Origin of the sequence: Oceanobacillus caeni, assembly GCF_042678465.1 — a bacterium.
Lineage (GTDB): Bacteria > Bacillota > Bacilli > Bacillales > Amphibacillaceae > Oceanobacillus > Oceanobacillus caeni.
Window position 1 is genome coordinate 57,672 of the sequence record NZ_JBHTKV010000005.1, and the last position, 81,080, is coordinate 138,751.

The window sequence follows — 81,080 nt, forward strand, 5'->3', positions numbered from 1 at the left end:
CAAGGATAGAAACCTTGTTTGAGCTAACTTCCATGATGCCTCCATTCACAGCGAGTTTATCCTCACTACCCGCTTTCTTCAAACGAACGGCAGCGATGGATAATGGGGCAACAATCGGAATGTGGTGTGGCATGATGCCAATTTCTCCACTTTCCGCACGACATACAACCATTTCATATTCATCTTCCAAAACGGGACCATTAGGAGTAACAACACTCACAGTTAGTGTTTTCAATGTAATCCCTCCTAGGATTTGCATAGAGGAAGAGATAACGATACACGTTACCCCATTGTTCCCTCTTTTATAGACCTAAGCTTGAATCCAGCCGAACTGGTTTTTCGCTTAACAACCCATTGTTTAGCTCGATCGTCCAGAGACTAGCGAGGCTTCTTTTGTCTCCTGCGGCTCAGTCCAGCCCGTACGTCTCTATACGAACGATTCCGCTTTTCTTATTGTCTAGCTCCGGCGACCAGGGACTAGTAAACTTCCCTAAACGGTCGCCTTCGCTTTTCGTTTAACCTTGTAATTGTTGTGCTTTTTCTACTACTTCTTCGATACGGCCTACTAGACGGAATGCATCTTCTGGTAGATCATCATATTTACCGTCAAGGATTTCTCTAAATCCTTTCACTGTTTCAGCTACTGGAACATAAGAACCTGGTTGACCAGTAAATTGTTCCGCAACGTGGAAGTTTTGAGATAGGAAGAATTGGATACGACGTGCACGAGCAACGACTAGTTTGTCCTCGTCTCCTAATTCATCCATACCTAAGATTGCGATAATATCTTGTAATTCTTTGTAGCGTTGAAGTGTTTGTTGTACTTCAGTTGCTACTTTATAGTGTTCTTCCCCTACCACTTCAGGGTCAAGTGCACGTGAAGTAGATTCTAATGGATCCACTGCTGGGTAGATACCTTGTTCAGACAATTTACGGTCTAAGTTTGTTGTAGCATCTAAGTGTGCGAACGTCGTAGCTGGCGCAGGGTCAGTATAGTCATCTGCAGGTACATAAATAGCCTGGATAGATGTAACGGATCCTTTATTAGTGGACGTAATACGCTCTTGAAGTGCACCCATTTCCGTAGCTAGTGTTGGTTGGTAACCAACGGCAGATGGCATACGTCCAAGTAGAGCGGATACCTCTGAACCGGCTTGTGTAAAACGGAAAATGTTGTCAATGAATAGCAACACGTCTTGTCCTTGTTCATCACGGAAGTATTCAGCCATCGTAAGTCCAGTTAGAGCTACACGCATACGTGCTCCAGGTGGCTCATTCATTTGTCCGAATACCATGGCAGTTTTAGAAATAACGCCAGAGTCTTTCATTTCATAGTAAAGGTCGTTACCTTCACGAGTACGTTCTCCAACACCAGCGAATACGGAAATACCTCCGTGTTCTTGTGCGATGTTGTTGATTAATTCCTGAATAAGTACGGTTTTACCTACACCCGCACCACCGAATAGACCGATCTTACCACCTTTAATATATGGTGCAAGTAAGTCTACAACCTTAATTCCAGTTTCTAAAATTTCAGTTTCAGTGGAAAGGTTTTCGAATTTAGGTGCTTCACGGTGAATTGGGTCTTTACGAATTCCTTCTGGCAATGCCTCATCTAGGTCAATTTTATCACCTAAAACGTTGAACACACGCCCTAAAGTTACATCCCCAACTGGTACAGAAATAGGGCGTCCTAGGCCTGTAACTTCCGCTCCACGTTTTAATCCGTCTGTAGATGACATCGCAATCGTACGGACAGCGTTATCGCCTAATTGTAACGCTACTTCTAATGTAAGTTGTTCACTTGTATTTTCTTCTGTTTCAATGTTAACAGTAAGAGCATCATAAATTTCCGGGAGGTCAGCGTCATCAAATTTCACGTCAACAACTGGTCCCATAACTTGTGTTACATGTCCTTTGCTCAAAAAAATTCCCTCCTAGCGTTTAGATGGAAAAAAGTTACTCTATAGCAGCTGCTCCACCAACAATTTCAGAAATTTGTTGAGTGATTTGCGCCTGACGAGCACGGTTATAGGACAATGTTAAATCTCCAATCAGATCATTAGCATTATCTGTTGCACTACGCATTGCCGTCATACTTGCTGCGTGTTCACTTGCTTTACCATCTAGTAATGCACCGAAAATTAAACTCTCGGCATAAAGTGGTAATAATACCTTCAATATTTGTTCTTCATTTGGTTCATATTCATACTGACTAGTAGTACCGTTTTGTCCTTGTATATCTTCAATTGGCAACAATTTATTCATTGTTGGTACTTGAGATATTGCACTTACATAGTGGTTATAAATGATGTTTAATTCATCAATTTCCTTATCAGTAAACATTTGAACAGTTGCTTTTGCAATATCTTTAATATCTGCAAATTGTGGATGGTCAGCAACACCGATAATACTATTAGAAACCGGAATATTCCGTTTCCTGCAATAGTCAAACCCTTTACGTCCGATGACGATAACAGTATATTCATCAGGTGAGTTATGGCGCTCATTAATCGTAGTTTGTAATAGTTTTAAAACATGACTATTATATCCACCTACTAGACCACGGTCAGAAGTAATAACTAAATAGCCAGTTTTCTTTACTTCACGTGTTTCAAGCATTGGGTGAGATGCATCCGTTCCTTTTGCAATATGTGCAACTACTTCTTGCATTTTCTCACTGTATGGTACATAACCTTTTGCATGTTGCTCTGCTTTGTTCATTTTAGATGCAGAAACAAGTTCCATCGCACTTGTAATTTGTTTTGTTTTCTTTGTTGAATCAATTCTTGCTTTTATATCTCTTAGTGATGCCAATTTATTTCACCACACTTTCAAAACATGAGGTAGATGTCAGAAATCGGGTCATTTGCACCGATTTCTGCATCTTATTTCTCTATAAACGGTCGATTAATTTGAAGTTAAAAATGTTTTCTTAAATGATTCGATTGCTTCGTTCATGTCTTTAGCATCTGGAAGGTTTCCAGTTTCGCGAATAGAAGCAAGCAGTTCCGCACGGTTAGAATCCAACCAGTTGTTCATTTCTTCTTCAAAGCGAAGAACGTCTTCTACCGGAATATCATCTAGGAATCCTTTTGTTAATGCATAAATGATCATAACTTGTTTTTCAACAGCTAGTGGTTTATGCAATCCTTGTTTTAGAACTTCTACTGTACGTTGACCACGGTTCAGTTTCGCTTGAGTTGCTTTATCTAAGTCAGAACCGAATTGACTGAATGCTTCTAACTCACGGAAAGAAGCTAAGTCTAGACGTAGTGTACCTGCAACTTTCTTCATCGCTTTAATTTGTGCGGAACCACCAACACGTGATACAGATAAACCTGCGTTAATTGCCGGACGAACCCCTGAGAAGAATAAGTCAGATTGCAAGAAAATCTGTCCGTCTGTAATGGAGATTACGTTTGTTGGGATATATGCTGAAATATCCCCAGCTTGTGTTTCAACAAATGGTAATGCAGTTAAAGAACCGCCACCTTTTGCATCACTTAATTTAGCTGCACGTTCTAGTAAACGTGAGTGTAAGTAGAATACATCTCCTGGGAATGCTTCACGACCCGGTGGACGACGTAATAGTAGAGAAAGTTCACGATAAGCAACCGCTTGTTTAGAAAGGTCATCGTAAACTACTAATACGTGTTTACCGTTGTACATGAATTCTTCACCCATGGATACACCAGCATATGGTGCTAGGTATTGTAATGGAGCTGGGTCAGATGCACCAGCGGAAACAACAATTGTGTAATCTAACGCTCCATAACGACGAAGTGTTTCAACCGTTCCGCGTACTGTAGATTGTTTTTGTCCAATTGCAACATAAATACAAATCATATCCTGATCTTTTTGGTTAATGATTGTATCTACTGCTAGAGTGGTTTTACCAGTTTGGCGGTCACCGATGATCAACTCACGTTGTCCACGTCCAATTGGTACAAGGGCATCAATTGCTTTAATACCAGTTTGTAGTGGTTCATCAACCGATTTACGATCCATAACCCCTGGCGCTGGAGATTCGATTGGACGAGTTTTTGTTGTTTCGATTGGGCCAAGTCCATCAATTGCTTGCCCAAGCGGGTTCACTACACGTCCTAATAAACTTTCTCCTACTGGTACTTGCATGATTCTACCTGTGCGACGAACCTCATCGCCTTCTTTAATTTCTGTATATGGTCCTAAAATAACGATACCAACGTTAGCTTCTTCAAGGTTTTGCGCTAAGCCCATGACACCGTTTTGGAACTCTAAAAGTTCACCAGCCATTGCATTGTCAAGACCGTGCGCACGCGCGATACCGTCCCCAACTTCAATAACTGTTCCAACATCACTAACTTCGATTTCCGCATCATAATTTGCGATTTGCTGTTTAATCAGTGTGCTGATTTCTTCAGCTTTAATGCTCATACCATCTTCACCCCTATCATCATATGTTTGCAGTTACGATATTCCGTTCAAAACGTTTTAATTTATTGCTAATGGAACCATCATAAATGGTATTTCCAACGCGGATTTTAATGCCCCCCATGATAGATGGGTCCACAATATTGGTAATATGAATTTTTTCCTTTTTTAAACGTTTTGTAAATGACTGTTTTACTTTGAGTAATTCGTCACTTGATAATTCACGAACAGAATATACCGTAGCTTCTGCAATACCTTTTGAATCGTTCACTAATTGGATAAAGTGATCAATAATGATTGGAACATTTACAGTATGATGACGTTCAACCAACAGTTTCACTGTGTTTATAACATCTTTTTGACATCCTTTAAATGCAGCTTCAATTAGCTCTTTCTTCTTGTCATTATTAATCCCTGGATATGTAAGAAATTTAACAAATTGCTCTTCTGTTTGAAACACTTCACGAACAACAGTGAATTCCTCTACAAACTTATCCAATATATGTTTTTCTTGTCCGAGTTCGAAAAGAGCCTCTGCATAACGATTGGCAACTACCGTTTCACTCATCGCTCTTCTCCTACCTCTTTAAGATAATCATGAATCAGTCTTTCTTGGTCTTTTTCATTCAATTCCTTTTCAATTACTTTACTAGCAATTAAAACGGATAATGAAGCAACCTGATCTTGAAGTGCTTGTAATGCTTGCTCTTTTTCGTTTTGAATTTCTTGCTGTGCTTGTTTCTTTATGCGGTCTGCTTCTTTACGAGCAGTTTCGATAATATCTTGTTCTTGTTTTGCTCCGGCAACTTTTGCATCTTCAAACATTTTCTGTGCTTCTTGTTTTACTTGATTCAATTCAGCCTGAGCCTTTTGGGCTGTCTCTTCCGCTTCTTTACGGTTTTTCTCAGCAACCTCAATTTCGTTTGCCACATATTCTTCACGTTTTTGCATCATGTTTACTACTGGACCCCAAGCAAACTTCCTAAGTAGTAATAGCAATACAATGAAGAAAAATAACTGCACTAGCATATCTCCTACGTTAAGTCCACCTAATGCTGCATATACATAAGAATTCGCAAATACCTGCACAAAATTCACTCCTTTCACCTTTATCAGTGAATATTACAAGTTCCAATTAAATGGTCGTTTTAGAGTTTCTCCAGAGCGACCCCCTATTTAACTACTTACCTACATGAAAACAACGGCGAAGTTTCCTTTGGAAGATTTCCTTCGCCATTCTTTTAATGATCTATCATTTAATTAATAGACTACATTACCATTAACGCAATAACTACACCGATAATCGGCACCGCTTCAACTAGACCTACCCCAATAAACATGGTTGTTTGTAATTGACCTTTAAGTTCTGGTTGACGTGCAATCCCTTCTACTGTACGACTAACAATTAAACCATTACCAATACCTGCTCCAAGTGCACCTAAACCTACTGCAATTGCTGCTGCTAAAGCTCCCATAATATAATTTCCTCCTTGATAATTTATATTAATTTTTTTATTATTTCCAATTTTAATGATAAATTAAAACTGGCTGAGTCACTTAATTAATGTTCATCACTAACTTTGTGTGAAATATAAACCATTGATAGCATTGTAAAGATAAATGCTTGAATACCACCAATAAACACACTAAATCCTTGCCAAGCTAGGAAAGGAATAGCTCCTCCAATAAATCCTAATACGCCGGATGTTGTTAAACCTACTAATAATGTTAACAATACTTCACCAGCAAAGATGTTACCGAATAGACGTAAACCTAATGTTAAGGTGTTGGAGAACTCCTCCACTATTTTAATAGGGAATAGCGGCCAAATTGGAGTAAAATAGTCTTTTATATAAGCTTTACCCCCACGCAACTTAATTCCATAGAAATGGCTTAGAACAATTACCATGACAGCTAATGACAGGGTTAGACCCGGATCTGCTGTTGGAGATTTCCACCATAAGTCACCATTTACTACCCCATTGGTCATTACGCCTAACAGATTGGCTACTAAAATATAACTAAATAGGGTTAAGGCTAATGGCAAAAACAGTTTACCAGTCTTCCAGTCCATCGTGTCATTGACAATTCCCTTAACAAAGTCAAGAATCCACTCCATTACGTTTTGTGCACCTTTTGGCTTCATTTGTAAATTTCTAGCACCTAGTACACTAATAACAAAAACAATCAATGATGTTACAGCTATCATGAAGACATTAGCCAAATTAAAGTCTAGCCAGGAAATCCCGAATACATCTTCAACTATTGGAGCTGTATGATCCAAAACTATCACCTCTTTTCAGATTTATAGTATCTAGAAACCTCTTTGATTGCCGATAGACAATCTATACTGCAGCAGGAAACATTTCTCCAATCTGCAAAAAGGTCTGCCATCATATGAGTAACCTTTACGATTCCTTCACTTTCTTCTGTTTGATAATTTCTAGAATCATGTCAAATAGAATAATAAGATAAGAAGATAAAACCCCTATAGCTACACCCATAATATGGAAGACCTCTTGATAACGTAGTGCCAGTAAAATCCCAATCGCCACTGCAGCCAGTCTTGAAAAAACTCCTAGTCCACTCCGAGCTGCGCCAGTATCTACAACGGATTTACCAAATGCTTCGGTTTTTCGCTGTAATAACCATAAATTATAAAAGCTTATGGCTGACCCTAAGATTAGACCGTTAAAAACATGGGTATATGGTGTAAAACCAGCCCCTAGCACTAATATCGACAGAAAATAGAGCATCCATTTACGTTGTCGTCGAACCATACTTTCATATTCTGACATTTTCTCTCTCCTATTTCCTTTATGCTTAGTCTAAAGCCCCAGATTGCTCTAACCTTTTGTGAAGTTGTTCAAAAAGTTCTTTTGAACACATCTTTAGGGAATCATTTGCCATTATTCGTTGTTATTCAGCATTTTTTTCATGTTTACGACAGTAAGGATAAGCGAATACTATGTACTTGAGTTTTCACTATCTATATGTTGTTTAATGAAAACCTTACCATCCCACACTAAGTTAGTTTACATTAGCAGGACTACCATTGTCAATCGCTTTTGTAAGTTAATTTGCATTAATTTAACAACAGAAAAAAGCTCTATTTTGCAAGGTGTTTCCCCCATCTTTTCTTTACAATCATAGTACCACAACATCCGCATCAAGATGTCGCTAAATCCAAGTCTTTTTTGAACTATTATTGACAAATTTGTGAACGAAAGAACTCAACAAAAAAAGACCAATCAAAAGAGTGTTTTAACCCTCTTGATTGGTCTTTTTTAATAGGGAGGAAAGAAACGTACGTCCCTTACCGGGCGCTTGCGCCTTTGTTTTTATTCAATCATTATTATTGTTTCATAACTTTCATACGTTCCATCTTCTAAATAGACCGTTATAATTGCCAGGTAATTTCCTGGATTTCCGATTTCTTTTTTCTTCATTTCCCCTTCATTCATCCCCGTTTGTAATTCTTCCGTTGTTAATAACGTTCGGTCAAAGAGTAGTGTCTGTGGATCATACAAATCTACTTTCACTTTTTTAGCAGGTTCCGTGACGTATAATTGATACGTATAAGAATCCTCCGAAAAAGGTTTTAAAGCAAATTGAAATCCCATTGCCTTTGGATTATCCGTAGTTTGATTAATAAATAAATACGGTAATTGATAGGACTGTTCACTATCCTTCCTATTTAATTGCAACCATCCTTGTTGTAAACCTTCCTCAACTTGAGGACTTGTTATCGTTAATTTTATGGGGAATGTCTTCGTTTCTTGTTTCTTTACTGTAAATGTTTGCGGTAATTCCCAAGTGATTCCTTTTTGTTTCTTTGGTATATCAAAATAATAGGTTTGATCTTGATTAGTTTTATTTTCTATTTTGACTTGAACCATTTTTGTTTCATTATATTTTTCTATTTTGCCAAAGGATAGCTTCGCCCCATGAATAATGGCATCTGTTTCAATTGCATCACTCGGTTGAATTTCGCCCATCCCTTGAACGATTGGATCAAAAAGATTTCCTTCCTCATCCTGCAATGGTATAGCAGTCGTTTCGATTGCTCCATAAATTTGTTCGGTAGTCCAATTTGGATGTGCTTCTTTTATTAATGCGATAACTCCAGCAACATGAGGCGCAGCCATACTTGTCCCTTGTAAAGATTGATATCCTCCTGGAACAGTACTTAATATGTTCGTCCCCGGTGCTAATATATCTGGCTTAATATCCCAATTCACTGTTACTGGCCCCCTAGAGCTGAAAGGAGCAATCGTTGTATCCACCTGTTGATAAGCTGTTTCAAGGTAAACAGAATCCTTGGCCACTAGTTTATTTAGCCATTCCCCATCTTCTTTGGAAATCATCGCAACTGGAATTTTGATTGGTTCTTCCCCCGTATCAATGGATCCACTAATCATGTCATCTTCATTATTTGCAATTAAAACAGCCTCTGCTCCTTTTTCTTCCGCTTCCTTTGCCAAATCATAAAAAGGAATATCGCTTCGTTGTAATAAAGCAATTTTACCGTACATATTTTCCTTTTCTGTATCTTTTACAATTTGGTGGGACCTTTCAAAGTCCCAAGGAACAGACCCCATCATTACTTGAATAAGAAAAGGCCGATTCGACTTCGGTTCCACAAGATAAGGTATTTTTTGCGGATTGGTAGAAGCACCAACTGAGAATGCTTTTGATGCGGTTGCAGGAGCTCCAACGGTCCAATGATTTGGCCCACTATTTCCATTTGCAATAACGACAGGTACACCAAGTTCAACGGCACGGTTCACCGCTACACTCGTTGGATAATCAGGCCCATTTACCGAATTACCCAAAGATAGATTCAATACATCCACATCATCTTTTACAGCCTGCTCCATTGCAGCCAGTACTTGTACAGATGTTCCAGCCCCCCCTGGTCCTAGGGCACGGTATGAATAGATTTCCGCATCCGGTGCAACACCTTTCAAATCACCATCCGCTGCGATAATACCTGCAACATGAGAGCCATGAATAGTCGGGATACCCTCTTCTTTCAATGTTTCCATTGGATCTTCATCAAGGTCTACTAAGTCATATCCGGCTTTGTAATTATTAGAAAGATCCGGGTGGTTGTAATCAATACCGGTATCCACAACACCAACTTTAATTCCTTTTCCTGTGTATTCCGTATCATTTAAGTCAGAAGGAATGACATCAGATTTTTTCTCTTTTAATCCCTCATACGATTGCCTAAGAGTTTGATTTGCTTTGAAATAAGGTAAAGCCTCATAAGTTTGAACCGTATGAATCGCCCTAATAAATTCGAGTGATTCCAATTTCTCTAAGTTTCGTGGTTTTCCTTGTAACGCCACCCCATTAAAAAGCAATTCATATGTTGCTACGACATCAATAAAGGGGTAATTTTTCTCAATATATTCTTTCCGCTCTTCAGGGTCTCCCTCAACCTCTATAATAATTGAATCTACCTTTTTTTCTTCTTCCGCCAGTGATACTTGGGGTTGGAAAATATTAAATAAGCTTATAAGTAAAAGTAAGAAGATCAAACGATACATAAAATGGAGTTCCCCTTTTTACAGGTAGTTTCTGTAAAGTAATAGGGAATTATGCAGTGAATGTGGATGTTTATAGTGGATTTTGTTTGTTTAGTTTGAGGTGAAGATACTAATATAATCTTGAGATGCATGTAATACACGATATACATATACCTTATTATCAAAAATCCTATAGAATGCCAAATATGGTTTTATAACTAACATTCTAAATTGGTAAGTACTTAGTTCAAGCCCCCTTACCTCTGCACCCAATTCAGGGAAGTGAGAAAGTTGCTCCAACGAACTAAAAATCTTATTTAACATCTCATACGCAGCCTGAGAGTTATGAAGCAAAATATAATCAAATATAGCATCTAAATCTCTATTCGCCTCAAGCGATAGCTCAACTTTGTAACTTTTCATCTATCTTTTCCTTTATTCTATTTTTGGCAATGTGAAGTGGTATGGATGGTTCTCCAGATAAACGTTGTTCCTCCGCAATTAATAATTTTTCCTTTAATTCAATTATGGCTTTTCTTTTCTCAAACGCGTCTACACTCATTAACACAAGGTCTTCTTCTCCATTGTCTGTAATGTATATTGGTTCAGCCTTTTGATGAGCTAATTCTGAAATTTGTTTGTAATTTTCTTTAAGATTAGCTGAAGATCTAATATGCATTTTATTACCCCCAACTTTTTTGGTTTAGTATTGTTTTAATTATATAACCCTATACACTATATTGCAATGTTTACTAAACAGTCTGAATATATCGGCTACAGAAAAAGCTGCTACTTACATAACAGCTTTTTTCATGTTTTTTATTTTGTTCCGAACAACCTATCTCCTGCGTCACCAAGTCCTGGCACGATATAACCGTGATCATCAAGTCCTTCATCTAATGCTGCTAAGTAAATATCTACATCCGGATGCTCTTTCTTAATCACTTCTACACCTTCAGGGGCTGCTACTATGCACATAAGACGAATATTTTTTGCTCCGCGTTTTTTCAATGAGTGGATAGCATCGTTTGCTGAACCACCTGTGGCAAGCATTGGATCAATTACAATTAGTTCACGTTCTTCAATATCAGAAGGCAATTTAATGTAATACTCTACAGGTTGCAATGTTTCTGGGTCGCGATACAGTCCAACATGTCCTACTTTTGCCGCTGGGATTAGTTTACGCATTCCATCAACCATTCCTAATCCTGCACGTAAAATGGGGACAAGTCCAATCTTTTTCCCAGCTAGTATCTTCGCTTTTGCATTCATAACTGGTGTGTCTACATCTACTTCTTCTAATGGTAGGTCTCTTGTAATTTCAAAAGCCATTAACATTGCAACTTCATCAACAAGCTCTCTAAATTCCTTTGTACCAGTGTTTTTATTTCGAATATACGTTAATTTATGTTGAATTAATGGATGATCCAAAACGAATACATTGCCCATACTTTCCGTTCACTCCTTCAATTTTCATTCTATCAAATTGTACTTAAAAAATGATAGGGATTCAAGCTTTGCGGAATAATGTCGAAAAGAGTATTTTTTCAGTATTTTTTCTAAGGTTAATTAGGTTCGCTAGCTTGAATTGGTATTCATACTTTAAATATCAGCAATCACACTACTCTTATCAGCGGTTCCCGCACTCGATATCAGTAATTTCACTACACACCGGCATCCCATAAGTATATAACCAAAAAAGATGCTCCCCAACATGTTAAGGAACATCTTTCAAATCAATTATTTTTCGTACAATGGGAAATTAGCTGTTATAGCATTCACACGTTGTCTCGCTTCATTTAATACAGCTTCATCTTCGTGATTTTTCAATGTTTTCGCAATAATAGCTGCTACTTCTTTCATTTCTTCTTCGCCGAATCCACGAGAAGTAACTGCAGCAGTACCCATACGAACACCACTAGTTACGAACGGACTGTTTGTGTCAAATGGGATCGTGTTTTTATTTGTTGTAATTCCAATTTCATCAAGAATGTGTTCCGCTTCTTTTCCTGTAAGCCCAAGTGGAGTCACATCAACTAATAATAAATGGTTGTCGGTTCCACCTGAAACAATACGTAATCCTTCTTCGATAAATGCATCACTGAACGCTTTAGCATTTTTAATTATTTGTCCAGCATATTCCTTGAATTCATCTGATAAAGCCTCTTTAAAGCATACCGCTTTCGCCGCTATGATATGCATTAATGGTCCACCTTGAATACCAGGGAAAATGGATTTATCAATCATTTTTGCATATTTTTCTTTACATAAAATCATACCACCACGTGGTCCGCGTAATGTTTTATGAGTTGTTGTCGTTACGAAATCAGCATATGGTACTGGGTTGGGATGAAGATCTGCTGCAACTAATCCAGCAATGTGTGCCATATCCACCATTAAATATGCTCCAACTTCATCTGCAATTTCACGGAACTTTTTAAAATCAATGATACGAGAATATGCACTTGCACCAGCAATGATTAATTTCGGTTTCACTTCTTTTGCTTTTTCTAAAAGCGCATCGTAATCAATTTGTTCTGTTTCTTTGTCTACACCGTATTCCTCAAAATTGTAAAGTTTTCCACTAAAATTAACAGGGCTTCCATGTGTTAAGTGACCACCATGGTTTAAATTCATACCTAGAACTGTATCACCTGGTTCCAAAACAGCGAAGTATACACCCATATTTGCTTGCGAACCTGAATGTGGTTGCACGTTAGCATGTTCAGCACCGAATAATTTTTTGGCTCTGTCACGTGCGATGTCTTCTGCAACGTCTACGAATTCACAACCACCATAATATCTTTTTCCTGGGTAACCTTCCGCGTATTTATTCGTTAAAACTGTACCCATCGCTTCCATTACAGCTTCCGATACAAAGTTTTCTGATGCAATTAGTTCAATTTTATCTTTTTGACGTTGCCCTTCATCTTTAATCGCTTGATATAATTCCGGATCGTGCTTGATTACCTGGTCCATTTCTTTAGCCTCCTAGTGAGATTTTTTCCATCATTCACTTTTTTAAAAATTATGTTTCTATTGTAACGTGTATTGTTCGATTTTTAAATAGTAATTTTATAATATAGACAACGGCGATTCATCCATTTCATAAAAATCCGCACATTAACCACGAAAAAACAGTATTTCCTTTTTATTTTACTCTTGTATTCTCATAATTTGCCCGGATTCCACCAATTAATTTTGGTCTTGAATATGCTGCCGTAACCCTCGCTTCACCAATAAAGCGTTGTTTTAAACGTAATGGAACCGCAACATGTTTCAGATGCATGCCAATCATCGTTTCCCCAATATCGATTCCCGTATTTGCTGTAATTTGTTCGACAACGACAGGATCATCCATATATTTAAAGGCAAATGCAGCCATAGAGCCACCTGCTTTTGGTACTGGGACAACAGCAACTTCTTCCAAATTATAGGCTTGTAATGTTTTCCGTTCTACCACAAGGGCACGATTTAAATGCTCACAACATTGAAAGGCCAACGAAACTCCGGTTTTTTCCTTCAACTCCTTCATTCCTGTAAAAATAGCACTTGCTATTTCCTCACTACCAGAAGTTCCTATATGTTTCCCAGCAACTTCACTCGTTGAACAACCAATGACAAAGATATCTCCATCATGAAGATGTCCACTCTCTACCCATTCCTGAACAACTTCACTTATATTTTGTTGAATGTTTTGAATGTCATTCCCCACATCGTTCACCTCTCCACTATTTTAAAATTCATTTTATAATGAGGCTGTCCCAAGGTCTAGCCTTGAAACAGCCTCATTTTTATCGGACTTTTTGAACATCCTCTTTCACTTGAAATTGATGTATTTGTTGATTTAATTGTTGCGCATGCACTTCTATATTATAAGACAATTGTTCTACTTTATCTATTATAGCAGATTGTTCTTGTACGGCAGCATTAACTTCTTCTGCTCCTGCTGAAGTTTCTTCGGCAATCGCCGCAACTTCTTGTGATTGTCTAACTGTATTTTGGATTAGCTGTAATTGATTATCTACTAATCCCGATATGTTACCAATTTCCTCCGCAACGTCATTAACAGATTCTTCCATTTGACTAATCGCTTCATTGGTCTTTTTACCATTATTTGATTCTTTCTTCGCAACTTCAACATTCCCATTGATCTTATTTACAACAAGTTGAACATCACGTTGAATAGAAGAAATTAAGCTAGAAATGTTTTCTACCGCCTTCGCACTTTCGTCTGCTAACTTGCGAATTTCCTCTGCAACAACTGAAAAGCCCCGACCATGCTCGCCAGCCCTAGCCGCTTCAATCGATGCATTTAGTGCAAGCAGATTTGTCTGCCCAGCGATTTCTCCAACCATAGAAACAATAGATTCTACTTGTTTTGCATTTCGCTGCAAATGTTCAACATCTTTTAATGAAGCAACTTGTTCAGTTGCCAGTAGATTAATCCCATCTACTAATTGGTGAAAAACAAGTTTACTTTCCTTTAATGTTTGTAGCATTGTAATTGATTTTTCTTTAGATTGTTTAGCTTTATCTTGAACCTTCGCAGCCAAATCCGTAGCCATTTCCACAGACTCTGCCGTACTTTGAATCGCCCCAGCTGATTGCTCCGCTCCACTAGAAATCTCATCTATAGCCGTACTAATTGCTTGAGAATGCTCAGTGGATTAATTGGAGGTCTCTTTCATTAGTAATACCGCTTCGTTTGTATATTGAAAGTTTTTATTAATATCAAGAACGATTTGGTTTAGATTTTTAAGCATCGTATTCACAGAAACACTTAGATCCCTGATTTCATCATCTGAGCTTGGAATGGGAACTTCCTGATTTAAATTTCCGTTCGCTGCCTCTGAGGCGATTTCTGACAACTTTTCCAATGGTTTTGTAATAAGAAAGGCTGCAAAAAAGGCTAAAAGACCAGACCAAAATACTCCACCAAATAAGGTGAGAATGGTATACCAATGCAACGGTATCTGTATATACATTCGTACATAGTCATATAAAATATAAATGAAAAAGGCACTTGTTCCATACGTAATCATAGCTAATATCGTAATGAATAAAACCAATTTCAAGCGTAAACTAAAGCGATACTTTCTCCTCATAAGTTGCTCCCCCGATTATTGTTTTATCTTCTGAATTAGTAGGTCAATATATTGATCTAGTTCCTTTAAAGTATTTTGGTAAATGGTCAAACTTCCACCGAACGGATCCGATATATCGTAATTAATTAAGCTAGCTTCCAAGCTGCGAATCGTTGCAATATCTTCTTGTAATAGTTGATCCGTTAAAATTTCTAATTCATACTCTGGTAGTTTGCTATTTTGCTGTTTGATTTGCAAACGTTTCTCTTCTAAGACCGCATACGCCTTTTTCAATTCATCCCACACTCTTTTATCGGAATCAAGTACAAATTCCTTTAGCGTATAATACTTTTCTTGTTGATTTGGAAAATCCATAATCAAAGATTGTTTATGCTGTGAGGTCATTGTTAACACAACATCCGCCCATGTTAACAATGGTATTGTCACTGGTTGAGACTTATGATCTATATCAATATTATGTTCTTTTAATACTTGAACTGTCTTATCATTTGCTCGCTGATTATAACCCGCAAAGATGCCTGCTGATTGCACCTCGACTTCTGGCAGTTTATTTTTTAATAGGGCTTCTGCCATCGGACTACGACATGTATTTCCCGTACATACAAATAAAATTTTCATAATGGTACCTCCATTTTGTTCTCCTTTTCACAATCTCATAATTCAAATATATCACATTCTAATCCAACATTGTTCAAATTTTTGTCAAAAACCTAACTAAAGGCGCTTTCAAAAAAAGGATAAAAAGAACCGAGCTCGGACACGGGCGATAGTAATAGATTTTCCATTATTTCCTATTGAAAAAACATCGAATGTCATTTTTACGAGACCTTTTGAACACCCTCTAAAGAGAAAAGGACCCTTGCCTTAACAAGAATCCTTAACCTATTAATAAATTCAAACCAAACCCACATAAAATACTTCCACCAAGTATTTCACTATATATTCCCAAAAATCCGTGCACTTTTCGTCCTAAAAGGAGCCCAATCCAGGTAAGTAACATACTTATAACACCAAAAGTGATGATAACAATCGCAGTTTTGGCACCGTACATTCCTAAACCTAAACCAACTGAAAAACTATCCAAGCTCACGGTAAAAGCAATTGCTAATAACCCAAATCCTTTAGGGTCTAACATTTGCTTAGAGTCATGAATAAAGGCATTAATGATCATCTGAATCCCAATTCCTAGTAACAACACACCCCCAGCTAGTACTGCAAAGTTTCCAATCGCACCAGATATAAATTTTCCTAAAATAATTCCGATTAATGGCATCATGATGTGGAATACTCCAATTGCTAGTCCGACTAAAGCAATTCGTTTTAGTCGCAACTTTTGCATTCCCAATCCAAGACTTACCGAGAAAGCATCCATTCCTAAAGCAAATGCCATAAAAAGAAAGGAAATTATTTCTTCTATGTAGGATCCAGTCATAAATTAACCCCCTAGAGCATGCTTGTAAACTATATGCATGTCCTAGGGGGAATATGAGTGGATGGTATATGAAGTTATATTCTCTTATCAAATTCCTTCTACTATATATTCTGTTGCTGCCTTTTGTAATCGATTCATGACCGCCTGACCAACCCCTGAATCGGAAAAAGCTTCACAAATGATAAGGTCAACATCACCCTGTTTATATTTACGTAATCCATCATATAGATGAGTAGCAATTTCATGGATGTTATCCCCAAGTGGATAGCTATCTTCAACTTCAAGTTTTGCAGATGTTTGTGAACTAGCGAGCACTCCTATTTTTTTCCCTTTTTCACGCTCATCATTAATTAACTGTTGAATTTTTTCCACAGATCCTTTGACTAACCACATAGGTACTTCTGGGGAATAGTGGCGATACTTCATTCCCGGTGCTTTTGGCTTTTCGTTTTTATTCGCAAGGGATGGGTCCACTATTACCGTTCCGACTACTTCTTCTAATTGCTCTTTCGTCACTCCACCTGGTCTAAGGATAATGGGGATAACTTGTGTACAGTCGAGGACAGTAGATTCTACCCCTACACCAGTCGCACCGCCATCTAATAATCCGGATATTTTACCTTGCAAATCTTCCCATACGTGATCCGCTAATGTCGGACTAGGTTTTCCCGAAACATTGGCACTAGGTGCTGCAATTGGGATATCACATGTTTTCAATAACTCCCTAGCAACAGGGTGATCCGGAATTCGAACTCCTACTGTGGATAATCCTGCCGTGACATTTTCCGCACATGTCCCATTTGTTGGTAAAATATATGTTATTGGACCTGGTGAAAAAAGATCCATTAACTTTTCAGCATATGGTGGAATATTATCCACAAGTCTTTTTAATTGTTCCTTTGTCGCAACATGTGCAATTAGTGGATTATCCTGTGGACGGCCTTTCGCTGTAAAAATCTTTGCTACCGCATTTTCGTTCGTCGCATCCGCACCAAGACCATATACGGTTTCAGTAGGGAAAGCCACTGTTTCACCCGATCTTAGTAGCGCCGCAGCCTCCTCTATTGCATCCTTATCCATTGACTCGTTTATCGTTACATTCCATCGTTTTGTTTCCATATCACTAGTTCCCTCTTTTCTCTATTTCTATATTTTAGAGGAATGAGGGAAAATAATAAAGCATGAAGAAATTATCCACAAGGGCTTTCCCATCATTTAAACTCTTTTCACTTACATTTGTCGTTTTATACACATATATGTCGAATTGCCAACAGTTTTCTAACAAGTTATGCACAAGAGCTTGTGGATTGTGTGCATATGTTTTTAAAATTTTCCATACAATTCGGTCCGTTCTTCCTATAAAGTTGACTTCCATCAGTGGACAACCCCATCTTCATTATTAAGAAACGTTATATGTCCACCAACTTCCTTTTTTAAGTGGATATTTGTCCACAAAACTCGCATCTTTTTGTGGATGGAATTGCAGCGCTTCCAATAATATATCCACAACTGGTTGATGACTGTGTACATAAACACTTTTTGCTTTCAAAGACTTTGCGATTGTTAAAATAGATTCCAGTAATACTGGTAATTTATTTGCTTCGGTTCTTGTAATATATAATTGTTTTAACCAATAAGCATCTTTTTCATCCATTTCATCTAAAATAAAACAACCTTCAATTTTGGAATTAATTTTTACCACGAATCCCTTTTCCACTAAACTATTCCTATCTAGATTTTCATTCCGCTTAAAAAAGTCCTCTAACATCACATCTGAAACTTCATTTGCCGGTATAATATGCATGTTCGTCACCCCTTCTATTAAATGTAATAGATTGATTCTTTCTGTTTCTATCATCCTATGCACGAAATAGAGGAACTATGACCATCCTAACCATTCAAATAAGAAAAATTTTACTTCCTTTTCTTCTTCTTCCTGCTCTTCTTCTAATTCCAATTCTTCTGCCTCTTCTGCATCCGCTGCAGACACACTCGTTCCAAATGAGAAGTCTAGGAAGCATAGCGGTGGAAATAATACGCACCACCAGTTATCCCCTTTCCCTTCTCCAATGGTAATTAAAATTGCTTCATATTTTCCCGCAGGATATAAGTAAGAATCATAGAGTTTTGTTGGGAATTCTACATTTTTGCCATATTCAACCGTGAATTCATTTTCAAATCCTTCTTCTTCTATTACGTTGGCTACAATTTCTTCCACTTCCGGCAATCTATTTTGAATTAATTGACGTGCTTCTTCAATATCTGTCATATATTCAACCCAGCTAGATACTTCTTTGTTTACTTCATCCCTAACTTTACGTTTTAATTCTTGATCCTTATCGTCATCACTATTTGCTAAAATACGAAGACGAATCGCTTCATCTGGAATCACTTGATACTCCTGATCTATTCCTTTCCCTTGACTAGTACCTGTGTTTGGAAAAGTAAAAAATAATATAATAAATATAAATGCGGTAAATAATAATTTTTTCATCTTTATTTTCCTCCCCTGTTCTCTTAATTCTATTATGGACAGGAGGGAAGTATTTTAAACTAGTAATCTACTATTTATTTTTAATCTTTGATCTAATCAAGTGACAATAGCAACTTTCTTTGTTATGGTTAGTTTGTAAGTGCTTCATTTAATATAAAGATTTACTACTAGGGGTGCCCAAAAGGTGTGGGCTGAGAGGGAAGCGAATACACTTCCTGACTCTTATGAACCTGATCTGGATAATACCAGCGGAGGGAAGTAGTCGGACGTTTCCATTTCAATCTGTCCACCTATTTCAGCTTATCAAGCCAGGTTCAATAAGAATCTGGCTTTTTTGGTGGGTAAAAATGGATATACGCTTTTACTACCTCTAGTAATCTAGGGAGGTATGGGATGAATCGAACACGTTTATTAACTACAATGGCTGTGCTTATCGCAATGGGAACATTCACAGCTCAGCTTGTCTGGTTTCCAGCAGGTATTGCGAGAGCATATCCTGTCCAGCATGCAATTAATATTGTTGCAGCTGTGACACTTGGACCGGGGCCAGCAGTGATTATCGCTTTTATGATTAGTCTGCTTCGTAATTTGCTCGGCCTTGGAACATTATTAGCTTTTCCAGGAAGCATGATTGGTGCATTTTTGGCAGCTTACTTTTATAGAATGTCGGGGAAAAATGCATTGGCCGCTCTTGGAGAAAGTATCGGCAGCGGAGTTATTGGCGCACTCTTCGCTGTGCCATTTGCCTATATCTTTATGGGAAATTCAGTTGGTGCTCTAGCGTTTGTACCGCCATTTATTGTAAGCAGTACAACAGGAGCAATCATCGGTGTGTTTATCGTATCACGAATGAAGATTAAAAATATAATACGAATTTAACTATGAAACTACTAACAAAAGCAAGGAGGCTTTTTCAATGACTTTCACAGACGAATTAAGAAAAGAAAACGACGATATTTATCAACTTATTTTTAATCACCCTTTTGTTCAAGGGATAGGAAAAGGGGAACTTCCTAAACAAGCGGTTGAACATTATATTAAAGCTGATTTTGAATTTTTAAATGCATTTGTACAGGTGTATAGTATCGCACTCTCCAAATCTACAAACCGAGAGGATATGGCATATTTTCATGAGCAAATTCAGTTTACACTGTATGATGAAGTCCAGCCACATCTAAACTTCTCAGATTATATAGGAGTTCGTTTTGAAGATCTCCAAGGTCACCCACTCCCACCATCAGGAGATCATTATATTAAGCATATGCTCTACCATGCTAATATGGGGAGTTTAGGTGAAACCTTAAGTGCATTATTGCCTTGTCCTTGGACGTATTTGGAAATTGGACAGGAATTAATAAAAAAATATCAGCCAACGAAGGACCACCCTTTCTATAAATGGATTCACTTTTACGCAGAATCCGGTCACGAGACAGAGCAAATGCGGAAACGATTAGACGCTTTTGCAGCTAATGCTTCCACGGAAGAGAAGTTACGGATGAAGGATGCCTTTCGCAAAAGCTGTCAACTTGAATTAGCATTTTGGGAAATGTCTTATACATGTGAGGAATGGCCTAGTAACAAGGCGGTGACACAATAATGGAAAAAGTTGCAACAGCGCTCACAATCGCTGGAACAGACCCTAGTGGTGGAGCTGGAATCCAGGCAGATTTAAAAACATTCCAAGAAGTACAAAGCTACGGCATGTCTGTCATCACATCTGTCGTAGCCCAAAATACAACAGGAGTACAAGCAATTCACCACGTACCATTAGAAATGATTGAACAACAACTAGATGCTGTTATTTCGGATATACCAATCCTTGCATTTAAGACAGGAATGATTGCAAACATAGATATGATGAAAGTAATTGCGGAAAAAATCCCACAAATCCGCGCCCCATATGTAATGGATCCCGTTATGGTTGCAACAAGTGGAGATGCTTTAATTGAAGCGGAGGCTCGTGACTTTTTACGCGAGCGCCTTTTACCTTTCACATCACTTGTGACACCGAATATTCCAGAAGCGGAATTTTTGACAGGGGAAAAGATTGATTCAACGGATGATATGAAGCAAGCTGCAGTAGTATTAGTGGAGAGGTTTGGTGCCGGGGCCGCTTTAGTCAAAGGTGGGCATATGGAGGGAGAAGCAACAGATTTTCTTTATGATGGTTCAAGCCTTCACACATTTTCATCGGAGAGAATTGACACGAAGAATACGCACGGAACGGGTTGTACGTATTCAGCTGCGATTACTGCCTATTTAAGTCAGGGATTAAATTTATATGAAGCGGTAAAGGCTGGAAAACATTTTGTCACAGCAGCAATTGCCGACTCCTTTACCTTAGGTTCTGGTCATGGACCGACGAATCACTGGGCAATTAGGAAGGAGAAAGTGAAGCAATGAATCCAGTTATCATTCAAAACATTCGAGAAAAAACACCACTCATTCATCATTTGACAAATCAAGTTGTCATGAATTTTACTGCGAATGGCCTATTAGCATTTGGCGGAGCACCTATCATGGCAAAATCCGAAGTAGAAGCATATGACATGGCTCAAGCTTCAGATGGGGTTCTCATCAATATTGGAACGATTACAGAAGCGGAAGTAAAAGCAATGATCCTCGCTGGTAAAGCTGCGAATGAAAAAGGAATCCCAGTCGTGCTTGATCCAGTTGGTGTTGCCGCAACAGCCTTTCGAACAGACATTGTGAAGCAAATCTTAGCCGAAGTACAGCCAACGGTGATTAAAGGAAATGCGGGAGAACTTGCCAATCTTGCTCACATTCCTTGGCAATCAAAAGGGGTTGAATCAATCGGTGATGGAAATACGGAGGAGATTGCGCAAAAGGTTGCTGAGATGTATCGCACAGCCGCTATTGTTACAGGAAAGATTGATACCATCTGTAATGGGAATCAAATCATTCAAAATGAAACAGGGCATGCATTTTTAACGAAAGTAACAGGTGCTGGTTGTTTACTCGGTTCCATCATCACAGCTTGTCTAACAACAAATCATCCGACTCTAGAACAAGCATTAACAGCCGTACAATTTTATGGATTAGCAGCGGAATACGCTGCTTCTCGTCCGGATGTTCATGGTCCTGGAACCTTCTTACCAAATTTTATCGATGCTCTTTCATTAGAACCGGAAGACCTAGAAAGGAGAGCATAAATAAAATGCCAGATTCCATCAAGAAAAGTTTACGGAAATATTTTATCATGGGCAGTCAGAATTGCACGAGAAATCCGGTTGAAATACTAGAAGCTGCAGTTGAAGCTGGGATTACCGCCTTTCAATTTCGTGAGAAAGGAGAAGGTTCTCTAAAAGGCGAAGCTAAAATTGAGTTAGGTAAACAGTTACGAGCTGTTTGCCATAAAGCAGGCATTCCGTTTATCGTCAATGACGATGTAGAGCTTGTAGACTTGTTGGATGCGGATGGGATTCATGTTGGACAAGATGATCAATCTGCTCAGGATTTAAGAAGGGTTTTTCCTAATAAATGGATTGGCCTTTCTGTCTCTAACGCAAATGAACTTGAAAACAGTCCGCTTGCTTATGTAGACTACATAGGCGCGGGGCCTATTTTTCACACATCAACCAAAACAGACGCTAAAGCCGCTGTTGGGTTGAAGTGGATTTCCACATTAAGAAGAGAGTTTCCAAGTCTTCCAATCGTCGGAATTGGTGGAATTACTACAGAAAACGCCGCTTCTGTCATGGAGGCAGGGGCTGACGGTGTGTCCATTATTACCGCGATTACAAGAGCAGAAAATATAGAACGGGCAGTTAAATTATTATAATGTAGAGGGTGGCAAACCTAACTTGGTTTGCCACCCCTTTTTTCATTTATAGGCACGCAGATACGATACGATCTTTTCCGTTGATGTCTTGTATGGTTTGTATCTTACTTTCAGGAAAGTTTGTTTGAATTAATTGATGTACAGCAGTACTCTGTGCATGCCCTATCTCAAAAACCATCCTTTTCAGATTAGGAATTTGCCTAGCTTGTTCAATGATGGTTCGATAAGCTGCAAGTCCTTCCTCTTCAGCAAATAATGCTAGGGATGGGTCAAAGTTTTTTACCGTATCCGCTAATAGTTTTTCTTCCGACTTCGCTATATAAGGTGGGTTTGATACAAGTACGTCAATATGGATGTTCCCTTCCACAAATGGCTGTAGAAAATCCCCTTTTAAAAAATTCACTTCCGCATGTAATGTTTCTGCATTTCTTTTCGCTACTTCCAAAGCTTTCTCTGAAATATCCGATGCATAAACAGTTGTTTGTGGCAATTCTGATTTTAAAGTAGTTGCAATAATGCCACTACCCGTTCCAATATCAGCAATCGTTAAAGGTTCGTTTTTCACTTGATTAATAACATGCTCGACAAGCTCTTCGGTTTCCGGTCTTGGAATCAGCACATGTTCATTCACTGCAAATTTCCGTCCATAAAACCACTCATATCCGATTATATGTTGGACCGGAATTCCAGTTTCTGCATGCCTTTGGATATCCACTTTTATTCGTTTTATTTTTTCTTCTGGAATTTCATCCTGCATCATCATGAAATATTGACTTCTTGATATATTTAAATGATGTTGAATTAATATTTCCGCAACCCTTGGTTCTCGATTATGGTTTTCTAAAAAAAGAGAAGCCCAATTTTGGACTTCGTATAATTTTTCACTCATCTTATTCACCAATTTGCTCTAACTTTTTCGCCTGTTCTTCTACTTGCAAGGCATCCACAAATTCGTCTAATTTTCCTTCTAAAATTTGGTCCAATTTTTGAATCGTTAATCCGATTCGGTGATCGGTTACACGGTTTTGCGGGAAATTATACGTACGAATGCGTTCTGAACGGTCCCCCGTACCAACTGCTGATTTTCTCGTTTCATCATATTCAGCTTGGGCTTCTTGCTGGAACTTATCATAGATTCTCGCACGTAACACCTTCATTGCTTTTTCTTTGTTCTTGATTTGGGATTTTTCATCCTGAATCGAAACAACAATACCTGTTGGAATATGTGTTAAACGAACGGCTGACATTGTGGTGTTAACACTTTGCCCACCGGGACCACTAGATGCAAAGGTATCCACACGAATATCTTTATCATGCACTTCCACCTCTACCTCTTCAGCCTCCGGTAACACCGCAACTGTTGCTGTTGAAGTATGAATTCTACCACCGGATTCTGTTTCAGGAACACGCTGAACACGGTGTGCACCATTTTCGAATTTCAATTTGGAGTATGCACCATTCCCGTTAACCATAAAGATAATTTCTTTATATCCACCAACACCTGTTGTGTGCGCCTCCATTACCTCTATCTTCCAACCTTGATTCTCCGCATAGCGAGAATACATACGATAAAGATCACCAGCAAATAATGCAGCTTCATCCCCACCTGCAGCACCACGAATTTCTATGAATACGTTCTTGTCGTCATTCGGGTCTTTAGGTAGAAGTAAGATTTTCATTTTTTCTTCTAACTCTTCTTTTGCAGTAGAAAGCTCTTGGATTTCTTCCTTTGTCATTTCATACATCTCATCATCCAAGTCTTCTTCTAGCATTTCTTTTGCATCTTTTAATTGTTTATCAATATCTTTATACTCACGGTATGCTTGAACAACATCCGACAAATCCGACTGTTCTTTCGAATATTCACGAAGCTTCTTTGTATCATTCACGATTTCTGGATCGCTAAGAAGTTCATTTAACTTATTATAACGATCTTCTAATGTCTGTAAACGATCAATCATCACGTACACCTCTTTCTGATTACCAGTAATATTATATTATACACAGTGGGTTGGGGTCAAAGTATTTTGGAAAGTGATTGAGCGTTTGGTTCAGCTGTGATAGCCTGTCCCACGATTGCGTTCCTTCGTTTTTCCTGAAGTCAAGATAAGCATGTACACTTTCGACTATATAAGAATGTACAATGGAGAGGGATGAGTGCCTGAAGCGGGAAAAATCCTAAGGTAAAGGGCACTCATGGATGGGATGAGTGACCGAATGAGTCTTCCGTAATAGCCTAACCTTCATTATTTAATGATTATTTCCTGCACGGTACAAATCCTTTAATCGTATTTCTTCCGTACTGTCTTTATATTGAATGGTTATTTTGTCTTCGTCTGTTAGTTTCTTTTCCTTACCATTTGGCAGTAATAATGTGTTTTCATCTAAGAAAGTATACGTAATGTCAGTTCCGCCTTGTTGGGCAATGGCCAACTCAGAGTGGATATTCCAGTTTTTATCCGCAAAGATATTCCAGTTTTCATAAATAATAATCAAGTCGGTATAATCCTGATTCTCTTGTTGTTCCATAGCTAAAAGATAACGGTTGTCCTTTTTTGACTTAAAGTTCAGCGTAGCTATATTATTTTGTTTTTGAACAGTTGTTTGCACATTATTTTCATCCGCTATCCACATGTGGACAAACAGAAAGTAATAACCAATAGATATAATAAGAAAAAGCCCTAGTAGTGATCCAGCAACGGTGAAGATCTTTTTCCTATTTTTGGATCGTATCTTTTTAAAATAATCGATATTCCTCTTCTGATCTTTTTGTTCATTGGTACGTTCTATCAGAAAGTCTTCCTGCATTCCCTTTACATACTCGCGACAATCGTCACATTGCTCCATATGTTTTTGCATTTGTCTATTGGTCTCTTCACTCGTTAGGTTCTCCATATAGCTCGGTACTAAATCTTTAAAAACGTCATGGTTCATAACTCGTATCATCCTTTCGTATTTGTTGTTTGGCACGATAAAATGTTACTCGTGCCCAGTTTTCTGTTTCTCCGAAAATGGAGCCAATTTCCTTAAAAGATAAATCACCTAATAACCTGAGATAAAGTATTTCACGTTTTGTTTCACTAAGCTGGTGTGCCTTTTTAAAAAAGTTAATTTTGTCTTCATTTCTAAAATATTCTTCTTCAAGATTATAAAATAAAGTACTTTCATCGCTCAGTGAGTTCACAAGCTGGTGCTTTTTCTTTGTACGATTAACTTCTTGCAGCCAAACATTTTTTGCGATGGCACATAACCACGTGGAAAATTTCGCCTTTCCATTATCATGAAAGTTATCAATGGACTTAATTGCTTGATAAAACGTCTCTTGCGTTAATTCCTCGGCAGCATGTTCATCATTTGTCAGGGTTAATAAATATCTAAAAATAAAGTCCGCATAATCCTGATATATATTGTCTTTATCCACAAGTTACCTCCTTTCGTATGTAGGATAATTATCAGTTGATTACCAACAAGCTTCTAAAAAAGTCTAATCAGCTATATATCCCAAAATGTGTTAATTCGTTACAAAATTTTTCTGCCACGCTTTGAAACAAGGAGCTCTATCTCCCTACACAAACCAAAAAAGAGGGCTATTATCCGCCCTCTTTTCCTTAAGCTTAAACTACCATATTCGATTCATCCAGTCCTTTTTCATACTACCCGTTTGATATATTGTCTACTCTTCCACATAAGGAATCGTTAATGGACCAAGCGGAAGGACGGCAACTGTCATATCTTCTCCATACGTTTCTTTTAACAGTTCCAATGTTTTTTCAATATTATGTGTTGGCTTAAGCATGGCACCTTTAACCTGTTCATCCGTTAATTTGGAATAAACATAAACATCAGCCCATGTTTGAATAACTGCTTGCTTCTGAACTTGCCATTGATCCATCATCTTAAATTTTGGATCGTTAATCATTTCTAATAATTCATGCGGGCTATTGGCCATTCCGAAAATCTTAGAGAAATTGCCGTGATCTGGGAGTCCATCTGAACATTCCGAAGCAACAATAATCGAGCCGCCTTTTTTCACAATCTTGTGTGCTGCACTCATCCCTTTTACCGCTTGATACAGGTTTTGATCAAGTGGGTAACCAGAATTTGACGTAATAACGACATCAAACCTTTCCTCACATCGATACATAGCGTGTTCTTTTGCGAATTCACAACCAACATTATGTGCCTCATAAAGCTCACCAGCAAAGACATTTGTAATTTCCTTTTCCCGGTTAAGCGTAACATTTAACATAAAGTCCGGCTTACACATACCATTAATTTCACGTGTCATATCCTGAACTGGATTATTCTCCATATTTCCCCAAGTTGCTAAGGGATCTCCTATCATTCTAGCATTATGGAATGTCATGATTGTTTCTAATCCCGCGATTCCTGGCATGATTCCTTTAGGCCCACCGGAAAAACCAGCAAAGAAGTGTGGTTCAATGAATCCTGTTACAATTTTAAAATCCGATTCCACATAATTTTTATTTAAATAAACATCACAACCGAATCTACTTTCTCCAACTTTGACAAGTGTATCCTTATCGTGGCAGTTATTATTTACGATTCGAATATTGTCAACGATCCATTCCCCAAGCATTTGGATAAATTCTTCTCGTGTTTGTTCTCGATGTGTCCCAGTTCCATTGATGATGACGAAGTTCTCCAACGGTACATGATCTAATTCCTCTATTAATAAGGGTACTAATATATGATTTGGAGTAGGTCTTGTAATGTCACTAATAACTATCGACACCGTATCTGTTGATTGTACCGATTCCTTTAAAGCTGCTGTCCCTATCGGATTTCTTAATGCCTTGCGTATCGCTTCTTTTTCATCATCTAATTTCTTTAGATTTTTCGGTTCAATTTCTAAAGATTGATCAGGTAAATCTAGTATAAGCCCTTCTCTTCCATATAATAATTCTTTTTTCATTTATATCCCTACCTTGTTGTCATTCTATATCTAGTATACTACAGCGCTTACAAATTGGATTGTAAGATAATTACGCTGTTTCCTTATTCTTTTGTTTTAATCCAAGGTCCTCTCTAGTTGGATCCAACCCTTTCTTTTTATGATATCTACCCATAATAATGACAGCCAGCGGACAAAGGAGTGCTGTAGTAATGGTTGAAATAGAGATCTGTGCTGTGGCAATTGGTACAATCGCTTGAATTGCCTCAAACTCTGCAGCGGTCATTGCACCTGTACTGACTGCAACTGATGCAGAAGCTGCTACCGCTGCTGGTGTTGCTGCAGCATTTCCTGCCGTTGACGCTTCCGCAATAGGCGCTATATAACTTCTTTCACCAAATAATCTAAACGCAAGAATTCCCATTCCACCAGTTACAAAAAAGGTAAGTGCTGATAGAACTAATCCCCCAACAAGTACTTCGGGATTAAAGAAATTAGCCAGATTCATTCCAGCACCCAGGGAAAATGCAAAAAATGGGATAAGAAGGTTTTCACCTGGCGCCAGGAATTCACGAATCTTTGGATCAAGGTTACCTAACAGCATTCCAATACCAATTGGTAATAACACAGAAAGAAATGCTACCATTGGGAAAGATGTCCCTAAAATTCCTAAACCAACTAACGTTAAGAAAGGTCCATCATTTATCGCAAGTAGGGATAACCCTCCTACATCCGAACGATTACCGTATTGGCCGGTAAGTGCCGCATACATTCCACTATTACTATTTGTCATCCCCGCAATGAGTGCAAGTGTTGATAGCCCAAATATTCCATTCATGGGATCAGAGAAATATCCGAATACCATTCCGATTACTAAACCAGATAAATATTTTGTTGTTGTTACGATTGCACCCTTTTTCAAAGCCCTTTGTCCCATTTTTAGGTTCATTTGACTTCCAACACAAAATAGAAAAAGTGCGATAAGAACTAAAGCACTATCTTTAAAAAGTTCTTGGGAAAACCCACCAATTCGTAAAAACTCATAATATCCTTCTTCAGTCTGTGGTGCCCCGAGCCATTTTAGAACATTCATCACTGCAGATAAATGCATTTGGTCAATCGTGTTTAATGTTGCACCCAATAAAAGTGGCACGACCATTAATCCACCCGGAACTTTTTCAATCGCAGCTTTTATTTGCATAGAAATGACCTCCCCTTCGTTGCTAGATAAAAATAGGAACGAATAACTTGTTCGGAACTGTAAGCAAGTAACTCCGCAGTACGATTCATGGATTCCTCTAAAGTCATTGGTTCTTTAGCAATACTATTGATACTAACAATTCCATAATCATAAAGAACATCGGTTCCTTTCCCCACCGAACCTGCTACAATAATGGTTGGAACATTCTTCTTCATGGCTGCCTTTGCAACTCCTAATGGGGTTTTTCCCGAAGCGGTTTGAAAGTCTACCTTTCCCTCTCCGGTAATTACTACATCAGCATTTTCTAAAGCTTTATCTAGCTGGCAATATTCCAAAACTACTTCAATACCTGGCCTCATCTTTGCCGGAAAGAAGGCTAGAAATGCTCCTCCTATCCCCCCAGCAGCACCTGCACCGGGCAGGTTATGAAGGTGAATTCCCGTTGCCTTTTCAATTTCATCCGCCCAATGGCTAAGGTTATCGTCTAGGATCTTCACTTCATTCGGTTTGGCACCTTTCTGTGGCCCAAAGACATGGGAGGCTCCATTTGGTCCTATGAAAGGATTTTGTACATCGGATGCGATTAAAAAGGAGCAATCTGGGATTCGCCTATCCAATGTCTGTAAATCGATAGAGTGAACCTTTCCCAGCTCACCTCCACCAAATCCGATCTCATTCCCATCTCGATCTAAAACCTTCAATCCAAGTGCTTGAAGCATACCCATTCCACCATCATTTGTCGCAGATCCTCCAACAGCAAGAATAAAAGATCTATACCCATTATCTAATGCGTCCTTAATGAGTTGCCCTGTTCCATATGTTGTCGCCCGCAAAGGAGATAGTTTTTCTTTAGGTACTAAATCTAGCCCTGATGCAGTTGCCATCTCAATCACACAGGTCTTATGATCCCCAAGTACTCCATATTCTGCTTCCAAGTTCTCACCCAAAGGACCAATTACGGTTGTCTTTTTTGTTATACCATTTGTTGCTGCTATTAAAGTACTCATCGTCCCCTCGCCACCATCCGCAACAGGAACTAATGTCGTCTCCGCATTCGGGTAAGCCTTCTTCACCCCTTGATTAATAGAACTCGCTACATCGATAGCATTTAGGCTTCCTTTAAAAGAATCTGGTGCAATAACAACCTTCATTAACCTCACCCCGCAAAGTAAACGTCTTCAATATATTTATTATAAAAATCTTGACGAAAATAATCCATCGTTATAACATACGAAATAGTAAGAATAGTTGTAATAGATTTTGTTTATTTTGCCAATTGTAAAGGATGCGTCGATATGTTAACAAGAGAAATGGCAGAAACCATTGTTCAAGAGGCTTCCCTAAGAGTAGATCGAAATGTCAATATCATGAACAGAAACGGAAAGATTATCGCCAGCTGTGACCCATCGAGGCTAAATCAAATACATGCAGGCGCATTAGAAGTTATAAAAGATGGTAGAACAATAATTATTTACCCAGAAGATAAATTATCAGGGGCTAAACCTGGGATAAATCTGCCTATTGTTTTTCAAGAGAAGATAATCGGGGTTATCGGAATAACTGGGGATCCAAAGGAAATTAGTGAAATTGGTGAACTCGTTAAAATGATGACCGAATTAATGATTAATCAAAAGTACATCGCATCACAGTCAGAATGGAAACAAACAACAAAAGATATGCTTCTAGAGCAATTATTAAAGAAAGAACTATCTTATCATGATATAGATCGTTTAATTGGTAAACTAGATTTTGAATTCATTCCTACATTCGTAACAGTCATCATTCAAATAGAAGAGCGTTCCTCTATTGTATCCAATAAAACCCTTATAGAAAGTTTAGAAAATGCATGCCATCCTAAAAGGGGATTCATTGGAGTTATTCATGTCAATAAGTTATGTATTGCATTTACAAACATAAGTGAAGCAGAGATCGATAAAAAAATTCTTACTGTTTATCAGGTATTAAAAGGTTTACATATTCAATTTCGTTTGTCCTATAGCTTACCCTTTGATAAATTAAAGGATTTTAGAGAATCGTATTTGGATTGTGATTTGGCCTTAAAAGTTAGCGATCGTAATAAGGAAATCGTATCCTATGCTCAATTAGAAACAAAGGTATTAATTCACCGACTGAACCAGCAATTATCTAAGAGGTTTGCCAAGCGTATTTTGGAAAAAGTGAACGAGGAAAACATAAAAACCTTGAAGGCATTTCTCAATCATAACCTTCATATTCAAAAAACAGCCGAAGAATTATTTATCCATCGAAATACGTTAATCTATCGACTTAACAAGATTAGTGAACAAACAGGTTTAGATCCCAGGAAATTTGAAGATGCTTTGTCATTACAAGTCGCAATATGGATTTACGAGCAACTCTAATTATATTAAATTTGAGAGCCTTTTAAAAAGAACCCTATAGCCCAGACATTTTTAGCGTCTAAGCTACAGGGTTCTTTTTAGATGCTCTATTCTGTTACTTCTAACATGCTTTTCCATATTTTATTTATTGGCTTTTTTGGGACTTCATGATGATGGCGACATCTTGGTTCATAGGATTCAGATGCTCCAACAAGAATAATAGGATCATCGAAAGAAGCTAGTTTGCCATTAATCAGGCGTTGCGTGCGACTCGCTGGTGAACCGCATATTGGGCAAATGGCATTTAATTTTGTAACTGATTCACTAACTGCCATTAATTCAGGCATCGGACCAAATGGTTCTCCACGAAAATCTGTATCTAATCCGGCTGCTATCACACGAACACCCTTATTTGCTAGCTGTTCCGCAACTTCAACGATAGAATTATTAAAAAATTGTGCTTCATCGTTTTAGTTCCCTATAATATGTTCATGATTGTGTATACGCTTGTGTTCTAATTCATGACTGGAATAACTAAATTAAAGTTCGGTTCTTTTTTCATTTTATTTACTTTTCATTTTGAATTTGCACTTTTAGATTAGAAATATGAATAAACTAGATCCAATTACTTTAAAACAATGATAAATTGTTTTTCTTCAAGCTTAATCATCTGACTTAATTCATTTAGACTTGAAAAAGTTAAATACTTTCCGAACTGACATGTTGAAAGGTTAATTTTTGTGTCTAGCTGTTCATTTTTATCATCTTGTTCTTCCCCATCCCAACAAGAATACACCTCCGCATACTGCCCTTCCGCTAAATGGTCATTGATATATTCGAAAAGTGCATAGATACCTCTTCTATGACAAGCATCTTGTGTATCGTAGAAGTAACCTTCAAATTCGTAAATATAAGGATTAGAAAACTTAGTTTTAAGAACTTGTTTCAAATCATGATCTAGTTCAGAAATAAAAACACCATAAAAATCTTCTTCTTTTTCATAATGAATCACATATTGTTCATCTGTGTTTGATTGTTTTTTCTTATCTCTTTTTCTATTTCTTTCTGCATTCAAATCTGAAAGTTTTATTTTAGCTGGCTTCATTCCAAATTCTCCAACTGGTATCTCATGTGGAACTGCGATGAAATGCTTTAAAGACATTATCTTATATCCTTTCTTATATATCATTATATTCTATTTATAAACAAAGTAAGCCAAAATCAGTATGGAAAAAGCAAAGTTGGTAATTAATACATTTTAAAAAGAAAAGAGGTTCCTAGTTATGGTCTTATTGAAAGATAAATATTATACGGATAGTAAAGTACAATTAGATTTAAAACTTAATACTAAAAGGCAAATAGAAGATACCTTAAGGTTAGATATTAATATTTGTTTTGAATTCGGTTTTTCAAAACTAGAAAGTACTATTGTCTGGACTCAAGAAGATATTAATATATTAGAAAAACAAATTAATGAAATATCAGTTCAATCCCCTATTGGTTCATTAGCAACAATTGAACCTGATTTAAATTTTTTATATTATTTGCTTCCCGATCAAGAGGATGACAAAGAACCTTCTAACAAGGAACTTGCCTTGTACCTAACATTGGATAGTGGTCTTATCAATAATAATATTGGTACTGAAACTGGACCGACAATAAAAATAACAACTACAAAAAAAGAATTGATTAAATGGATAAATGACATTAAAGATTCTTTTCTATAATAAAGTTTATTTATCCATCGAAATACGTTAATCTATCGACTTAATAAGATTAATGAACAAACAGGTTTAGATCCCAGGAAATTTGAAGATGCTTTGTCATTACAAGTCGCAATATGGATTTACGAGCAACTCTAATTATATTAAATTTGAGAGCCTTTTAAAAAGAACCCTATAGCCCAGACATTTTTAGCGTCTAAGCTACAGGGTTCTTTTTAGATGCTCTATTCTGTTACTTCTAACATGCTTTTCCATATTTTATTTATCGGCTTTTTTGGGACTTCATGATGATGACGACATCTTGGTTCATAGGATTCAGATGCTCCAACAAGAATAATGGGATCATCGAAAGAAGCTGGTTTGCCATTAATCAGGCGTTGTGTACGACTTGCTGGTGATCCACATATTGGGCAAATGGCATTTAATTTTGTAATCGATTCACTAACAGCCATTAATTCAGGCATCGGATCAAATGGTTCCCCACGAAAATCTGTATCTAATCCGGCTGCTATCACACGAACACCCTTATTTGCTAGCTGTTCCGCAACTTCAACGATAGAATTATCAAAAAATTGTGCTTCATCGATAGCAATAATATCGACATTCGGATTGATGTGGTCAAAAATTTCTTCTACCTGGTTAATTGGTTGGGCTACGGTAGACATTCCATTATGCGAAACGATATCCTTTTTATTATAACGATCATCTATAGCAGGTTTAAACACTTGCACCGTTAAATGAGCATAAGTAGCACGACGAACTCGGCGAATGAGTTCTTCCGATTTCCCAGAAAACATACTGCCACATATTACTTCAATCCAGCCACTTTGTTTCATTACATACATGGTAGAGAACCTCACTTTTTATTATTACAAACCTTTATTAGTTTACCACGAATTAGGTTAATTTAAAGAATTTTTATGGAAATCTTTCTACAAAAAAGCGAAAACAGGCAAAATAATGGTATTTTGCCTGTTTTTGATAGTTGGAATGAACTATTCCGGTTTTATCAAGCTAGTTCCACTCATTAAGATAGAGCTTCCCTCTTATTTCATATTATATTTCTTCTTGAATCGATCCACACGTCCGCCGACTTTATCAGCTTTTTGTTTACCAGTGTAGAATGGGTGTGAATCAGAACTGATTTCAACTTTGATTAAAGGATAAGTGTTGCCATCTTCCCATTCAATTGTTTCATTAGAAGATCTTGTTGAACCAGTCAAGAATTTGAAGTCTGAGCTAGTATCTAGAAATACTACTTTTCTGTACTCAGGATGAATTCCTTCTTTCATGCTTTTCCACTCCTTATGCCCTGAATCCCTTGGAAACAGAGTTATTTTAAAAGGGTTTTAAAAAAGTACTAAAGTTCCTTTTTAAAAATACCTATTTAAGACTCGAATATCTAAACTCACATCTATGAATTATACCAGTGTCGTTTCCTGTTTGCAAGGGGATCCGTAAAATTTCCTTAATTAGGAACTACCCCATTCATTGTACTTATCGCAAATGGAACTAACGTCTCATTCCTTTTCTCTTCATTTCCTCATCCATGACTTGATAGAATTCCTCATTAGACTTAGTTGATTTTAGCTTTCTCAAGAAACGGTCTAGGAAGTCATGGTTATCTTGCATTGTTTTACGCAGCATCCATACTTTATCCAGATCTTCTTTCGGAATAAGTAATTCTTCTTTACGTGTACCGGATTTCAGAATGTCAATTGCTGGGAAGATTCTTCTTTCTGCAAGGTGGCGGTCTAGGTGAAGTTCCATATTACCTGTACCTTTAAATTCCTCATAGATTACATCATCCATCCTTGATCCAGTATCAACTAAGGCTGTAGCTAATATCGTAAAGCTTCCACCTTCTTCGATATTTCTTGCCGCACCGAAGAAACGCTTTGGACGGTGGAACGCGGCAGGATCAATTCCTCCTGACAATGTTCTACCACTCGGAGGAATAACTAAGTTGTATGCACGGGCTAAACGTGTAATACTATCCATTAAAACAATGACATCACGTTTATGTTCTACGAGACGCATCGCTCTTTCCAGTACAAGCTCTGATACTTTGATATGACTTTCTGGTATCTCATCAAACGTCGAACTTACTACATCAACGTCAGGACTTACAGAACGTTCAATATCCGTAACTTCCTCTGGACGCTCATCCACTAACAAGATAATTAACTTTGCTTGTGGGTGATTTTTAGTAATGCTATTTGCAATTTGTTTAAGTAGCACCGTTTTACCTGCTTTAGGTGGGGCAACGATTAATCCACGTTGCCCAAAACCAACAGGAGTCATTAAGTCCATAATACGTGTAGACAATTGTCTATTGTCTGTTTCCAATTGCATAAAGCGATCTGGATATAAAGCAGTTAATGCTGGAAAGTGAACCCGTTCCTTGGCTGTCTCAGGGTCCTCGCTGTTAACCGCATCTACATGTAATAACCCATAATAACGTTCATTTTCTTTCGGAGGTCTTACCTTCCCGGAAACTTTATCCCCATTTCTCAAATCAAAACGACGGATTTGTGACGCCGAAATATAAATATCCTCCGCACTTGGAGAATAGTTGATTGGCCTTAAAAAACCAAAGCCTTCTGAAGGAATGATTTCCAATATACCATCCATAAATAAGTACCCATCTTTTTCAGCTTGCGCTTTTAAAATAGCAAAAATGAGTTCTTTCTTTGTTAATTTAGCATAATAAGAAATTCGATATTCCTTTGCCAGTGCATATAATTCTTTTAAAGTTAATGTCTCTAATTGAGAGATTGTTAATGCTGACATATTTTCACCCTCGTCCATTCCTTTACCATCTTCTGCTTAAGATGAATTATTATTTTGAAAAGTCAAACTATCATTAAAAAAGACGGCTTACATTTATATCATTAAAAGACATTTAGAGAAACTCGCATTTGCTTTGTTTATAGGTCCCCCTGGATTTACTCATGAACATAACTTCCTCTAGCTCCTTTAGAGGATTACTGATTCTCTGAATAACCTTGTAACACGACGAGCATAGTAGCTTTTCATTACTTGATCATTAATTCTTTATGACAAAATACTTCCTAGCTAGCGCTTAATTTTATTCTTTACTAATACGAAAGAAGACTTAGTATTTGCATAGACTTTGGCGAATACCTCGTTGTACTTATACAGGAAGAAAGTTTTATACTCTCTAATCGCTAAAAATGATTTATTCTACTTCTTTTTGAGAAGGTTAAGCCCTTTGCGAAGAAAATAATATGGAAGTAAAAATGAAGAAACCTAATCGGTGTTTATTTCCTTTTTCGTTGTTTAAAGTTAAACAATACAATCTTACCCTTAAATTTACTCTAATTCAATACTTTTTCGTTGGGGTATTCATTAATTTTGTGGAAAAATATCAGTTTCATAGTTTTCATATAATTGGAAAGGAAGCTAGAGAAGGTCTAGCTCCCCCTTACTATCCTTTATTAGAAGACTAATTTTGGCTTCTTCAGAAGTCTTTTCCCGTCATGTACTGCCCTTTACATATTTACTACTGTTTGACTCAATTCTCTCCATTAAATAAGATTACTATACATTTACTAGTTACTTAATTAATTCGATAAAATTCTTTAAAATCCTTCTAATTTTGTAAAAAAATATAAAATGAACCCTTTATTATCTTCTTTTTCAATAGAAATGAAAGTATAAAAATCAAGGCTTTATCATGCAAATAGCCACGTCCGGATCCAGCGACAGGCGATACTTCCTTTATCTCTACGGTAAGAAAATGTCCGATCAAAACCGCCGCTATGCGCAACATCATCGGACCACCTGACGTGGACCAGTCATACGTTACTATGATGCACAGGTCATGCTAGTACAGTCATTACGACAGACGTCTCTTTCCTGGCCTTTAAGGGGGCTTACGCCTTTGCTTCTTTTTAAGTGCGTTTTCAAAAAGGAGGGTGAAAAGGATCGTGGTCTGCTAAAGGCGCAATGTCCTATAAACGCTGCCTCTACACAGGGGTATGTCCACGTTAGCCGCAAAGGCTGTTTTTAGTTGGCCTTCTTTTAATTCGTTTCCTCCGCATCACAGTTCGATGCGTTGTAGCTTTGAGTATTAGAAAAGGCTTCTTCGATTGCACGTCACATGTAGAAAAAATGCTTTTCTTTTTCAAAGACGACGTGACGGAACTTAGTCGAAGACCCTTAGTACCAAAGAGTCATTTTCACCGGACTTTTGAACAACCTCTATCATTATAAATTTTGAAATTGGGTAATTTCTACTTCATCCATTTCTTCCCGCCAAATATTCGCACCAAGGTCGCCTAGTTTTTCAGTTATACGTTGATATCCCCTATCAATATGATCTACACCGGTTATTTCCGTTATTCCGTCGGCCATTAAACCTGCGACAATCAAAGCAGCTCCCGCACGAAGGTCTGAAGCCTTCACTTTAGCCCCTTGAAGTTTTGTAGGACCACTTACAATGGCGGAACCACCCTCTACTTTTATAGCAGCATTCATACGTCTTAACTCATCAATGTGTTTAAGTCGAGCAGAATAGATAGTATCCGTTACAACACCAGTATTTTCAGCTTTTGTTAATAGCGCCGTAAAAGGTTGTTGTAAATCCGTTGGAAAGCCTGGGTAAACCAAAGTTTTAATGTCAACACTTTTTAGTGTGTTTCTTGGAGCAATCAATAATTGTTCATCGCTTTCCTCCACACGTACCCCCATTTCTCTAAGCTTTGCAAGTAAAGCTTCTAAATGGTTGGTGATGACATTATCAATAATCACTTCTTTACCTTGTGCTGCAGCAGCTATTGCGTATGTCCCTGCCTCAATTCGGTCTGGAATAATCGTATGTCTACAACCGTGAAGTTCCGGTACTCCCTCAATCCGTATCACATCGGTACCGACACCTTTAATCTTTGCACCCATATTCGTTAATAATGTTGCGACGTCAATAATTTCAGGCTCTTTTGCCGCATTCTCAATAACCGTCTTCCCTTTTGCTCGAACCGCTGCGAGCATAATATTAATCGTTGCGCCAACACTAACGACATCAAGATAGATTCTTGCTCCTCTTAGTTCTTTTGCACGTAAATAAATCGCACCTTGTTCATTAGTTACCTCTGCGCCAAGTGCTTCAAAACCTTTGATATGTTGGTCTATCGGTCGTGGCCCTAAAAAACAACCACCCGGGAGTCCAATTACCGCCTTATTAAACTTACCTAACATGGCGCCCATAAAATAATATGAAGCCCTTAATTTCTTTACCTTTCCATTTGGTAAAGGCATGTCCACCATCTTTTCCGGATTAATCATAATCGTTTGTCCATCCCAACTTACGTCCCCACCAATTTCTTCTAAAAGGTCACTTAATAGTTGGACATCTGAGATATTTGGTAATCCTTCAATTGTTACAGGGGAATTCGCTAAAATCGAAGCTGGTAGAAGAGCTACTGCACTATTTTTCGCACCGCTAATTCTTACTTGGCCATTTAGCTTATGGCCACCTTCAATTAATATTTTTTGCATGTGTAACCCTCGCTTTATGCGTGTTCAAAAAGGAGGATGAAAAGGACCGAGGTTGGCTAAAGTCACAACGTCCTGGGGCTCCGATTACTCGCCCCACCGTAAAGATTTGTTGCAACGCCGACACTAGCACGTCCTGTGCGTCGCAGTTCAAGGCGGCGCAGCTCCCGTTACCGGAACGTATTCAGTTAATACGTGAGGAACGGTGAGTCTTGCCAACTAGAAACGTCGAAGTGTCATTTTCACCGGACTTTTTGAACAACTTCTTTTAGAGGTCATTTTCCTCCATTTTCATATGTATGACAAAGGAGATAAGAAAGAGTTAGAGCGAATAATCTATTCGCTCTAATTATATCATTTACGATAAGCCTTTATTTCATTCAATTTTCCACAAACTATTTATTCCAGTCAGCTAAAAACTTCTCAATTCCTTGATCTGTTAATGGATGTTTGACAAGTTGAGCTAATACATTAAATGGTACCGTTGCAATATCTGCACCATTTAGGGCTGCTTCCGTAACATGCATTGGATGACGAATAGATGCAGCGATAATTTTTGAATCAATTCCGTGAATATCAAAAATTTCAGCGATGTTACGAATTAAAGTCATACCGTTTTGACCGATATCATCTAGACGTCCTAGGAATGGTGAAACATATGTGGCACCGGCACGTGCAGCAAGTAATGCTTGGTTTGCGTTAAAAATTAATGTAACATTTGTTGTAATTCCAAGATCTGTTAAAGCTTTTGTTGCTTTAAGCCCTTCTAAAGTCATAGGAAGTTTTACAGTAATGTTTGGTGCAATTGCTGCTAGTTCTTTACCTTCTGCAATCATTCCTTCAGAATCCAAAGAAATAACTTCTGCACTAACAGAACCTTCTGTAATCTCTGCAGTGATCTCTTTTAGACGATCGTGGAAATCAACACCTTTTTCTTTTGCAACAAGACTAGGATTTGTTGTTACTCCACCTAAAACACCAAGTGCATTTGCTTCACGAATTTCATCAATATTAGCTGTATCAATAAAAAATTGCATGTAATTTCACTCCTATTCAGAAAAGTTTATACATCATTTAACATTATATACGATAAAACGACGAGTGGATAGGGGGTATTCCCAATCCATTCGTCGCAATATGTTGTTTTATGCTTTACCAGATGAACCGAATTCACGCATTTTACCTATAACAGTTTCTTTGATAGCTTCTGTACCAGGTCCTAGATATTTACGTGGGTCATATAAATCAGGTTTTTCTTCTAATGTTTTACGAACGGCAGCAGTTTGTGCCATTTGGTTTTCTGTATTTACATTAATTTTAGCAGTTCCTAATGAAATTGCTTTTTGAATATCTTTAGTTGGGATACCTGTACCACCATGTAGTACTAATGGAATTTGTACAGCGTTTAAGATTTCTTCCATTTCTTTAAATCCTAGGTTAGGTTCACCTTGGTATGGGCCATGAACAGATCCAAGTGCAGGTGCTAAACAATCGATTCCTGCTTCTGTTACAAGACGTTTACATTCGTTTACATCAGCGTACATAATTCCACCGATAACACCGTCTTCTTCTCCACCTACAGTACCTACTTCAGCTTCAACTGATACGCCGTGAAGATGTGCAAGTTCTGTTACCTTTTTAGTAGTAGCAATGTTTTCATCAATTGGGTCATGAGAAGCATCAATCATTACAGAAGTAAATCCTGCATGAATAGCCGCCGCACATTTTTCAAAACTTGAACCATGGTCAAGATGGATTGCTACAGGAACAGTTGTACCGTAAGATTCCATTAAAGATTTAACCATTGCTACAACAACATTAAATCCACCCATATATTTCCCTGCACCTTCAGAAACTCCTAAGATGACAGGTGATTTTTCTTCTTCTGCCGCTTGTAAGATTGCTTGAATGTATTCTAGGTTATTGATATTAAATTGACCTACCGCATAACCATTTTCTTTGCCTTTTTCAAGCATTTCTTTCATAGATACTAATGGCATTTGATATCCTCCTCTAGTGAATTCGTTCACATAAGTTGTACTTTTTTACTACATAAATAGAATACCAACTTGTCCCATTAGGTGCAAGCTTTTAGAAACCACCGATTACTTCATTTTTCTTTAATTCCTAACAATGGCATGAACCTTTTCTACAAACTCATTTATGTTGAAAGGCTTTGCAATAACTGATTTAACAAGCTTAGATTTCATCGCCTCTGATGCGATATTTTCCACGAGTCCACTCATCACGATGGCAGGAATTTCCACATTATCTTTCTCTAGTTTTTCTAATACTTCCGTGCCATCCATGATTGGTAATTTATAATCTAAAATCATTAGATCGAAACTGTTAACACTAATTTGGTCTATCGCTTCCTTACCAGTGGTCGCTTCCTCTATCTCGTATCCTTCATTTTTCAAAATTTCTTTAAGTAGTAATCTAATCCCCATTTGATCATCCACTACTAGAATTTTATTCTTGCCCAATAAAATCCCCCCTCATATCAAAATCAACAAAAACTTTCATAAACCCACATTTTTTTCTCCCAGTACATCCATTTCTATATTTACGTGGTATTTTCCTGCCAAATTTTACAAATTACCCTAGTAAATTAAAAAATTTATCAATTCAAAAGAAAAAAGCCCGCAGACTTTTCTGCGAGCTTATGATTGATAGGACTAGATAATTCTTATTTTGAGCTAACAAGAATTTTAGACTGGCTCTTATCATTAAGTAATAGTTCGAATCCTTCTTCGACAATATGATCTAATTTAATTTTATTTGTAACAACTTTTTCTGCTGGAACTTGTCCACTTGCAATTAAATGAATTACGCGATCATAAATATTGGAATACCCTAAAGAAAATTTAATGTTTGCTTCCTTCACAGTGGATGCAAAGGCATTAATTTCTGGATTTTGAGCAAAAATAGCTACTACACAAACCGTTCCTGTCCGTTTTATGGCATCTAGACATGTATCAAAGGTTGGTTGAACACCTGCACATTCGAGCGCCACATCTACACCATTTCCATTTGTGGCATTCATAATTTCTCCAATGACATCATCTTCTACAGGATTTAATGTTTTTACGAATTCAAAGGAAGCAGCTAGTTCTAAACGTTCTTTGGAAACATCACTAACAAAAATTTTATTTGCCCCAGCTGCACGCGCATTTAAAACCGTCAATAAACCAATTGGGCCTGCACCAGTAACCAAAACATTATCGCCAGGTTTTACTCCTGCTAAATCTACAGCTCTATGCGTTACTGCTGTCGGCTCTACAAGTGCCGCTTGCTCCAAAGTCATATTGTCTGGAATACGATGGCAGTATTGTTCATCTAGCACACAGTATTCCGCAAACCCGCCATCATCCGCAAGGCCAATAAATGCCGCATTACTATTTCTGCATAGATGATAGTTACCTTCACGACATTCTTTACATTCCCCGCAACGAATATTCGGTTCAATACAAACTCGATCGCCTACGCTTAAAGATGTTACGTCACTTCCAACCTCCGTAACTGTCCCACTAAATTCATGGCCCAATGTAAGTGGAGCTTGTCTTTTGGTTAATGGATGTTCTTCTGTAGGAATGCCAATGAAATGTGAATATGCATGCAAATCAGAACCGCAAATACCTGTCCAAGCAACTTCTACTTTAACATCCTTTGTGCCTACTTCTTTAATCTCTACATCTTCCACTCGCACGTCTTTTTCAGCATAAATTCTTGCTGCTTTCATCAGACTCACTCTCCTGCTGTTTAATTAGATTCATTTACAAAAGCCAGAGTTTCACATCTCTTGGATACGTAATTCTCTTATAGTTCTATTTACCCAACAATCTAGGATAATTGGTATATTCCACTCTGTCTATGAGTCTATTATACTACTCTCTTTTTTTAAGACATACTTTCTTGACCATTAAAGAAACTTAATCGCCCCCCGACCATTGACATTCAATGAATATACAGGTAATTTAATAATAATAACTGAATTTATAATTTTCTTATTTAGAGAGATGGAGGGACTGGCCCTAAGATATCTCAGCAACAGACATTTTTGTACTGTGCTAATTCCAGTAGCGTGAGGCTTGAAGATAAGAAGAGTAATTATCTCTGATACGAATCTCTTCTTTATTTAAGAGGGGATTTTTTTGGCAGGTAGGAAAGTATAAAATCTTTCCCGTCTGCATAAGTGCAACTAAGCCATCCGCCCAAAGGCTTGGCGGATGCCAAGTTTTCTAATACCCTAAAAAGCAAAACAAACAGAATAAATTCATTTTAGAGGGGTTGTACAAATTGATTAATTCCACTATTAAAGCGCCATTTAAAGCAGACCATGTAGGAAGCTTTTTGCGTCCACAAGCACTTAAAGATGCAAGGGCACAATATCAGGAAGGCCAAATAACGAAGGAAGAATTACGTTCCATAGAAGATATGGAGATTGCTAAAATTGTTGAAAAGCAAAAGGAAATAGGTCTGACGACAGTTACGGATGGCGAGTTTAGGAGAAGATGGTGGCACTTAGATTTCATAAGAGCCATTGAAGGGATTCGCGTTTATGAAATAGACATACAAGGCGCATTTAATGGAGCGATGAAAAAAGCAGAAGCATATACCGTTGATTCGAAATTAAAATTCCCGAAAAACCATCCATTTTTAGAGGATTTCGCGTATTTGAATAGGATAGCCGGTGACCATGTTGCAAAATTACAATCCCCGGGCCTAATATGATTTTCTATTCAGGTGTTGTTGGAAGTGAGCCTTATTTAAGTAACCCTTCTTATCCTTCACTCGATGATGCGGCTAAAGATATTGTTAACGTATATCAAGATGCCATTCAGGCTTTTTATGAAGCGGGATGTCGCTATTTACAATTAGATGATACAAGCTGGGGTGCACTATTCAGTGATGCTTTCCGAGATAAGATAAAAGCACAAGGATTCGATCCAGATGAACTAGTGAAGAAATTTGCTGATATTACCGTTGAAGCCGTAGCCAACAAACCAGAGGATATGGCAATTACGATTCATATTTGTCGTGGGAATTTTAAATCCTCCTGGTTATATCAAGGCGGGTATGAGCCAATAGCAAAAGAATTATTTTCCCGTGTTAATGTAGATGCCTTTTTCTTAGAGTATGATAATGAGCGATCTGGAGATTTTTCACCATTACGATTCATTAAAGATCAACATGTTGTATTAGGTCTAATCACATCTAAGACTCCTGAACTCGAAGATGAAAATGAAATCAAAAGTAGAATAGAAAAAGCAACGAAATATGTGGATATTAATCAACTTTGTCTTAGCCCACAATGTGGTTTTGCCTCTACGGAAGAAGGAAACATCCTAACAGAAGAAGAACAATGGAATAAACTACGCCATGTTGTTCAAATTGCTAAAGATGTTTGGGGAGAATAGACTTGTACATATAAACTATAAAAATCTCGGTTACGAAAAGATAACCGAGGTTTTTGATGTTATTCATAGAATATTAGTTTAATTGTAGTTTAAACAAAAATATCTAAAACTAATACTAGTCCAAATGCAACAAACGAAAGGATGGTTTCCATTACTGTCCATGTTTTGAACGTTTCCTTTACAGTTAACCCCATGTACTCTTTTACTAACCAGAAACCAGCATCATTTACATGTGAGAACATTAAAGAACCCGCTCCTGTTGCAATAACAAGTAATTCTAAATTCACACCCGACATATTTGCCACAACTGGAGATACTATTCCAGCTGCTGTTGTCAATGCAACGGTTGCTGAACCAGTCGCAATTCGGATTAAGCCCGCAACTAAGAAAGCAAGAAGTATAGGTGATAAGGAAATTTGTTCAGACATCGTGGCGATAGCAGTACCGACACCGCTGTCAATTAGAATTTGCTTAAATCCACCGCCAGCGCCGATTATAAGGATTATCGAAGCCAATGGCAACATGCACTCTTCTGTTAATTTTTTAATTAACGTTCTATCCATTCCTTGACGGTAGCCTAGGAAGTAATAAGCTGCGAAACACGATATTAATAAAGCTATAACAGGACTTCCAATAAACAAGAAGAGTTTTTCAATAAACTCTGATAACGGAAGATATGGTGCGAAGACGGTTAAAGCCATTAATATAACCGGCAATAAAATGATAAAGAATGAAATACCAGTGCTTGGTAATTCGTTTTTCGTCTTCGTTTCCACTCGGATTAGTTCTGGTTCATTAACAGGAAGGACTCGTTTATGGATCCATTTTGAAAATATAGGTCCTCCAATGATAGCTGTTGGAAAGGCAATTAATAAGGAGTAAAGAAGAACACGTCCCATATCAGCATCATAAATCCCAATTGCCGTCATCGCACCTGGATGTGGTGGGACTAGTCCATGTACAATCGATAAACCAGCCAGAACCGGAATCCCGATTAATAAGATGTTTTGTTTTGTTGTTTTACGAATCGAAATAACTAAAGGAAGTAAGATAACTAAACCAACTTCAAAGAATACAGGAATCCCGATAATAAAACCTGACAGTAGCATAGCCCACGGAAGCTTCTTTGCACCAAACTTTCTAACAAAGAAATCCGCTACCTGCATTCCTGCGCCCGAATCGGACATCATCTTTCCTAAAATGGTTCCCAATGCTAATATCCCAATGAGATGCCCAAGTACATCACCAACACCCGTTTCGTAAGCGCCGACAATCTCGTCCATTTTTAGTCCAGAAAACACAGCTAAAAACAAACTGGCTACTGTTAAACTTATGAATGCATGCCATTTCCACCATGACACTCCTAAAATAACAATAATAATAGAGATTATTGTGATCCCTAGTAAATATAGATTCATATGATTTCCCCTCTCCTAGAAACCGTTTACACTACCATCAATAAATATCCCTTATGGGGCCGTTCAAAAAGTCCGGTAAAAAGGATACTTCAGTACTGGTATCGCCGTTGAAACACTTCTTTACGGTGGGAAGAGTTATCCCAGTCCCAGGACGTTGCTCTTTTAGCAGACTCCATCCTTTTCCCTTCTTTTTGAACACGCACTTTTTGCTTATTTATAGGTAACGATATAGTTTTGTTTGGTTGTATTATAGTATCCTTCACTATATTCCAATACATTTCCCTCTTCATCACTGGATTGTCGAATTCTTTTTAATATAACTGTATTAGGTTCTAGTTTTAACGTTTCACTAATATGTTTAGGTGCCGTTGAAACAGTGAACTCATCCCGAAATGATTCTAGACGAATATGATTTTCCTCTAAAAAACGGTATAAAGAATTGATCTGAATATCCTTTAACTCTTCTTCTGTGATGTCAAGTAAAATATAATGCGTGAAGTAAATATAAGGTTCATAATCTAATAGGTAAATCCGGTCCACTTGAAGGCATTGTTCCCCAAACCAAGAATAGAGTTGCGTTTCTGGAGATAATTTAGTCCTCTTTATGTTTACAATTTTTTTTGTAATGTTGTGTCCTTCTTCCACTAAAATTTCCGTAAAACGCTTCCCTTTCGAAAGTTTTGCAATAGAAACATTTGCAATCACTTTTGTCCCTTTACCACTTTTTTTCTCAAGATAGCCTTCTTGTACAAGTTCTTTAATGGCATTTCTTACAGTAATTTTACTCACATTAAATTCTTTTTCCAATTGAGGTTCGGAGGGAATGTTCTTGTTAATCGCGTAAACACCATGTAATATACGATCCTTCAAAATATCCTTAATTTGTAAATACAACGGCCCTTTTTTTCTATTAACATTCATTCCCTATCTCCTACCTTTATCTCTTTATATCTTCAATCGTTCCCGACATAGCTGACAGAATTTCCGCTTCCGTTGACATTGGGGTATCCCCAACAATGGTACATGCCAACATACCTGCAGATGCTGCAAACTGAACTGTTTTTTCAGGTGGAAAGCCGGATAATTCACCATGTAAAATTCCACTAGTATAAGCATCTCCGGCTCCAATTCTATCATATACAGAAAAGGTAATGTTCTCTGAAAATACAAATGTCCCATCTTTATACATGTAACCTAGCAAAGTATGGCTGTTGTCCTTGTTAACTCCACGATGTGTTCCTGCAATTGTTTGAATGTTGTACTTTTCTGCTACTTTAGGAATTAGGTCCTGAAGCTGATCCCCTCTTGATTCTTTCTCCGTTTCCATTCCTAAAATATAAATCGCATCTTTTTCATTCATCATGACTATGTCAGCTAATGAAAGCATATCCTCATAATGGGGTTTAGCTTCTGCATAGCCTCCGTCCCATAAGGGAGGACGGTAATTACAGTCGAAGCAAACGAGCCCACCTTTTTCTTTTACCTTTTGGGCTAGAATCTTCATGCTCTCACGGACATTATCTGTCATAGCAAGTGAAATACCACAAAAGTGTATAACATCTGCGTTTTCGGCGATCGAATCCAAATCATAATCCGAAATATCTGCAGTGTTAAAGGTGCTCTCTAAACGATTTGTATACGTAACGCGACTCGAACGCTGTCCAAAGCCATTTTCAAGAAAATACATACCAACATATTTTCCGCCTTTGGAAATGAAGTTTCTCCCAATACCTAAGCGATTTAGGAAGGAAATTGCTGCATCCCCTAAAGGGTTATCCGGCAATTTTGTAACAAGATATCCATCATGCCCAAGCTTTGTCATTGCAGAAGCAACATTTACTCCCGTGCCTGAAAAGGAATATTGTAAGGTGTTTGCTTGTGTCAGTAGTTCGTATCCTGGCACCTGCAAACGCATCATTACTTCTCCAAATGCTATAATTTTCTTAGGCATATTTATCAACTAATTTTTTTGTGATCGTTAGTAGTTTTCTAACATCTTCCTCATTCGTTTTTCCACTCTCCCTATCAATAATAGAGGAATATACGTGAGGAATAATTTTAGGCACGTTTGCTTCAAGGGCAATTTCCAATATCTTGGAGAAATTATCCAAGTCAATACCACCAGTTGGTTCTAGAGCAAATCCTTCCTCACCACAAGCTTCGGCAACAGCACGAAATTCCGCTTCATGTTTTAACCCTTTCATAGGGAAGTATTTCAATGCATTTCCACCCATATCACGAACGAGTGCGATTGCAGCTTTGATTGGAACAATAGCAGTCTCACTAGTTCCCGCACTAATCGGTCCGGTAGAAATATTCACATATCCCACTTTATCTGTTGGCGATACAAGGGAATTAATCCAACTATCTTTCTCTCCTAAATTAGCTCGCGTTGCTCCTACCGCTGGGAAAACTTGATTAATATGACTGCCAGGATAGTACTTAGCAATTTCAGCAACCACTGCTGCCTGCCTATTATCACCAGCACCTAATCCAATCGAAACAGCGTCATCAATAGCCGCTCCATATTCCTTCATTGCTGTAACAGCTGCATCTACTGTAGGATAGTCCTTTGAAAGTACTCCAACTAAAACATGTCCCTCTGCAGCCTCAAAGACTTCCTTTGCATTCTCAATACTATTAGCCAAAACATTTAAAGCCACTCTATTTTGATAAAAACGTTTTTCTATATTCATCATTCTTTTTCCTCCTTAGAAAACTTGGCGTTCGCTAGGCCTTAGCGAATGCCTTAGTTGCACTTATGCAGTTTTTTACGACGGGGCGAGTAATCGGGGCCCCAGACGGGAAAGCTTTTTATACTTCCCTTCCCGCTAAAATTGCCTTTAATTCCGCTTCAATTACATAAATGTCATCACCTTGCAATGGACGAGGGTCAATATCAAAGAAACCTTGACGAACCCCGTAATCACGAGTATAAATAGCTATGTCTCCATTTCTTAGCCTATCATTTACCTCTTTTGCTGTTGTTCCCGTAATAGTAGGATCAATTTGAATCCGCGCTCTAAAAATGGCACGCCCAGCTTCATCCTGTACAATCGTCACCTTAACACCATCTATTGATTCGAGCGACGTAAGAACCTGGAGGCTTTCTTTTTCCTTTTCGCTATTATCTTTTTTGACAAAATACTCATCCAATGCTTGCAATAATCCAAAGGTGGTTTCCTTACCGACCTTCATGCTTCTTCCGATACAGTGTAATTGCACCTTTACCCATTCGATATATTCTTTCTTTCCAGCTACAATTCCGGATGTTGGACCTTCAATAGCCTTTGAACCGCTATAAATGGCTAAATCTGATACCTTAACATACTTTTTCAAATCCTCTTCAGCAGCCGCGTCAACGATTAGTGGAACATGATTTTCCTGTGCTACTTCCCAAGCCTCTTCCACTGAAATCATATTTTTTTGAACAGCATGATGAGATTTCACAAATAAAATAGCAGCCGTATTTTCATTAATGGCGTCAGCAATATGCTCCGTTTTCCCTTCATTGGCATAGCCAACTTCAACTAGTTTTCCACCGCCAAGGGAAACCATTGTTTCTACCGGTGCACCGTATTGCACATTATGACCTTTTAGCATAATAATCTCATTTTTTTCAATCGCCTCTTGGTGAAGCTTTTCACTCTTTCGGCGATTCCCTTCCGTTACAATTGCTGCTACCGAAAGTGCAATTCCACTTGAGGCAGAGTTTACGACAACCGCTGCTTCAGATTGAATTAACTCGGCAATATGCGCTCCTGCTTTATCGACTAAATCTGAAATTTCAACATAGTTCTGTCCGCCGATTTTCATGGCTTCCATCACCGTGTCCGTTGGAGCAGAAACACCTAAAATACTCATTCTCCCGCTTGCGTTGATCACTCTCTTTAAACCATATTTAGCATTCATTGTATTCTCCATTGATTACCACTCCTTTTACGACAATCCTTTGGTCTGCTTTTCGCCTTTCTCCTTCAGAATCTATTAAATCTACCGCTTCATCCTCCACTGAAAATAATGTAAGATTTGCGATATCTCCTTTTGAAATTCGTCCAAGAGCAGGTTTATTTAACCATCTTGCAGCACCAACAGTTACAGCTTCGATTACCTCTTTTAATGGATATCCTAAATACAAAAATTTTGTTAGGATACTCGCCATACTGTAAACAGGTCCATGTAGTCGATTTTTCCGATAAATGTCTGTACTGATTGTATTAAATCGGATATCAAATTCTCTCGCTTGTTCTGCAGTCTCAAAAGAAAAGCTTGCATTCCCATGACCTACATCTAAATGGACCCCTCGCTTGATTGCCTCAAGAAACTTAGGAAGAGGTTTTCCTGTATCATCAAATAAATTATTGGATTTCCCATTCAAATAATGGGTAATAACATCGTCTTTCTTAAGTAAATCCAATACATCATTAATATTCGGAGGACCTGATCCAATATGAACCATTAGCGGTAAACCTGTATCCTCGGAAAATTTACGTGCTATTTTTAGAGGTTCTACCCCATTAGTACCAACTACACTTTTACTGATTCTCGCTTTAAGCCCAACAATAAAGTCTTTGTTTTCTTCAACCGCTCTTTTTAATTCATCTTCATTTAGCAAGGTTAGATCTGTTAACTCATCAACCCGCTTTAATCCAATCCGCGAGATATTTAAGAAGGCGAATACATTTGTTTTAGACTCTTTAGAATTACGAACTAAGTCATGTATCCGATCAGCCCCTGTGCTCCCAGCATCTATAATTGTGGTTACTCCTGTTTTATAACCAATCTCGTCTATATCGTCTCCATATGGGTCAAATTCCGGAAAAGCATGTACATGCATATCAATCCAACCACTAGAAACATAAGCATTATTTTTATAATCGATGATTGTTCCGCCGACTCCAGTTCCTGGTGGAGCAATATCTACAATTTTTCTATCTTCTACGACTATATCTACAGAGTTACCTTCTATCATTTTTACATTCTGTAGAACAAATCTGGCTGTCATTTGTATCATCCCTTTTGGTAAGCCTTAGTCAATAAGCATTTTGTTCACGCTTACTTATCTCTTTGCAATAATAGATTAACACGTATTTTTCACCTAGTCAATATAACGTTATAATGTTTAAATGTAAAAGAGTAATTTTTTTCAAACTAAAGTAAAAAAATCTGATACTTCCTTACTCAAGGAAACATCAGATTCACTACAACTTCGAATAAAGCCTATTCTTCCACAAACAACGGCATTAATTCCTGTTTATACACATCAACTAAGCCTATATCTGAGATACGAATTTCTGGTATAACGGTTAATGTTAAAGATGAAAAAGCCATCGCTGGTGCTCGTCTTCCTACTTTTACCCCCATTGATTTAGCCACTTGATTAAATCGTTCTACTTTTACAGCAATTTCCTCAATCGGTTCTGGTGACATTAATCCTGCCAATGGGAGATCTACTTGTGCTTGAACTTCTCCATCTTTAACAAGACATAATCCACCACCTGATCGTTCGAGTTGCTTAATAGCAAGTAACATGTCTTGTGCATTTGTTCCGGCCACGACTAAGTTATGACTATCGTGCGCAACCGTTGTAGCATACGCTCCTTCACGAAGTCCAGAATTTTCAATAACACCTACAAATGGTTTCTTATTTTGTCCGTGCCTACCAATAACCGTTACAAACGCATGATTATCCGGAAGTTTGCTAATTACACCATTCTTCACTTCTACATCCACTTTACCTTTTGCGGTAGTGCCATTTAATTGCATTTCCATTGTGTGTAAAGTTGCAATTCCATCTTTAATCGGCGCTTTAATAATTAAATCTTCCTCCGTTAATTCGGGGATATTCACTGTATTTCTCAATAGCGGAGGAACACTACTTGTGATATCTTCTATAAGTTCGCCGCTTCTCACCATTTGCTTTCCTTCAACGAACACGTCCGTTATTTCCATATCGTCTAGTGAGTCTACTAAGGAAAAATCAGCACGATACCCTGCAGCAATAGCACCACGATCGTTTAGACCATAGCGAATTGCTCCATTGAGAGATGCATAGCGAATGGCTAAAGGGGCTGGAATCCCTTCTTCAATACAACGGCGTACAACGCGATTCATTTGGCCATTTTTCAGCATATCATTTGGTTCTATGTCATCTGTACACATCGCAATATTACTAATGTGAGGTACTTCCCTCCATGCTTCCGCGGCGATAGCTGCAAATTGGCTGATACTGGACTCCCTAATATAAATGAGCATTCCAGCTCTTAACTTTTCTAAGATTTCATCAGTAGAACGGCTCTCATGATCAGAGTTTACCCCTGCAGCTAAGTAAGCAGCGAGATCTCTACCATACACTCTGGGTAGATGACCTTCATTTCTCACACCAGCATCTAACCCTTTTTGGACAATGCCTGCCATTCTTGGATGTTGCTTGATCACACCTACATAATCCATAAGTTCTGCTATACCTACAACATTTGGTAGATGAAGCATGGTTTCTATATCTTTTGGATGAAATTCGGCTCCTGCAGTTTCTAAATTAGGAACTGCTGGCACACAAGAAGGTATCGTAGTAAGGATCTCAACCGGCAAATCCTTACTTGCCTCTATCATGTATTTTACCCCTTCCATTCCCATGACATTACCAATTTCGTGTGGGTCAATCACTGCAACCGTTGTTCCGTGACGCAGGACTGCTCGGGCAAACATATCAGGCGGAATCATCGTGCTCTCAATATGTACGTGGCAATCAATTAGACCTGGAATTGCATATTTCCCTTTTGCTTCCATTTCCTCTTTCCCTATCATTTGAAAAGATGGCTCGTTATCCTTATACGTAGCAATAGCTGCAAATCTATCTTCTTTCACTCCGATATCGGCTTTATATATTTCTGCAGTGAACACATTTACTAGATTTACTTCGCGAATCACCAAATCCATTTCTTCATCGCCTCTTGCGGCGGCAACGATATGTTCTCGTGTATACATCATTAAAAAACCTCCTCGTCATAAATATTAATGTGCTAAGGAAACAAAATAAGCAATTAAAGGAATCAATAAAATGTATAGACCCCAATGTAATTCTTTATGTCTGCCAGATAAAAGTTTAAGAACAACATAAATAATAATTCCAGCAGCAATCCCATTACCAAAATTAAATGTAAAGATTGTGATAACAATCGTCATAAATGCAGGCAATGATTCTGTCACATCATTAAAATTAATATTTCGTACAGAAGAAAGCATTGTTAACCCAACTAATATTAACGCTGGAGCAGTTGCCTCTGTGGGTATAATTAAAATTAATGGAGTGATGAACAAAGTTAATAGAAATAAAATCCCAGTCGCTACGGATGTTAATCCAGTTCGACCACCTGCTTCTACTCCCGCTGCCGATTCGACATAGGTCGACATTACTGGAACAGAAAAAAGCGATCCTAATACCGTACCACCCGCATCCACTACGAATGGTTTATCAATATTCGGTAAATTTCCGTTCTTGTCTAACATATTTCCTTTACTTGCAACACCCAAAAATGTTCCAAGACTAGAGAAAAAATCTGGTATGAAAAAAGCTAAAATTAATGGAAAGTAGGCTAATTTTAAAGCTCCCATAATATCTAGTTGAAATGCAATTGGAGCTATACTTTCCGGCATCGAAAAAATCTTATCTGGAATAGTTGTAACTCCCATTGGAATACCAATCAACGTAACAATCACGATACCGATAAGTAAATGACCACGAACATTTCTTGCTAATAGTACACTCATAATTAAAAAGCCAATTAATGCTAATATTGCGTTTGGAGAACCAATATCCCCCAGTTGCAGTGAGTTAGACTTTTCACTAGCAACGACGAGCCCCGCGTTACGAAAACCAATTAACGCAATAAATAATCCTACACCTGCCCCAACCGATAGTTTAATAGCTGGAGGCATTAGTTTTACTATAAGCTGGCGTAATCCTAAAACGGTAAACAGGACAAATAGTATCCCAGATATGAATACCATTCCCATACCAACCTGCCATGGTATGCCCTCCGAGACAACTAAGGTTATGGCAAGGAAACCTACAGACCCTAATCCTGGACCAAGGGCAAAAGGACGATTACTATATAATCCCATAATAATGGTAACAATACCAGTCATCAGAATAACCGCAACGGTTACAGGCCCTTTTGGCATCCCCGCTTCTTCTAGCATACCCGGTACAACAATCAACACATATAACATCGTCATAAAGACAGTTAGTCCAGCCGTCACTTCCGTCTGCACATTTGTCTGATGCGAATTCAATTTAAAAATTCTTTCTGTCCATTCCTTCATGTCTATACTCCTCTCAAAATGTACAAAAAACCCGAACATTATACAGTAATACAACAAAATTGTTCGCCTTTATGTTTCAAACTTATCAACAAACTTTTAAATTGTCAATATATTTTTAGAATAACTTCAAAGGAATGTATGTATTTATAGGATTATATCTATCATTTTTATCCTCTACAGGTAATTAGCGTTATAAAACACGAACAATTAAAAAAGAAAGCTAAAAAGACACACAGTAAACGAATTTGCTTACTGTGTGTCTTTTGTATATTAACCCAATTGAATCCGTCTTAACGAGTCCGTTCCACGGTAATACCTTCATAATCCTGAGTATGGTTTAACTTTGTACAGTTTCTACCACGTTTCCTTTTCTGCTAGCTTTCTCTTTATTTAGGCTCAGCATGATGAGGAAGGAGATGATATAAAGAATCGCTAAGTAAATCATTGCCATTGTCATATTATAATGTTGTAAAATAAATCCAACTAAAATTGGAGATAACCCACCAACTGCACGTCCAAAGTTGAAAATGGTATTCGTTGCAGTACTGCGAATTTTCGCAGGATAAAAACTACTTATTAACGCTCCATAGCCAGCAAACATTCCGTTCGAGAAGAAACCTACGATCGCACCACCAATTAATACACCCGCACTACCTGTTGCGAATGAGTAAAGAAATACTGCACTAGCAGAGGCAAGTAGAAACAATCCATAGGCACGCTTTGCACCAAATTTGTCCATAATCATTCCAAAGGTCAACATTCCAATAATCATACCGACCGCAGTACTAATCGTCCAAAGTGCAGAGCTTGATACAGATAGCCCCTGTGATTCTTGGAGCATAGAAGGAAGCCAAATCATTAAACCATTATATCCAGCAATCTGAACAGTTGCCATAATGGCTAAAGAAATCGTTGTAATTGCTATTCTTGGTGTGGCAAACAATTGAATTAATTTACCTTTTTCTTTCTTTTGTTCCTCTTTATTATCCTTTTGTGCTTTCAACCATTCCGGAGATTCGTCTAAGTTTCTTCGTACGATAAAGGCAAAAATAACTGGAATCACACCAACTAAGAATAATGCCCTCCATCCAAAAGTAGGTAGTATCATGGCACTTAAAAATGCTGCTAAAATCACTCCGTATTGTGCCCCAACACTTACATAAGATGAAGCTCTTCCTTGTTTACTTTTAGGCCATGCTTCTGCCACTAATGCCATTCCAATTCCATATTCTCCACCTGCACCAAGCCCAGCAATAAACCTAAAAATATATACCTGTTCTATACTTGTCGCAACAGCAGTTAATGCTGTTCCAATTGCAAATAAGAAAATCGTATACGTGAAAACTTTCACACGGCCAAATTTATCCGCTAAAATCCCAAATATCATTCCACCAAGCAACATTCCAATATTTGTTATGGAAGAAATAAAACCACCAGTTGCAAGATCGATATTAAATTCAGCAACAATCATAGACATTGCAAATGATATGAACATAATATCCATACCTTCTAATGTCAAACCAGTTACGGATGCTACTACTGTTTTTTTACGATAATCCATCGTTTTCCCTCCATATTCGTATCATGTGTTTTTTTTAGAAAGGAAAGGATAAAACCTTCCTACTCCATTTGTGAAGCAAGGGAGGGAATGGAAACTTATCTAACATTTCCATTCTCTTTTCAAGTCTCACAGAACTTTGATTTAAAAGAGATTAAATCAAATATATTAAAAATGCCCTTTTGTCTCAGAGACAAAAGGGCATAAGAAAGCATACTTCTATTCCGTGCACCCTTTTGGCCTCTCTGGACCCAATTAAAGGTTTTATTTGTACTTATACTATCACGTTAGTAATTTAGTTACAATAGAAAATTTTGGTTTTAAAATCACTTTAAAATCTGGTATTCAAGAAATCAATGGGTTAATGCCGTGATTACTAGATTAGTCTCTTCGATTAACGAATTCATGAGCACAAGTATCGAATTAATTTTTTACATCTTAACCTAAACAAAAACCCCGAACCAATTTGTTCAGGGCTTTGACTATTTTTACTTTTCCTTTTGTTCAACAGATGCACCAATAAAGCCTTTAAACAAGCTTTGCGCTCTTGTTGGACGTGATGTGAATTCAGGATGGAATTGACAAGCAACAAACCATGGATGATCTTTTAATTCGATTGTTTCAACTAATCTTCCATCTGGGCTTGTACCAGAAAAAATAAAGCCTGCTTCTTCCATTTGTTCACGGTAATCATTATTAAATTCATAGCGATGACGGTGGCGTTCTTCCACTAAATCCGCTCCATCATATGCCGCTTTTGCTTTCGTTCCATCCACTAATTTACATGGATAAGCACCTAAACGAAGTGTACCGCCTAAATCCTCTACACCTTTTTGCTCCGGTAAAAGGTCAATGATTGGGTGTGGAGTTTGTGGATCAATTTCTGAAGAATGTGCACCTTCTAATCCAAGAACATTACGAGCAAATTCTACCGATGCTAACTGCATTCCAAGGCAAATCCCGAAAAATGGGATGTTATTTTCACGTGCATAGCGGATAGCAGAAATTTTACCTTCAATTCCACGATCACCAAATCCACCAGGAACTAGAATTCCGTCTACGCTTTTCAATTCTTCTTTAATACCATCTTCTGTTAATCTTTCTGAATTAATCCAATGTACATTAATGTCAGCATTGTACACATAACCAGCATGTTTTAAGGATTCCACAACAGAAATATACGCATCTTGAAGTTCTACATATTTACCTACTAAACCAATATTAACGGTTTTAGAAAGATTTCTTACTTTGGAAACAAGTGTTTTCCACTCTTCCATATTTGCCGGACTACAATCTAAGCCAAAGTGATCACAAGTTAATTGGTCTAATTTTTGTTCTTGTAATGTAAGTGGAACTTGGTATAGTGTATCCGCATCAGGCATTTCGATAACAGCTTTTTCATCAATATCACAAAATAGGGAAATCTTTTCTTTCATTTCTTTGCTAATTGGTTCTTCTGTTCGAAGTACGACAACGTTAGGTTGAATACCTAAAGAACGTAATTCTTTCACACTATGTTGAGTTGGCTTTGTCTTTAGTTCTCCAGCTGCTTTAATGTATGGAACAAGTGTACAATGTACATACATCACACTGTTTCTTCCCACATCATTTTTAATTTGGCGAATAGCTTCTAAGAATGGTAAAGACTCAATATCACCAACTGTTCCACCAATTTCCGTAATAACGACATCTGCTTTCGTTGCCTCTCCAGCACGAAATACTTGGTCTTTAATTTCATTTGTTATATGAGGGATAACTTGAACGGTACCACCTAAATAGTCGCCGCGTCTTTCTTTTCGTATCACACTAGAATAGACCTTCCCCGTTGTAATATTGCTATATTTATTTAAATTAATATCAATAAAACGTTCATAATGGCCCAAGTCTAAATCTGTTTCTGCTCCATCTTCTGTCACGAAAACTTCACCGTGTTGATATGGACTCATTGTACCCGGATCAACGTTAATGTATGGGTCAAATTTTTGAATCGTTACTTTCAGACCACGGTTTTTTAATAATCGGCCTAGTGAAGCAGCTGTTATGCCTTTTCCAAGTGAAGATACAACCCCACCTGTTACAAAAATATACTTCGTCAAAATTCATCCCTCTTTCTTAGGTTGTTCGTTTAAGTGCGTGTTCAAAAAGGAAGATGAAAAGAACCGAGGTCGGCTAAATGCGCAATTTCCTATTACAACACTGCCCCTACATAGGGGTATGTCATTTTCACCGGCCTTTTTGAACATCCTCTCTTTAAACCTATTTTGTACTAATAAAGTAATAAAATGAGTTCTAATGGAAAAAATCTGCAACAATCATAAAAGCTTCCCAGCACTTATGGTAAGGAGACGTGGAAAGCTATTATAATCAATACAGATTCTAAGGTTAATAAAAAATAAAAAGCGCCTCCCTTAAAACCAGTAGGGAGACGCTATGTTCCTGTCAAATAGAGCCCAAGTAAAATTGTACTCACTAGTTCAATAAAAGTCAATAATTGTTTTTAGAGGTTGTTCAAAAAGTCCGGTAATAAAATCCCACCGTTTATTTCTCTTCCTCTTCTTCTTCGTCATCAAGCTCTTCATCGTCGAATTCTTCATCTATCTCTTCTTCATCCTCATCAAAGTCATCGAATTCATCTAAGTCCGGATCTAATTCCTCATCATCTTCGTCCAGATCCTCAGCTTCGTCATCGAAAACCTCATCGATGTCTTCATCTTCAAGAAGATCGTCTTCCTCCTCGAAGTCCTCTTCTTCATCAATTTCCTCTTCTTTACGCTTTTTCTTCGTTGCCTTTTTCTTTTTCTTCTTAGGAGTATGTACTTCTTCGTCTGCTTGCTCGATTGGGTACCAACGTTTTAATCCCCACATATTAGAACCTAATGTTGTGAATCGTCCATCGACGTTTAAATCTGTATAAAATTGTGCTATTTTTTCTTCCTTTTCGGCTTCAGAAAAACCTTTTACTTCTGCAACTTTGTCAAAAACGTCCTTGAAGTGTAGGGCTTTTTTCTCTTCTTTTAAGATAATACTTGCCAATTCTAACATGGACATATTTTCAATTTGTTCCGGGCTATAATCTTTTAAGCTCACGGTTAGCACTCCTTTGACTTGTATAATGATGGCTTAAATGCCTTCTAGATTTAACCATTGTAGACGATGTTCAAAAAGTTCCTCCTTTTTGAACATGTACTTGTAATGACTATATTTAACTACAATGCAATATGCTTTTCAAGAGACATACCTAACATTATAAACAAACTTGTATCGTTTATGCCTTATTTTAACATAAAAAAGTTGAGAAAATAACTCTTCTCAACTTTAATAATCGAGATCATGTACCTTGTATTCTTTCAAGCTTTTCACCTTTTGCCATTATTACTTTATATTCCTTACATATTTCTTCTATACTGTCCGCCAACTTCGTATAGTGCTTTGGTGATTTGGCCGAGGCTAGCTACTTTTACGGTATCCATTAGTTCTTCAAAAATATTTCCTCCAGAAGCTGCTACTTCTTTTAACCGTTCCAATGCTTCTGGTGTTTGTGCTTGATGTTTTTCTTGAAATTTTTTCAATTCGACAATCTGATGTTGTTTTTCTTCTTGAGTGGCACGCGCAAGTTCCATGGAATCAATTTCTTCATCCGATGTTGGGTTTGGATTTAAGTATGTGTTCACACCAATAATTGGAAGCTCACCAGAGTGTTTCTTACTCTCATAGTAAAGGGACTCTTCTTGAATCTTTCCACGTTGGTATTGGCGTTCCATTGCTCCTAGTACCCCACCACGATCATTCATTCGTTCAAATTCTTGTAAGACAGCTTCTTCCACTAAATCTGTAAGCTCCTCTATAATGAATGAACCTTGAAGTGGATTTTCATTTTTCGTATAACCAAACTCTTTATTAATAATCATTTGAATTGCCATGGCACGACGAACCGACTCTTCCGTTGGCGTTGTAATCGCCTCATCATAGGCATTCGTATGCAGTGAGTTTGTATTATCTTGGATTGCAAGTAACGCCTGTAAAGTTGTTCGAATATCATTAAAATCAATTTCTTGGGCATGTAAGGAACGTCCGGAAGTTTGGATGTGATATTTCAACTTTTGACTACGTTCATTTGCACCATATTTATCACGCATCACAATGGCCCAAATTCTTCTTGCCACCCTTCCAATAACGGTATATTCCGGGTCTAGACCATTTGAGAAGAAGAAGGATAAATTCGGTGCAAACTTATTAATATCCATTCCTCTACTTAAATAATATTCTACATACGTAAAACCATTTGCTAGTGTAAATGCCAACTGAGTAATTGGATTCGCGCCCGCTTCTGCAATATGATAGCCGGAAATCGAAACAGAGTAATAATTTCGCACATTCTTATCAATGAAATATTGTTGAATATCTCCCATCATTCGAAGCGCAAATTCCGTAGAGAAAATGCATGTATTTTGTCCTTGGTCCTCTTTCAAAATATCTGCTTGAACCGTGCCACGGACAACTGATAATGTATCTGCTTTAATTTTTTCTAATTCTTCTTTACTAGGCTCACGACCTTGTTCCTCTTTAAACTTATCCACCTGTTGATCAATCGCTGTATTAAAATACATCGCTAAAATGATTGGTGCTGGACCATTAATCGTCATCGATACAGAGGTTAGCGGATCTGTTAAATCAAAACCAGCATAAAGTTTTTTCATATCATCTAAAGTACAAACATTCACACCACTTTCTCCAACTTTCCCGAATATATCTGGTCGGTAAGCTGGATCCTCTCCGTACAATGTTACGGAATCAAATGCAGTAGATAGCCGTTTGGCATCATCATTCTTAGATAAATAATGGAATCTTCGGTTTGTTCTTTCTGGTGTTCCTTCCCCAGCAAATTGTCTGGTAGGATCTTCCCCTTCTCGTTTGAACGGGAACACCCCAGCAGTGAATGGGAATGCGCCAGGTACATTTTCCTTTAGCATCCACATTAATCGCTCTCCCCAATCTTGATATTTCGGAAAAGCAACTTTAGGAATCTTAAGACCTGACAAAGATTCTGTCGTAATATCCATTTCAATCTCTTTATTACGAACTTGGAAAGTCATTTTGTCTCCACTATATCGATCCTTTAAGGCATCCCAAGAATCTAATAGCTTCTTCGCAGTTGGATTTAATTGTTCCTCATAACGATCCAATGTCTGTTTTAAATTCGTTAAAACACCTTCTCGTTTAAAGGTCTTCACTTCTGTAGCCGCTGCCATTTCCTCATCCAACATTTCTATCGCTTCTTCGTGCTCGATTGCCTTCATGGCTCCATCTAATTGATATAATTTACGAGCAATTGTACTTTGTTTTTCAGCATCTTCGTGATATTTACGAACGTAATCTGCAATCTCACGTAAATAGTGGCGACGATCATTGGTGATAATACGATTATGTTTTTCGGCAATTCGATTCCTTTCAAAATCAACAGACACATTCCATTCATAACGTTCATTCAGCGTGTCGATTATAGCAGCAAATAATGCATTGGTTCCTTCATCATTAAACTGACTAGCAATCGTACCAAAGACAGGGAATTTTTCCTTCTCTTGTTGAAATAACATACGGCTACGTTCATATTGTTTACGAACTTGATTTAAGGCGTCTTCAGAACCCTTTTGTTCAAATTTATTAATCACGATAAAGTCTGCATAATCAATCATATCAATTTTCTCTAATTGAGTCGGTGCCCCGTATTCAGACGTCATGACATACATGGATAGGTCTGTAATGTCCGTTATAGCGGCGTCTCCTTGCCCAATTCCACTCGTTTCCACAATGATAAAGTCAAATCCAGAGGCTTTGACAACATCAATGACATCTTGAATCGCTTTGGATAATTCCGTTCTAGAATCTCTTGTCGCTAAGGAACGCATATAAACACGGTCGCTAAAAATAGCGTTCATACGGATTCGGTCACCTAGTAAGGCCCCACCCGTTTTCCTTTTCGTCGGATCGATGGAAATAATCGCTACTTTCTTATCTAAAACTTCATTCATAAATCGACGAATTAATTCGTCCGTTAAGGAACTTTTTCCTGCTCCACCAGTACCTGTAATCCCAAGAACAGGTGTATTTGGTCTCGCTTTTTCTTTTAGCTTGTTTACTACACGTTGTTTTTCTTCCAAATCTGTTTCTTCCGATTCAACAAATGTAATAAACTTAGCCATTGCATTTCGATCACCTTGAAGAAGTTTCTCCATGTCTTTCTCCAAATCAATTGGCGGTATAAAATCACATAATTCTAGCATTTTGTTAATCATACCTTGCAGTCCGTACTTACGACCATCTTCAGGTGAGAAAATCCAAGAAACTCCATAGTTATGCAATTCTTTAATTTCTCTTGGGATAATTACCCCTCCTCCACCACCAAACACTTTAATGTGGCTCGCTCCCAATTCCTTTAATAAATCAATCATATATTTAAAATATTCCACGTGCCCACCTTGATAAGATGAAATCGCAATACCTTGAACATCTTCTTGAATTGCTGCATGAACTACTTCTTCTACCGAGCGATTATGACCAAGATGAACTACCTCTGCTCCACTAGCTTGGATAATTCTTCTCATGATATTAATGGATGCATCATGCCCATCAAATAAACTTGACGCAGTTACAAAACGAACAGGATTTTTCGGACGGTACACTTCTACTTGTTCCACTGTATTTCCCCCTTCCATTTACTTTTCAGCGGCCCTTAACATCGCATTGATTTGCAAATGAATATACTCTTCAAGTGAAAATTGCTTTTGTAAAATCCATCTGCGAAATCCCCACATATGACCTTGAACAAAAATATTATTCGCTAAAATAACCGCTTCTTGCTTCGTTATTTGTTCAGGAATACAATTTAGAATTACCTTTTCCAGTATATCCACCATATTCCGCTCTTTTTGCAATATATAACCTCTTGTTTCTTGCTTTAAAGACTTCGCTTCCTGATATAGAATTAAAATTTCCTCTTGTAAGTCATCCATTAAATAAAAATAGGATTCAATAACTTTCACTAAACTCTCGCGGGAAGGCTGCTCTAATTCAAAAGCATTCTCTATTCGTTCTCGGACTTGTTCATATATCGCATCACAAGTTAGATATAAGACATCTTCTTTCGTTCGAATGTATTCATAAAGTGTTCCAATACTAAAACCAGATGCTTTTGCAATTTCTCTTGTTGTTGTCCGGTGGAAGCCCTTTTCTTTAAACAACGAAATAGCACCTTTTATCATTTGATCTCGGCGTTTTTTAATGAGTTCTTGGTCCTTTACGTTGGATACCACTTTATTTTTACTCAACCTTCTCAGCCTCCTTCCACTTCACTAATACATCTTTCGCAAGCTTATACGGATCATTCATGGAGTCCATCGCTGGAAGGTTGTTGTCATGATCATGCTCAATAAAGGTTTTCACCTCGCGCCAAATTTCTTCTCGAATTAACTCGTATACCTCTAATTCGAATTGAGCATTCCTTTTTCGTTTTCCTTCTTGTGTCGAATATAAATAATCGTGATGTTCCTTGATTTTCTCCCATAATTCATCTATACCTTCATTTTGGGTGGTTATTGTTTTCACAATCTCTACCATATGATCTTCCGTTGCAGTCATCATGACAAGTTCCCTTAATAACCGCTTCAGCTTTCTAACCCCATCTAAATCCGCTTTGTTTATAACAAATAGATCAGCGATTTCCATGATTCCTGCTTTAAAAATTTGTAGAACATCTCCGCTATTAGGAGTTAAGACAACAGCTGTTGTATCTACTATTTTCATAATGTCTAATTCCGATTGGCCTACCCCAACGGTTTCAACAATGACAACATCAAATCCAAACGCATCACATATTCGAACGGCATCTTTAGTTGCCCGTGCAAGTCCACCTAAGCTACCACGTGTTGCCATACTTCTTATGTACACACCATCATCGATAAAATGTTCATTCATTCGAACCCGATCCCCCAGTAATGCCCCTCCACTAAATGGACTTGTTGGATCAACCGCTATAACAGCAACCGTTTTTCCTTCCTTTCGAATCTGTGAGATTAACCGATTCACAAGGGAACTTTTCCCAGCACCCGGAGAACCCGTTAACCCTACATATATTGCTTGCTTTTGTAAAGAAAAGACATCACTAAGAAGTTCTAATTTGTCAGGATGGTCATTTTCTACCATTGTGATTGCTCTTGCTAATGCACGCACTTCCTTGTTTTTTATCCGTTCTACTATTTCATGCATTTTTTACTTCCTTTCAAATTACATCTATTCGTTCATTTGGTAAGGTTGTTGTATTTTATCCGAAGCCCATATACACTTCTAGTACAGGACCTATTTCTGCTAAAAAGGCCTTCGGGCGACCACCTTACACATGTAGATGAACCACCTTTCTGAAATATCAGCATTCACCCACGGGATATTGGCACTAATCCCCGGATATCAGCATTCACCCCCAGAATATCGGCACTAATCCACGGATATCAGCATTAATCCACGGAATATCAGCACTAATCCACGGATATCAGCATTCACCCACGGAATATCGGCACTAATCCACGGATATCAGCATTAATCCCCAGAATATCGGCACTAATCCACGGATATCAGCATTCGTCCCCGGAATATCGGCACTAATCCTGGGATATCAGCATTCACCCTCAGAATATCGGCACTAATCCACGGATATCAGCATTCACCCCCAGAATATCGGCACTAATCCACGGATATCAGCATTCACCCACGGAATATCGGCACTAATCCACGGATATCAGCATTCGTTTATCTTTATCAGCCAATTAATTATTTAGTAACCATTCTTCCGATAACCAATCGTTGGATTTCATTGGTACCTTCATAAATTTGTGTGATTTTTGCATCACGCATATAGCGCTCAACAGGATAATCCTTCGTATAACCATATCCACCAAAAATTTGAACTGCTTCCACCGTTGCTTTCATTGCGGTATCTCCAGCAAAGAGTTTCGACATGGCCGATGCTTTTCCATATGGAAGACCTTCTGATTCTAGCCAGGCTGCTTGATATGTTAATAGTCTTGCAGCTTCTATTTCGGTAGCCATGTCTGCAAGTTTAAAAGAAATTCCTTGGTTTGCTGCAATTGGTTTACCAAATTGTTCACGTTCTTTTGCATAGTTCACGGCTGCATCAAGAGCACCTTGTGCAATTCCAAGGGCTTGAGCCGCAATTCCATTTCTTCCACCGTCCAGTGTAGTCATGGCAATTTTAAATCCGTCACCTTCTGCACCTAACATGTTCTCTTTCGGTATACGGCAATTTTCAAAAATAAGTTCTGTCGTCGGGGATGAACGAATACCGAGTTTCTTTTCTTTCTTACCAAAAGAGAATCCCTCTGTTCCTTTTTCCACTATAAACGCACTAATCCCTTTATGCTTTGCATCTGAATCGGTCTTTGCGAATACAATATAAATATCTGCTACTCCACCGTTTGTAATCCATACTTTACTTCCACTTAAGATGTAATCGTTGCCATCTCTTTTCGCGACTGTTTTCATTGAAGCAACGTCACTTCCAGCTCCCGGCTCAGATAAAGCATACGCTCCTAATGCTTCACCAGTTGCTAGACGCGTTAGGAAGTTTTTCTTTTGCTGTTCATTTCCATATTTAAAAATTGGCCAACTTGCTAGGGAAAGATGTGCAGATAAGGTAACTCCTGTTGAGGCACATACTCGCGACAATTCTTCCACTGCGATGACATAGCTCACATAATCTGATTCAATCCCACCGTACTCTTCTGGCCAAGGGATTCCTGTTAAACCGAGCTCAGCCATTTTGTCGAATATGCTTCTATCAAAACGTTCTTCTTCATCACGTTCTGCTGCTGTAGGTTCTACTTCGTTTTCTGCAAAATCTCGGACCATTTTTCTTAACATTTGTTGTTCTTCTGTTAATTGGAAATTCACTATTTATCCCCCTCGTTTCTATAAATCAGTTATTTAGTAATTGATTTGCTATAACTATATGTTGAATCTCATTTGTTCCCTCATAGATTTGCGTTACCTTTGCATCGCGGAAGTATCGTTCTATCGGGAAGTCTTCTGTATATCCGTTTCCGCCAAAGATTTGCACTGCTTCGATTGCTAATCTCATAGCTGTATTGGAAGCATACATTTTCGCCATGGATGCCTCTTTAGCGCAATTTTGGCCTCTATCCACTAGAGATGCCGCATGGTAGACTAACAGTTTCGCTGCCTCTACTTCCGTTGCCATATCAGCTAATTTAAAAGATATTCCTTGGTTTGCTGCAATCGGTTTGCCAAATTGTTGTCTTTCTTTTGCATAGTCAATCGCATGTTGTAATGCCCCTTCTGCAATACCAAGGGATTGTGCGCCAATGCCAATTCGCCCTACATTTAAGTTAGACATGGCAATCTTAAATCCTTCCCCTAATTTACCTAAAAGCTGTTTTTTTGGAACGATACAATTGTCAAAGCTTAACTGTACCGTGTTAGAACCGTGGAGCCCCATTTTCTTTTCTTTTTTCCCTATCTGCAGTCCATTAGCGTCTTTTTCCACAATAAAGGCACTAATTTCATCTTTCTCTGTTCTAGCAAAAGTAATATACGTATCCGCTTCCCCACCATTGGTTATAAAGACTTTTGATCCATTTAACACGAAATGATCGCCATTATCTTTTGCGGTTGTTTTTAAGCTTTTCACATCTGAACCGGAACCTGGCTCTGTCAATGCAAAAGCCCCTAAATATTCCCCTGATGCTAGTTTTGGAATGTAGTGCCTTTTCTGTTCATCAGTGCCAAAATTAAGAATCGGATTGGTGCCAACAGAAGAGTGAACCGATAGTATTACCCCTAATACGGGACTTACTTTAGACAATTCATGAATAGCAATGATATAAGTAGTGAAATCCATCCCACTCCCACCATACTTTTCTGGAATGGAAATCCCCATTAAACCGAGTTTCCCCATTTTCTCAACTATTTCTTTTGGAAATCGATCCTCTGTTTCCATCCTACCAATCTCTTTGGCTACTTCTTTCTCAGTAAAACCACGGACCATCTTACATATCATTTCTTGTTCTTCTGTAAAACGTAGCTCCATCTGTACAGCCCCCTATTAGGTGCAATTAACTATATTCATAAAATCCTCTAGCCGTTTTCTTACCGAGCCACCCAGCTTTTACATATTTTCGAAGTAATGGACATGGGCGGTATTTACTGTCCCCCAATCCTTCGTGAAGAACTTCCATAATGGATAAGCATGTATCTAATCCAATAAAATCGGCTAATTGAAGTGGTCCCATTGGATGATTCATCCCTAATTTCATTACTGTATCTACATCTTCTGGTGAGGCAACCCCCTCATAGACGGTATAAATTGCCTCATTAATCATCGGTAATAAAATCCGATTCGATACGAAACCAGGGAAATCATTCACTTCCACCGATATCTTATTTAATTGTTTCGAAGTATAAGCAATAGTGTTATATGTTTCATCACTCGTCGCAAGCCCTCTAATAATTTCCACTAACTTCATCACTGGAACTGGATTCATAAAATGCATCCCGATTACCTTTTCCGGACGATTGGTTACCGCTGCAATTTCTGTTATCGGAAGCGAAGACGTATTGGATGCTAATATGGTATGCTTCGGAGCAATTTGATCTAATTCCTTAAAAACACTCATCTTCGCTTCCATACTCTCCACAATTGCCTCAACGACAAGGTCACAATCTCCAGCATCTTTTATCCTTTCAGAAGTAGATAATCGACTTAATGCATCCGCTTTGTTTTTTTCCGTTATCTTTCCTTTTGCAACATCTTTACTTAAAACCTTCTCAATAAAGCGAATCCCCTTTTGCAATGCTTCTTGATTTAGATCATTTAATATAACTTCATAGCCAGATTGAGCAAATACTTGTGCGATACCTGAGCCCATTTGTCCTGCACCAACTACCATTACTTTTTGAATGCTCATTTTTTTGCCTCCAAATTTTTAAATAGATTAATACTTTACTTGAATTATTGTTTTGGCACTTCAATTAAGATGGCATCTCCTTGACCGCCACCACTACAAATTGCAGCAATTCCCAGTCCTCCACCCCGTCGTTTTAATTCGTAAATTAACGTTAGGATAATACGTGCACCACTAGCTCCTATTGGATGCCCTAGTGCAACCGCACCACCATTTACATTTAGTTTCTCCGGATCCACCTTAGCTATTAGCCCACTTGCTAATGCTACAGCAGCAAATGCTTCATTAATTTCAAATAAATCTATATCCTCAATGGAATACCCCGTCTTTTCTAATAGTCTATTGATAACAACCCCCGGCGTTTGTGGAAAGTTCTTCGCTTCTACCGCGACTTCTGCATGACCTATAATAGTAGCTAATGGAGTTTTCCCTAATCTTTCAGCTTTCTCATCCGACATTAAAACAAATGCACCTGCGCCATCGTTAATTCCTGGTGCGTTCCCGGCAGTGATTGTTCCATCTTTATCAAAAGCTGGGCGTAAGGTTGCAAGTTTTTCAACTGTTGTATCTTTTCTTGGAGCTTCATCTGTATCTACTAGAATTGGATTACTCTTACGTTGCGGGATTTCAACAGCAACGATTTCCTCTTTAAATTTCCCAGATTCTATTGCTTCGATTGCTTTCATATGGCTTCGGTATGCCCATTCGTCTTGAGCTTCTCTTGTTAGGTTAAATTCTTCTGCTGTGGAATTCCCGTATGTCCCCATGTGAACGCCTGTAAAGGAGCATGATAATCCATCATGAATCATTAAATCTTTTATCTTACTATCTCCCATTCGACTCCCCCATCTTGCGTCTGGCATGAAATATGGTGCATTGGACATACTTTCCATTCCACCGGCAACGATCACTTCTTCGTCTCCTAAGCGAATAAGCTGATCGGCTAATGTAACAGCTCTTAATCCTGAGGCACAGACTTTATTAATCGTTTCTGTTTTTACTTCCCAAGGGATTCCTGCTTCCCTTGCTGCTTGGCGAGACGGGATTTGTCCTTGACCACCTTGTAGTACAGTTCCGATAATGACTTCATCTACTTCTGACCCGTCTAATTCCGCTCGATTTAATGCTTCTTCTATCACTTTTCCGCCTAGTTGAGGTGCAGTTAAAGCTTTTAGGGCTCCTCCAAATTTTCCAAAAGGTGTTCTTGCTCCAGAAACGATTACGGTTTTCTTCACTTAAAACTCCCCTTTTTATATATAAATTTGACCGACTGAGCATTCGTTCAGTTTCCTTACTTTCAGAAAGGGGGATGTTGTTTCCCCCTTTCATACTAACTTATGCCATTACTACTTCCTTCTCTTCTACTAAAACAGATAGGGCTAGGATTTCAGCCACATCCATGGTACTGATGTCTTCTTCCACTTCTTTGGCTTTGGTTCCGTCGCTTAACATGGTTAGACAGAATGGACATGCACTTGAGATCATCGATGGATTAACGGCTAGTGCTTGTTCTGTACGTGCAACGTTGATACGGTTTCCAGTTGTATCTTCTGCCCACATCAGGCCACCACCAGCCCCGCAGCACATTCCATTTTCACGACTACGATCCATTTCTACCAATTCAAGCCCAGGAATAGATTGCAAGATTTCTCTTGGCGGGTCGTATACGCCGTTATATCTTCCTAGATAACAAGAGTCATGGTATGTTAAACGTTCGTTAATTTCACGTTTTGGTGCTAATTTTCCAGATTTCACAAGGTCATATAATAATTGCGTATGGTGATATACCTCTGCTTCATATCCGAAATCAGGGTACTCATTTTTGAAAATATTATAAGCGTGTGGATCAATGGTAACAATCTTCTTCACGCCATGTTTTTCAAATGTCTTAATATTTTTCTCAGCAATTTCTTGGAATAAGAATTCATTACCGATACGACGTGCTGTATCCCCAGAATTTGCTTCTTGGTTACCAAGAATGGCAAAGCTAATTCCCGCTTTGTTCATTAGTTTGGCAAATGCGATAGCAATCTTCTGACTGCGGCTATCATACGCCCCCATTGAACTAACCCAGAATAAATATTCGAATTCTTTTCCTTCCTTTTTCAATTCTTTAACAGTCGGTACATAAATCGATTCATCTTCATCACGCCATTTAATACGGTCTTTTTTCGATAATCCCCATGGGTTTCCTTGACGTTCGATATTCATGACCGCACGTTGTACATCAGAATCCATCTTTCCTTCCGTCATCACTAAGTAGCGACGCATATCCATGATTGTTCCAACATGCTCATTTGTTACTGGACAAGCATCTTCACAGTTTCGGCAAGTTGTACATGCATTAAGTTCAGCTTCTGTAATAACGTCACCAATTAGGCTTACTTCTTGAATCGTTGCAGCTGCTTCTCCACCAGCACTTGCTTGATTTCCAGCTGTATTAGAAAATGCATATGCAGGTACCCAAGCTGATTTGCCAGTAACTGCTGCTCCTTTTTCAGTTAAATGGTCTCTGAGCTTGATCATAATATCCATTGGGGAAAGCATTTTACCAGTACCGGCTGCTGGACATACATCTGTACAACGTCCACATTCTACACAAGCATAAAAGTCTAACATTTGGAATTGCTCAAAGTCTTCTACCTTCCCAACACCAAAGGAAATTTCCTCTTCGCTTTCCTCAGATTCCTCATCCATATCGAAATCAAGTTTTTCCAATTTACCAGGTACTTTCTTACTTAAGAAGACATTAATTGGTGCTGCAAGTAAGTGCGCGTGTTTGGACTGTGGTACATAGACTAAGAAAGACAGTAGTGTAATCGTATGTACCCACCATGCGACATAAAAAAGTACTGCCGCTGCTTCTGGAGATAAAAAACCGAAGATCGTTGCAATGACACTTGCAACAGGTTCTGTCCAACCCGCTTCCGCTCCATGCCAAATCATCGCCATTCCATTTCCGAATAAAACGGAAAGCATTAATGTTCCGATAAAAATAAGCACAAGTCCAGCTTTAAATCCCCTTTTCAAGCGAACAATCTTCTCAATATAACGACGGTAGAACGCCCAAATAACTGCAACGAGAATCATTAATGTTACAAGTTCTTGGAAAAAGACAAATCCCGGATAGAACATGCCAAATGGCAAATGGTTTCCTGGAGAAAGCCCTTTGACAAACATGTCAATCGCTCCAAATTGCACAAGGATAAATCCGTAGAACATCATGACATGAATAGTTCCCGATTTTTTATCCTTCAGTAATTTGGACTGACCAAAGACAATGGTACCCACACGTTTTAAACGCATTTTCACCTCGCCATCAAACTTGGATTTCTTACCAAGTTTGATATAAGCTAATCTTGTAGCTACAACTTTTGCAAATAGGAAAAGTGCATAAATCGTAACTACTAAAAAAGCTATCCAATTGATGATTAGGAATGTTTCCATTTCGTTCTCCCCCTTTTGTTTAGCAGTTAGGAAAGTATAAAACTTTCTTCCCGCATGAGTATAGCTAAGACAATCGCCAACCTTGTAAGTGAATTCCAAGCTAATGTTAGCGATTCCATTTATCTGAAAGATCTTGAAGTTATCGTGTTATACTTATAATATATGATGAATGAGCACTCAGTCAAACCAAAATTAAAAAATTTAAAGTTTTTAGTCTATTAGACAACAAAAAAACACTATCCCTTATTATGAGGAAATAGTGTTTTCTAGTATATCTTTATGTTTCTAGTTCTACAGATATGACAGCTTTGTCTACTTACATTTTTTCTGGAGCGGAAACTCCAATCAGTTTTAATCCGTTTGCTAACGTAGTTCGTACACCTTTCATTAAAGCAATACGAGCGTTTGTCCGTTCTTTATTTTCTTGATCCAACACTTTCTCTGCATTGTAAAAGCTATGCAATAAAGTAGCTAAATCAAATACGTATTGTGTCACTTTATGCGGTAATTGTTTTTCTGCTGCTTCTGCAACAACTTGAGGGAATTCCCCAAGCTTCTTCAATAAATCTACTTCTTTTTCAGCTGTTAGTAGCCCTGCATCATATGTAGATTCTATGTTGAATCCTTTGTTTTTTGCTTGTTCTAACATCGTACAAATTCTAGCATGTGCATATTGAACATAATAGATTGGATTTTCATTGGACTGTGAACGTGCAAGATCCATATCAAAATCTAGTTGGGAATCATTGGAACGAGTTACGAAGAAATAACGTGCTGCATCTACCCCAACATCCTCTATTAAATCACGTAATGCTATCGCTCTACCTGTTCGTTTACTCATTCGGACCTTTTCTCCACCTTCGAAAAGGTTAACCATTTGAATAATTTTTACATGGAATTTTTCAGATGGGTAGCCTAAAGCTTGTATCGCCGCACGCATTCTTGGTACATAGCCGTGATGATCCGCTCCCCAAACGTCAATTAGCTGGTTAAAGCCTCTATCTAATTTATCTTTATGATAAGCGATATCTGGTGTTAAATAAGTGTAACTTCCATCTTTTTTCACTAACACACGATCTTTATCGTCACCGAATTCTGTTGACTTAAACCATGTAGCATCGTCTTTTTCATAAATATAATTACCTTCATCTAATTTTTTCAATGCATCTGCAATTTTGTTATCTTGATAAAGTGATCTTTCAGAGAACCAATTATCAAACTCTACACGAAAAGCCTTTAAATCATTTTTAATATTTTCTAGAGAGGACTGTAAACCGAATTCTTTAAAGTATGCAATCCGTTCTTCTTGCTTACGATCTACCCATTTATCACCATCTTGTGCAACAATTTTTTTAGCAATTTCAATAATTGCTTGGCCATGATAACCATCTTCAGGCATTTCAACATCTTTTCCTAATTGTTGTAAATAACGGGCTTCGACAGAATAGGCAAGATTGTCAATTTGATTTCCAGCATCATTAATATAGTATTCTCGCTGAACCTCGAACCCCGCAGCATCTAAAACATTACAAAGTACATCACCATATGCAGCACCACGGGCATGTCCTAAGTGAAGGTCTCCAGTAGGGTTAACGGAAACGAATTCTACTTGAATTTTTTCTCCTTTACCTGTATTCGTTTTTCCATATGTTTCTCCTGCTTCAAGAATCGTTGGAATAATGTCGCCTAAAAAGTCATTTTTCATAAAAAAGTTAATAAATCCTGGACCAGCGACTTCCACTTTTTCAATAGATGCTTTCGATTGGTCAAGATGTTGAATGATTTCATCTGCAATTTGACGAGGTGCTTTTTTCGCAATTCTAGCTAATTGCATAGCGATATTTGCCGCAAAATCACCATGTGCTTTATCTTTTGGTTTTTCTAATACAATATCAGGAAGTTCTTCTTTCGTTGCTAGATTTGCATTGATTACCGCATTTGCTATTTCCTGTCTTAATGTATCCTCTGTTTGTTCCAATACATTCATTGGGAATCCTCCTCATTAAAACTAAGTATTAATTCGTGTTTCCGTTCATCAGGCTGTCCATTTAATTTTACCGTATAGGATAGAATGAGCTGCCCACAGGCTTCGTCTTTTAATTTATACGCAATTTTTTTTGTGAATGTTTCCATATGTATTGCACCATGTGGATGTTTATATACATTTTCAGTGCGACGGTTGATATCAAATTTTTGATTCATTGATACTAGGCCAGTGCGTTTAATATTGACGGAGCCTTCTTGGATCGTAATGAAGTTTTTTACTTTCATTTCTTTCTCCATTATCTCGTCAAAGATAAGGACGTCCATTTTTCCTTTTCTATAAAACTTCCCAGTGCTTTTGATTTCATTATGTTCCTTAGAACCTTGGTCATCAATAGTGGTTTGAAGTTTAACTTTTATATTTCTTTGAACAGAACTCATATTATCGCCCTTTTACTTAAAGTCATATAATGCCTATTATAGCTATAATAGGCATGTTTTTTCAATATATGTTGCTCCAGATTAACTACTTCACCCAACCAAGTAAAATTTCTCTAATAAATTTGCTCGCTGCAATAGCTGTTTTTTCAGAGTGATCGTAGACTGGTGCTACTTCTACGAGATCGGCACCGATGACGCTGATGTCTGATTCAGCAATTAATTGGATGGCTTCCAATAATTCGTTGGAGGTAATTCCACCTGCTTCTGCTGTTCCAGTTCCTGGGGCATATGCCGGGTCAAGGACGTCTATATCAATCGTCACATATACGTTTCTACCACTTAGGGTCGGTAAAATTTTACGTAGTGGTTCGGCTACTTGAAATCTAGACATGTGCATACCACTTTCGTTTGCAAATTGAAACTCCTCACGCATACCTGAGCGAATGCCGAATGAATAAACATTTTCAGGTCCAATTAAATCGCAAATCTTTCTTACTGGAGTAGAGTGGGACAAAGACTCTCCTTCATATTCCTCTCTTAAATCAGCATGGGCATCGATATGGATAAATGCCATGTCGGGATACTTTTTATACATCGATTGAATGATGGGCCATGTCACAAGATGCTCCCCACCAAGCCCTATCGGAAACTTTTCCAACTGTAATAACTGGTCTATATAATCGCGAATCATATGAAGGCTTCGTTCTGCATTTCCAAAAGGTAAAGGTATGTCCCCCGCATCGAAAAAATCAATTTCTTCTAAATGCTTATCCATATAAGGACTATATTCTTCAAGACCGATTGATGCTTCCCTTATTCGTCCTGGACCAAAACGAGAACCCGGACGGAAGCTAACCGTCCAGTCCATTGGCATTCCATAAATAACAGCTTTTGCCTTTTCAAAGTCTGAACCTGACATAATAAAAACTTTACCTGAATATGCTTCGTCAAATCTCACGTCTGTTTCTCCCCTTATTTCGTCATATCTTTCACAAATTTAGGCAATACGAAAGAGGCAAAATGGATTTCTGGAGTAAAGTATTTTGTCTCCATTTCAAAGAAACGTTCTTCTTTCACTTTTAACGGATCATGAATTTTACTTCCCATCGTAAATGTCCATAGACCGCTCGGATAAGTTGGGATGTTTGCCGTATACAAACGCGTTACAGGGAAAATCTCCTGCACATCGTGGAAGGCCTGTTTAATTAAGTCCGCTTTAAACCACGGATTATCCGTTTGTGCCACAAATACACCGTCATCTGTTAGAGCTTCATGAATTGCTGCATAAAAACCTTTCGTGAAAAGATTAACTGCTGGGCCAACCGGTTCTGTAGAGTCAACCATGATGACATCAAACGCTTTTTTACTATCGGCGATATACATAAAACCATCTTCTACTTTTACTTCTACACGCTTATCATTATAGCCGCTTGCAATAGTTGGAAGGTACTTCTTAGAATACTCAATAACCTTTCCATCAATGTCAACAAGCGTTACCCTCTCAACCGATTGGTGTTTCAACACTTCACGTATTGCACCGCCATCTCCCCCACCAACAACAAGTACATTTTTCGGATTTGGATGGGTGAATAACGGAACATGTGCAACCATTTCGTGATAAACAAACTCGTCCTTCTCCGTTGTCATTACCATATCATCTAAAATGAGCATATTTCCCCACTCTTCTGTTTCAACCATTTGTAATTCTTGAAAATCTGTTCGTTCAGAAACAAAGGTTTGCTTTATTTTTGCAGTAATCCCAAAATTGTCCGTTTGCTTTTCTGTGAACCAAATACTCAACGTTCGTTCATCTCCTAATGTAGAAATCTATTTTTCCGTAAAAAACCGTTTTTTAAATCGTTTTTAAATTATAGAGAAATTCTTGAAAAAAACAAGTATTTTTTTAAATGAATTAGAAGGTCTTAAGAAAGGTCACATCCAGCGTTTGCCTAACCTAAAGCTAATTCCCTTCGTATTTCAATGTTTATTTGTATTTATCTTTTCCCATAATGGTAGTAATACACACGTTAAACTAGAATGATGAGGTTTTGTGATGAATAAAAGCAGACTTAGAAAATACCGACTTATTTTTAAATTAATCACTACTTTAGTAGGCATTGTTCTACTCTCTATCATTGGAATCTATACGATTAGTTTTATATTAGGTCCTCCACCCCTTATGAATGAAGAGAATACGATTTATTACAATAACTCCAATGAGGTGATTGGTGAAGAGCGTAGTGCGGAAGATCGATATTGGGTTGATTTAAACGATATGTCTCCTCATATTATTAATGCAACATTGATTGTGGAGGATCAGCATTTTAAAGAACACAATGGATTTGATTATAAACGAATTATTGGTGCAATTTTTCAAAATGTAACTTCCGGAACATTAAAAGAAGGGGCTAGTACATTAACACAACAATTAGCTAGAAACCTCTACCTCTCCCATGAAAAAACTTGGGACCGAAAGATAAAAGAAGCCTTTTATACCGTTCGTTTGGAAATGTATTACTCCAAGGGTGAAATTTTGGAAGGATATTTGAACTCCATTTATTACGGACATGGTTCCTATGGAATTGAAGCAGCAAGTAACTATTTCTTTGATAAATCTTCTAAAGACCTGGATGTTGCCGAAGCGGCCATGTTAGCGGGAATACCAAAGGGACCGACCTATTATTCTCCGTTAAATGATAAGGAAAATGCTGAACAACGTCAAGAACAAATATTACAGTTAATGTTAACGAACAATATGATTTCACCTGACGAATATCAGAATGCCAAAACAACCACCCTTGCTTACTCTAAGACGAAGAAGGAAGACAACGATTCGATTGGGCCTTATTTCCAAGATGCCGTTTTGAAAGAGGCTGCAAAAATATTAGAACTGGATACAGAAGAAATTCGCTCCGGTGGATTTGAAATATATACTACTCTCGATAGTGAGATGCAAATTGGATTAGAAGATTCTGTCTCCAAAACGATAGATCAAGCAAGTGAAATGCAAATTGGTGCATTGGCTATGGATCCAAAAACTGGAGCAATTAAAGCAATGGTAGGAGGACGTGATTATTCAGAAAGTCCATTTAATCGTGCAGTTAATGCAAGAAGAATGGCTGGATCTACTTTCAAGCCATTTTTATACTATGCTGCTTTAGAAAATGGATATACCCCAAGTACCATGCTAATGAGTAAACCGACTGCGTTCGAGCTAGAGGACGGAGAAGTATATCGTCCAAGTAACTTTAATGACTATTATGCTTACGAACCTATTTCATTAGCACAAGCTCTAGCATTATCAGATAATATCTATGCTGTAAAAACCAATTTATATCTAACCCCTAAAAAGCTCGTAAATACTGCGAGAAGATTCGGTTTATCTGGGGAACTTCCAGAAGTCCCATCACTAGCTTTAGGATCTGCTTCCGTTTCCTTAGAAGAAATGGTTACAGGATATGGAATGATAGCGAATGGTGGCCATGAAATCAATAGTTACACAATTGAAAGGATTATAAACCGTGATGGAAAAACGATTTACGAAAAAGATAATAATCTAGGAGATTTAGTCCTTGATCCTAAGCAAACCTTTATACTTGCAGATTTGATGACCGGAGTGTTCGATCGACAACTGGATGGCTATGCCTCTGTAACCGGTGCTCCCATTGCCAATCAATTATCTCGCGTGTATGCGGGAAAGTCAGGATCAACAAAATCAGACAGTTGGATGATTGGATTTAGTCCTCAGCTAGTGGCCGGTGTTTGGGGCGGATATGATGATAATCGCGTGATGGAAGTAGTAGCAGAATCAGGATATCCGAAAAAGGTTTGGGCTTCCTTTATGGAAAAAGCCCATGAAGGTTTACCTGAAAAGTCATTTGAAGTACCGAATGGAGTTGTTGGGGTTGCAATCGATCCACAAACAGGCAATCTTGCCACACCGTATTGCAAGGTTAGTCGTGTCATGTATTTTGAAAAAGGCTCTGAACCTAAACAGTATTGTACAGATCATTTTCCCCATGATATGAAACCAAAAGAAGAAGATAGTAACGATGGGCCTTTTAAGAGAATTTTCGATTCCTTATTCGGAACGTAACCATTAATATAACTAAAACATTTAGTGTTTTCGTTCATAAAAAAGGAAACCAACAACGATATCGTTGTCGGTTTCTTTTTTGTCCTAGTAATACATGTTTGTCCATGTAAGCCTATTTTACAAAGTTCCATCACAAAGTACAATATGTTCACAAAATGTTCATATTTTCTTACCTTGATAACTCTTCTTTCAACTCGTCAGATGATAGTTCCCACATTTCCTTATCAAAGTTCTCTAGATAATCTTTTAATAGTTTTCTGGAATGGCCATCCATGTGGTCTACCATAACTTTACCTTTTAAAGAGCTTTCCATATGTTTAATATGCTCTGGCATGAATTTATAGGCTCTTTTATTTTCACGGTCTACTCGAATTTCACTTGCCGCTACCCCACTATACTTCTTACCTTCTTCCGTACGTTCCACATTTACCCAGACAATCCAGTATAACTTTCCATTTGGTACTTCTTCTTTTACGTGAGTCCATTTTACACGACGCTCTATTTTACTACGTGCATGCATCGCATCCATATCGACATACGCTTCATTTTCATTCGGATCGACAATAACAGATGACATGTTTTCTAAACTTATTACTCCGCCGCCATAGCCACCATGACCATCCGTTGAGTCATCTTTAATAATGGTAAAAGCATTTTTCTTATCTTTATCATTACTCATAAAAAGAAATCCTCCCTTTTTACTCGCGTCTATTCTATTCCTATTTTCACTAATTTTACCAGAGTTCATACTTCGTTTCACTTATTGCAAACTATAATTTATACAAATCGTTCGCATTCCAAATACACTCTGTTCTGACTTCTTGCGTAGGCTCAAAAAAAGAAAAGACCGAACAGGATACAGCATCATCCTACATAGGTCTTAGTTAAGCGTGATTTCTTTCATAAACTGGATTGCTTCTTTTATTTCTTCTTCACTATAGTTTTGTTTTGGTTTTACTTTATGAACTTTTCCTATCATCTCTTCTATTGGTAAATAATCAAAGTAAAACATAGTGGCTACTAATTCAAGGAAACGCGAGCTTTTTTCTTTTAATTTTTCTACCTTTTCTTCGTAATTAGGCATATCTAATGCAAATTGCTGCAAAAATTCTTTACCATCATCCGTAATTGTATAATTATATTGATAATAATTGCTTTTATCTTCTTTTATCTCATGGAGAAAACCTAGATTACAAAGTTCCTCCACCCGTAAAGTTAATTCCTCCGAATAAGGACCGTAAAAATGAAAATTATATTTTTCTTCAAATGGAATATTACATTTTTGCAAGATATAAATCATCTTTTGCAACTTTTTCCGTCCCGTTACATTTTCGGCAACTGAAAAAAACTGCATTAACTTTGCATGATTATCTAACATCTCTTACCTCTCCTTGGCCATATAAAATTTCCATAATCTTATTTTTAAGTTCTTCATTTTCTAATGCATCCAAGCGGTCTTTTGGAAAATATAATTTGTGATCCGTACGTTTTTTCCCTGATATCGCTTCTACAATATCGGAATGTCTAGACAATTCCTTCAATGAGTTATCAGGCATCACTAAGTGAATAGGCAGGCGTTCCCCTTCCTCACCTGGACGATAAAAATCATATGGCAAATCGGATGAGGAGTCGACAACCAGATAATATTCTGGATCTATACCAGCGTTTTGAAATAATTGATATAGTTCCATCCACTGTTTCATTTGTAAGTTTGGATTAAATTCCACGTATTTAAATAGCCTTCGATTCATGAATCGTTCGCATAAATCTCGTAAAATCTCATCCTGTTCTTCTTGCCACGCTTGAAAATAAAAATAAACAATCGATTCATCTAATTTTAAGTATTCATCTAACTTTACCTTACCCTCAAAAAAAGAAATAAAGTGGATAGGTTTTAATTTAAATGTGAATTCTTTGGATTCATACAACTCTTTTGCGCGATGTAAAATTTTAGAAAGGATAACTTCCGCACTTCTTGTCACGGGATGGAAATATACTTGCCAATACATTTGGTATCGACTCATAATATAATCTTCGACCGCATGCATTCCCGTTGACTTAATGACAACTTGATCCTCTATCGGCCGCATTACTCTTAGAATTCTTTCCATATCAAAATGGCCATAGCTTACCCCTGTATAATACGCATCACGCTGCAGATAATCCATTCGGTCCGCATCAATTTGACTGGAGATAAGACTTACGACAAGCTTGTCCTCATATGTTTTTGCAATGACGTCAGCTACTTCTTTCGAAAAGCCAGGACTTACTCTTTCCAATATTTTATGGATATTTGTGTCGCCAATTATAATTTGTTGGGTAAAATATTCATGATCAAGCTTAAATACTTTTTCAAAGGAATGTGAAAATGGCCCATGTCCTAAATCATGTAATAAAGCAGCACATAAGCAAAGCAACCGCTCTTCCTTATTCCAATGTGATTGATTTTCAAAATTATTGATTATCCTTCTAACAATTTCATATACACCAAGAGAATGATTAAAGCGACTGTGTTCCGCCCCATGAAAAGTCAAATTCGTTGTTCCAAGTTGCTTTATTCGACGCAGTCTCTGAAATTCTGGTGTTGCGATTAAATCCCATATAACTCGATCCCGAACATGAACATACCGATGTACAGGATCTTTAAAAACCTTTTCTTCCGACAGTTGCTGATCCTTATATGCCATTTTCTCCATCCGTTTCTTTTCGACAATTTTAATATATATTATATAATACTTAGTGGAAAAGAGGAAGTGTCCGTTTAACGACATACAGAGATGAGGGAAGTCTTGCTAGTCGCTGGGCACTGAGTCTGGACTTATAAAAAGGGTTAGGTGCAGAAAATGAAAAATTGGAAAGAAGTAATTCAGCAAACGACATTTAGATATATAGATCATTCCGAGATAGAAACATTTTCCGGAAAACCTTATACAGCCTTAAGTTCCTTTGCTATAGACGATGCTTTAGCAACTTCCGTAAGCAATGGCGATTCTCCATCTGTTATGCGGCTATGGGTTCACCCAAAAACGATTGTTTTAGGGATACCTGATGCTCGACTTCCGTATATTGACGAAGGGGTTCGTTTTTTGGCTGATAAAGAATACAACGTGGTGATACGAAATTCTGGCGGACTTGCCGTTGCCTTAGATGGCGGGGTCTTAAATCTTTCTCTCGTTATTCCGGGGATCCATGAGGTTTCTATTCATGATTGCTATGAAGCAATGGTAAGTTTTGTCCAATATATGCTTCAAGATTTAACGAATGAGATTGAAGCATATGAAATTGTTCATTCCTATTGCCCTGGTGATTATGACTTAAGTATTAACGGAAAGAAATTCGCTGGAATCTCTCAACGAAGAGTACGAGATGGTGCAGCCGTGCAAATTTATTTAGATGTAGAAGGAAATAGTTACGAACGGGCAAACCTTATTCGAGATTTTTATCGAATTAGCAAAAAAGAGGAAGAAACAAAATTCACCTATCCTGAGGTTGACCCAAATGTGATGGCTTCTTTATCTAAACTACTTCAAACAAATCTGACAGTAGAGAAAATGAAGGATAGAGTACAAGCTGCCTTACGTAATTTTAGTGAGAAAATAGTAGAGACATCTTTTTCTGAATCTGAACGTGACATGTTTGAAAAAAGATATGCACAAATGGAGAAACGGAATAAACCGATTTGGGAGGTTTTGGGGAAGTATTAGAAAGTTTAGCATCCGTAATGATTTTTTTGTGTTCCCGGTCTTTTACCGTTCTATCAAAATTGGTCACTCATCGAATTTTATGAGTGACCAATTTCTTATTGTTCTATTTCATACGGTCACTCATCTACCTCATGAGTGACCGTTCTCTTATAATTCTATTCCATTCGGGCACTCATCTACCTCATGAGTGACCGT

The 81,080-nt window shown here is 37.8% G+C and carries 73 protein-coding genes, 3 pseudogenes and 2 riboswitches (1 of these 78 only partly in view); of the genes and pseudogenes, 11 read left to right on the plus strand and 65 right to left on the minus strand.

The features are described from left to right. From ACFQ18_RS05605 to spoIIR, 22 genes are all read right to left on the minus strand, one after another. Positions 1–235 carry the 5' portion of a F0F1 ATP synthase subunit epsilon gene (locus ACFQ18_RS05605; protein WP_047186723.1) on the minus strand. It extends 164 nt beyond the left edge of the window, so 235 of the gene's 399 nt are visible here — the first part of the coding sequence; its start codon is at positions 233–235; its stop codon lies off the left edge, out of view. Between the two features lie 280 nt (positions 236–515). Then, positions 516–1,925, minus strand: a complete 1,410-nt coding sequence (atpD, locus tag ACFQ18_RS05610; protein WP_047186722.1) for a F0F1 ATP synthase subunit beta — start codon at positions 1,923–1,925, stop codon at positions 516–518. A gap of 34 nt (positions 1,926–1,959) precedes the next feature. Further along, positions 1,960–2,817, minus strand: a complete 858-nt coding sequence (gene atpG / locus ACFQ18_RS05615; protein ID WP_047186721.1) for an ATP synthase F1 subunit gamma — start codon at positions 2,815–2,817, stop codon at positions 1,960–1,962. 93 nt (positions 2,818–2,910) lie between these two features. Next, entirely contained in the window at positions 2,911–4,419 is a 1,509-nt protein-coding gene (gene atpA / locus ACFQ18_RS05620) for a F0F1 ATP synthase subunit alpha (protein WP_047186720.1), read from the minus strand. Positions 4,420–4,438: 19 nt separating this feature from the next. Further along, complete coding sequence (locus ACFQ18_RS05625; protein ID WP_047186719.1) at positions 4,439–4,984, minus strand: F0F1 ATP synthase subunit delta; 546 nt, start codon at positions 4,982–4,984, stop codon at positions 4,439–4,441. Then, on the minus strand, positions 4,981–5,445 hold the full coding sequence (gene atpF, locus ACFQ18_RS05630) for a F0F1 ATP synthase subunit B (protein ID WP_083452523.1): 465 nt from the start codon (positions 5,443–5,445) through the stop codon (positions 4,981–4,983). Before atpF ends, ACFQ18_RS05625 begins: the two co-directional genes overlap by 4 nt. Positions 5,446–5,684: 239 nt before the next feature. After that, positions 5,685–5,891: a F0F1 ATP synthase subunit C gene (gene atpE / locus ACFQ18_RS05635; protein WP_047186717.1), complete on the minus strand. Its 207-nt coding sequence runs from the start codon at positions 5,889–5,891 to the stop codon at positions 5,685–5,687. An 86-nt stretch (positions 5,892–5,977) separates the two neighbouring features. After that, positions 5,978–6,700 (minus strand): F0F1 ATP synthase subunit A, encoded by a 723-nt coding sequence (gene atpB, locus ACFQ18_RS05640; protein WP_047186716.1) that lies wholly within the window; start codon positions 6,698–6,700, stop codon positions 5,978–5,980. Positions 6,701–6,824: 124 nt separating this feature from the next. Further along, a complete protein-coding gene (locus tag ACFQ18_RS05645; RefSeq protein WP_047186715.1) occupies positions 6,825–7,214 on the minus strand; it encodes an ATP synthase subunit I in 390 nt (129 codons plus the stop codon). A 543-nt stretch (positions 7,215–7,757) separates the two neighbouring features. Beyond that, entirely contained in the window at positions 7,758–9,971 is a 2,214-nt protein-coding gene (locus tag ACFQ18_RS05650; RefSeq protein ID WP_204797994.1) for a S8 family serine peptidase, read from the minus strand. A gap of 90 nt (positions 9,972–10,061) precedes the next feature. Beyond that, a complete protein-coding gene (locus ACFQ18_RS05655; protein WP_047186713.1) occupies positions 10,062–10,373 on the minus strand; it encodes a type II toxin-antitoxin system RelE/ParE family toxin in 312 nt (103 codons plus the stop codon). Then, positions 10,354–10,629 carry a type II toxin-antitoxin system Phd/YefM family antitoxin gene (locus tag ACFQ18_RS05660; RefSeq protein ID WP_047186712.1) on the minus strand — a complete coding sequence of 92 codons (276 nt, stop codon included), beginning with the start codon at positions 10,627–10,629 and terminating at the stop codon, positions 10,354–10,356. The genes ACFQ18_RS05655 and ACFQ18_RS05660 overlap by 20 nt, the downstream gene beginning before the upstream one ends. A 140-nt stretch (positions 10,630–10,769) precedes the next feature. Next, the gene (upp, locus tag ACFQ18_RS05665; protein WP_047186711.1) at positions 10,770–11,399 is read right to left on the minus strand and encodes a uracil phosphoribosyltransferase; all 630 of its coding nucleotides are present in this window, start codon (positions 11,397–11,399) and stop codon (positions 10,770–10,772) included. A gap of 291 nt (positions 11,400–11,690) precedes the next feature. Further along, positions 11,691–12,929: a serine hydroxymethyltransferase gene (locus ACFQ18_RS05670; RefSeq protein WP_060668173.1), complete on the minus strand. Its 1,239-nt coding sequence runs from the start codon at positions 12,927–12,929 to the stop codon at positions 11,691–11,693. 172 nt (positions 12,930–13,101) lie between these two features. Further along, complete coding sequence (locus ACFQ18_RS05675; protein ID WP_204798024.1) at positions 13,102–13,653, minus strand: TIGR01440 family protein; 552 nt, start codon at positions 13,651–13,653, stop codon at positions 13,102–13,104. Positions 13,654–13,744: 91 nt separating this feature from the next. Then, positions 13,745–14,518 (minus strand): methyl-accepting chemotaxis protein, encoded by a 774-nt coding sequence (locus ACFQ18_RS05680; protein WP_379565923.1) that lies wholly within the window; start codon positions 14,516–14,518, stop codon positions 13,745–13,747. 102 nt (positions 14,519–14,620) lie between these two features. Continuing rightward, entirely contained in the window at positions 14,621–15,058 is a 438-nt protein-coding gene (locus ACFQ18_RS05685) for a HAMP domain-containing protein (RefSeq protein ID WP_379565925.1), read from the minus strand. A gap of 15 nt (positions 15,059–15,073) precedes the next feature. Then, entirely contained in the window at positions 15,074–15,676 is a 603-nt protein-coding gene (locus ACFQ18_RS05690; protein WP_047186708.1) for a low molecular weight protein arginine phosphatase, read from the minus strand. Between the two features lie 259 nt (positions 15,677–15,935). Next, positions 15,936–16,490 carry a manganese efflux pump MntP gene (locus tag ACFQ18_RS05695; RefSeq protein ID WP_204797993.1) on the minus strand — a complete coding sequence of 185 codons (555 nt, stop codon included), beginning with the start codon at positions 16,488–16,490 and terminating at the stop codon, positions 15,936–15,938. 87 nt (positions 16,491–16,577) lie between these two features. Next, positions 16,578–17,609 (minus strand): L-threonylcarbamoyladenylate synthase, encoded by a 1,032-nt coding sequence (locus tag ACFQ18_RS05700; protein WP_204797992.1) that lies wholly within the window; start codon positions 17,607–17,609, stop codon positions 16,578–16,580. 280 nt (positions 17,610–17,889) lie between these two features. Next, entirely contained in the window at positions 17,890–18,294 is a 405-nt protein-coding gene (locus ACFQ18_RS05705; RefSeq protein ID WP_145523402.1) for a hypothetical protein, read from the minus strand. A 75-nt stretch (positions 18,295–18,369) separates the two neighbouring features. Then, entirely contained in the window at positions 18,370–18,984 is a 615-nt protein-coding gene (gene spoIIR, locus ACFQ18_RS05710) for a stage II sporulation protein R (RefSeq protein WP_047186703.1), read from the minus strand. Positions 18,985–19,143: 159 nt separating this feature from the next. Then, a riboswitch (TPP riboswitch) is annotated at positions 19,144–19,258 on the plus strand. Between the two features lie 119 nt (positions 19,259–19,377). Between spoIIR and thiW the strand changes: the two genes are divergently transcribed. Genes thiW through thiE form a run of 5 tightly spaced genes read left to right on the plus strand, consistent with a single transcriptional unit; the run spans position 19,378 to position 22,786 of the window. Next, positions 19,378–19,863 (plus strand): energy coupling factor transporter S component ThiW, encoded by a 486-nt coding sequence (gene thiW / locus ACFQ18_RS05715; protein ID WP_204797991.1) that lies wholly within the window; start codon positions 19,378–19,380, stop codon positions 19,861–19,863. A 37-nt stretch (positions 19,864–19,900) separates the two neighbouring features. Further along, entirely contained in the window at positions 19,901–20,581 is a 681-nt protein-coding gene (gene tenA / locus ACFQ18_RS05720; protein WP_060668178.1) for a thiaminase II, read from the plus strand. Then, entirely contained in the window at positions 20,581–21,387 is an 807-nt protein-coding gene (gene thiD, locus ACFQ18_RS05725) for a bifunctional hydroxymethylpyrimidine kinase/phosphomethylpyrimidine kinase (RefSeq protein WP_204797990.1), read from the plus strand. Before tenA ends, thiD begins: the two co-directional genes overlap by 1 nt. After that, on the plus strand, positions 21,384–22,157 hold the full coding sequence (gene thiM, locus ACFQ18_RS05730; RefSeq protein ID WP_204797989.1) for a hydroxyethylthiazole kinase: 774 nt from the start codon (positions 21,384–21,386) through the stop codon (positions 22,155–22,157). Before thiD ends, thiM begins: the two co-directional genes overlap by 4 nt. Before the next feature lie 5 nt (positions 22,158–22,162). Beyond that, positions 22,163–22,786: a thiamine phosphate synthase gene (gene thiE, locus ACFQ18_RS05735; RefSeq protein WP_204797988.1), complete on the plus strand. Its 624-nt coding sequence runs from the start codon at positions 22,163–22,165 to the stop codon at positions 22,784–22,786. Positions 22,787–22,832: 46 nt separating this feature from the next. On the opposite strand, the gene prmC is transcribed toward thiE, so the two are convergent. From prmC to ACFQ18_RS05770, 7 genes are all read right to left on the minus strand, one after another. Further along, positions 22,833–23,675: a peptide chain release factor N(5)-glutamine methyltransferase gene (gene prmC, locus ACFQ18_RS05740; protein WP_204797987.1), complete on the minus strand. Its 843-nt coding sequence runs from the start codon at positions 23,673–23,675 to the stop codon at positions 22,833–22,835. Position 23,676: 1 nt separating this feature from the next. Next, positions 23,677–24,747 carry a peptide chain release factor 1 gene (gene prfA / locus ACFQ18_RS05745; RefSeq protein WP_047186696.1) on the minus strand — a complete coding sequence of 357 codons (1,071 nt, stop codon included), beginning with the start codon at positions 24,745–24,747 and terminating at the stop codon, positions 23,677–23,679. A 289-nt stretch (positions 24,748–25,036) separates the two neighbouring features. Beyond that, the gene (locus ACFQ18_RS05750; RefSeq protein WP_204797986.1) at positions 25,037–25,720 is read right to left on the minus strand and encodes a zf-HC2 domain-containing protein; all 684 of its coding nucleotides are present in this window, start codon (positions 25,718–25,720) and stop codon (positions 25,037–25,039) included. Then, on the minus strand, positions 25,710–26,207 hold the full coding sequence (locus tag ACFQ18_RS05755; protein WP_060668184.1) for an RNA polymerase sigma factor: 498 nt from the start codon (positions 26,205–26,207) through the stop codon (positions 25,710–25,712). The genes ACFQ18_RS05750 and ACFQ18_RS05755 overlap by 11 nt, the downstream gene beginning before the upstream one ends. A gap of 252 nt (positions 26,208–26,459) precedes the next feature. Then, the gene (gene larA, locus ACFQ18_RS05760; protein ID WP_047186693.1) at positions 26,460–27,722 is read right to left on the minus strand and encodes a nickel-dependent lactate racemase; all 1,263 of its coding nucleotides are present in this window, start codon (positions 27,720–27,722) and stop codon (positions 26,460–26,462) included. Positions 27,723–27,792: 70 nt separating this feature from the next. Beyond that, positions 27,793–28,902 carry a 2-keto-3-deoxygluconate permease gene (locus ACFQ18_RS05765; protein ID WP_204797985.1) on the minus strand — a complete coding sequence of 370 codons (1,110 nt, stop codon included), beginning with the start codon at positions 28,900–28,902 and terminating at the stop codon, positions 27,793–27,795. After that, positions 28,893–30,053, minus strand: a complete 1,161-nt coding sequence (locus ACFQ18_RS05770) for a glycerate kinase (RefSeq protein ID WP_204797984.1) — start codon at positions 30,051–30,053, stop codon at positions 28,893–28,895. The genes ACFQ18_RS05765 and ACFQ18_RS05770 overlap by 10 nt, the downstream gene beginning before the upstream one ends. Positions 30,054–30,197: 144 nt before the next feature. On the opposite strand from ACFQ18_RS05770, the gene ACFQ18_RS05775 reads away from it, so the two are divergent. Further along, on the plus strand, positions 30,198–31,283 hold the full coding sequence (locus ACFQ18_RS05775) for a CdaR family transcriptional regulator (protein WP_204797983.1): 1,086 nt from the start codon (positions 30,198–30,200) through the stop codon (positions 31,281–31,283). An 86-nt stretch (positions 31,284–31,369) separates the two neighbouring features. On the opposite strand, the pseudogene ACFQ18_RS05780 reads toward ACFQ18_RS05775, so the two are convergent. Together ACFQ18_RS05780 and ACFQ18_RS05785 are read right to left on the minus strand one after the other, a co-directional pair. Then, positions 31,370–31,729 (minus strand): annotated as a pseudogene (locus tag ACFQ18_RS05780) (thymidine kinase); the annotation flags it as partial. 158 nt (positions 31,730–31,887) lie between these two features. After that, positions 31,888–32,424, minus strand: a complete 537-nt coding sequence (locus tag ACFQ18_RS05785) for a hypothetical protein (protein WP_204797982.1) — start codon at positions 32,422–32,424, stop codon at positions 31,888–31,890. A gap of 121 nt (positions 32,425–32,545) precedes the next feature. Between ACFQ18_RS05785 and ACFQ18_RS05790 the strand changes: the two genes are divergently transcribed. Next, a complete protein-coding gene (locus tag ACFQ18_RS05790; RefSeq protein WP_204797981.1) occupies positions 32,546–32,989 on the plus strand; it encodes a hypothetical protein in 444 nt (147 codons plus the stop codon). A gap of 6 nt (positions 32,990–32,995) precedes the next feature. Next, positions 32,996–33,124, plus strand: a pseudogene (locus ACFQ18_RS05795) (helix-turn-helix domain-containing protein); the annotation flags it as partial. 86 nt (positions 33,125–33,210) lie between these two features. On the opposite strand, the gene ACFQ18_RS05800 reads toward ACFQ18_RS05795, so the two are convergent. The 8 genes from ACFQ18_RS05800 to ACFQ18_RS05835 all read right to left on the minus strand — a co-directional run bounded on the left by ACFQ18_RS05800 (position 33,211) and on the right by ACFQ18_RS05835 (position 42,245). Next, positions 33,211–33,831, minus strand: a complete 621-nt coding sequence (locus ACFQ18_RS05800) for a thymidine kinase (protein ID WP_047186690.1) — start codon at positions 33,829–33,831, stop codon at positions 33,211–33,213. 201 nt (positions 33,832–34,032) lie between these two features. Continuing rightward, entirely contained in the window at positions 34,033–34,278 is a 246-nt protein-coding gene (locus tag ACFQ18_RS05805; protein ID WP_047186689.1) for a type B 50S ribosomal protein L31, read from the minus strand. Positions 34,279–34,498: 220 nt separating this feature from the next. Further along, positions 34,499–35,779 carry a transcription termination factor Rho gene (gene rho, locus ACFQ18_RS05810; protein ID WP_047186729.1) on the minus strand — a complete coding sequence of 427 codons (1,281 nt, stop codon included), beginning with the start codon at positions 35,777–35,779 and terminating at the stop codon, positions 34,499–34,501. Between the two features lie 1,440 nt (positions 35,780–37,219). Beyond that, complete coding sequence (locus ACFQ18_RS05815; RefSeq protein ID WP_047186686.1) at positions 37,220–38,506, minus strand: UDP-N-acetylglucosamine 1-carboxyvinyltransferase; 1,287 nt, start codon at positions 38,504–38,506, stop codon at positions 37,220–37,222. 392 nt (positions 38,507–38,898) lie between these two features. Beyond that, positions 38,899–39,540: a fructose-6-phosphate aldolase gene (gene fsa / locus ACFQ18_RS05820; RefSeq protein ID WP_204797980.1), complete on the minus strand. Its 642-nt coding sequence runs from the start codon at positions 39,538–39,540 to the stop codon at positions 38,899–38,901. Between the two features lie 108 nt (positions 39,541–39,648). After that, entirely contained in the window at positions 39,649–40,503 is an 855-nt protein-coding gene (gene fba / locus ACFQ18_RS05825; RefSeq protein ID WP_047186684.1) for a class II fructose-1,6-bisphosphate aldolase, read from the minus strand. A gap of 120 nt (positions 40,504–40,623) precedes the next feature. Beyond that, a complete protein-coding gene (locus tag ACFQ18_RS05830) occupies positions 40,624–40,989 on the minus strand; it encodes a response regulator (protein ID WP_204797979.1) in 366 nt (121 codons plus the stop codon). Positions 40,990–41,192: 203 nt separating this feature from the next. After that, on the minus strand, positions 41,193–42,245 hold the full coding sequence (locus ACFQ18_RS05835) for a 2,3-butanediol dehydrogenase (protein WP_204797978.1): 1,053 nt from the start codon (positions 42,243–42,245) through the stop codon (positions 41,193–41,195). Between the two features lie 262 nt (positions 42,246–42,507). Beyond that, a riboswitch (SAM riboswitch) is annotated at positions 42,508–42,607 on the plus strand. A 195-nt stretch (positions 42,608–42,802) separates the two neighbouring features. On the opposite strand from ACFQ18_RS05835, the pseudogene ACFQ18_RS05840 reads away from it, so the two are divergent. Beyond that, positions 42,803–43,923: pseudogene (locus ACFQ18_RS05840) on the plus strand (5-methyltetrahydropteroyltriglutamate--homocysteine S-methyltransferase). A gap of 89 nt (positions 43,924–44,012) precedes the next feature. On the opposite strand, the gene ACFQ18_RS05845 reads toward ACFQ18_RS05840, so the two are convergent. From ACFQ18_RS05845 to speE, 23 genes are all read right to left on the minus strand, one after another. Then, positions 44,013–45,341 (minus strand): GntT/GntP/DsdX family permease, encoded by a 1,329-nt coding sequence (locus tag ACFQ18_RS05845; RefSeq protein WP_204797977.1) that lies wholly within the window; start codon positions 45,339–45,341, stop codon positions 44,013–44,015. Positions 45,342–45,551: 210 nt separating this feature from the next. Further along, entirely contained in the window at positions 45,552–46,262 is a 711-nt protein-coding gene (locus ACFQ18_RS05850; RefSeq protein WP_204797976.1) for a GntR family transcriptional regulator, read from the minus strand. Positions 46,263–46,278: 16 nt separating this feature from the next. Further along, positions 46,279–47,292 carry a sugar kinase gene (locus ACFQ18_RS05855; protein WP_204797975.1) on the minus strand — a complete coding sequence of 338 codons (1,014 nt, stop codon included), beginning with the start codon at positions 47,290–47,292 and terminating at the stop codon, positions 46,279–46,281. After that, positions 47,285–48,040, minus strand: coding sequence for a 2-dehydro-3-deoxy-phosphogluconate aldolase (gene dagF / locus ACFQ18_RS05860; RefSeq protein WP_204797974.1), 756 nt, complete (start codon positions 48,038–48,040; stop codon positions 47,285–47,287). The genes ACFQ18_RS05855 and dagF overlap by 8 nt, the downstream gene beginning before the upstream one ends. A 115-nt stretch (positions 48,041–48,155) precedes the next feature. Further along, positions 48,156–49,265, minus strand: a complete 1,110-nt coding sequence (locus ACFQ18_RS05865; RefSeq protein WP_204797973.1) for a DgaE family pyridoxal phosphate-dependent ammonia lyase — start codon at positions 49,263–49,265, stop codon at positions 48,156–48,158. After that, positions 49,243–50,346 carry an amidohydrolase/deacetylase family metallohydrolase gene (locus ACFQ18_RS05870; RefSeq protein WP_204797972.1) on the minus strand — a complete coding sequence of 368 codons (1,104 nt, stop codon included), beginning with the start codon at positions 50,344–50,346 and terminating at the stop codon, positions 49,243–49,245. The genes ACFQ18_RS05865 and ACFQ18_RS05870 overlap by 23 nt, the downstream gene beginning before the upstream one ends. Positions 50,347–50,561: 215 nt before the next feature. Continuing rightward, positions 50,562–52,331 (minus strand): adenine deaminase, encoded by a 1,770-nt coding sequence (gene ade / locus ACFQ18_RS05875; protein ID WP_204797971.1) that lies wholly within the window; start codon positions 52,329–52,331, stop codon positions 50,562–50,564. 24 nt (positions 52,332–52,355) lie between these two features. Then, positions 52,356–53,666, minus strand: a complete 1,311-nt coding sequence (locus tag ACFQ18_RS05880) for an NCS2 family permease (RefSeq protein ID WP_047186676.1) — start codon at positions 53,664–53,666, stop codon at positions 52,356–52,358. A 337-nt stretch (positions 53,667–54,003) separates the two neighbouring features. After that, on the minus strand, positions 54,004–55,227 hold the full coding sequence (locus tag ACFQ18_RS05885) for an MFS transporter (protein WP_204797970.1): 1,224 nt from the start codon (positions 55,225–55,227) through the stop codon (positions 54,004–54,006). Positions 55,228–55,712: 485 nt separating this feature from the next. Beyond that, entirely contained in the window at positions 55,713–57,320 is a 1,608-nt protein-coding gene (locus ACFQ18_RS05890) for a CTP synthase (RefSeq protein WP_047186674.1), read from the minus strand. A 442-nt stretch (positions 57,321–57,762) separates the two neighbouring features. Beyond that, positions 57,763–58,311 carry a DNA-directed RNA polymerase subunit delta gene (rpoE, locus tag ACFQ18_RS05895; protein WP_204797969.1) on the minus strand — a complete coding sequence of 183 codons (549 nt, stop codon included), beginning with the start codon at positions 58,309–58,311 and terminating at the stop codon, positions 57,763–57,765. 299 nt (positions 58,312–58,610) lie between these two features. Beyond that, positions 58,611–61,919, minus strand: a complete 3,309-nt coding sequence (icmF, locus tag ACFQ18_RS05900) for a fused isobutyryl-CoA mutase/GTPase IcmF (RefSeq protein ID WP_204797968.1) — start codon at positions 61,917–61,919, stop codon at positions 58,611–58,613. A gap of 18 nt (positions 61,920–61,937) precedes the next feature. Next, positions 61,938–62,549, minus strand: coding sequence for a TetR/AcrR family transcriptional regulator (locus ACFQ18_RS05905; RefSeq protein WP_204797967.1), 612 nt, complete (start codon positions 62,547–62,549; stop codon positions 61,938–61,940). Further along, positions 62,542–63,486 carry a methylmalonyl Co-A mutase-associated GTPase MeaB gene (gene meaB, locus ACFQ18_RS05910; protein ID WP_204797966.1) on the minus strand — a complete coding sequence of 315 codons (945 nt, stop codon included), beginning with the start codon at positions 63,484–63,486 and terminating at the stop codon, positions 62,542–62,544. The genes ACFQ18_RS05905 and meaB overlap by 8 nt, the downstream gene beginning before the upstream one ends. Positions 63,487–64,044: 558 nt before the next feature. Continuing rightward, entirely contained in the window at positions 64,045–65,184 is a 1,140-nt protein-coding gene (locus ACFQ18_RS05915; RefSeq protein ID WP_060668875.1) for an acyl-CoA dehydrogenase, read from the minus strand. A gap of 25 nt (positions 65,185–65,209) precedes the next feature. Beyond that, on the minus strand, positions 65,210–66,340 hold the full coding sequence (locus ACFQ18_RS05920; RefSeq protein ID WP_145524041.1) for an acyl-CoA dehydrogenase: 1,131 nt from the start codon (positions 66,338–66,340) through the stop codon (positions 65,210–65,212). 25 nt (positions 66,341–66,365) lie between these two features. Next, complete coding sequence (locus tag ACFQ18_RS05925) at positions 66,366–67,217, minus strand: 3-hydroxybutyryl-CoA dehydrogenase (protein WP_047186667.1); 852 nt, start codon at positions 67,215–67,217, stop codon at positions 66,366–66,368. Between the two features lie 44 nt (positions 67,218–67,261). Beyond that, entirely contained in the window at positions 67,262–68,449 is a 1,188-nt protein-coding gene (locus ACFQ18_RS05930) for an acetyl-CoA C-acetyltransferase (protein WP_060668876.1), read from the minus strand. Positions 68,450–68,549: 100 nt separating this feature from the next. Then, complete coding sequence (locus ACFQ18_RS05935) at positions 68,550–70,661, minus strand: (Fe-S)-binding protein (protein WP_047186665.1); 2,112 nt, start codon at positions 70,659–70,661, stop codon at positions 68,550–68,552. Between the two features lie 316 nt (positions 70,662–70,977). Then, the gene (gene argS / locus ACFQ18_RS05940) at positions 70,978–72,648 is read right to left on the minus strand and encodes an arginine--tRNA ligase (protein WP_204797965.1); all 1,671 of its coding nucleotides are present in this window, start codon (positions 72,646–72,648) and stop codon (positions 70,978–70,980) included. Next, entirely contained in the window at positions 72,645–73,085 is a 441-nt protein-coding gene (locus ACFQ18_RS05945) for a DUF1934 domain-containing protein (protein WP_047186663.1), read from the minus strand. Before ACFQ18_RS05945 ends, argS begins: the two co-directional genes overlap by 4 nt. Before the next feature lie 85 nt (positions 73,086–73,170). Then, entirely contained in the window at positions 73,171–74,043 is an 873-nt protein-coding gene (gene speB / locus ACFQ18_RS05950) for an agmatinase (RefSeq protein WP_047186662.1), read from the minus strand. A 14-nt stretch (positions 74,044–74,057) separates the two neighbouring features. After that, a complete protein-coding gene (speE, locus tag ACFQ18_RS05955) occupies positions 74,058–74,885 on the minus strand; it encodes a polyamine aminopropyltransferase (RefSeq protein ID WP_060668879.1) in 828 nt (275 codons plus the stop codon). A 253-nt stretch (positions 74,886–75,138) separates the two neighbouring features. Between speE and ACFQ18_RS05960 the strand changes: the two genes are divergently transcribed. After that, a complete protein-coding gene (locus tag ACFQ18_RS05960; protein WP_204797964.1) occupies positions 75,139–77,181 on the plus strand; it encodes a transglycosylase domain-containing protein in 2,043 nt (680 codons plus the stop codon). A gap of 169 nt (positions 77,182–77,350) precedes the next feature. Here the strand turns inward: ACFQ18_RS05960 and ACFQ18_RS05965 are convergent, their stop codons facing one another. From ACFQ18_RS05965 to ACFQ18_RS05975, 3 genes are all read right to left on the minus strand, one after another. Then, positions 77,351–77,860, minus strand: coding sequence for a YwhD family protein (locus tag ACFQ18_RS05965; RefSeq protein WP_204797963.1), 510 nt, complete (start codon positions 77,858–77,860; stop codon positions 77,351–77,353). A gap of 201 nt (positions 77,861–78,061) precedes the next feature. Continuing rightward, positions 78,062–78,559, minus strand: a complete 498-nt coding sequence (locus ACFQ18_RS05970) for a YwgA family protein (RefSeq protein WP_047186658.1) — start codon at positions 78,557–78,559, stop codon at positions 78,062–78,064. After that, entirely contained in the window at positions 78,549–79,868 is a 1,320-nt protein-coding gene (locus tag ACFQ18_RS05975) for an HD domain-containing protein (RefSeq protein ID WP_060668882.1), read from the minus strand. The genes ACFQ18_RS05970 and ACFQ18_RS05975 overlap by 11 nt, the downstream gene beginning before the upstream one ends. Before the next feature lie 156 nt (positions 79,869–80,024). Here ACFQ18_RS05975 and ACFQ18_RS05980 point away from each other — a divergent pair, with 156 nt between their 5' ends. Beyond that, positions 80,025–80,885: a lipoate--protein ligase family protein gene (locus ACFQ18_RS05980; RefSeq protein WP_204797962.1), complete on the plus strand. Its 861-nt coding sequence runs from the start codon at positions 80,025–80,027 to the stop codon at positions 80,883–80,885. Positions 80,886–81,080: the final 195 nt, after the last annotated feature.

What these genes read in the sequence shown, in the direction of transcription:
- atpA (WP_047186720.1), bottom strand. Translation starts at nt 4,419, where the DNA reads ATGAGCATTAAAGCTGAAGAAATCAGCACACTGATTAAACAGCAAATC.
- meaB (WP_204797966.1), bottom strand. Translation starts at nt 63,486, where the DNA reads ATGCATGAAATAGTAGAACGGATAAAAAACAAGGAAGTGCGTGCATTA.
- ACFQ18_RS05855 (WP_204797975.1), bottom strand. Translation starts at nt 47,292, where the DNA reads ATGCCTAAGAAAATTATAGCATTTGGAGAAGTAATGATGCGTTTGCAG.
- ACFQ18_RS05770 (WP_204797984.1), bottom strand. Translation starts at nt 30,053, where the DNA reads ATGAAGGTTGTTATTGCACCAGATTCTTTTAAAGGAAGCCTAAATGCT.
- ACFQ18_RS05800 (WP_047186690.1), bottom strand. Translation starts at nt 33,831, where the DNA reads ATGTATGTAATGAAACAAAGTGGCTGGATTGAAGTAATATGTGGCAGT.
- atpE (WP_047186717.1), bottom strand. Translation starts at nt 5,891, where the DNA reads ATGGGAGCTTTAGCAGCAGCAATTGCAGTAGGTTTAGGTGCACTTGGA.
- ACFQ18_RS05700 (WP_204797992.1), bottom strand. Translation starts at nt 17,609, where the DNA reads ATGGAAACAAAACGATGGAATGTAACGATAAACGAGTCAATGGATAAG.
- ACFQ18_RS05680 (WP_379565923.1), bottom strand. Translation starts at nt 14,518, where the DNA reads ATGGCTACGGATTTGGCTGCGAAGGTTCAAGATAAAGCTAAACAATCT.
- ACFQ18_RS05975 (WP_060668882.1), bottom strand. Translation starts at nt 79,868, where the DNA reads ATGGCATATAAGGATCAGCAACTGTCGGAAGAAAAGGTTTTTAAAGAT.
- ACFQ18_RS05870 (WP_204797972.1), bottom strand. Translation starts at nt 50,346, where the DNA reads ATGACAGCCAGATTTGTTCTACAGAATGTAAAAATGATAGAAGGTAAC.
- ACFQ18_RS05695 (WP_204797993.1), bottom strand. Translation starts at nt 16,490, where the DNA reads ATGACTGGATCCTACATAGAAGAAATAATTTCCTTTCTTTTTATGGCA.
- prmC (WP_204797987.1), bottom strand. Translation starts at nt 23,675, where the DNA reads ATGAGTGAAAAATTATACGAAGTCCAAAATTGGGCTTCTCTTTTTTTA.
- ACFQ18_RS05865 (WP_204797973.1), bottom strand. Translation starts at nt 49,265, where the DNA reads ATGGAGAATACAATGAATGCTAAATATGGTTTAAAGAGAGTGATCAAC.
- fsa (WP_204797980.1), bottom strand. Translation starts at nt 39,540, where the DNA reads ATGCAATTTTTTATTGATACAGCTAATATTGATGAAATTCGTGAAGCA.
- ACFQ18_RS05765 (WP_204797985.1), bottom strand. Translation starts at nt 28,902, where the DNA reads ATGCAAATAAAAGCTGCGATTGAAAAAGTTCCGGGTGGATTAATGGTC.
- ACFQ18_RS05880 (WP_047186676.1), bottom strand. Translation starts at nt 53,666, where the DNA reads ATGAAGGAATGGACAGAAAGAATTTTTAAATTGAATTCGCATCAGACA.
- ACFQ18_RS05965 (WP_204797963.1), bottom strand. Translation starts at nt 77,860, where the DNA reads ATGAGTAATGATAAAGATAAGAAAAATGCTTTTACCATTATTAAAGAT.
- ACFQ18_RS05960 (WP_204797964.1), top strand. Translation starts at nt 75,139, where the DNA reads ATGAATAAAAGCAGACTTAGAAAATACCGACTTATTTTTAAATTAATC.
- ACFQ18_RS05650 (WP_204797994.1), bottom strand. Translation starts at nt 9,971, where the DNA reads ATGTATCGTTTGATCTTCTTACTTTTACTTATAAGCTTATTTAATATT.
- ACFQ18_RS05805 (WP_047186689.1), bottom strand. Translation starts at nt 34,278, where the DNA reads ATGAAAGAAGGAATTCATCCTGAGTACAGAAAAGTAGTATTTCTAGAT.
- ACFQ18_RS05660 (WP_047186712.1), bottom strand. Translation starts at nt 10,629, where the DNA reads ATGCATATTAGATCTTCAGCTAATCTTAAAGAAAATTACAAACAAATT.
- thiE (WP_204797988.1), top strand. Translation starts at nt 22,163, where the DNA reads ATGCCAGATTCCATCAAGAAAAGTTTACGGAAATATTTTATCATGGGC.
- fba (WP_047186684.1), bottom strand. Translation starts at nt 40,503, where the DNA reads ATGCCATTAGTATCTATGAAAGAAATGCTTGAAAAAGGCAAAGAAAAT.
- atpF (WP_083452523.1), bottom strand. Translation starts at nt 5,445, where the DNA reads ATGCTAGTGCAGTTATTTTTCTTCATTGTATTGCTATTACTACTTAGG.
- ACFQ18_RS05790 (WP_204797981.1), top strand. Translation starts at nt 32,546, where the DNA reads ATGGTCTTATTGAAAGATAAATATTATACGGATAGTAAAGTACAATTA.
- ACFQ18_RS05845 (WP_204797977.1), bottom strand. Translation starts at nt 45,341, where the DNA reads ATGAATCTATATTTACTAGGGATCACAATAATCTCTATTATTATTGTT.
- ACFQ18_RS05670 (WP_060668173.1), bottom strand. Translation starts at nt 12,929, where the DNA reads ATGGACCAGGTAATCAAGCACGATCCGGAATTATATCAAGCGATTAAA.
- ACFQ18_RS05785 (WP_204797982.1), bottom strand. Translation starts at nt 32,424, where the DNA reads ATGTCTTTAAAGCATTTCATCGCAGTTCCACATGAGATACCAGTTGGA.
- ade (WP_204797971.1), bottom strand. Translation starts at nt 52,331, where the DNA reads ATGATGTATACACGAGAACATATCGTTGCCGCCGCAAGAGGCGATGAA.
- ACFQ18_RS05980 (WP_204797962.1), top strand. Translation starts at nt 80,025, where the DNA reads ATGAAAAATTGGAAAGAAGTAATTCAGCAAACGACATTTAGATATATA.
- ACFQ18_RS05690 (WP_047186708.1), bottom strand. Translation starts at nt 15,676, where the DNA reads ATGAAAATTTTATTTGTATGTACGGGAAATACATGTCGTAGTCCGATG.
- ACFQ18_RS05655 (WP_047186713.1), bottom strand. Translation starts at nt 10,373, where the DNA reads ATGAAAAGTTACAAAGTTGAGCTATCGCTTGAGGCGAATAGAGATTTA.
- ACFQ18_RS05945 (WP_047186663.1), bottom strand. Translation starts at nt 73,085, where the DNA reads ATGAGTTCTGTTCAAAGAAATATAAAAGTTAAACTTCAAACCACTATT.
- upp (WP_047186711.1), bottom strand. Translation starts at nt 11,399, where the DNA reads ATGGGCAATGTATTCGTTTTGGATCATCCATTAATTCAACATAAATTA.
- ACFQ18_RS05625 (WP_047186719.1), bottom strand. Translation starts at nt 4,984, where the DNA reads ATGAGTGAAACGGTAGTTGCCAATCGTTATGCAGAGGCTCTTTTCGAA.
- prfA (WP_047186696.1), bottom strand. Translation starts at nt 24,747, where the DNA reads ATGATTGATCGTTTACAGACATTAGAAGATCGTTATAATAAGTTAAAT.
- rho (WP_047186729.1), bottom strand. Translation starts at nt 35,779, where the DNA reads ATGTCAGCATTAACAATCTCTCAATTAGAGACATTAACTTTAAAAGAA.
- ACFQ18_RS05925 (WP_047186667.1), bottom strand. Translation starts at nt 67,217, where the DNA reads ATGAGCATTCAAAAAGTAATGGTAGTTGGTGCAGGACAAATGGGCTCA.
- ACFQ18_RS05705 (WP_145523402.1), bottom strand. Translation starts at nt 18,294, where the DNA reads ATGCATATTATACCGGCAAATGAAGTTTCAGATGTGATGTTAGAGGAC.
- thiD (WP_204797990.1), top strand. Translation starts at nt 20,581, where the DNA reads ATGGAAAAAGTTGCAACAGCGCTCACAATCGCTGGAACAGACCCTAGT.
- ACFQ18_RS05970 (WP_047186658.1), bottom strand. Translation starts at nt 78,559, where the DNA reads ATGTTAGATAATCATGCAAAGTTAATGCAGTTTTTTTCAGTTGCCGAA.
- ACFQ18_RS05775 (WP_204797983.1), top strand. Translation starts at nt 30,198, where the DNA reads ATGTTAACAAGAGAAATGGCAGAAACCATTGTTCAAGAGGCTTCCCTA.
- ACFQ18_RS05935 (WP_047186665.1), bottom strand. Translation starts at nt 70,661, where the DNA reads ATGGAAACATTCCTAATCATCAATTGGATAGCTTTTTTAGTAGTTACG.
- thiW (WP_204797991.1), top strand. Translation starts at nt 19,378, where the DNA reads ATGAATCGAACACGTTTATTAACTACAATGGCTGTGCTTATCGCAATG.
- spoIIR (WP_047186703.1), bottom strand. Translation starts at nt 18,984, where the DNA reads ATGAAAAAATTATTATTTACCGCATTTATATTTATTATATTATTTTTT.
- larA (WP_047186693.1), bottom strand. Translation starts at nt 27,722, where the DNA reads ATGAAAAAAGAATTATTATATGGAAGAGAAGGGCTTATACTAGATTTA.
- ACFQ18_RS05685 (WP_379565925.1), bottom strand. Translation starts at nt 15,058, where the DNA reads ATGAGGAGAAAGTATCGCTTTAGTTTACGCTTGAAATTGGTTTTATTC.
- thiM (WP_204797989.1), top strand. Translation starts at nt 21,384, where the DNA reads ATGAATCCAGTTATCATTCAAAACATTCGAGAAAAAACACCACTCATT.
- ACFQ18_RS05835 (WP_204797978.1), bottom strand. Translation starts at nt 42,245, where the DNA reads ATGAAAGCAGCAAGAATTTATGCTGAAAAAGACGTGCGAGTGGAAGAT.
- ACFQ18_RS05815 (WP_047186686.1), bottom strand. Translation starts at nt 38,506, where the DNA reads ATGCAAAAAATATTAATTGAAGGTGGCCATAAGCTAAATGGCCAAGTA.
- argS (WP_204797965.1), bottom strand. Translation starts at nt 72,648, where the DNA reads ATGAATGTATTGGAACAAACAGAGGATACATTAAGACAGGAAATAGCA.
- ACFQ18_RS05750 (WP_204797986.1), bottom strand. Translation starts at nt 25,720, where the DNA reads ATGAACCATGACGTTTTTAAAGATTTAGTACCGAGCTATATGGAGAAC.
- tenA (WP_060668178.1), top strand. Translation starts at nt 19,901, where the DNA reads ATGACTTTCACAGACGAATTAAGAAAAGAAAACGACGATATTTATCAA.
- ACFQ18_RS05920 (WP_145524041.1), bottom strand. Translation starts at nt 66,340, where the DNA reads ATGGAGCTACGTTTTACAGAAGAACAAGAAATGATATGTAAGATGGTC.
- ACFQ18_RS05850 (WP_204797976.1), bottom strand. Translation starts at nt 46,262, where the DNA reads ATGAATGTTAATAGAAAAAAAGGGCCGTTGTATTTACAAATTAAGGAT.
- dagF (WP_204797974.1), bottom strand. Translation starts at nt 48,040, where the DNA reads ATGATGAATATAGAAAAACGTTTTTATCAAAATAGAGTGGCTTTAAAT.
- ACFQ18_RS05645 (WP_047186715.1), bottom strand. Translation starts at nt 7,214, where the DNA reads ATGTCAGAATATGAAAGTATGGTTCGACGACAACGTAAATGGATGCTC.
- ACFQ18_RS05885 (WP_204797970.1), bottom strand. Translation starts at nt 55,227, where the DNA reads ATGGATTATCGTAAAAAAACAGTAGTAGCATCCGTAACTGGTTTGACA.